Below are 115,343 nucleotides of genomic sequence, written 5' to 3'. Positions count from 1 at the left end.
GTCCGCGCCGGGTCGCGGCACAAATGTACCGGCGACATGCTGGCGGGTTTCCGTAATCACGAACCCGTTGACCTGCGACCAGCCCCCCGTGTCGAGCGTGATTGTCAGCGGCTGGTTCGCCTTGACGACATACTCGTCGTAATACCGGTAGGCGTCTTCGGGCACCGGCATGCCGATCGTCGTATTGGCAAGGTGCAACATGCGCGGTTTGGCCACGGCCATGCCACCACCGCCACCGTAGCCGAGCGCGCCACGCTGCGGTTCGCATGCCGTGTTGAAATAGAAGTGCGTAGAAACCCCGAAATAGACGCGAATCCGGGCATCCGTAGCTAGGTCGTAGGCCACGCTCTGCGGAGGGATTTGATGAACACAACCCGTCATCGAAATGCAAATGAGGACTGCCGATATTACGAATTTAATCACGTTTTACGTTGGCTATTGAAATGAACGGCCTCAGTGATTCAGGAAGCGCAGCCAAAAACGACGCGGACGCCGCCAGTCTTCCTCGCCGGATACTGTATGGATCACGAAATAGTCGCTCAGAAAGAGCGGCTCACTTTTTGCCAAAAAGGCGCTTCAACAGGCTTTGCTGAACCGGGCGGGATTGTCCGGTTTCAGCCGGCTCAGCAGAGACCGCGCTTGCATGCGTGGTCGGACCATCAGGGCGAAGCAGGTCACCTGGATAATGAGATCGTCCCAGACAAAGACTGTCATCGAGGTTGAACGCCTTGGCTGCCGCCACGGCCTCGACACACCAGAATCCAAAGTACGCACCGCCCTCAATGTTTTCGGCAAACCCGTACCAGTAAGGGCGATCGTATATGGCTGTCACGCCTCCCTTTTTAGGCGGTCGGTCGAGTTCCACGTACCAGTTTTCAACGAACAGTCGCAGCAGGCGCGGCTGGTCTGCCGGCGATGCATTGACTGCATCAAGCAGCCGCCGGTACGGTTTCGGATGACGCAATTCGGTTCCGATCCGGCGATCGTGATCACGACTGGCAATCACCCGGTCGAGCAGCGCATCTTCGCCCTCATTGCCCATCAGCACAACGAGACGCCGCCACTGGTCATCGGGGATATCCAGGGCAAGCGCAAAGCCCGTCAACCAGAAGCACACGATGTAATTGTCGAGGTTCGTGATCCAACTATGGCGCGAGACCTGCTGCTCGGGTGTGAACACGCCCACACCAAGCCGTTCTGACTCTTCCCACGCATCTAGAAGCTTAGGAAAGTACTGCACCAGTTCGCCCACTTGATCACCACGCGAATACCGCTCGAACATGAGTTGCCAGTATTCCCGGACAATTTCAAAAACGTACTGCGGCCGATAGCGCGGATCGCCTGGGGGCTCTTTGCATCGTACGATCATTCTCGCGATTTCATCTTCCGAGAAAGTGATCCACTTGTCCCAATACGTTTTTGGTGCAATTACGTCTCTTGTCATTTGATCGAACCTATCACTTTGGAGCTCGGCTGCACTACGATTTTCCCGCTGCTGTCAAGAACACCGACTGTCACGTTGCCGTAAGGGTCCGTATGTACGAGCCATTTTTCGACCCGACCAGAGTCAAGCGCAGATCGTATGCTACTTGCCGCAGCGCGATCATCGCCAACCGCATTCAATATGCGATTCAGACCAGTATTAGCGCCCGTGATCCAATCGTCGCTCATCTGCAGACCGTCGGCTGTTGAACCCAATTTGGACGTACCGAACTTGTATTCGACCACGACGTAATCAACGCCGGGCTTGCTGACCTTGTACAGGTCGTCAATACCGTTCTGCCCGATCGCCTGCGTGCGGCCGATCTTTTCGGCGCCTGGCACGATGTTATCGATTGTGGCGCCACCGAGCAATTCGCCGATCATCCCCTTCTGGGCGTTAGTAAGCGCGGCGAAGTCCATCAGCGGCGCACCATTGGCACCGAAAAGGCTGGCGAGATTCGTCAACTGACCGAACTCGCCGGATTTCCCGGCCATCTTCGCCAATGTCTGGACTCCGACGTCGATGCCCGCGTTGGCGAGGACAATCCCAGCCTTCGCTCCGCCATATACTACGGTCCCGACGCTAGCAACCTGATAAATCAGGTTGCCGAGATCCTTGCCCAGCAGTTCTGCATTCGTGTCACCGCCCACCGTCAGCGCGTTCTGCATCTGGCTGATCTGCGTCTGCAGCGATGCAACAACCTGCGTGCCGAGCGCCGCGCGGACCTGGGGATCAGAAACGAGCGCCGCCAGACCATTGAGGCCCGTCACAGGGTCCGAGAGGAACTGCGCCAGTCCGTGCAGGTCGGTCAGTCCCGCTTCCGCGAGTCCCTTTGCGACGCCCGTCGTGGTCAGCGCGTCCTGGCGGAAGCTGACGCCTGCCCATTTGCCGGCCGTCTTTAGCTGGCAAAGTGCATTTCCGTTACAGGCGTTCCAGTCCTTGTGAGCCTGTACGATCTGCTGAGTGGCCAGCCAGTTGTTTTCCACCTCTGCCTGCGCCGCGTTCACTGTCGTCGAGGCGCTCGATGACCCGGTCGCGGTGGCAATACCGGCGACTAGCGTGTCGACGAGATTTTCCTTCGCCTGCTTCTGCTGTTCGGTTTCGTTCGGGTCAGTGATAGTGAACAGGTTAGTCAGCAGGCTGGCGGTTGCGGCGCCCATCGCTCCCGCACCGCAACTCTGGTTACTCGCCGCAGCCCCTGCGCATCCGATGATCGCGTGCAGCGCCGCATGCAGCGGGCTACCCTCGGTAATCGTGCCGTCCGCCACGAGCTTGCCGATCAGTCCCGCGCCTTGCTGCTGGAGATAGTTCACCAGACCCGCCTGCACGAACTGCGCGCCACTGCCCGTCACGTTGCCGCCGGCCGCCGCCGTCAATGCCGTGAGCACCTGACGGTAGCTGCCGCCCGGTCCCCATTCGGCGGTCAGTTGATCCGCCTGCTGCTGGGCCTGCGCACGCTGGTCGGGCGTCAGGTTCGGGTCTTTGGCCGCCGCCTTCGCCGCGTCCGCCTCCTTCGCACGGTTGTTGACGAACGTGCCAACCTGATTGATGAACTGGCTCGTGATGTCGAAGCCAGCCTGGATCTTGTCCTTGTCGAAGATCGGCGCGATCGTATTGGCCGTGGACGTCGTATCGCGGCTGATACCCGCCACCGCTTCCGCAGCCGTCTGCCCGGTCAGTTGCTGCTGTTTCGCACCATCGGTGATCGTGATGGCCCCACCGCTGATCGCGCTCTTCGTCGTCGAACTGGCGTCGCCGGAGGCGTTCATCGCCACCGGCGGTGTCGCCGAAAAGCCGTTATAGCTCGGCAGTTCGGTACCCTTAACGGGATTCCTGTTGTCCGCGTTACCCTGCTGGTCCTTGCCGATCGTGCCGCCGTAGCCGCCGCTGATCCCGACCTGCTGGCCGCTGTACTCAGCCCGGTTCTGGATGTCACTATGCGTGAGCGTCGCGGTCGTCAGGCTGTTCACACCGTCCTGCACCGCTTTGTCGCTGCTGGCGATCACCGCACCCTTGAGGTCCGTATTGCCCTGCACGTTGATCTGGAAGCCGCCGTCACCCGCCTTGATGCCCGACTGTTCGCCCACGCTCGCGTAGTCGCTATGCATCTTCTGCTGGCTGAAGTTCGCCGACGCGCTGGAAGCGCCGTAGCAGATCGGCGGCACGCATACGCTAATCGACACGCCTCCACTGGTCTGCTTCGAGTCGTAATGGCTAACGTCCTGCAAGCTCTCGATGTTGAGATTGCCGCCGACGTTCGCAATGACCTGCTGACCGTCCGCCACCGCCCCTTTGAGGTTTGTATCGCCGCCCGATTGCAGCGTGAGCGTATTGCCGGCATCGACATGCGTATTGGTCCACGTGGTGTCACTGCCGTTGCCATTACCCTTGGTGCCCGACACACCCAGCTGGAACGAAATGCCGTTCTGTGATCCAACACCAAACGTCACGCCAATACTCGCGCTCGATCCGCTGTTCGTACTCGTCTGGCTGTCGGAATTCTGTGCCGCCTGAAGGTTGATGTTGCCCTCGGCGTTCAGCGTGGCGTTGTTGCCGGCAGATATGTTGCTGCCGACAACGTTGATGTTGCTGTCTGCTCCCGCACCGGCGGCAGCGATAGTCAGGTTGTGCCCTGCGGAGACTGTGCTGCCAGCAGACGTACTCGATGATGCGGTCGAATTGCTGTTGCTGTGACTTGTGCCCAGTGAGACGTTGATGCCGACGCCGCCAACAGCCGTCGGGTCGCTGGCAACCGCATCCATCGCATTCTTCGCCGCCAGCCCGGTGGTGGCCGCAGCGAGCGCCTCGAGCCGCGCGTCGCCCTTGCTCTGTTTCGCATCCTGCCGCATCTGGTTCGCGGTCTGCACTGCCGCAAGTACCGGATTGCTGATGCCGCCGGTGATCGCTGTCTGGCTGAACGATTGCTGCTCGCTCTGCGTCAAGGTGTTCTGCGCCGCGTCGATCGTCACCGTCCTGCCCGCAAGCCCCACGTCGTTCGCAGCGTGCAGTGTGCTGTCCGTCACGTGCAGATCGTTACCGGCAGTCACCGTGAGATTACCGTTCAGCGACCCGATCATGCTGCCGTTGTTCGTCACCTGGGTGGTCTGCTGCGCGTCCGTCGTCTTTCGCGCGCCGAAGCTGTAGCCCTGCAGACCGCCATCAAGCTGGTTCAGGACAGTCATTCCCGACAGGAAGCCATACTCGCTCTTCCTGTAGTCGGTCTGAGTTGCCTGGGTATCCTGCGAGGTCGCGATGTTGACGTCGTGCACCGCTTTGAGCGTAACGTCGTTCGTGCCGACGATGTTGCTGCCAGTGACGTTGACGTCCTTTCCGCTGACGATGTTCACGCCATCAGCTGAAATCGTGCTGCCCTGACTCAGCGTCATCGTCTGATCGATGCTGCTCGCGACTTTCGAGCCGCTCACGACTTCGCTGTGGCTGTGCGTTTCGTGCGAATTCAGCTCATGCGTTTCGCTCGCGGCGACGACATTCACGTTGCCCGTGGCCAGCAGATTCGCGTTCCCCTTGTCGAGACTTATCGTGCTGCCGCTGATCGTGATGTCCTTGCCCGACACGATATTCACCGTGCCTCCGCCTTCGATCGACGTCCCGGTCAGCGCCTGATCCAACGTATGCAGCGTCTCAGTATAGCTGCGGCCAAAACCATCACCCGAACTGTTGCTGTTCACCGTCGACGTCGCGCTTGCCGTGCCGAGCAATACGTTGCCCTTCGCCACGATCGTGCCGCCCTGCCCGAGGTCGATCTGCGCGCCGCTCGCCGTCAAGTCGCCGCCGACGGCGACATTCGACTGCCCGCCGACCTTCACCGAACTGCCAACCGCTTGATTGATGTCCGTATCCGACACACCGTTCGCGCGCTCGACGACCTTGTGCTCGCCGGTCTGTTGCGCGCCGAGCGTCCAGTTGCCGCCGATCTGCATTCCCAGATTCCCGCCGACCGACAACGCACCCGCATTCTGCTGGAAGTCGCCGCCTGTAATGATCGTCGCATCGCCAGTCACATCGACCTTCGCGACCGGCCCCAACGTCGCAGTAACACGCGTCGCCCCCGTGTCGCTGACCTGACTAAGCGTCTTCACTGCCGTATCCAGAACCAAGCTTCCGCCCGCCTGCAGCCCCAAGCTTCCCGCATTGAGCGTCGCCGAAGTGAGATTCACATCCCCCGCCGTCACCAGCGACATCTGCCCACCGCTTTGCAGCGTGCCGAACGAGCTGTCGATGCTCTGCCCACTGATCGCGAAGCTGTTCGCCGCCTTGATCGTGCCGCTGTTGGTGACCGTTTGCGCGTTCTGCAGATCGATGTTCGTCGCCGCGATAACCGGACCGTTACCCATGTTCTCCTGGCTCGCCTGTGCCAGATAGACCACCGGCACGAGCACCGACTGCCCATCGACGATCTGCGTCTGCATGATCACGACGTTGCTCGTCAGTTGCGACACCTGCTCGGGCGACAGGCCGGTACCAGGCGCCAGATCGAGCGACTTCGCGAGCGCAGCACCCGACGTCATCAGGGTTTTGAATTCGTCCTGCGTGTTCGCATAGTTCGTCAGCACCGACTTCCCGGTCATCGACAGGATCTGGTCCTGCACGAGCTTCTGCTCGTAAAACCCATCGCCCAGCCTCATCTGGATCTGGCCGGGGTTCATGCCCATCTGCTGGAAGTAGTAGTCGCTCGACAGCCACTGCTGCTGGCTCGTGAAGGCCGGGTTCGTCTCGACCAGGTACGGCGCATTCGGCGCGGTATCCATGTGGAAGAGCCCGCCTTGCGGCACCGTGACGTTGTTGAGCACCTTGACCGCCGTCGCAGCCGCAATGGTCGGATTGTTGAAGTTCGCGAGGCCGCTGTTAAGAAGACGACCGCCCTGGACTGCCACCGCGCCCGGATGCACACCGCTCCCCACACTGACCAATCCGCTCACCACACCCGCGCCAATCGCCACCACGCCCTGCGTGCCGATCGTCCCGCTCACCGCGCCTGCACCAATCGCCCCCACGCCGCGCGAACTGATCGTCCCGCTCACCGACCCGGCGCCGGTACCCGACACCGTCTGCCCCGGCAGGAGCCCGAGCGGCGTCACGCCCGCGTTGCCCGCCGTGTTGTTGATCGTCACGCCCGTACCGCTGAGCGTACCGCCCGCCGTGAACGAGGATTCGTACGCCGGCAGCGCGTAGGTGCGGATGTCGGCCGGCGCCGCCTGCGTGTAGCCGCCCGGACGGGAGGTGACGAACGAAGCATTGCCAAACGGGAGCTGCCAGTTGTATTCGCTGTTGTCGTAGTTGTCGTAGTGATATTGCCCCGAGTACGTCACCTGCACCTGGGGCGCGGTCTGGCCTTGCCAGCTGTTCTGGTCGAGCGTGGCGGGCGACGCGATGTTGCCCGTCGCGGCCACCTGGCTCCAGTAGTTCTGGAGCGTCCCGACCGACGCCGCGTTCAGGTTGCCGCCGGCGATGATCTGCGATTCCGGGCTAACGGACGTGACCGTATTGGCGACTGCGACGCCCGTGTAGGTCGTGTACTGGTAAGTGCTGTTCCACTGACCGCCGTGCGGCGGATCGGTAGGCACGCCACCGATCATCGTCGGGGCGCCCGTGGAACCCAGGACCTGCGGATTGCCCGGCCCACATGCGGCCATGTACGTGGCGGCACACCCGGACAGGCTGATGCCGAGGCTTTGCAGCAGGGCCGGGGCGACCGACGACGTGAAGCCGCCCGTGGTCATCACGCGGCGGGTGTTCGTCACCTGGTTCGCATCGATCTCCATGTCGCCGCCCGACTGGATCAGCGCGGACTGGTTCCGGATCAGATTCGCGTTGGTGTAATTACCGCTCCCATCCTTGCCGCCTGCCAGGACCACCTTGCCGAGACCGTAGATCGCGGTCATCGCTTGCGTGTCGGTCGCGGTCGTGTCGTCGCGGTTCTCGATGTCCGGCGCAAGCAGCTCGAGCGTACCGGCACTGTCCGTCGCACCGATCAGTGCGGTGGTGCCCAGATTCGACAGGCTTTGCGTGGCATTCAGCGACACGCTGCTGCCCACTATCGTGCCCGTATTGGTCAGCGTGTTCGAGTGCGTGGCAAGCAGGCCGCCGGCCGCGAGCATCCCCGAGTTCTCGATGTCGCCCGCATTGATGTTGAGCCCGTTCACGGCCGACAGGGCACCGCCGTTGCTGAACGTGCCGGGCAACGTGAAGCTCAGATTGTGGCCCGCATTGAAGCCGTAGTTCGGCGAGGTGGTGAAGTTCCCTTGCAGGTTCAACGATAGATCGTTGACCGCACTGTACGTGCCGCCGCCTACCAGCGTATTCGCGGTGACCAACAGATTCCGGGATGCGATGATCTGGCCGCTCGTGCCGGTCAGGGTGCCAGTCCCGATCCCGACGTCGCCCGTCGTGTTCGCGACATTGCCGATTGTTCCGCCGGTGTTGTCCAGATTGCCCGCGTTAATCTGCAGGTTCGCACCGCTCAGTTGCCCGCCCTGCGTGTTGGAGACCGACGTCGCGTTCAGCGTCACGTTGCCGTTGCCACTGATCGAGCCCATGCCGGAGGCGCCGCCCGCATTGCTGTTGGCGATCTGGCTGCCGCCGTTGATCGTCGTCGCACCATTCCCGAGGTTGGTGATGGCCCCGCCCGAGTTGTCGATCGACGATGCGGCGAGGCTCAACGTACTGCCGGTCACCGCGCCGCCTGCGCCGATCACGCCTCCGGTATTGAGCAGCTCACCGCCGCTGGTAGCGGTCAGCCCTGTGCCCGACGACAGCCGTCCATTCGTGTTGTTCAGTGTGCCCTGAACGGTCGCGGTCATGACGCCCTGCGAAGCCAGCTTGCCCCCGGTGTTGTCGAGATTGCCGACGGACACCGATGCCTGTCCATTGGTCACAATCTTGCCGCCGACGTTCGTCAGCGACCCGGTGCCATTGCCTGGGTCGACCGTTAGCGTGCCGGTGCCGGCGTGCGTGATCGTGCCGCTGTTGTTGTTCACGGACGCGGAAGCAAGCATCAGGTCCGTGCTATTGGTCTGGATCACGCCGCCGTTCGAGTTGTCGAGCGTGCCGCTCACGCCGAACCCCATTGCACCAGTCCCGAGCTGCGTGATCGATCCGCCTTCGTTCGTCAGGCTGGTCGCGGTGACGCCAAGCTGGTTCGTGGTGATCCGGCCATTGCTGTTGTCGAGCTGCGAAATCGACATCGACACCGCGTTGCCGCTCACGACGCCGTTCGCGTTTCTGAATGACGCAGCATTCGCTGTGACCGTCTGCGCGCTCAACGTTCCACCGCTATTGTCCAGCGCGCCGCTGACGGTGGTGTTGAGATTCTGCCCAGCCGTGATGTTGCCGCCATTCGTGAGCGACGCGGCCTGCACCGTGTTATTGCCCGACGCGGCGATCGTGCCGCTCGTGTTCGTGATGGCTGAGCCGCTTGTGACGCTCAGGTTCCCGTTCGATTTGAGCTGTCCCCTGGTGTTGCTCAGGGCACCGGCAACGGTCGCATTCAGCCCGGACTGCCCCCCGATGCTTCCGCCCGTGTCGTCTACGCTGCCCGCATTCAACGCGACCTGTCCGTTGCTGATAATCGAGCCGTTGACGTTGGTGACGGCGCCCGTGCCATTGGCTGCATCGACCGACAGCGTGCCGGTGCCGGCGTGCGTAATGGTCCCGCCGTTGTTGTTCAATGTCGCGGGGGCGAGCGTCAGGTCGGTGCTATTGGTCTGGATCACGCCGCCGTTCGAGTTGTCGAGCGTGCCGCTCACGCCGAGGCCCATCGTCGCGGTCCCGAGCTGCGTGATCGATCCACCTTCGTTCGTCAGGTTCGTCGCGGTGACACCGAGCTGGTTCGCGATGATCCGGCCATTGCTGTTGTCGAGCTGCGGAACCGCCATCGACACCGCATCGCCGCTCACGACGCCGTTCGTGTTCCTGAATGACGCGGCGTTCGCTGTGATCGTCTGCGCGCTCAACGTCCCGCTGCCGTTGTCGAGCGTGCCACTAACGGTGGTGTTGAGATTCTGTCCGGCCGTGATGCTGCCGCCGTTCGTCAGCGACGCGGCCTGCACCAGGCTATTGCCTGACGCGGCGATCGTGCCGCTGGTGTTCGTGATGGCTGAGCCGCTCGTGACGCTCAGGTTACCGTTCGATTGGAGTTGTCCCCGGGTGTTGTTCAGGGCTCCGGCAACCGTCGCGCTCAGCCCGGACTGTCCCCCGATGCTCCCGCCCGTGTCGTCCACGCTGCCCGCATTCAACGCGACCTGCCCGTTGCTGACAATCGAGCCGCCGATGTTGGTGACGGCGCCCGTACCATTCGCGGCATCGACCGACAGCGTCCCGGTCCCGGCATGCGTAATGGTTCCGCCGTTGTTGTTCAATGTCGCAGGGGCAAGCGTCAGGTCGGTACTTTTTGTCTGGATCACGCCGCCGTTCGAGTTGTCGAGCGTACCGCTCACGCCGACGCTCATTGCGCCCGTTCCGAGCTGGGTGATCGACCCATGCTCGTTCGTCAGGTTTGTGGTGACAAGCGCGAGGTGGTTCGTCGTGATCTTGCCGCCGCTGTTGTCGAGCTGCGGGACGGTTACCGAAACGGTATCGGCGCTGATCGTTCCGTTCGCGTTCCTGAGCGACGCGGCACTAGCCGTAACCGTCTGTGCGCTCAGCGTCCCGCCGCTGTTGTCCAGCGTGCCGGTGACGGTGGCGTTGAGATTCTGGCCCGCTGTCACGCTGCCGCTGTTCGTCAGCGAAGCCGCCTGCACGGACCCGTTACCCGCTGCGGCGATCGTCCCGTTGGCGTTCGTGATGGCCGAGCCGCTCGTGACGCTCAGATCCCCGTTCGATTCAAGCTGTCCGTTCGTATTGTTCAATGCACCGGCAACGGTCGCATTCAACCCGGTCTGTGCGGAGATCGTGCCGCCCGTGTCGTCCATGCTGCCGGTCGACAGGTTCGCCAGACCGTTCGTCACGATCTTGCCGCCGAAGTTCGTCAGCGACCCCGTGCCGCTGCCCGAGTCGATCGTCAGCGTGCCGGTGCCTGCATGGGTGATCGCGCCACCGTTGTTGTTTAGCGTCGACGGGGCAAGCGTCAGGTCCGTGCTGTTGGTCTGGATCAGGCCGCTGCCCGAATTGTCGAGCGTGCCGCTGACATTCACGCCCATTGCCCCCGAGCCGAGCTGGGTGAGCGCGCCGTTGTGGTTCGTCAGATTCGTGGCGCTTACATTGATCTGGTTCGCGGTAATCTTCCCGCCGCTGTTGTCGAACTGCGGCGCGGTGACCGACACAGTACTGGCGCTGATCGTCCCATTCGCGTTCCTGAGCGACGCTGCATTCGCTTTGAGCGTCGCGGCGCTCATCGATCCCCCTCTGTCGTCGAGGGTTCCAGAAGTCGTCACCTGCAGGTTCTGCGCGGCCGTGACCGTGCCGCTGCTGGTGAGCGTTGCCGCGCTGATCGTCGCATTGCCGTTGCTGCCAATTACACCGCCCGTCGCGCCCTGCGCCGTCGTGCCCGCCGCGTTCGTGATCTGGCCGCTCGCCGTGAGCGTGAGGCCATCGGCGTTTTCCGACACGATGCGCCCGGCCGTGTTCTGCACGTTCGCACCCGACACGTTCACCGCGCCGGCCGCTTCGAGCCGGCCCGCCGTATTGTCGATGTTGCCGCTCAACGCCACGTTGAGCGCCTGAGCCGACGTGATCGAGCCAGAACCGTTCTGAAGGCTGGTTGCCGCAATCGTCGCTACGCCGTTGGTGCCAATACTGCCGTGACCGTTGTCGAGCGCTCCGGTCTGGACACTCAGCGCCCCCGTGCCCGCCTGACTGATTGTCCCGTTCGCGTTGGTGAGGCTGCCCGAACGGATCGTGGTGTTTTGCGCGTTCGTCGTGACCGTGCCGCCGGTATTGTTGAACGCGCCCGATGCGGCCAGCGTCGTGTCGCCCGCGCCCGTTTGCGAAAGCGTACCGCCGCGATTTGAAATGCCACCTGCCGTCACACTCAACTGCGCGGCACTCACCTGCCCCTGATCGTTCGTGACGGTCCCCGCGGCATTGGCCGTCAAAGTGCCGCCCGCCTGCAGCGACGCACCCGTATGGACGATGTTGCCCGTGTCGCCACCGGCGCCGGTCGCCGTCAGGGACGCATTGCCCTTCGCCAGCGTTTGCCCACCTGCCATGTTCAAACTGCTACCCGACAGCGCGAGATTGCCGCCCGCCATCTGCTGCCCGGTGGCAGTCACTGCACCCGAGCCCGTCAACGCGAGGCTGCCTGTTCCCGCGACGTTGCCGTTCGCGTCGACTCCCGCACCGAGTGAGCCGGTTGAATTGACGCTCGCGCCCGTGACGGCCGTGTTGCCGAGCGCAGCGATCGTGCCGCTGCTGGTCACCTGCCCCTGGCTGTTCAGTGTTGTATTTTGCGTCGCGTAGACGGAGCCGCCGTTTGCCACGTCGCCCGCTGCGGAGATCGCGACGTTGCCGTTCGCACTCGTCGAGCCTGACAAAGTTACCTTGCCCTGGCTGCTAACCTGCAGGTCACCGGCCTGCGCGGCAATCGTGCCGGCGCTGTTGACGCCGACGCCTGTCTCAGTGCCGACCAGCATGATCTTGCCCGCGTACATGCCACCGAGCTGCGCGACGTCGATCGCCACGCCTGGACTGTTGCCGTCCGGGCCGAGCCATTGCGCGCTGAGGTCGCTATGGCGCACGTCGTTGTTGCCCGCCACGACATTGAGCGACTGCCCCGCCCACACCTTGCCGTTGATAGCGACGCTACGCGCGATCAGGTCGACCTGGTCGACGTTGCTGCCGTTGAGTCCCGCCGTGCCGATCTGGATCTGGCCGCCCGTCACATGAAACGCATCGAGGCTACCCGTGCCGCCGAAGACCGGCGTGCCTGTGGTTAGAACGCCGCGGCTCGTGTTGATGAACCCGCAACCGTTACAGTAGATACCGGCCGGGTTGGCGATCACCACCTCAGCCTTCTGGCCTGCAACTTCGGTGTAGCCCAGCAACTGGCTCGCATTGCCACCCACGACCTGGTTCACGATAACGCGCGCACTGCCGGCGCCAAGATTCGCGTTACCCGTCACGTACCCGCCGAGCTGGGTCTGTACGTTAGTTGCCGAATTGTTCAGGATCAGACCTGACTGGCCGACGTTGTAAGTCGTATAGGCGTTGTTCGACACGCCGGCCGCATTCGGCGTGGCAATCTGAACGATCGGCAACCCATTAGCCGTCACGCCGACGGCCGGCCTGCTGCCGGACGCGGGCGCCGCGACCACCTGCGCGTCGGCCCACTGCGGCTGCATGCCGAGCGCGCACAATGCCGCGAACGCGACGTGCCGCATCGACAGCATGTCGACGAAGCCCACACGTGCGCGCATCGAAGGCGCGCGACGATGCGTGCTACAAGGCGTGCCGGACGAGCGCCCCTTTCCAGTACCCGTTGCTGTTTCCTGCACAGCCGTCCAGAGGCCACGAGCCGCATTGAAAATAACGCGATAGATATTCTTTTTCATAGCTGGAAACTCACGCTGAAGCCCGCCACCCGCCAGTGGTTCGGGAAACGGGCCGGCTGGTACAACGGACCGCCGATGAAAACGTCGTAGCTGACGTGCTTGAATGCACTGCCGCGCAGGCCGATCACGGCCCCCGCCAGGCGGCGGCCAAGCAGGTTGTTCGCTTCGGGCCCGAAGACCTCGCCGCCGTCGATGCCGAAATACAGTGCCTGGCCGAAACGCGAGAAAGGAATCTCCAGGTCGTTGCGCATGAACACGCCCTTCTCGGCAGCCAGCATCGTGTTGCCGTCGAAACCGCGCACCGTATAGCGACTGCCGATCGAAAAGTATTCGGTGGGATACAGCACGTTGGGCGTGTTCTGCGCACGCACCGTTGCCGTATAGCGCAGTGGAAAACCCGCGATGGCGAATGGCACGCTCAACGTCGCGTCGAGCGTTTCCATGTGGTAGTAGTAGGTCGGCGCGCCCGTGGCTGCGCCCGACAGATCCTGTTGTGCGCCGAACCACGGCACGCCCCACCGATAAGCGAGCGTGCTGTCGAGTTGCGCGGCGCCGAAGTAATGCTTGTGTTCCCAGCCGACTTCCGCGTAGCTGTTGTCGCGGTGTTGAACGTCGATTTCACTGCCGTCGATGAACGCTTCGCTGAAGCGCTTGCCGACGCGGAATTCGACCATGTTCTTCTGCACCTGATTGCGATAGAACTGGTACTCCGCCTTCACGTCGAAGGTGCTGGACTTGCCGCTCGATACCAGCGTCGTGAACGCGCCCGCGATCTGCTGGTGGTAGTCGTACTGGCTGGCCGTGGAGGTGAACGTCCAGTTACCCCAGGGAATCGCGTAGTACGCGCTGCTGCCGTGCGTGCCGTACTGGCTCGTATGGCCGTTGATGTCGTGGTTGTAGCTGAGGTTGAAGAGGTCGGACAGGCCGAACGGGTTGTCGAGCGTCAGGCTCGCGCTGCCTTGAAGCTGGCCGGTCGACTTGAGCCCGCTGTCGTCGGCGCTCACGGACAGCGACCACGGCTTCGTGCGCTTGACCGAGATCACGACGTCGCTTTCACCGGTCGACGGTCCCGGCACGATCTGCATGTCAACGTCCTGGTTCGGCACGCGCTTCATCTGCTCGAGGCCTTGTTCGAGATTACGCAGATTCAGCAGATCGCCCGCCCTCGTCGGAAACGCATTGCGCCACGTGCCGTAAGTCGACGGATCAGCGAAGCGAATCGCACTGATGACGCCAGGGATCAGTTGGAGCTTCAGCTTGCCGGTCGACAGATCCTGCGGCGCGATGACAACGCGCGTTGTCGAATAGCCCTTCTCGATGATGCGAGCCATTACGCGATGCACGATCAGGTTGAGTCCTTCCCTTCCGACACACTGGCCTTGATAGCGCTGCAGGTAGTCGATGGCGAACTTCAATTCGCCCGGGAACAAAGGATTAGGCGACAACGCGCGTGCACCGGCCGACTCCACGGAATCGCTCAAACCGGGCGGCACTTCCAGCGTCAGTTCGTCGACCTTGAAGCACAGTGTTTCGACGGGAACCTTGCCGTCGTCTTCGGCCGGACGCTCGACGGGTTGAAGCGCAACGTTTGGCGCGTTGATCGCACGCTCGCGCTCGATCGCCTGCTCCTGTGCGCGGCGACGCTGCTCCTGTTCGCCGAGCGGATCGGCTACTTGCGCGTGCGCGACATACACGTGCGAGGCTGCCAACAACGCGGCACATACCGACACGAGCCGATCCAACATTCGCCAACGCGCGTAACCTGTGCCCACGAATTTGCGCGTCGCTTTTGGCGATCGTACGATCCGGCCGGATTTGTTCTTTTGCATTACGTCGATCTTGTTATGGCGCCGGAATCGACGCAGCTGTTCTGAAGGTCAAACTGGGAGCAGGTCCTGACCTACAACCCTGCGCTGGATATCTGGCAATCTCCGCCTGCGGCAGAACCGTTCTTCGCGATCAGATAGCGCCCGACAAGCGCGGTCGCGAGCCCTTGATGATCGAGGATGATCGTCCCAGTGGTGGTGTCGAGCACGACGTCGCGTTCCGGGAGGCCCGCGACCGGCGTCGAGTCCTTGAAGCTGACCTTGCCGGTGGTTAGCGCCAGGCGGCCGGTGTTGACGAACGATCCGCCGTTCACCGTAATACCGTTGGGATTGGCCAACACGACGTTAGCACGCGAGCCGAGCACTTCGATCGGCCCGCTGATCACGCTGGGATTCGTACTGGTAACCTGATTGACAATCGTCCGGGCATTAATGCCGATGTTATTCAGCGCGGCGCCGGCTGCGCTTACATTGAAACTGCCATAGGTGTTATTCGACACGCCGGCGAAGGCCGGCGCGATATTGACGGTTTGACGGCCATTTGAAGCAGTTGAAACGGTGGTCGCCGTCCCGCCATCGACGACGATGCCAGCCGCTCTGCCAACAAGCGGAAAGAACGCTATCAGACAGGTAGAAAATTGAATGGCGCGGTAAATGGCGCGCCAGCTCCCGCAACTGGGGAGCCGAAACTGATGCCGGCTTTCCATACAACAACCCCGCCCCGCTCATACACACGGGTTCTCGTTCTGCGTTGATTTTTCGGAACCAGTGGATTCAGGTCCGGCTTTTGTATTACGAATGTCGGCAGATCGACGGGAATCTTTAGTAAGTTATTGAAATAATTTTCTTTCGATTACATTGCAAAAAAGAGGTACTTCAGACTCGGCTTTTCAAAACGCCCACATATACCTGAAACGCGACGCGCAAGTACCACGCAAGAAATCCTGAGTTTCGGGTTGATCAGGCTCTGAGAGAATGAAAGCGGCTAAACCGGCAATAGTCGACATCCGCACAACCTGGATATGCAAAGAGCATTAAAATGACGGCTAATATTTTGGTATGCAGCGCTACCCGGAATTACCTTAGATAACTGTCACCACCACCATCTTCTGAGATGAATACCGGATAATCCTGACTAAATGCGGCCCCGCAAAGGCGAACGGGTTCTGACAAGAGCATTCGATACCCCATGATCCAAACCGGGGACGGCGAAACACGCTTATCACGAGCTACAAGTGCGCGGTTCGACTTGCGATCGATTCGATAGTTGACTTGTGAGCCACAAAAGCAAAAACCCCCGCAGAACTTCCGTTCTGCGGGGGTTTTTAAATTTGGCGGAAAGGGTGAGATTCGAACTCACGGTACCCCTAAAGGTACACTGGATTTCGAGTCCAGCGCATTCGACCACTCTGCCACCTTTCCGGGTCTTCCAACTCACAGCAACGAGGCTGTTTCGTCAGATCCAAGCGGGTCGTTGCTTGGGAGAGAAAGATTATAGAACAGTTGAATTCGCTTTCCAAGCCCCTCTGACAAAAAATCTTCAAAGAAGCCCATCAATCGAACCGCTGCGGCGACAGCATCAAGCCGCCGCCACTTCCAGCCGTTCCACGCCACCCAGATAAGGCCGCAGCACCGCCGGCACCGTCACCGAGCCATCCGCATTCTGGAAGTTCTCCAGCACGGCCACCAGCGTCCGACCAACAGCCAGACCCGAGCCGTTCAGCGTATGCACCAGCTCCGGCTTGCCTTGCGCATTGCGATAACGCGCTTGCATCCGGCGCGCCTGGAACGACTCCGTATTCGAGCAGCTCGAAATCTCGCGATACGTGTTCTGCGCCGGCAACCACACCTCGAGGTCATAGGTCTTCGTCGCCGAGAAACCCATGTCGCCCGTGCACAGCGTAATCACGCGGTACGGCAACTCCAGCTTCTGCAAGATCGTCTCCGCGTGGCCGACCATCTGCTCCAGCGCGTCATACGACGTTTCCGGCGCGACGATCTGCACCATCTCGACCTTGTCGAACTGGTGCTGACGGATCATGCCGCGCGTGTCGCGCCCGTACGAGCCCGCTTCCGAGCGGAAACACGGCGAATGCGCGGTCAGCTTGATCGGCAGCGCGTTTCCTTCGACGATGCTGTCGCGCACCGTGTTCGTCAGCGAAATTTCCGACGTCGAAATCAGATACTGCGTGACCGTATTCTCGCCACCACCCTTCTCGACTCGGAACATGTCGTCGGCGAATTTCGGTAGTTGGCCGGTGCCGTACAGAATCTCCGGATTCACGATGTACGGCGTGTAAATTTCGGTGTAGCCGTGCTGCTGCGTATGCGTGTCGATCATGAACTGCGCGAGCGCGCGATGCAGCCGCGCAATCTGTCCGCGCAGCATCGTGAAGCGCGCGCCCGAGAGCTTCGCGCCGGTCTCGAAGTCGAGGCCCAGCGGCGTGCCGACGTCGACATGATCCTTCACCTCGAAGTCGAACTGACGCGGCGTGCCCCAGCGGCGCACTTCGACGTTGTCGGCCTCGTCCTTGCCCGCCGGCACGCTTTCGTGCGGCAGATTCGGCACGCCGAGCAGCAGGTCGGACAGACGCTTCTGGATATCGTCCAGCCTGGCCGCCGACGCCTTCATCTCGTCGCCGATGCCGCCCACGTCGGCCATCACTGCCGAGGTGTCCTCGCCCCGCCCTTTCATCGCGCCGATCTGCTTCGACAGGCTGTTGCGGCGCGCCTGCATCTCTTCGGTACGGGTCTGGGTGTCGCGGCGTTCCGCTTCGAGCGCGGTGAACGCCGCCACGTCGAGGGTATAGCCGCGGTCGGCGAGGCGCTTCGCGACGCCGTCGAGGTCTTTGCGCAGCAGCTGGATGTCGAGCATTGGATGGGGCGGGTGTTCGTTGTATGAAGGTGGGATTTTAGCGCACCGGCGCGCGCGGCCGGTGCGTTAGATAGTCAAGGCGTGCAGAATGCCGCTGCGGCCATGGAACGCGCCGCGCAAACACTCACCCCTCGCTCAGCCCTTTTTAGGCTTGTTCTCGCTGCGCCACTGCGCATCCAGGTCGGCGAGGCGCGCCATCTTGTCGCCGATCTTGCCTTCGAGCCCGCGCGGCGTCGGCTCGTACCAATGTGGATCGCGCATGTTGTCCGGCAAATAAGTTTCACCGGCCGCATACGCATCGGGTTCGTCGTGCGCGTAGCGATATTCGTGACCGTAGCCGAGTTCCTTCATCAGCTTGGTCGGCGCATTACGCAGATGCACTGGCACACCGCGCGACTGGTCTTTGCTCACGAACCGCCGCGCCTCGTTGTACGCGTTGTATCCGGCATTCGACTTCGGCGCGACCGCGAGGTAGATGATCGCCTGCGCCAGCGCCAGTTCGCCTTCCGGCGTGCCCAGGCGCTCGTAAGTTTCTGCCGCGTCGAGCGCGATACGGGCCGCGCGCGGGTCGGCAAGGCCCACGTCTTCCCACGCCATTCGCACGATGCGTCGCGCGAGATAACGCGGGTCCGCGCCGCCGTCGAGCATCCGGCAGAACCAGTACAGCGCGCCGTCAGGGCTGCTGCCGCGCACCGATTTATGCAGCGCGCTGATCTGATCGTAGAATGCGTCGCCGCCTTTGTCGAAGCGGCGCAGATTCTCGGCGAGCGCGCTACCGAGCAAGGCGCCGTCGATCTCGGTGCTCTTTTGCTGCGCAGCCGCGCGCGCGACGATTTCGAGGTTGTTCAGCAGCTTGCGGCCGTCGCCGTCGGCGGAACCGATCAGTGCGTCGCGCGCTTCATCGGTGAACGTGAGGCCGCCGAGTTCTTTCTGCGCGCGGTCGAGCAATTCGCGCTGCTCTTCGTCGGTGAGGCTTTTCAGCACGTAGACGGCGGCTCGCGAGAGCAACGCGCTATTCACTTCGAACGACGGATTCTCGGTCGTCGCGCCGACGAACACGAACAGCCCCGACTCGACGTGCGGCAAGAATGCATCTTGCTGGCTCTTGTTGAAGCGATGCACTTCGTCGACGAACACCAGCGTCTGATGCCCGTTCGCGCGATGGATCTGCGCGGTCTCGACGGCCTCGCGGATATCCTTCACGCCCGAGAGCACCGCCGACAACGCGATGAACTCGGCATGAAAGGCGTCGGCCATCAGCCGCGCGAGCGTGGTCTTGCCGACGCCGGGCGGGCCCCAGAGGATCATCGAATGGGCTTCGCCGGATTCGAAGGCGACCCGCAACGGCTTGTTCGGACCGAGCAGGTGCGTCTGGCCGATCACTTCGTCGATATTGCGGGGCCGCAGGCGTTCGGCGAGCGGAACATTGGCACGGGTTTCTTCAAACATGACGTTTTGGGGATAATCTCGGCTTTTCCGGACGCGGTCCGTATGAAGGCGGCGGGCTGCCGGGTGAGCCGTGCCGGCACGCGGGTGTGCGGGCAACGTCCTGCATTATGACAGTGACGGCGCCCGAGCGACGGCCACGCAGCGTGTCGTACAAATTCAGGCAGCAAGGCTTGAGCAAAAAATCGGCGACACGTTGAGCAACACCAACAAGGGACAACATTAGATGGCACAAGATCCACTCGCCGGCGACGCCGGTTCCACCTACGCACCGCTCACGCCGGTGCCCGACGCGCGTCGCGCATTCCGCACCGGCGACGCGTTCGCGCTCTGGTTTTCGCTCGGCATCGGCCTGCTGGTCGCGCAAGCGGGCGCGCTGCTGGTGCCGGGCCTGTCGCTGCCGCATGCGTTGCTGGCGATCGTGATCGGCAGTGCGATCGGTGTCGTGTTGCTGGCGCTGGTCGGCGTGATCGGCACGGACACGGGGCTCGCGGCGATGTCGTCGCTACGGCCGACGCTCGGCGTGCGCGGCGCATCGGTGCCGGCCGTGCTGAACGCGGTGCAACTGGTCGGCTGGGGCTCGTTCGAAGTCATCGTGATGCGCGATTCTGCCGACGCGCTCGCCAGCCAGGCATTCGGTTTCTCGATGCCGCTGATCTGGACGATAGTCTTCGGTTTCCTCGCGACGCTGCTGGCGATCAGCGGCCCGCTGTCGTTCGTGCGGCGCTTTCTGCGCACGTGGGGCATCTGGCTCTTGCTGGCGGGCGCCGCGTGGCTCTCGTGGAATCTGCTGGCCAGGCACGATCTGGCCGCGCTGATGCGCCGGCCGGGCACCGGCGAGATGTCGTTCGGCGGCGCGATCGATCTGGTGGTCGCGATGCCGCTGTCGTGGCTGCCGCTGATCGCCGACTACACGCGCTTCGGCCGACGCCCCGGCGAAACTTTCCGCGGCACGCTGCTCGGCTATGGCATCGCCAACATCTGGTTTTACGCGCTCGGCGCAATCTACGGCCTCGCGGCGGGCGGCGGCGATGCGCTGCTTACGGGCGCACTTGCGCAAGCGGGCGGTGGCTTGGCGCTGCTGCTGGTCCTGATCGACGAAGTCGACAACGCGTTCGCCGATATCCACTCGGCCGCGGTTTCGACCGGCACATTCTGGACGCCCGGCAGCGTGCCGTTATTGTCCGCGGCGTTCGGTGCGTTGTGCACAGCGATCGCGCTGCTGGTGCCGATGGCGAAGTATCAGAACTTCCTGCTGCTGATCGGCTCGGTGTTCGCGCCGTTGTTCGGTGTGGTGCTGGTGGATCACTTCATCGTGCGCAAGCGTCGTATCGAGGCCGCGGTGCTCGCCGATCTGCGTGGCCGTTACGGCTACTCGGGCGGCTGGCATCTGAGCGCGTTCATCGCGTGGGCGATCGGAATCGCCGCGTATCAGGTAATCAATCAATGGCTGCCGAATCTCGGTGCGACGTTGCCGGCGCTGGCGATCGGCGCGGTGTGTTATCTGGCGTTCGTATCGGCCCGGAAAACGGCGTACGCGTAAGCGCTGAAATCGCTGCACCAAACAAAAAAGGCCCGCAAATGCAGGCCTTTTCTTCTCACGCGTGACCAGGCGCGTCAGTTCAACGCTTGGACGCCCGATACTCGACACCCGGCAACACGCACAACAATTCGAACGCGAGATTCGCACCGAGCAACGCGGTCGTGCCGAACGGATCGTACGGCGGCGCCACCTCGACCAGGTCGCAGCCGACGATGTTCAGCCCATGCGAGCCGCGAATGATTTCCAGCGCCTGCGGCACCGTCAAGCCCGCGATTTCCGGCGTGCCCGTACCCGGCGCGAAAGCCGGATCGATGCCGTCGATATCGAAGGTGATGTACACCGGAGCGTCGCCCATCCGTTCGCGCACGCGCGCCATCAACGGCACGAGCGACTGGTTCCAGCACGCCTCGGCCTGCACCACCTCGAAGCCCTGATCGCGGCACCAGTCGAAATCTTCCGCAGCGTAACCGGTGCCGCGCAGACCGATTTGCACGACGCGGTCGCAATCCAGCAAACCCTCTTCGACCGCGCGGCGAAACGGCGTGCCGTGCGCGATCTTCTCGCCCATCATCGTGTCGTTGACGTCGGCGTGCGCGTCGACGTGAATCAGGCCGACCTTGCCGTGCTTGCGATGAATCGCGCGCAGGATCGGCAGCGCAATCGTATGGTCGCCGCCCAGCGTGATCGGCTTGCAGCCGTGCTGGAGAATTTCGTCGTACGCGGTTTCGATGCGCCTGATCGAATCGTGCAGGTTGTACGGATTGATCGCGACGTCGCCGAGATCGGCCACGCGCAGCGAATCGAACGGCGCGGCGCGGGTCGCCATGTTGTACGGGCGCAGCAGCACGGATTCGCTGCGGATCTGGCGCGGCCCGAAGCGCGCGCCGGTGCGGTTCGAGGTGCCGAGATCGAACGGCACGCCGACGAAACAGGCGTCGAACCCTTCGGCCGAGCCGACGTTCGGCAGCCGCATCATCGTCGCGATGCCGCCGCAGCGGGGCATCGCGTTGCCGGACAGCGGCTGCGGCCGTTCACCGGCTTCTGGGGAAATGAAAGAAGAAGTATTCATCGTGGCTCGGCAATGAAAAGGGACAGTCAGCAAATACGTGCAACCGGCCGATGGGATCAATAAAAAAGCGCACCTTGCCGGGCGAATCTCGATTCTTGAGCAGTTTTGTCCAAGTTAAAATACAAACAGAATAAACTTAACATCGATCCCCGACGATGTATCCTGCCGTATGTTCTCCCAACTCACCGATCTCGACCTGCGCCTGATCCGCGTATTCCTTGCCATCGTCGACGCCGGCGGCGTCTCGCCGGCCCAGGCGACGCTCAACGTCGGCCAGTCGACCATCAGCACGCAACTCGCCACGCTGGAAACGCGCCTCGGCTACCGGCTGTGCGAACGCGGCCGCTGCGGCTTCAGCCTGAGCGCGCGCGGCGAGCAGTTCATCGACGCGGCCCGCGCACTGTTGTCCGCTGTCGATACCTTCGGCATGCAGGCGCGCAATGTCGGCCGCAAGCTGGTCGGCACGCTCGATATCGGCATGATCGGTCATACACCCGTATCGGCAAGCGCGCGCATCAGCGACGCGATCGGCCGGTTTCGCGCGCGCGATCAATCGGTGCGGTTTTCGATTCTGGTGCGCTCGCCGGGCGAACTGGAAGAACTGCTGCTCAATGGCCGGATTCAGATCGGCATCGGCTATTTCTGGCATCGCGTGCCGTCGCTCGAATACACGGAAGTGTTCGCCGAAGATCAATTCGCGTATTGCGCGAAAGGGCATCCTTTGTTCGCGCAGGCGGGCGAGGTGCCGCCCGCCGAAGCCGCGCAACATGAATGGGCGTGGCGCAGTTACCCGTTGCCCGAAGCCGAAAGCTCGACTACGCCGCGGAACGTGACCGCCGTCGCCGACAACATGGAAGCGGTCGCGATGCTGGTGCTGTCGGGGCATCACCTCGGCTATTTGCCGGGGCATTTCGCCGCGCCGTTCGTCGAACAAGGTCTGCTCGCCGCTTTGAATCCAGCGCTGATGCGTTACCGGGTCGCGTTTCATATGGTCACGCGGGCGCGGCAGCATCGTACGGATATCGTCGAAGCGTTTATCGACGATATGAAGGCCGCGCATCCGATGCAGGTTCTGGAAGTGGATGAGTAACGGTTCTGCACGGCACACACGCCGCTAATAAAAAAGCCGCGCATTGAATGCGCGGCTTTTTTCCATTGCGTGGTGAGATGTGCGGCTTACCCGTTGATCACATCCGCGCCCTTCGGCACCACGAACTTGAATGCGTCAGCCGGCAGCGGCGGGTTCTTTTGAATGTTCGAGAACGTCAGCAGCGTCACGTTGCCGAACACGTCGTGCAACTCCATCGCCTCGAGATTACCGTCCTTAAAGCCGATACCGACGCGCTGAAACTGGGTGTCTTTCGCCTTCGGCGTCAGTTCGAGCCAGTCGATGCCGGCCTTCACGCCCGCGTCGTGCAGCGTGAAGTTCTTCTCGAGATCGTTGCTGCCGAACAGGATCGCCGCCGGACTCGCGCCGAGCGCGCCGCCGAGGCTGCGCACCGTCACCTGATTCAGGTCCTTGTCGTATACATAGAGCTTGTCGCCGTCTGCTTGCAGCAGTTGTGCATACGGCTTCTCATACGCCCAGATGAACTTGCCCGGGCGCGCGAACGTGAACGTGCCGCTCGAGGTGCCGCTTTTGCCGCCACCCGTCGACAGCACACCGCTCGCACCGCTTGCGCCCTGCTGCGCCTTGCTCGGCGCGCGCACTTCCTGCTGCACGAAGGTACCGCGGGCCGAGTGGACTTGCGCGACGAACGCCTTCAGTTGCTCGGTGCCGCTCGCAAATGCCTGCGACGCCATCAGCATCGACGCGCCGATCGCCACACTGCCGACGCTACGTACGATGGTACGGGCGAGTTGGCCGAAGCAGGTGGAATGAGCGCTTTGTCGAGCGGTTTTCTGCACGAGTTGCCGCATATAGTTATCTCCCTGAATTGAATTCGTTGGCGAGCCGGCGGCCGATGAACCGGCGGCCGGCGATCCGGTGGCCGGCGGCGGCCATGACGGCGAGCCTGAAGCACGAGCCCTTGAGTAACAAGCTTAAGCAACGCGCCTTAAACGAGGCTTATTCCGCCTGGGTTCATTCCGCCGGCTTTATTCCGCTTCGCGCGCCGGCGCAAGAATCTCGCGGTTGCCGTTCGACGACATCGCCGACACCACGCCCGAGTTCTCCATCTGCTCGAGCAAACGCGCGGCGCGGTTATAGCCGATGCGCAGATGCCGCTGCACCAGCGAGATCGACGCGCGGCGGTTCTTCAGCACCACGTCGACCGCCTGGTCGTATAAGGGGTCCGACTCGCCGTCGCCTGAGCCGGTTCCCCCGGCGCCGGCGGAGCCTTCATCGCCCTCGCCCGTCACGCCGCCTTCGAGGATGCCCTCGATATAGTTCGGCTCGCCCTGCTCCTTGAGCTTATCGACGACGCGGTGCACTTCCTCGTCCGACACGAACGCGCCGTGCACGCGCACCGGCAAGCCGCTGCCCGGCGGCAGATACAGCATGTCGCCCATGCCGAGCAGCGATTCCGCGCCTTGCTGGTCGAGAATCGTGCGCGAGTCGATCTTCGACGACACCTGGAAGGCCATCCGCGTCGGCACGTTGGCCTTGATCAGGCCGGTGATCACGTCGACCGACGGCCGCTGCGTCGCCAGAATCAAATGGATGCCGGCCGCGCGCGCCTTCTGCGCGATCCGCGCGATCAGCTCTTCGACCTTCTTGCCGACCACCATCATCAGGTCGGCGAGTTCATCGATCACGACGACGATGTTCGGCAGGCGCGTCAGCGGTTCCGGATCGTCCGGCGTCAGGCTGAACGGATTCGGCAGCTTCTCATCACGCCTGGCGGCTTCGTCGATCTTGTTGTTGTAACCGGCGAGGTTACGCACGCCCAGCTTGCTCATCAGCTTGTAGCGGCGCTCCATTTCGGCCACCGCCCAGTTCAGCGCGTGACCGGCCTGGCGCATGTCCGTGACCACCGGACACAGCAGATGGGGAATGCCCTCGTAGACGCTCATTTCGAGCATCTTCGGATCGATCAGGATCATGCGGACCTGGTCGGCGCTCGCCTTGTAGAGCAGCGACAGGATCATTGCGTTGATACCCACCGACTTGCCCGAGCCGGTCGTACCGGCCACCAGCAAGTGCGGCATCTTCGCGAGGTCGGCGCAGACCGGCTTGCCGCCGATGTCTTTGCCGAGGCCCATGGTCAGCGGCGAAGCGGCATCCGCGTACACCGCCGAGCCGAGAATCTCCGAGAGGCTCACGGTCTGACGGCGCTGGTTCGGCAACTCCAGCGCCATGAAATTCTTGCCCGGAATCGTTTCGACCACGCGAATCGATACCAGCGAGAGCGAGCGCGCCAGGTCCTTCGCCAGACCGACGATCTGGCTGCCCTTCACGCCCGTAGCCGGCTCGATTTCATAACGCGTGACGACCGGACCAGGATACGCGGCGACCACGCTCACTTCCACGCCGAAGTCCTTGAGCTTCTTCTCGATCAGCCGCGAGGTGAATTCGAGCGTGTCGGCGGAAATGGTTTCCTGGGCGGCCGGCGCCGCGTCGAGCAGCGAGATCGGCGGCAAGGTGGAGTCGCCCGGCAGGTCGGTGAACAGCGGCACCTGCCGTTCTTTCTCGACGCGCTCCGACTTGGCCGGCGTGACGACCGGCGGCACGATCATGACCGGCTCGTGTTCCTCGATCCGCACGCGGCCCTTTTCGACCTTGCCTTCACGCTTGACCGCGGCGGCTTCGCCCAATTTACGGTCGCGGCCCGCTTCGCGGCGCAGCTTGGCGAACGTGAGCGCCGAAATGATCGATTCGCCGACCTTTTCCGACACCGACAGCCACGAAAAACGGAAATATAGCGACAAACCGATACCCAGCACGATCAGCAGCGCCAGGGTGCCGCCCGTGAAGCCCAGCGCATGCGACACCCCGCGCGCCACCGCCTCGCCGATCACGCCGCCCGGCGCGCGCGGCAACTGCACTTTCAGCGACCACATGCGCAGCGCTTCGATGCCGTCGCAGGCGAGCAACACCAGTACGAACGCGAACGCGTCCGCGAGCCAGCCGGCGTCGCGCGGCGCGTCTTCCTGAAGGTCCTCGTTGCGGGTGATGCGGCGGTAGTTGGCGGAGATATGGCGGCCGAGCAGCACGATCCACCAGTAAGCGGACAGCCCGAACAGCAGCAGCAGGATGTCCGAGGTCCACGCGCCGACGCGGCCCGCCCAGTTGGCGATGTGGTCGACCTGCGCGGCGTGCGTCCAGCTCGGGTCGCGCCGGCTGTAGCTGACGAGCGCCATCAGCAGGAACACGCCGAGCGCCACCTGCAAGATCCAGCGGATTTCGGTGAAAAGGCGCGACATGCGGTGCGGCAATGCCTGCGCGCTCGCGGAATAGGGAGCTTTTGCCATTGATCCTGTTGCGTGTGGGGCCAATTCGCGGCCGGAGCGGCGCCCAGCGCGGCTTCGGCCCGGTCCCGGCTGCCGGGTCCTTCGATCCGGCCTATTGTAAACGCAGTGTCCGATGCAAGGCTGTAAATGACGGTAACTTGGCCGATTAGCCGGGCGAAGACCCTTCCGGTGTGCCTGAGGTGTGTCTGAAGGATGCCCCAAGGCTATCGCGGCGATCAGAAAGCTTCATGGAGCAGGCCGGCGTGCCGGCCTTTATAATGCCGCTCTGATACCCATCTACAGTTTCAGCTCAAGTCGCGCGGCCTCGCAAGGGCGAGCCGGGCGCCGTATAAGGATTTCAATCATGTCCGCATCTTCCACGAAACACGCCAAGGTTTTGATTCTCGGTTCCGGTCCCGCCGGCTATACGGCTGCGGTCTACGCGGCGCGCGCCAACCTTGCGCCGGTGCTCATCACGGGTCTGGCCCAAGGCGGCCAGCTGATGACCACGACCGACGTCGAAAACTGGCCGGCCGACGCCAACGGCGTGCAGGGCCCGGAACTGATGACGCGCTTTCTGGAGCACGCCGAGCGCTTCAATACCGAAGTCATCTTCGACCATATCCATACGGCCAAGCTGGATGAGAAGCCGATCCGCCTGATCGGCGATTCGGGCGAATACACCTGCGACTCGCTGATCATCTCGACCGGCGCGTCGGCACAGTATCTCGGCCTGCCGTCCGAAGAAGCGTTCATGGGCAAAGGCGTGTCGGCTTGCGCCACCTGCGACGGCTTCTTCTACAAGCAACAACATGTGGCCGTGATCGGCGGCGGCAATACCGCGGTCGAGGAAGCCCTCTATCTTTCCGGCATCGCCAAAAAGGTGACCGTGATCCATCGCCGCGACAAGTTCCGCGCCGAGCCGATCCTGATCGACCGTCTGCTCGCGAAGGAAAAAGAAGGCGTCGTCGAAATCAAGTGGAACCACACGCTCGACGAAGTGACCGGCGATCAATCCGGCGTGACCGGCCTGCGCATCAAGCACACGCAAACCGGCGAAACCACGGATATCGCGTTGCAGGGCCTGTTCGTCGCGATCGGCCACAAGCCGAACACGGACATTTTCGCAGGCCAGCTGGAGATGAAGAACGGCTACATCATCACCAAGGGCGGTCTGAACGGCTTTGCAACGGCCACCAGCGTGCCGGGCGTGTTCGCCGCGGGCGACGTGCAGGATCACGTCTATCGTCAGGCGATTACCAGCGCGGGCACCGGTTGTATGGCCGCGCTCGACGCGCAACGCTATCTGGAAACCATCGAAGAGATTGGCGAGCACGTGATGAGCGCGGAAGCCGAGCGCTGATCCGCAACCTCATCTGCAACAATAAGCGCGACGGTAAAATGGCGGCGGGCGTGGCCCGGCCGCTTGCTGTATCGAGGGCCGCGGCTGACAAGCCAGCGGCCTTTTTTGCGTCCTTTGTGTCTTGCTGCCTGAACGATGCACAGCGCGATGCACCGCAACGCGGTTCGACGCCGGTGCGGCGTCGCGCGATCGATCTACTTTTCTGCGTGTATTACCGATATGCCGAAGAATCAGCCTCATCCGAGCGAACCGAAACGCCCACGTGCCGCTGCCAAGCCCGCGCCCGAGACGGTTGCGCCCGCGGTCAAACCGAAGCTCGACCCGGCCGCGGGTCTCGCCGGGCTCGGCGCGCTGCGCGACGCGTTGAAGGGCGATACGCAACGGCGCGAGCGCGAACGCGCGGCAGCCGCGGCGGCCCAACGCGAAGCCTCAGCGGATGCCAACCTGTTTCGCCGCGAGATCGGCGCAGTGGCGCCGTTAGCCGCGCCGCCGCGCGCTACCCTGCCGCGCAATCCACCGTCGCCGGTGCCGGTTCAAACCAGACTCGATGAAGAAGCCGTACTGCACGAGGCGATCTCCGATGAGTTCGATCCCGAGGTGCTGCTCGAAACCGACGAGACGCTGTCTTATTGCCGGCCCGGCGTAAGTCAGGAAGTCGTGCGAAAACTGCGGCGCGGCGATTGGATCGTGCAGGCGCAAATCGATCTGCATGGCATGCGGCGCGAAGAAGCGCGCGAGGCGCTGGCCGAGTTCATTCGCGAATCGGTGAAGCGCGGCTTGCGCTGTTTGCGCGTGATTCACGGCAAGGGCCTGGGGTCGATCGGTAAAGAGCCTGTGCTGAAGGGCAAAGTGCGGGCGTGGCTCGTGCAGAAAGCCGAGGTGATCGCGTTCTGCCAGGCGCGCCCTCACGACGGCGGCGCGGGCGCGGTGGTCGTGCTGTTGCAGCCGGGCGCGACGCCGGCTCACGCCAAGTCCTGACGGAGCCCCGGTGATCCATCCGAGGCTCACGCTAGCGCTGACCGTCATGGAGGCGCTGGCCCTTTTCGCGTACGCGATTTCCGGTTTTATCGAAGCACGAACCCGCCGGCTCGATGCGGTGGGGACTTTTCTGGTGGCGATCGCCACGGCCTTCGGTGGTGGGACGTTGCGCGATGTGCTGCTGGAGCGGCGGCCTTTTTATTGGGTCGAGCATCAGGCCTATCTGATCGCGATCTTTGTGATGTCGCTGTTTGCGCCGATGCTGTTGAGGATGACTTCGCGGTTGCTGTCTGAACGTGTGTTGCTCGTTGCCGATGCGGTGGGACTTGGGTTGTTTAGCATCTCAGGCACGTCGATCGCGCACGACGCGCAGATGCCGTGGTTCACGTCCGTGATGATGGGAGTGCTGACCGGCGTATTCGGCGGCGTGATCCGCGATGTGCTCTGCAACGAAGTGCCGTTGATTTTGCGCGACTCACGGCCGTACGCGACGTGCGCCTTTGTGGGCTGCTGGCTGTACGTGCTGCTGGATTACGCGAACGTCGATACGGTTTATAGCGTGTTGATCGCCACCGCCTTCATCCTGCTTGCAAGACTCGTGACATTCAAGTTCAACGTTCGCTTGCCACATTAGCCGCGCGCCACCCGGGACCGGGCGACGCGCCGTCGATCCGTCTTACTTGTTGGTGGCCAGCGCCCCTGCGCTCTTCGCGCCACCGAACAGCGCCGTCAGGTATTGCGAGTTGTTGTTCATCCTCGCCATCAGCGTGTTGAGCGCCGGAGCCCGCTTTCGGGTCCATGCCTTTGCCGCTCGCCGTGGCCGCGAAGGTCGACAGCGTAGTCCCGTCCGACAGATTCTTTAAAGCCGCCTGCAAGGCACTCAACGCGGAAGTCAGCGCGCCGTACGCCGACAAGGTGGTGTTGTCGTTCGTCTGTTTTGTCTTCAGCGCCGCCGCCTGGCCTGCCGTCTTCGCATTCACGAGGGCTGCCACCAGCGTCGACACGTCCATCGACGAGTTGCCCGTCGAACCGCTGATAATCGATTGCGCCGCCTGCTGCACCTGGCTCTGCGCGTTAGCGGTCGCGCTACTCACAGAAGACACGGAAGACGTGGATGAGATCGTTGACATGCAAAGGCCCCGTGCGTCGAATTATTCGTGAGTGACTCAATGACGCCCCGGCGGTATTTCGATTGAGCCAGCTATCCGGTCACGTCGGCGTCGCTTACAAAGTTTTCAAATGTTACTCTATCTTTTTTCAACGTTTTGTGACGTTTTGTCGTAACAAATAGCGGCGTATAGCGTTCTGTGTCTCCAGATAATGATCGAAATCAGACTCATCGCCGTCCGTCCCCGAATTGCCCTGCGCGGCTGTCGATTTTCGTCGCCGTCATTCGTCGTCAGGTAAACGGCCCCGAGCCGTCGTCGCGCCACAGCGCCCTTCGCCGTTAAGCAAGCCATAGGTGACCACGATGCCCCTGAAGCTTTATGCCCACCCTTTCTCCTCGTACTGCCAGAAGGTCCTGACCGCGCTCTACGAAAACGGCACGCCGTTCGAATTGCGCCTGTTGTCGCACACCGACCCGCAGGTCATGGCGGAATTCGCCGCGCTCTGGCCGATCAAGCGCTTTCCCGTTCTGGTGGACGGCAGCCGTACGGTGATGGAGGCGAGCATCATCATCGAGTACCTCGGCTTGCATCATCCCGGGCCCGTGCCGCTCTTGCCGGCCGACGCCCGTGCCGCGCTGGAGGTCCGCAGCATGGATCGCTTCTTCGACAACTACATCTCGACGCCGCAGCAAAAGATCGTCGCCGACAGTCTGCGGCCCGAGCCGGAGCGTGACCCGCGCGGCGTCGCCGAAGCACGCGCGATGCTCGACACCGCCTACGGCTGGCTCGACAAAGTCATGGCAGAGCGCGAATGGGCGGCCGGCGGCACGTTCAGTCTCGCCGACTGCGGCGCCGCGCCCTTCCTGTTTTATGCCGACTGGACGCATCGCATCGGCCCAGCGTTCCCGCACGTGCTCGCCTACCGGCGACGACTGCTGGCGCGGCCGTCATTTGCGCGCGCCGTCGACGAAGCGCGCCCGTATCGCCCGCTGTTCCCGCTCGGCGCGCCCGACCGGGATTGACCGCACCGGCGCCCCGACGAGGCAAACGACCAGGCAAACGCACAGGCAGACCCGCTTGCGCACCGGCCACACTCATTGCGCCAAAAATATTTCCAACCTATACACTTCACTTCGAAACCCACCTTCCGCCCATCACCAACAAGGCACCTATATGGACCGTTTCGAAGCGATGGAGATATTTACGCGTGTGGTCGAAGCGAACAGCTTCACCAAAGTATCCGAATCGCTCGACCTGCCCCGCGCCAAAGTCAGCCGCACCATTCAGGCGCTGGAAGAACACGTCGGCGTGCGACTGCTGAACCGCTCGACGCGGCAGGTCAGCGTTACCGAAGACGGCGCGCTGTTCTACGAGCGATGCGTGCGCATCCTCGCCGAGGTCACCGACGCCGAATCCTCGCTTTCGAACAAACGCGAACATCCGGCCGGCACGATCCGCGTCGATACGTCCGGCACGCTCGCCCGCGTGCTGCTGCTTCCCGCGCTCGACGATTTCTACCGGCAATACCCGGAGATCGACGTGCGGCTCGGGCTAGCCGATCGCAACATCGACTTGATTCAGGACGGCGTGGACTGTGTGATCCGGATGGGTACGCCGGAAGAGTCGAGCCTCGTCGCGCGGCGCATCGGCAACGCGCGGATTGTCACCTGCGCGTCGCCTGCCTATCTGGACAAATACGGTACGCCGACCACCTTGGAAGAGCTCAGTGAACATCGCGCGGTCAACTACATTTCCGCGCGCAGCGGCAAGACCTTCCCGTTCGAGTATCAAGTCGACGGCGAGCTCGTCAAGGTCACGATGAAAAGTGTGCTGGCCGTGAATGACGGTACGGTCTACATGTGCGCGGGCGCGCTCGGACACGGCATCATCCAGCCGTCGCGCTTCATGGTCGCCGACCTGATCGAACAAGGCGCATTGCGGGAGATACTCACGGCGTACACGAGTCCGCCCACGCCGCTTTCGGTTCTCTACGCGCATCGCCGCAATCTGAGTTCACGGCTGCGCGTGTTCATCGATTGGGTGACTGAACTGGCGCGCAACAATCCGGACCTGCGTACCGCCGACGAGCAATAGCCAACCAAAGAAAAAGCCCCACACGTCTCACAACGCATGGGGCTTTTCCAAACCGGACCGCCTGGCTCTCAGCTGCCGTCAGGCAAGCCGCTCTTCGTTGGCAGGATCGAACAGCACCGCTTTCGACGCATCGAACAACAACGTCGTATTCGTCAACGGCTGCGGATTCGAGGCCGGGTGCACGCGGCTCACAATGCGCTTGCCGTTAACCTGTGCGAACACCAGGGTGTCCGGTCCGGTCGGCTCGATCACGTCGACCTTCACTTCAATCGGCTGCAACTTCGCATGGTCACCGTGCGCGCCGCGCGCGTCGGTGATCCGCTCCGGCCGCAAGCCAAGGACCACTTCGCGCCCAAGGTGCGACTTCACCTTCGCGGAATCGAAAGGCAGAGTCAATACATTGCGCGCCACGCCCGTATCCAGCTCGATGCCGATGCCCGCGCCCTGCTCCACCAGCTTGCCCTGAATGAAGTTCATCGGCGGCGCGCCGATGAAGCCGGCCACGAACAGATTCGACGGCGAGTCATAGATTTCCTGCGGCGCGCCGAACTGCTGGACGATGCCGTCCTTCATCACCGCGATCCGGTCGCCGAGCGTCATCGCTTCGATCTGATCGTGCGTCACGTAGACGATCGTCGTGCCGAGTCGTTGATGCAGCAGCTTGATTTCCGAACGCATTTCGATACGCAGTTTCGCGTCCAGGTTCGACAGCGGTTCGTCGAACAGGAACATCACCGGATCGCGCGCCAATGCACGGCCCATCGCCACGCGCTGACGCTGGCCGCCGGACAGCTGACCCGGCTTGCGGTCCAGCAGATGCGTGATCTGCAGCGTGTTCGACACACGATCGACGATCTGCGTCTGCTCGTTCTTCGGCACCTTGCGGATGTTCAGCCCGAACGAGATGTTCTCGCGCACCGTCATGGACGGATACAGCGCGTACGACTGGAACACCATCGCGATGTCGCGATCTTTCGGCGACAGGTTGTTCACCGTCTTGCCGTCGATCTGGATCTCGCCCTTGGTCACGGTTTCGAGGCCGGCGATCATGTTGAGCAGCGTCGACTTCCCGCAGCCTGAGCCGCCGACGAGAATCAGGAACTGGCCGTCTTCGATGTCGATGTTGACACCCTTCAGAACCGGCACCCCATTCGGGTAAGTCTTGTACACGTCACGGATGGAAAGGCTTGCCATGCTGTGAATCCTCTTGTCTCTGGTACTGCTTGAAAGCGCCCCCAAACCTGGCACTTCGCGCCAGGCCCCCCCGAGGGGGGCTGAGAAAACTTGGGGCGGCCCGGCGTTATCTCAGGAACGTCTTGTCGGATGGCGGCGGCGCTTCCTCATGAAGGCCCCGCCGCGCTCGGATGGTTTAGCCTTTGACTGCGCCCGCCGTCAGGCCGCGCACGAAATAGCGTCCGGCGACGATGTAGACGAGCAAGGTCGGCAAGGCGGCGATGATCGCGCCGGCCATGTCCACGTTATATTCCTTCACGCCGGTCGAGGTGTTCACGAGGTTGTTCAGCGCCACCGTGATCGGCATCGAATCGACACCGGAGAACACAATCCCGAACAGGAAGTCATTCCAGATCTGCGTGAATTGCCAGATCAGGCACACCATGAAAATCGGCAGCGAAACGGGCAGCAGAATCTTCGTGAAGATCGTGAAGAACCCGGCACCGTCGATGCGCGCCGCCTTCACGAGTTCAGCCGGAATGCTCACGTAGAAGTTGCGGAAGAACATCGTGGTGAAAGCGATACCGTAGATCACGTGCACCACCACCAGACCGGTTATCGAATTCGACAGGCCGAGGAAGCCTTCGAAGCGCGCCATCGGCAGCAGGATGGCCTGGAACGGAATGAAACAGCCGACCAGAATCATCGTGAAGATCGGATCTGCGCCGCGGAAACGCCAGTGCGTGAGCACATACCCGTTGAACGCGCCGACGATCGACGAGATCAGCACGGCTGGAATCACCATGCGCACCGAGTTCATGAAGAACGGCTGCATGCCGTCGCAACGCACGCCCGTACAGGCACCGCTCCATGCCTTGATCCATGGGTCGATGGTCCAGTGCGAAGGCGGCGTGAGCAGGTTGCCGGTGCGCAGCTGGTCGATGTCCTTGAACGACGTCGACAGCATCACGTACAGCGGAAACAGGAAATACAGGGCGAATAGAATCAAGGCCGCATAAATGACGGCGCGGCTGATCGTCATCTTAGGCTGCATTGCGGGTGCTCCTCGATTCCAGATACATCAGCGGCACGAGCACGGCCACAACGGTGGCGAGCATCATCATCGACGATGCCGCGCCGACGCCCAGCTGCCCGCGGTTGAACGAAAACGTGTACATGAAAATGGCCGGCAGCGACGACGACGTACCCGGACCGCCCGCCGTCAACGCGACGACCAGGTCGAAGGTCTTGATCGTGATGTGGCAGAGAATCAGCAGCACGGAGAAGAACACCGGGCGCATGCTCGGAATCACGATCTTGCGATAGATGGTGGGCAGACTCGCTCCGTCCATCTGCGCTGCCTTGAAGATTTCAGCATCGACGCCGCGCAGGCCAGCCAGGAACAGCGCCATCACGAAGCCGGTGGATTGCCACACGGCCGCGACCACGACGCAGAAAATCGCCTTGTCCGGGTCGCCGAGCCAGCTGAACGAAAAGCTCGTCCAGCCCCAGTCGTGGAACACTTTTTCGAGGCCGACGCTCGGCGTCATGATCCATTGCCATGCAGTACCCGTCACGATGAACGACAGCGCCATCGGGTACAGGAACACGGCGCGCAGCGCGCCTTCATTGCGAATCTGCTGATCGAGCAGGATGGCGACGAACAGACCCAGGCCGATACAGATACCGATGAACGGAATGCCGAACCAGCCGAGGTTCGCAGCCGAGGTCCAGAACACATCGTTATCGAACAGTTCGCGATAACGATCGAGACCGACAAATTCATAACGTGGCATCAGTCGCGAATTGGACAACGACAGAAAGCCGGTAATGGCGATGAAGCCGTACACAAAGATCAGACTGATCACGACGCTGGGTGCGAGCACCAGCTTCGGAATCCAGCGATCGGCAAGCGCCGCCATCGGCGACGCGCGGCGGGTCACGGTGGCCGTGTTTTTCCCGTTTCCGCTGATAGAAGCAGTCACTACTCGACTCCTGCTGAAACTGTACCGCCGGGGCACTCACGCCTGGAAAGCGCGAGGCCGGAACGGCATAGGTGTGACTCTATGAAACCAGGGGCGGAGCCGCTGCAACATGCGGCCCGAAGGACGCGCCCGGTGTCCGCCAGGGGAACAACCGTGCGCGCCGCTTCGCTTACCTTACTTACTTGGTCTTCGCTGCCTTTGCGAGCGCTGCAACTGCGCTCTTCGAATCTTGCTGCGAGTTCATGAACTTCGTGACCACGTCCGAGATCGCGCCGGCTGCTGCATCCGGTTGCGCCATGCCGTGTGCCAGCGAAGGCACGTAGCCGCCCGATTTGATCGCCACTTGTTCATCCGCGTATGACTTCTTCGCGCAGTCGTCGAACTTGGCCATCGACACGCCCAGACGAACCGGGATCGAACCCTTGTTCAGGCTGAACTGTTCCTGGAAGTCCGGCGACATGATCGTCTTGGCCAGCGCGACTTGACCCGGCGTTGCTGACTTCTCGCCCTTCTGCTGGAAGAACACGAACGAGTCAACATTGAACGTGTACGACTTTTCCGTGCCCGGCACAGCGGCGCAGACGTAGTCCGAGCCCGACTTCTTGCTGGCGTTGGCGAATTCGCCCTTCGCCCAGTCGCCCATGAACTGCATGCCGGCCTTGCCGTTGATGACCATCGCCGTTGCCAGGTTCCAGTCACGGCCGGTACGGCCCGCGTCGAAGTAACCCTGGATCTTGCGGACCGTGTCGAACACGCCGACCATCTTGTCCGACGTCAGCGTCTTTTCGTCGAGGTCGACCAGCGCCTTCTTGTAGAAGTCGGAGCCCTGCGACAGCACCACGTCTTCCCACAGCGTCAGGTCCTGCCACGGTTGGCCGCCCATCGCGATCGGCTGGATGCCGGCCGCCTTCATCTTGTCGGCCACGGCGAAGAATTCAGGCCACGTGGTCGGCGCCTTGCCGCCTGCCTTCTCCAGCGCCGCCTTGTTGATGTACAGCCAGTTCACGCGATGCACCGAGAACGGTGCGCCGACGTAATGACCGTCCGCGTGCATGATCTTGTCGATTTCCGGCGGAAGGTTCTTCTTCCAGTCGCCGGCAGCCGTGTCGATCGGCACCAGCACGCCTTGCTGCGCCCAGTCCTGGATCAGCGGACCCTTGATCTGCGCAGCGCTCGGCGCGTTGCCCGAGATCACCTGCGTCTTGAGTGCCGTCATGGCAGCCGCACCTGCGCCGCCAGCCACCGCGAAGTCCTTCCACGTGTAACCCTGCTTCGTCATGTCGTCCTTAAGGACGCCGACGGCTTTCGATTCGCCGCCCGAAGTCCACCAGTGCAACACTTCGACCGACTCGGCGGCCTGCACGGCCGACACGCCACACATCAGACCCGCGGCGCACAAAGCGCCCATGATCGCGCGAAATTTCATTGCTTATCTCCTCCAGACACCTGAACAAAAAACAAATGGCCCCTGATGTCGCCAGGGTGCTGTGGTTGGTTCAAACAGGCAAAACACTGGGCGATCGAGCACGGTCGGGCGCATGCGTGAAGCATGTGCCGGCGGACCGGAGTTCGGCCGCTGGAAGCTCAAGAGATGAGTGGTTCGGGATGCAACTGACTGTCTCCTCTTTTGATTTTTGCCTGCCCGCGTCGCGCGCGGCAGACTCGAGGTGCCTCGCACGTTAACCCTGGCAACCCGCCTGGCAACTCACCTGGCAACCGCCTTGCCAACCGCTCAGCCGTCCGGCTTTCCGTAAGGGCCGCCGGGGCATGCTGGCACGTGCTGACACGGAATGTCCGTTAACATGCAGGGGACGCTTGGCGATTCGGGAAAACGCGCATCTTGCCTGACAGCGCGCGCTTTTTTCATCGAATTAGCGCTACCTCTTGATTTGGATTGTAGTTAAACTACAATTCAGTGTCAAAAAAAATTTTATCGGACTACGGTCGCCCCGCGCGGCCCCAGGATATCGACGGAGACTCATGCAAACCGACTCAAGTTTCACCTTCGTTCTCTTCGGCGGAACCGGCGATCTGTCGATGCGCAAGATCCTGCCGGCTCTGTTTGAAGCACACCGCGCGGGCGGCATGCTGGCCGACAACGGCAAGATCGTCGCGGTCGCGCGGCATGCGGCCGATCGTGACGGCTACCTCGAATGGGTCAATGAGCACGTCAAGCCGCACGTCTCTAAAAAAGGTGTGGATGAGACCGCGTGGGCCAGCTTTCTGCAGCGCATCGAGTATGTGAAGCTCGACCTGGGCAAGCCGGAAGACTTCGTGCTGCTGCGCGACGCCGTCAGCCAGCATCCCGGCATCCGCGTGTTCTATCTGGCAACGGGTCCGTCGCTATTCGTGCCGATCTGCCGCGCATTGGCGTCGGTGGGGCTGAACGAGAATGCGCGCATCGTGCTGGAAAAGCCGCTCGGCTACGACCTGAAGTCGTCCAACGCAATTAATGATGCGGTCGGCGAAATCTTCGCTGAAGAACAGATCTACCGGATCGACCACTACCTCGGTAAAGAGCCGGTGCAGAACCTGCTCGCGCTGCGCTTCGGCAATGCGCTGTTCGAGCCGCTGTGGCGCCGCGAGTGGGTCGAAAGCATCCAGATCACGATCGCCGAGGAACTCGGTGTCGAAGCGCGCGGCGACTTCTATGACAACACCGGCGCATTGCGCGACATGGTGCAGAACCATTTGCTGCAACTGCTTTCGATCGTCGCGATGGAACCGCCCCACTCGATGGACTCGGATTCAGTGCGCGACGAAAAGCTGCGTGTGCTGCGCGCGTTGAAGCCGATCGATTCGAGCGAGATCAGCAAGGTCGCGGTACGGGGCCAGTATCATGCCGGCGTGATTCGCGGCAACTCGGTGCCGGCCTACGCGACCGAGCCGGGCGTGAAGCCGGACAGCACGACCGAAACCTTCGTCGCAGTGAAGGTGGAAATCGAAAACTGGCGCTGGGCCGGCGTGCCGTTCTTCCTGCGCACCGGCAAGCGTCTGGCGGATCGCGTCGCCGAGATCGTGGTGAATTTTCGTCCGGTGCCGCATTCGGCATTGGGCGCATCCGCGCTGCGCGGCGGTGCGAACCGTCTTGTGATCCGCTTGCAGCCGAACGAAACCATTCGCCTCTACTGCCTCGCGAAGCAGCCGGGCGAAGGCATGAATCTCGCCAGCGTCCACCTCGACCTCGCGTTCGACCAGTTCTTCCGCGAAGGACAGATGGAGGCGTATCAGCGTCTGCTGCTGGACGTGATCCACGGGCGCCTCGCGCTGTTTGTGCGGCGCGACGAGCAGGAAGCCGCATGGCGCTGGGTCGAGCCGATCCTCAACGAATGGGCGGCCTCGAACAAGCCGCCCAAGCCGTACGCATCCGGCACCTGGGGACCGGCGGCCGCGAGCGCGATGCTGGCGCAGCACGGCACCTGCTGGCTCGAAGAAGAGAATTGAAACACGGCGATGTGCTGTGCTCGATCGAACGCAACACATCGCCCGTAAGACCCACCGACGAACTGAACGGAATGGCGCCGGTATCACCAGGGCGCCTGCGAGTCATCCCCCTCGCAGGCGCCGTGTGGGAGCAATGTGGCACATTCCGCAGACCTAACAAGAAAGCAGCACGGAGGAGAAGTGATCGAGCTTCACGCTTTCGACGATCAACGCGCCCAATCCGACGCGTTGGCGAAAGCGGTTGGCGACGCGTTACATGCGTCGCTCGCCGCACAGGCGGCCGCGTCCGGTACCGGCACGTCCGTCACCGGCATGTCCGTCACCGGCATGTCCTTTAACGGCGCGCGCCCTGCAACGCTTGCGGTGTCCGGCGGCACCAGTCCGCGTCCGTTCCTGCAGACGCTGTCCACGCAATCCTTCGACTGGGCGCGCATCGCCGTGACGCTGGTCGACGACCGCTGGGTGCCGGAAACGGACAGCGCAAGCAATGCACAACTCGTGCACGACACGCTGCTGCAGAACGCTGCAAAAAACGCCGCTTTCTGGCCGCTGGTCGACACCACGCAAGACCTGAACGCGCACATTGCCGCGCTGAACGCCGAGCCGCGCTTTAGCGCCGTGCCGGACGTCGCGATTCTCGGCATGGGCGAAGACGGCCACACCGCGTCGATTTTCGCGGATGCGCCCGAATGGGATCACGCGATCACCACGACCGAACGCTTCGTTGCCGTGCATCCCGGCAATGCGCCGCATGCGCGTGTGAGCTGGTCGTTGTCCGCGTTGAAAGAAGTGAAGCACCTGTTTCTGCTGATCGCCGGACCGCGCAAGCTGGACGTGCTCAATGCCGCCGCCGCTGCGCCACAAAAAAATGCCATCTCGAAGTTGGCAAACGACAAGGGAGTGAGACTCGATGTCTACTGGTGTGCAAACTAAGGCTGTTCCGGGCGCGGGCCAGCACGCCGATGGACCGAGGCTGCTGGCCGACATCGGCGGCACGAATGCGCGCTTCGCGCTCGAGACCGGCCCGGGTGAGATCACGTCCGTGCAGGTCTATCCGTGCGCGGACTATCCGGGCGTCGCCGAAGTGATCAAGAAGTACCTGAAGGATACGAAGATCGGCCGCGTGAATCACGCGGCGATTGCGATTGCGAACCCGGTCGACGGCGATCAGGTGAGCATGACGAATCACGACTGGAGCTTTTCGATCGAAGCGACGCGCCGCGCGCTCGGCTTCGACACGCTGCTGGTGGTGAACGACTTTACCGCGCTGGCGATGGCGCTGCCCGGCCTGACCGATACGCAGCGCGTGCAGGTGGGCGGCGGCAGCCGCCGGCCGAACAGCGTGATCGGCCTGCTCGGCCCGGGCACCGGCATGGGCGTCTCGGGCCTGATCCCCGCGGACGACCGCTGGATCGCGCTCGGCAGCGAAGGCGGCCACGCCACGTTCGCGCCGGCCGACGAACGTGAAGACATCGTGCTGCACTATGCGCGCAAGAAGTGGTCGCACGTATCGTTCGAACGCGTGGCCGCGGGCCCCGGCATCGAAGTGATCTACCGTGCGCTGGCGGGACGCGACAAGAAACGCGTGGCCGCGAGCGTCGATACGGTCGAAGTCGTCAAGCGCGCGCTGGAAGGCGAGCCGCTGGCGGCGGAATCCGTCGACGTGTTCTGCGGGATTCTCGGCACGTTCGCGGGCAACATCGCGGTGACGCTTGGCGCGCTGGGCGGGATCTACATTGGCGGCGGCGTCGTGCCGCGGCTGGGCGAATTCTTCGCGCGCTCGTCGTTTCGCAAGCGGTTCGAAGCGAAGGGCCGCTTCGAGGCGTATTTGCAGAACGTGCCGACCTACGTGATTACCGCTGAATATCCGGCGTTTCTCGGCGTCTCGGCGATTCTTGCGGAGCAGTTGTCGAACCGCGCGGGCGGCAGCTCGTCGGCCGTGTTCGAGCGGATTCGCCAGATGCGCGATGCGTTGACGCCGGCGGAGCGCCGCGTGGCCGATCTCGCGTTGAATCATCCGCGCTCGATCATCAATGATCCGATTGTCGATATTGCCCGCAAGGCGGATGTGAGTCAGCCGACGGTGATCCGCTTTTGCCGCTCGCTCGGCTGTCAGGGGTTGTCGGATTTCAAGCTGAAGCTGGCGACGGGTTTGACCGGCACGATTCCGGTGAGTCATAGCCAGGTGCACCTTGGCGATACCGCGACGGATTTCGGTGCGAAGGTGCTCGATAACACCGTGTCGGCGATTTTGCAGTTGCGTGAGCATTTGAACTTCGAGCATGTCGAGCGCGCGATCGATCTGTTGAACGGCGCGCGGCGGATCGAGTTCTATGGACTCGGCAATTCGAACATCGTCGCGCAGGATGCGCATTACAAGTTTTTCCGGTTTGGTATTCCGACTATTGCCTACGGCGATTTGTATATGCAGGCTGCGTCGGCTGCTTTGCTGGGCAAAGGTGATGTGATTGTTGCGGTGTCGAAGTCAGGGCGCGCGCCCGAGCTACTGCGTGTTCTGGATGTCGCCATGCAGGCGGGAGCGAAGGTGATTGCTATTACTTCCAGCAATACGCCGTTGGCCAAGCGGGCCACTGTCGCTTTGGAGACCGATCACATTGAAATTCGCGAGTCGCAGTTGTCGATGATTTCGCGGATTTTGCATCTTGTGATGATTGATATTCTTGCCGTTGGCGTCGCTATTCGGCGCGCTGTGCCTAGCGCGGATGTGGCGGAGACTGTCGCTAAGGCGCGGCAGGGAGCCGATGATGATGCTACCGCTGTGCTCGATTGGCTGAGCCATGGGGCGGCTTCTTCGGCACGGGATTAGTTTTTTTTGGCCTTCGCGGCGGCTTGGGTTGTTTGCCTACGGCGTTGGCCTTCTCCTGGTCTTGTTTGCCTTTCTTTCGCTTATTGTCTGTGTGCCTATGGTGTTGGCCTTTCCTTGCTTTGTTAGTGGTCTATTAGCTTCGCCCCTGTGCTGTTTGCCTGCTCGGCGCTTTTATGTCTGTGTGCCTGCGGCGTTGGCCTTTCCTTGCTTTGTTAGTGGTCTATTAGCTTCGCCCCTGTGCGGGGCAGGCACTTACTTTCTTTGCCGCCGCAAAGAAAGTAAGCAAAGAAAGCGGCTTCACACCGCTAACGCTTAAGCGGGTCCCCTGGCTTGGAGGAGATAGTGGAGCATCTGGAATCAGTGTTCTCGCGCATTCCGCGCTGGTGACAAGGCCGTCATTCTTCCGGCGGCGCTGCGCGCGCCGACGCGGTGCTTCACAAAACCATCTGGTCGTTTCCGCGGCACGTTGAGCAACCGCGGCGGTACTTTTCAAGCCGTGGCATTCTGCGTCCCGCCGAATAAACTGCTGGACGTTACTTTTCCGGCAATCCATAAAGCGCAAGCCGCAAATCACTTCGGCGCCTCGCCGAGGCGAAGTGACTAGGTGTGCGAGTGCGGTCACCACTCCGAGTGAGATGCGATTGCCTTGGCGAGGCATTGGGGACACGAGGGCGGGCCACCGCGCCGAACCAGGCGCAAGCGCCCAAACCGCCAGGCGGTTTGATGAAGTACCGCTACGGCGCGCGCAGCGCCGCCGGAAGAATGACTGCCTTGTCACCCGCGCGGAGTGTGCGGGAACACCGATTCCAGATGCTCCACTACCTCCTCCAAGCTAGGGGACCCGCTTCAAAGCTAGCGGTGTGAAGCCGCTTTCTTTGCTTACTTTCTTTGCGGCGGCAAAGAAAGTAAGTGCCTGCCCCGCACAGGGGCGACGCTAATAGACCACTAACAATTCAAGGAAAGGCCAACGCCCCAGACACACAGAAACATGCCGCCGCCAAAGGCAAAGAGACTAAAGCAAAGGCCAACGCCGTAGGCAAATTCAATCGTTTCCAACTGTCTCCGACAACCGCTTAACCATCGCGACCCTCGCACCAATAACATCGATGCGGCCACGCTCATCAATCAACGGCGTTGTAGCATCGAGATACGCCATCCACGCCTTCTGCGCGCGCACGAGCGTAGGACGCAAACGCGCAGGCATCTTCAACTGCAAGCGACGATAATAACGATTCAAATCGAACATCGCATGTTCGCAACGCGCATCCGCGGTACAGGCACGCAGACGGCGCGGCGCGTCAACACCGGAACCCGCGGTACCCACCGCGCTACGCATCGCAAGCGCCCGATCCCGCACCGGCTGCAACTGCATATCGGCCTCTGCCAGCACATACATCGAGCCATGTGTCGTCGCGATCACTGCCGCCAGCAGTTGCTTCTCCGCATCGCGTGAGGCCTGCCAGCGCGTCTGGCTCTTTTCCCACTGCTTGCGCTGCGCCGGCGACAACTTCGGCTGAAGCTGCTGCCACGCGTTGTCCATCGCCGCCTTCCAACCGATCCGCGCGTTGTCCATGCACTGCACCTGCCCCGCTGTCGACGACATGTCGCTGCGCGCAAGACACGTACGCATCGCCGCGTCGATCGGATCGGCGGCTGCAACTTCGGCGTGCGCCGCGAGCGGCGCCGTGCCGAGCACCGCCATCGACGCCAGCGTCAGCGCGGAAACCGCGCGACGCCAGCCGTCAATCGCAAGCAGGAACTTCGCCATCCGCATCGTCAGGCGCGCACGCAATCGACGAAGTATTCGATGCGCCCGTTGATGGTTTCGCCGACAAGCCCGTGGATGTCCGTGTGGAAACCCGGGAAGCGCTCGTTGAATTCGCGCGCGAAACGCAAATAGTTGACGATGGTCTTGTTGAAGCGCTCGCCCGGAATCAGCAGCGGAATGCCCGGCGGATACGGCGTCAACAGAATCGACGTGACGCGGCCTTCGAGTTCGTCAATCGGTACCCGGTCGATCTCGCGGTGCGCGAGCTTGGCGAACGCATCGGACGGCTTCATCGCCGGTTCCATGCTCGACAGGTACATCTCGGTCGTCAGACGCGCGATGTCGTTCGCACGGTAGACGCTGTGGATCTGCTCGCACAGATCGCGCAGGCCGACGCGCTCGTACATCGGATGATGCGAGACGAACTCGGGCAGCACGCGCCACAGCGGCTGGTTGTTGTCGTAGTCGTCCTTGAACTGCTGGAGTTCAGTGACCATCGAGTTCCAGCGGCCCTTGGTAATGCCGATCGTGAACATGATGAAGAACGAATACAGCCCCGTCTTCTCGACGATGATGCCGTGCTCGGCGAGATACTTCGTGACGATCGCGGCCGGAATGCCGGACTCGCCGAAGCCGCCGTCCATATCCAGACCCGGCGTGACGATGGTCGCCTTGATCGGGTCGAGCATGTTGAAGCCTTCGGCGAGCGGGCCGAAACCGTGCCACGGGTCGTTCGGACGCAGCATCCAGTCTTCGCGCGAGCCGATGCCCTCTTCGGCAAACTGGTCCGGGCCCCACACCTTGAAGAACCAGTCGTCGCCGTATTCGGCGTCGACCTTGCTCATCGCGCGGCGGAAATCGAGCGCTTCGGCGATCGACTCCTCGACCAGCGCGGTGCCGCCCGGCGCCTCCATCATCGCGGCAGCCACGTCGCACGACGCGATGATCGCGTACTGCGGGCTGGTCGACGTGTGCATCAGATACGCCTCGTTAAAGCGATGCTTGTCGAAGCGGCTGTTCTTCGAATCCTGCACGACGATCTGCGACGCCTGCGAAATGCCGGCCAGCAGCTTGTGCGTGGAGTGCGTGGCGAACACCAGCGCGCCGATGCGCGGACGGCCCGCGCCGATCGCATGCATGTCCTGATAGAACTCGTGGAACTCCGCGTGCGGCAGCCAGGCTTCGTCGAAGTGCAGCGTGTCGAGCCAATCGCCGAGCATTTCCTTGATCATCTCGACGTTGTAGATCACGCCGTCATACGTGCTCTGCGTGATGGTCAGGATGCGCGGCTTGAGATTCGGGTTTTTCGCGAGCGCTTCGCGGGCAAACGGATTCGCCTCGATCTTCTTGCGGATGTTTTCCGGCTCGAATTCGCTGCGCGGAATCGGGCCGATGATGCCGAAGTTGTTGCGCGTCGGCGTGAGGAACACCGGAATCGCGCCGGTCATCGTGATCGCGTGCAGGATCGACTTGTGGCAGTTGCGGTCCACCAGCACGATGTCGCCGGGTGCGACCGTGCCGTGCCAGACGATCTTGTTCGAGGTCGACGTGCCGTTGGTCACGAAGAACACGTGGTCGGCGCTGAAAATGCGCGCGGCGTTGCGCTCGGACGCGGCGACCGGGCCGGTGTGGTCGAGCAGCTGGCCGAGTTCGTCGACCGCGTTGCACACGTCGGCACGCAGCATGTTTTCGCCGAAGAACTGGTGAAACATCTGGCCGAGCGGGCTCTTCAGGAACGCGACGCCGCCCGAGTGCCCCGGGCAATGCCACGAATAGGAGCCTTCATCCGCGTACTGCACCAGTTCCTTGAAGAACGGCGGCGCGAGCGAATCCAGATACACCTTGGTCTCGCGGATGATGTGGCGCGCGACGAACTCCGGCGTGTCCTCGAACATGTGGATGAAGCCGTGCAACTCGCGCAGGATATCGTTCGGCAGATGGCGCGAAGTGCGCGTTTCGCCGTACAGGAAGATCGGAATATCGGCGTTGCGGCGGCGCACTTCGGTCACGAACGCGCGCAGCGCAATGATCGCGGCAGCCAGCTCCGGCGTTTCGCCTTCCACCACCACGTTATCGACGTACGGCAGCAGCTCGTCGTCGTCGATGGACAGGATGAAGCACGACGCGCGGCTCGACTGCTGCGCGAACGAAGTCAGATCGCCATAGCTCGTCAACCCGAGCACTTCCGCGCCTTCTTTCTCGATTGCTTCGGCCAAAGCCCGGATGCCGGAACCCGAGATGTTCTCGGAGCGGAAATCTTCGTCGATGATGACGACGGGAAAACGAAACTTCATGGGCGATTCTCCAAAAAGAACGACCGCTGCTTTCGACTAAGCAGCGGTCACCCGAATAGCTGGTGGATCAGTGCGCTGCCGACGTCACGTCTTGGGCAACGTGACGCCGTGCTGACCTTGATATTTGCCGCCGCGATCCGCGTACGACGTTTCACAAATCTCGTCGCTTTCGAAAAACAGCACCTGGGCGACGCCTTCGTTCGCGTAGATTTTCGCAGGCAAAGGTGTCGTATTCGAGAATTCGAGCGTGACGTGGCCTTCCCATTCCGGTTCGAACGGCGTCACGTTGACGATGATCCCGCAACGCGCATATGTGGATTTGCCCAGACACACGGTCAACACGCTGCGCGGAATGCGGAAATACTCGACCGTGCGGGCCAGCGCGAACGAATTCGGCGGGATGATGCAGACCTCGCCCTTGAAGTCGACAAACGACTTCTCGTCGAAATTCTTCGGATCGACGATGGTCGAGTTGATGTTGGTGAAGATCTTGAATTCGTCGGCGCAGCGAATGTCGTAGCCGTAGCTCGACGTGCCGTAGCTGACGATCTTCCGGCCGTCTTCGGAGACGCGGACCTGATCGGGCGCAAACGGCTCAATCATGTTGTGCGACTCGGCCATGCGCCGGATCCACTTGTCGGATTTGATGGTCATAAGTAAACGCTGCTCGACGTGGGTGACAGGTGTGTGACGGGTAACAAACCGGTAATTACCGGGCAACTGCGGGTGACGGCCCGCGGAGCGCCGTTGAGGCGGACGCGCCGGGCCAGGCGCCCCCAGCTACGCGCCCCGGGCTAGGCGCCCCCAGCTACGCGCCCCGAACGAAAGGCGCTTATTTTACGCGATTGAGAGAATGCTGCCGCGGGTGTGGCCTGATAGCGGCCCGGTCCATCTCCAGAGCCTGCTGCCCGGGCGGCGAAACGGCCATCGGCGCGCTAGCGATGCAAGCGGCATGCATGACTGACGCTCATCGGCGCGTCATTGACGGATCAGCCCGCATGCGAGCGCGAGGCCCGCGCCATGTTGCGGATAGGCATAGGGATCCGTGGCGTCGTGATGCAGCAGTACAGCGCGTTGCAACACCGACCGGATGCCGTCGAGCGACACATCCGGCGCGACGATGAAGCCGGTGGCCACGCCGTTCGCGTCCGCGTGAATGTTGCCGAGGTCGCCCTCGGCCCGCGCGCCCGCCTTCAGGCGCTCAGCGGCCGGCGAGAACACCTGGCCGGCGCTGGAGCCGTCGGCGGCGTTGCAGTCGCCGCGTTCATGCACTTGCAAGGCGTGGTCGCTATTGGGCGGCAAGCCCGTCAGGTTGTAGGTGACCTGCACGCCGTCCGAGCGCTCGATAAACGTCACGAGGCCGCGCGCCTGGTTGCCCACAGTGGGCAGCAACTGCGCGTCGGCGCGCTTTTCCTGTGGTCTCAGGAAGGCGCTGCAGCCGCATAACAGCACACTGCTGGCAGCCAGGACGATGAACGCATGCACCGCCTGCCCGTCGATTCGTTTTCCCATGCGATCCTCTTGTCGGCCTGGCGGCCGCCCCTGCGGCCGCCGAGCCGAACTTGTGAAGTCGACATGATACCGCGAGAGCAGGCGCAAATTGACGCCTTGCGCCCCCGTCCGCATGACGGCTCAGGTGTTCTGCACGACGATGTTGGGAAACTTCGACGTCATATCGCGAGCCCGCTCGGCGATATGGACCGCGACCTTGCGCGCAATCGACCGGTAGATCTCCGCGATGCGCCCTTCCGGGTCGGCCACCACGGTCGGCCGGCCCGAGTCGGCCTGCTCGCGAATCGCGATATCGAGCGGCAGGCTGCCGAGCACCTCGACGCCGTATTCCTTCGCCATCCGCTCGCCGCCGCCCGCGCCGAAGATAGGTTCTTCGTGGCCGCAATTCGAGCAGATATGCATGCCCATGTTCTCGACGATACCGAGAATCGGGATGCCGACCTTCTCGAACATCTTGAGGCCCTTCTTGGCGTCGAGCAGCGCGATATCCTGCGGCGTCGTGACGATCACGGCGCCCGTCACCGGCACGCGCTGCGACAAGGTCAGCTGAATGTCGCCGGTGCCCGGCGGCATGTCGACGATCAGATAGTCGAGATCTTCCCAATTGGTCTGCCGCAGCAACTGTTCGAGCGCGGAGGTGGCCATCGGACCGCGCCACACCATCGGATTGTCCTGCTCGATCAGAAAGCCGATCGAGTTGGCTTGCATGCCGTGACCGGTCATCGGGCTCATCGACTTGCCGTCGGGCGACTCCGGGCGGCCAACGATACCCAGCATCATCGGCAACGACGGGCCGTAGATGTCGGCATCCAGCACGCCGACCGACGCGCCTTCGCTCGCCAGCGCCAGCGCCAGGTTCACGGCGGTCGTGCTCTTGCCGACCCCGCCCTTGCCCGAGGCCACCGCGACGATATTTTTGACGTTCGGCAATAGTTTTACGCCGCGTTGCACGGTATGCGCAGCGATTTTCTGGGACACCTCGACGCGCGCGTCGACGACGCCAGGCACAGCTCGCAGCGCATCCGCGAACTGCGCGCGGATGGCTTCGAACTGGCGCGCGGCCGGATAGCCGAGTACCACGTCGACGCTAACCGCGTCACCCTCCACGGCCACCTTCTTGATGTTCTTGGCGGCCGCGTACGGTCGGCCGGTATTGGGGTCAGCGACGGCCGCGAGGGCAGCGTCGACCAAAGCCCGATCGATACTCATTGACACTCCGTGGGGAACACTTGCGGCGCGGCAGAATCGAAGCCTCGGCCACACGCCGGAATTTGAAAGAAATTGTTAGACAGGATTGCGAAAACCAGGTATGCCGGGCACCCTTCGGGCAGGCGGAACGCCATGGGGTCGCATCGCTGCGCACTTCTGTCATCATTGTAGTGGTTGGCGCCAAGCCTTGCCGGAAGACCCTTCTTAGCTGTCGGACCGGACTGGGAAGGGCCTAGGATTCTGCGGTTGTCGTGCTGGCCGTTTTTACTAGCGCAACGTTCGCCGCTTATAGTTGCCGCTAATCGCTGCTTTACTCGCTTCACTCAAGAGAGGAATCAAAATGAATGCAAAAATCATGACTCGCCTGGCGGTCTTCGCCGTCGCCGGTTCGTTGCTGGCAGGCTGCGCGACCCAACAGGGCACTAACACGGCTGTCGGCACGGGCGTAGGCGCCGGTACCGGCGCGGCAATCGGCGCGATCTTCGGCGGTGGCAAGGGCGCGGCAATCGGCGCGGGCGTCGGCGCTGCGGTCGGCGGTATCACCGGCTACAACTGGCAAGCCATTCACAACAAGCTGTCGGGCGCCACCAAGGGCACCGGCACGCAGATCACCGAGCAGCCGGACGGCTCGCTCAAGCTGAACATCCCGAGCTCGGTCACCTTCGACACCAACAGCTACGCGGTCAAGCCATCGTTCGCGCCGGTGCTGGATCAGCTGACGCAGACCATGACCCAGAATCCGGAACTGATCGCCCAGGTGGTCGGCCACACGGATAGCACGGGCCAGCCGGCTTACAACCAGACGCTGTCGGTCAACCGCGCGGAAAGCGTGACGGGCTACCTGGCGCAACGCGGCGTGGCGCCGCAGCGCCTGGCGGCACAAGGCATGGGCCAGAACCAGCCGATCGCCGACAACAACACCGAAGCCGGCCGCGCGGCAAACCGTCGCGTGGAAATCTATCTGCGCGCCACGGCTCAGCATGCAACGCAATAAGGACAAGGCTCGAGGGGGATGAATCAGCCGGGCGCCGAGCCCTTTTATGCTTAATCGGCCGGTGTCCGGAGCGCCGTAGAAATCTGCCGAAGGCGGTTCTCACGCGAGTTCGAAAAAAATTTCGAACTCTGCCGAAAATCCGCTGTCTGTCTTTACGGTACGTGGCTGGCTATGCCGCCGCGTCACCATTCTCCTCTTGTCGTTGTTGCTCCGGGGTTAATAGCCCCGGTTTTTTTTGGGCGCCCGGTTTATATAACTTCGCCCCCAACTCTGCCGGCAGCCGCGACCCAGCCGGCCCGCGTCGCGCGCCTGCCCTGCTAGAATCAACCTTTCGTCCCACCGCAGGCTCCCACCCTCTTTATGTCAGCACCCGCAACCGATCTCTCCGCAGGCGCGCCGTCGGGCCGTCGCCAGATTCTCGTCACGTCTGCCCTTCCGTATGCGAACGGGCAAATCCATATCGGCCATCTGGTCGAATATATCCAGACGGACATCTGGGTCCGGACGTTGCGAATGCACGGGCACGAGGTCTATTACGTGGGCGCCGACGACACGCACGGCACGCCGATCATGCTGCGCGCGGAAAAAGAAGGTCTGACGCCGAAGCAGCTGATCGACCGCGTCTGGCAAGAGCACAGGCGCGATTTCGACAGCTTCGGGATTTCGTTCGACAATTACTACTCGACCGATTCCGAGGAAAACCGCGTCCAGAGCGAATCGATCTACATGGCGCTCAAGGAAGCCGGCCTGATCGACGCGCGCGACATCGAGCAGGCGTATGACCCCGTCAAGGAAATGTTCCTGCCGGATCGCTTCATCAAGGGCGAATGCCCGAAGTGCGGCGCGAAAGACCAGTACGGCGACAGCTGTGAAGTATGCGGATCGACTTACCAGCCGACCGAGCTGATCAATCCGTATTCGGTCGTCTCGGGCGCCACGCCGATTCGCAAGACCTCGACGCACTACTTCTTCCGCCTGTCCGATCCGCGCTGCGAGAATTTCCTGCGCGAGTGGGTGGGCGGTCTGGCGCAGCCGGAAGCGACCAACAAGATGCGCGAATGGCTCGGCGACGCCGGCGAAGCCAGGCTCGCCGATTGGGACATCTCGCGCGACGCGCCGTATTTCGGCTTCGAAATTCCGGGCGCGCCGGGCAAGTATTTCTATGTGTGGCTGGACGCGCCGGTCGGCTATTACGCGAGCTTCAAGAATCTCGCCGACAAGCGCGGCCTCGATTTCGACGCCTGGGTTCGCAAGGGTTCGACCGCCGAGCAGTACCACTTCATCGGCAAAGACATTCTGTATTTCCACACGCTGTTCTGGCCGGCCATGCTCGAGTTTTCGGGCCACCGCACGCCGACCAACGTGTTCGCGCACGGCTTCCTGACGGTGGACGGCGCGAAAATGTCGAAGTCGCGCGGTACCTTCATCACGGCGCAAAGCGTGATCGACACCGGCCTGAACCCGGAATGGCTGCGCTACTACTTTGCGGCCAAGCTGAACAGCACGATGGAAGACCTCGACCTGAACCTCGACGACTTCCAGGCGCGCGTGAACAGCGATCTGGTCGGCAAGTACGTGAACATCGCGAGCCGCGCGGCAGGTTTCCTGATCAAGCGTTTCGACGGCCGCGTGCAGGACGGCGCAATGCAGCACCCGCTGCTCGCCACGCTGCGCGCCGCCGTGCCGCAGATCGCCGCGAACTACGAAGCGCGCGAATACAACCGCGCGCTGCGCCAGACCATGGAACTGGCCGACACGGTCAATGCCTACGTCGACGCCGCCAAGCCGTGGGATCAGGCGAAAGACCCGGCCAACGCGGTCGCGCTGCATGAGACGTGCAGCGTGAGCGTCGAGGCATTCCGTCTGCTGTCGCTGGCATTGAAGCCGGTGTTGCCGAAGCTGGCCGAAGCGGTCGAAGGCTTCCTCGGCATCGAGCCGCTGGTGTGGGCCGACGCGAATGTGCCGTTGAGTTCCGCGCGCCCGATCAACGCGTACAAGCACCTGATGACGCGCGTCGATCCGAAGCAGATCGAAGCGCTGGTGGCGGCCAATCGCGATTCCCTGCAAGCCACGCCGGAAGCCGCCGCGCCCGCTGATGCCAGGACCAAGTCGAAAGCGAAAGCAGCCGCCGCCGACAAGGACGAAACGTCCGGCATCATCTCGATCGACGACTTCGCCAAGGTCGATCTGCGCATTGCGAAGATCGTCGACTGCAAGGCGGTCGAGGGGTCGGACAAGCTGCTGCAACTGACGCTCGACATTGGCGAAGAGAAAACGCGCAACGTGTTCTCGGGTATCAAGTCGGCGTATCAGCCGGAGCAACTGGTCGGCAAGCTGACGGTGATGGTCGCGAATCTCGCGCCGCGCAAAATGAAGTTCGGTCTGTCCGAAGGGATGGTGCTGGCAGCATCGGCCACTGACGAGAAAGCGGAACCGGGCCTGTATGTGCTCGAACCGGACAGCGGTGCGAAGCCGGGCATGCGCGTGAAGTAAAAAGCGCGGCGTCAAACGCTTCTGCCTCAAACAAAAACGGCACGCTGTAACAGGCGTGCCGTTTTTTTATGCCGTTGCTTTGCTCAATCCGCCAGCACCACCGTCACCACCGGATCCGGTCGAAGCGCCGCGTATAAAGCAGAGCCATGCCGTCGAACGTGCCGCCGTACGCTGCGACCGACCAGTACCGCGTCAGGTTGACCGTCGCCTTGATCGCATTGCTCGCCGACTGCAGCCCCTGTTCGTAGCCGATCACCAGCCACTCGTTGATCGCCTTCGACACCATCACCACCTGCGGGTCGGTCAGCCCGACTTCGCTTCGGCCAATCGAAAACTCGTCGAGCCCGAAAGTCTGCGCAAGCCGCTTGCCGCTCGCGCTGCCGAGCAACGCAAGCGCGGTCGTCATGGTGCTTTGCTGACCGAGGTTATTGCCCTGGTCCGTGCCGTGACCGAACAGCAGCCATGAGAGCTTTTCGTTGTCCGGCACGTTCGGCTCCGACACCAGCTTCGCCACCGGAGACTGGATCGTGCCCGTGACCTGCACGCCCGCCTCGACCTGCTGATTGCGGCGCATCGCAAGGATGTTGATGCCTGGATTGGCCACCGGTCCGTTGAACGTGAAAAAACCGTTCTCGATACCGAGCTTGCGGCCGAACGCGGTGTAGGTCGAACCCGGTGTCACGCGAACATTGCCGACCGCGCGCAGCGGCAGATTCGGCGCGCTCAACGCGGTGATCGTGCCGGTCAGGCCCAGGTCCGCGCCTTGTCCGCGGAAGCGGAAGTTGTTGCCGAGACTGATGTCGATGTTGGCGCGCGGCGCGAACGGGCCGATCGGCTTGTCGGTGCCGGCCATCGGGGCCGGCCGCTCGCCCGCCACCGTGCCGTCCGGGCGCACCACCACCACGTCGTCGCCGAGCTGCGGCGCGGACTGCTCCGGCATGTCGAACAGCGCGTGATCGACCACGAACTTGCCGTTGATCGCCATGCCGCCCTGCGGCCCCGCGTTCGCGACGCTCGCGCTGCCCGACAGCGACAAGTTGCGGTCAGGTGCGGCAAACAGCTCCAGCTTGTCGGCGACGATGCTGGCGGTCAGATCGGGCTGCGCGCCATCCAAACGCACGCGGCCGGTCGCGCGCAACGTGCCGCTGGCGCCGTGAAATTCGACCTGCTGGAAGTCCACCAGATTTTCTGACAGCGCAATGCGCACCACTCCGTCTTTCAGTTGCACGCCCTGATCGACCATCGTCGCCGACAGCCCGTCGCCGAGCAGCGAGCCGGACAGATTCGGCTTGGCGAGCGTGCCGCCGAGCGCAAGCTTGAGCGCGAGGTGGCCGTCGAGCAGATAGCTCGGACCGAACAGGCCGCCGGTCGTTTTCAGCGACGGCACATTCGCGTTCACGTTGCCGTTCAGCGCGCCCTCTTCGTTGACGGCCAGGAAGCCGTCGCGCATCACCAGCGTGGTATGCGCGTCGGCGTCGATCACGCCGATCCGGCTGGCCTGCGCATGCACGGTGGCGTTGAGCCGGTTGCCGCCGCTGAATTCGGCGCGTGCGGTCATATCGGTAATGCCCAGCGACGCGAGGCCGCGGCCGATTTCGACCGTGACGTCGCCGCCGCGGCGCTTCAACTGGATGTGGCCGCTCGCGGTACTGCCGAGCGCGAAGTCCCAGTCGCCGTCGAACACCAGATCGGTTTTGACGGCCGGCGGCGTGCCGGTGATCTCGCGCCGCAGGTCCTGCAAGCGCGCCAGCGAAATGTCGGTCAAGCCGCCTGCCGACTGGATTCTGCCGTGGTCGAGGACGAACGATTTGAGGTTCAGCATTGCGCCTTCGAGCGTGAGACGTGTCGCGCCCAAGGTGACGCGGTTCGGCCCGGCGCTGACGGCCAGCGGCGACTCGAGATTGAGCGCCGGCGTGCCGCGATTTTGCAGGCGGCTGACGGTGCCGTCCCAGCGCGTGCCGTCGCGCGCTTCGGTAAGCTTGCCATTGGCGGCGAGCGTCAGATCGAGCGGACGGTCCTGCAGCTTGCCGGTGGCCGCCGCCTCGAGCGTGTGGTTCGCTCGCGTGCCGGACAGGCGCGCCGTGAGCGTGGTCAGATCGACACCGCCGGCGCTCAGATTGCGCGCGTCGGTGGTGAAGACGAGCGCGCCGTTCGCGCCGTCGCGCAGTTCGGCGTGGCCTTCCGCATGGCCGATCCGGTTGGTGCCGAACGCCACGCTGTCGGCCTTGTAGTTCAGCACGACGTTCGGATGCGCGAACGAGCCCGTGACGTCGCCATCCGCCGCGACGAGACCCGCGAGGCCGAAGCCGAGGCGCTCCAGTTGCGGCGCATCGACGCGAAACCGCAGCCGGTCGCCGCGGGCGCCGAAGCTGCCTTGCAGATCGACCTGGTTGCCGGCCACCGACAGATTCGCGCGGCTCGGCAGAATCCGCGAGCCGGCTAACTGGACCGTGCCGCCACCGGTCAACGGCAGGTCATCGTAGACGCTCGGGCCCAGTTTGAATTCGGCCTTGGTGGTGAAGGTCGGGCCGAGCACGCCGGCCGCCGTCAGCGTACCGTTCACGCGCGCTTCGATCTTGCGGGCGGGCGGCGCGCCGCGCTTCGGCGGCGCTTTGTGTTGGACCGGTTTCGCGCTCACCGCGGCCCTGGCGGTGTTCTTTGCCGCAGCGGCAACTTTGTCGCCGGGCGCCGCGCTTTTCGCAGCGGCCGTGCTTGCCACGCCTGCCGTCCCTTGCGCGCCTTTGACATTGTTTGCCGGGCCAGTCTCCGGCGTGCGCGACGGCATTTGCGAAGTCAGCGTCAGCGGATCGAAATCGGTCAGTTGCGCTTTCAGGTTGTAGGTGGAATTCGCGTCGTGCTTGAGCGTGCCGGACAGGTCGATACGGCCCTTGCCCGACGTGACACGCACGCCGTTGAAGCTCATCCGCGCGGGATCGAAGGTCACCTTGCCCTGGGCGCGCAACGCCGCTTTCGGGTCGGCGAGATCGAGGGTGATGCTTTGGACGTCGTCGTTCAGACGGATGCCGATGGGACCGGAAAGCTGCGTCGGCCGCACGGCCGCTTCGAGCGCGTTCAGATCGAGCCCGGCGACTTGCAGATCGAACTGACCGCGCTTGCCAGTCAGCGCGCCGCCTCCGGAAAGTGTGGCGCGCTTCACGAGCCGCACGTTCAGGTTGGAGATGCGCTGCGCCTGGGCGTCGAGGCGCACATCGGCGCGGGCGTCGATCACGGGCAGCAGGCCCTGGTCGATCGCGCCGGGTTTGGCGTTGACGATCGAAATCTGGCCGGCCACCGCGAATCCCGAGGCGGCTTTCGGCGACGCCTCGGTGTCGACGCCGCCCTTGCCGTTTTTGACCGCTGCGCTTACTGCGCCGGAAGCGCTGGCGGAACTTGCCGCCGCATTCACACCGCTGGCCGCTGCCGCGCCCAACACCACCGCGCCCGCCGCATCCCGCCCAACCGGCTGCAACTCCGCCCGCACCGCCAGATCGGCCAGCGGCGCACCGGGCGCAAACGCCTGTGGGTTGACGTGATCGAAAGTGAGCGTCGCACGTTGCAGCGGCACGTCCGCAAACGGCGTCGCCTCGATCTGCGCATGGCCGGAAAGCTTCATGCCGCTCGCATCCAGCTCGGCAACCCATGTTTCGAGCGAGCCGGCCAGATGCCCGCCGACCTGCACCGGCTCGTTGTTGACCTTGCCCGAATAGGCGATGTCGCCGGTCAGCGCAAACGGCCGCACACCGTCGAGCTTCGCCGCCGCGGTCATCGCGCCGAACGGCGTGTCGAGCCGGTCGATCGCGGCCTCGTGATGGCGCCCGTCGCTGCGGCCATGAAAGACGAAGCGGGACAGCTCGGTAGTCGACGCGCCCTGGCGCAACAGCAGCTTCTCCACCTGCACGTCGCGGATATCGAGTTGCAGCGGCAAACGCAAGTCTTGCGGCAGCGTCAGCGGTCCGCCGCTGCTCGACGACGAGCCCACCCGCGCGTCGATCGTGCCGACATGCAGATAGTCGATCGCGAAGCGCCAGGGCTCGCGAGTGAGCGCCCAGCGGCCGGCCGCGCGGTCGATCTGGATATCGGTGCCGCTGCCGTCGAGGCTGCGCCAGCGCACCTGGCGCAGTTGCACGCCGCGCGCGAGCGTGCCGCTTTCCAGCGTGCCCGTCAGCCTGCCGCCGAGCAGCTTGACGGCCGCGTGCCACGCATAGCCGGTGCCGCGCTCGGTTGTCAGCGCGCCGTACAGCAGACCGATCGCCACCGCGATCAGCAGCACCAGCACCGCGACCGTCCACGCGAGCGTTTTCAACAGCAATCGCACGGGCCGGCGCTTAGGCGGCGGCGCAGGAGGTTGCTGACCCGGCGGGTGATCGCCGGGCGGCTGCGCAGGTGGTTGAGCGGAAACGTCCGTGGTCATGCGTGGTTCATGTGAATGCAGGTTTCCATCAGAAAGCGATGCCGAGCGTCAGATATGGCCGCACGCTCCTGTTGCGAATCCCGTAAGCGATATCGATGTTGACCGGCCCGACCGGGCTGCGCCAACGCGCGCCCACGCCGACGCCAGGATAAAAGACTTTCTCGCCCCAGCTATCGGTGGCGGTGCCGACGTCGAAGAACGCGGCCGCGCCCCAATCGTGACTGAACCAGTGCTGATACTCGGCCGCCGCGGTGACCAGATATTTGGTCGGCAGCACCGAACCGTCGACGTTATTACCGATGCTCTGATAGCTGTAGCCGCGGATCGAATTCGAGCCGCCCGCACGGAACAGCAGTGAAGCCGGAATGCCGCTCGAACTGCCGCTCGTGAACACGCCGCCGAGCTCGGCGCGGAACAGCACGAGGTCTTCCTTGCCGATCGGCAGGTACTGCTGGCCGCGGGCGTAGCCGCGTATGAACGTCTGATCGGTCAGCGCGCCTTTGACCGCAAAGCCCGCTTCCACGTGAATCAGGTTGCCCGAACGCGGGAACAGCGGGTCGTCGGTATTGCGGCGGGTCCACGACCACGACGGCACCAGTGCGCGGCTGGTGGTCGGCGCAATCGCGTTCTGGTCGAGCCGGTCCTGGTAGAAGAGGATCGAATAGTTGTAGTCGATGAATTGCGACGTGCGGGCCCGTTGCACGCCGGCACGAAGACTGTAGATGCGCGTGTCGGAAACATCGGTGGTGGTGTAGGACGCCAACACGCTATTGGTCCACGCACGCGGCCCGGGCGGCATCGCGAGCTGGATTTGCCCATACTGCTGAACCTGGTCGATGCGGCCGTCGATCGTGAACGGCCAGGCCTTGCCGAAGGTGTCGAGATACGAATACGAGCCCTGGATCATCGGACCGTTGTCGGTCGAGTAGCCGACCCCGCCGCGGATGCTGTTGTACGGATATTCCGACACCTTCACATGCAGCGGCGTCTCGACCGGTTTGGCCGGATCGCTATCCACATCGATGGCGACGCTCGCGAAATACGGCGTGTTCTGCAACTGCCGCTGTAACTCGGCGACGCGCTGCACATCGTAGACATCGCCGACCGAAATCGGATTCACGTTATCGACGATCTGCTCCGGATAGCGCCGCGTGCCGGACACGTCGAGCTTGCCCATCGTGAAGGTCGGCCCGCTGTCATAGGTGACGGACAGCTTCGCGTCGTGCGTGCGCGGGTCGATACGCGCTTCGGAGTGGTAAATCTTCGCGCCCAGATAGCGGCGCGCCTGCAGCGCCTTGAGCGACTTGTTTTTCGCGTCGTCCCAATCGCCTTGCGAGAACGGATCGCCTTCGTGCAGCGAAAACGCGAAGCGCGCGGCATTTTCCCGCTCCGGATCTTCGGTCAGCACCGGGCCGCGAAACGACAGCGAAATCGACGAGATGACGGTCTGCGGCCCGGGATCGACGCTCACCGTGACGCGCTTCTTGCCGTCGACGGTTCGCACGTCGGTGCGTACGACCGGCGTGAAATAGCCCTGCGTGGCGCTCAGATCGCGCACCTGCTGCGGGGTCGCGGTAATGAGGAATTCGAACTGGTCCTCACTGATATCGGCGCGCCTGGCGAAGCGCGCAAGGTCCAGATGCGCTTCGAGCAGCTTGCGCAGCGAGCGCGGCGAAGCCTCGATATCGACCTTGTAGCTGGCGCTGGCGCGCGCGGCATGCGCGTCGGCGGCCGCCAGCGTCAGCATCACGATGCCGAACGCCAACCACGCGCGCAGCCAACGCCGAATGGGCGCCAAGCGCCGGCACCGCGCACCGGCCGCATCGGCCGCATCGGCTTTAGCGCGCCGCGCACGCGGCGTTTCGATCGCACATCCCGCCAAACAGGACCTCCGGCCGTGGTTAGTAAATTCTTTCGCTCGGGCTCGCCATGGCGCGGCCGAAGCTCGCTATTTGACCACATCGGCGAGGCCGCGCGATCGATTGGAAGCGCGCTCGCGCAATGGCCAGACGGCGCGCAAGCCGCACTGCGCGTAGCACCCGTCGTGGCGCACGCGCCCCCAAGCCGGTGGCGCGCCCGCCTTTGACGCGTCGCCGCCGCGCGGGTTCCGGGCGTTTTTTGCTCGCCTGCCGCCGTTTTTCGTCCACGCGCGGCGCTTGCGGTAAAATCGCGAAGTCAAAGCGGCAACCTTGCGGGTTCCTGTCAGGGGCCGGCAGAACAGCCGCCATTTCACCCATCACGGACGTCGAGCCATGTATCAATCGGACATCACCCAGTTCCTGAACCAGCTCAAGCAGCAAAAACCGAATCTGGAAGCTGAACAGCGCCGTGGCCGGTCGCTGCTGTGGGACAAACAGCCGATCGACCTCGAAGAACGCGCCGAGCAGAAAGCGTCGCGCGTAGAGCAGACGCCTTACTCGTACTATCAAAACTTCTAAGCGCGTGAGTCACGCCGACGAGGCCCGCGGCGCAACGCCGGCTCCCGCCGACGCCGCGCTTGCCGCCCCCGCCACCGATTCCACGCCCGACACGGTCGACGGCATTGCGTTCGCACGCCTGTACGGCGAGCCGCTCTTCAAGCTGCCTACTGATCTGTACATTCCGCCGGACGCGCTCGAGGTGTTTCTCGAAACCTTCGAAGGTCCGCTGGATCTGTTGCTCTACTTGATCCGCAAGCAGAACTTCAACGTGCTCGACATCCCGATGGCGGACGTCACCGTGCAGTATCTCGGCTACGTCGACCAGTTGCGCCAGACCAATCTCGAGCTCGCGTCCGAGTATCTGCTGATGGCGGCGATGCTAATCGAGATCAAGTCGCGCATGCTGCTGCCGGTGAAGAAAGCCGATAGCGGCGACGAAGCCGAAGATCCGCGCGCGGAACTGGTGCGCCGCCTGCTCGAATACGAGCAGATGAAACTCGCCGCGCAGCGCATCGACCATCTGCCGCAGCTTGGCCGCGATTTCCTGCGCGCCGATGTCTATATCGAACAGAGCATCACGCCGCGCTTTCCCGATGTGAACAGCGAAGACCTGCGCGCCGCGTGGGCCGACGTGATCAAGCGCGCCAAGCTGGTCCAGCATCACAAGATCTCGCGCGAAGAGCTGTCGGTACGCGAGCACATGAGCACGATCTTGCGGCGCCTGCAAAACTCGCGTTTCATGGAGTTTTCCGACCTGTTCGACACGAGCAAGGGCGTGCCGGTCGTGGTGGTGAATTTCATCGCGATGCTGGAACTGTGCCGCGAATCGCTGATCGAAATCACCCAGGCCGAACCGTTCGCACCGATCTACGTGCGGCTTGCTTATCTGCCGGCCTGACGCCGCAAACCGGGGCCGCCATGCGCCACGGCGGCCGAAAACGCCTCGTTTCGGTGCGCCCCCGCCACAAATCCACTACAATCCCGCGCTCCGAACCTGTCATTACCAGTGAGGCCGCGGGACGCGTGAAAGCCTGAGTTTTACGCCAACCGAGCCTCGCGCCGTGCGAGGAAACCCCCGTCCGATCATGAAAGTCATCAGCTCGATCCATGAATTGCGCGACCAGTTGCGCGGCCAGAATCGCACCGCCTTTGTGCCGACGATGGGCAATCTGCACGAGGGCCATCTGTCGCTGATGCGTCTTGCACGCCAGCACGGCGATCCGGTGGTGGCGAGTATCTTCGTCAACCGGTTGCAGTTCGGCCCGAACGAGGACTTCGACAAATACCCGCGCACGCTCGAAGCCGACATCGAAAAGCTGCAGAAGGAAAACGTCTACGTGCTGTTCGCGCCGACGGAAAAGGATCTGTATCCGGAGCCGCAGGAGTACCGCGTGCATCCGCCGCACGATCTGGGCGACATTCTCGAAGGCGAATTCCGGCCGGGCTTCTTCCAGGGCGTGTGCACGGTGGTGATGAAGCTGATGTCGTGCGTGCAGCCGCGCGTCGCGGTGTTCGGCAAGAAGGATTACCAGCAGCTGATGATCGTGCGCAGCATGTGCCATCAGTTCGCGCTGCCGACCGACATCATCGCCGCGGAAACAGTGCGTGACGCCGACGGCCTCGCGCTCAGTTCGCGCAACCGCTTTCTGCAAGCCGCCGAGCGCGCCGAAGCGCCGACGCTGGCCGCCGAGCTCAATCGCGTGCGCGATGCGGTGCTCTCGGGCGAACGCGACTTCGCGAAACTCGAACAGGCGGCGATGGCGGCGCTCGCCGTGCGCGGCTGGCAGCCTGATTACATCGCGGTGCGCAAGCGCTCGAACCTGCTGCCACCGGGCGCACGGGACACGGACGCGCAACTGGTCGTGCTGGCCGCCGCCAAGCTCGGTGCCACTCGCCTCATCGACAACCTCGAAATCTGAATCTGACGCCGTCTTGGTCTGCGCAAAGGCGCATCAGAAACCACAAGGGATTAGTCATGCAACGCAACATGCTGAAGTCGAAGATCCACCGCGTCGCGGTCACGCACTGCGAGCTGCACTACGAAGGCTCGTGCGCGATCGACGAAGACTTGCTCGAAGCCGCGAATATCGTCGAAAACGAACGGATCGACATCTGGAACATCAACAACGGCGAGCGTTTCTCGACCTACGCGATCAAGGGCGAACGCGGCAGCGGCATGATTTCGCTGAACGGTTCGGCGGCGCGGCGCGCGCAGCTGGGCGATCTGGTGATCATCGCGGCATTCGCGGTGGTCGATGAAGCGGAATTGAAGGCAGGCTGGAAGCCGGATCTGGTGTTCGTCGACGACAACAACAAGATCAAGGGCAGCCGCGACCACGTGCCGACCCAGAACTGGACCTGAGCCTGGGGTTCATCGCACGGTTCCATGCAGCGGGCGGCCGTGCCGCCTGCCAGCTCGCGTCAGCCCTTCTTGCTGGCCCCGTTTGTCCATTCGACGATCGGCTGCCATTGCTCCAGATCCTTCTCCACGCGGCTTTTCGCCACATCCCACAAGGTCAGGCCGTGCGCGGCCAGTTGCACATAATTCTGCGTGTCGCGCAGAAAGCCCAGCACCGGCAGCTTCAACCCTTCGACAAAACGATGCAACTGCTCCGCTGAGCGCGTACGCGCATCGACCCGCATACCGACCACGCCGATCTCGATCGCGCCCTTCCGAACCGCTTTTTCCTTCGCCAGGCGCTCGAGAAAGTCCTGGGTGGCGAGAATATCGAACATCGACGGCTGCAACGGCACGATTACCTTGTCGGCCAGATCCAGCGCGATATTCAGACGATTGCCATGCAAACCGGCCGGCGTGTCGATCACTGCGTGCTCGAGTCCCTTGGGCGGCCTCGCGGGCGCATCCTGGTTCACCTCCCAGCTTTCGATAGCCGGCAGCGTAGCGGGCCGCAGCGACAGCCACGCATTCGAGGACTGCTGCCTGTCCAGGTCCGCCAGTGCGACCCATTCGCCGGCCGCCGCGAAATAGCCCGCCAGATTGGTCGACAGCGTGCTTTTACCCACGCCGCCCTTCGGATTCGCCACCACGATCACCGTCATGAATTCTCCCGGGAAGAAGGCTGGCGCTGCCAGCCGGTTTGCCGCGCTTTTTGCTCTGAGTTGCACTGGTGTGTCCTGATCCGCACCGGTTTCAGGTCCACCTGTCGATCTAGCCGTTGATAATATCGACAAATGCATCAGGGCCGAAGCCCCCGAACGGCTAATTGACGGCCCGTGACAGCCGATTTTTCCATCGAGGACCCGAATCCCATGAGCAAACTACGCCCGGAATACACCATCGACCGCCTGCACGAGCGCCAGCAGGGCAAGCTGCCCGGCTTGCTGGGCGTGCATGTCCTCGAACTGGGGCAAGGGAGTTTGACCGCCGAATTGACCGTGCGCAGCGAATTGCTCGCGCCGAACGGCTTTTTGCACGCGGCCACCGTGATCGGCCTCGCCGACACCGCTTGCGGCTACGCGTGCCTCGCGCACTTGCCGGAAACGGCGCGCAATTTCACGACCATCGAGCTGAAAAGCAATTTTCTCGGCACCGCCACCGAAGGCACGATCCGCGCGATCGCCAACGGCGTGCATCTGGGGCGCAGCACGCAAGTGTGGGACGCCACCGTCACCGATCCGAACGGCAAGACAATGGCGCTGTTTCGCTGTACGCAGATGGTGTTGTATTGACTGAATGGCGTGGCGCAGCGCCATGAAAAAAGCACGCGGCCTTACGGCGCGTGCTTTTTTCTTATCCGGCGGACCGCCGGAGCGGCCTCGCGGCCGTCGGCGCAGCCGCCCAAACGCATCAAGCGGCCACGGCGCGCGGCGCCTTCGCCCCATTCAACGCCAGCGCGCCGCCACCGAGCAGCGACTGCACGGCCAGCGTCACCGCCCAGAAGGCCGGATATTCCCAGCCGCCGTTCGGCGACGCGAAACCCCAGCCGTTATGCAGATGCGCCGACATCGCCCCGAGCATGAACGGCAGCAGCACCAGCGCGACCCAGCGGACCTGCACGCCAAGCAGCAGCGCAATGCCGCCGATCAGTTCGACGAACGCCGTCAGGTAGCCGAGCCAACCCGGCAGGCCGAGCGATACAAAGAACTGCGCCGTGCCGGGCAGCGTGAAAACGAAAATCTTCTGCAGGCTGTGCGCGAGATATAGGACGCCTAGGGCAAGACGAAGCAGTAAAGCGGCCAGATCGGCGGAGCGGTTCGAGGTCATGTCAGGTCCTTTGGAGAGAGGCGGCGCATTTCCGCCATCGATTTAAAAGACTTTATTCGAACCCCTGCGGATGAAAAACTGTCTATGACGCTTTGATTATTTCCTATTAAGATTTAATCTGCGCCGGCGAGCTGACACAGATCAGCCAATCGCCGCGAAGAGTTTCGGCAGATCGAGATGCGCCGCCAGCGTATCGGCGAGCCGGTCGAGCGAAGCTTCGCGCAGCGCCGGGTAGTCGATCTTCTCGGCGTCGCTCAGACCCGCCCACGCCAGCAGCGCGGCGCAAGCGGCCGGCGTGTCGAACAGGCCGTGCACGTAGGTGGCGAGAATTTGCCCATCGGCGGAGATCGCGCCATCGGGATGCGCGTCGTGCGCGTCGCCCTCGTGCGCGTCGCCCAATTGCAGCGCGGGTGAAGCCAGCGCCGGGCCTTGCGTCGCGCCCATATGGATTTCGTAGCCGGCCACCTCGGGCGCGCCCGGCAAGGCGAGGCGCCCGGTCACGTTCTTCAGCGTTTTCTCGCGCGTCAGCACGGTCGAGTAATCGAGCCAGCCGAGGCCCGCGATCGTGCCCGGTGCGCCTTCCACACCATACGGATCGGCCACTTCGCGCCCGAGCATCTGCATGCCGCCGCAAATGCCGATCACACGGCCGCCGTACCGCAGATGCCGCTGCAGCACCGCGTCCCAGCCTTGCGCGCGCAGAAACGCCAGATCGCCCGGCACGTTCTTCGAGCCCGGCAGGATGATCAGATCCGCTGGAGGCGGCGGTGTGCCGCTTCTCACGTAATGAAAATCGACTTGCGGATGGGCGCGCAGCGCGTCGAAATCGGTGTGATTGCTGATGTGCGGCAACACCGGCACGACCACGCGCAACATGCGCCCGGCGTCACCGCTATGCGCTGCACGCAGTTCGGGCGGCAGCATGTCTTCCGCGTCGAGCGTCAGGCCGTGCAGATACGGCACGACGCCGAGCACCGGCTTGCCGGTCTTCGCCTCGAGCCAGTCGAGGCCGGGCTTCAGCAAGCTGACGTCACCACGAAAACGGTTGATGATGAAGCCGCGCACGCGCGCCTGCTCGCTCGCCGACAAACATGCGAGCGTGCCGGTCAGATGCGCGAACACGCCGCCTCGATCGATATCGGCCACCAGCACGACCGGGCAATCGACCGCTTCGGCGAAACCCATGTTGGCGATATCGCGCTCGCGCAAATTGATTTCGGCGGGACTGCCCGCGCCTTCGACGAAAATCGTCTCGTACGCCGCTTGCAAGCGCGCATACGATTCCAGCACCGCGTCGAACGCGACCGGCTTGTAGTCGTGATACGCGCGCGCATCGAGATTCATGCGCGCCTTGCCGTGGATGATCACCTGCGCGCCGCGGTCGCTGGTCGGCTTGAGCAGCACCGGATTGAGGTCGGTGTGCGCGGCGATACCCGCGGCGACCGCCTGCAAGGCCTGCGCGCGGCCGATCTCGCCGCCGTCGATCGTCACCGCGCTGTTGAGCGCCATGTTCTGCGGCTTGAACGGCGCGACCCGCACGCCGGCGCGCCGCGCGAGCCGGCATAAGCCGGCGACCAGCGTGCTCTTACCCGCATCGGACGTGGTGCCCTGAATCATCAGCGTGCCGCGCGGCACGGGTACATCGTCATGCACGATCGAAGTGGTGGTCACGGGAAATTGGGCTCAGCAATGGGAAGGCAATCAAACGGCAATGAAGCGGCAATGAAGCGATTCGAACGCGGCATTATCCCATCGCGCCGGCAGCGGGTGCGCGCCGGTACAATCACGCGATGATTTCCCGCGACCTCACCTTCGTTCTCGGCGGCGCCCGTTCGGGCAAGAGCGTGCATGCCGAACAGCTTGCGAACGACAGCGCACGCCCCGTCACGTACATCGCCACCGCGCGCGTGGCCGACGACGCCGAATTCAGCGCGCGTATCGCGCATCATCGCGAGCGGCGTCCGGCGCACTGGCAGTTGCTGGAAGCGCCGGCCGATCTCGCCGGCGCCGTGACGCAAATCGATGCGCCTGACCACTGCATCCTGATCGACTGCCTGACGCTGTGGCTCGCCAACTTATTGTGTCCGCCTGAAGGCGACGGTTTGCCCATCGATCGCTATCACGCGCATTTCGCCGCGTTCGAGGCCGCGCTACTTGATGCCAAAGGCAAGATCATCGTGGTCAGCAATGAAATCGGCCTGGGCGTGGTGCCGCTCGGCGCGGCCACGCGTCTCTATGTCGACGAACTCGGGCGGCTCAATCAACGTATCGCCGCGTTGAGCACACAGGTCACGATGATGGTCGCGGGCTTGCCGCTCGCGCTGAAAACGGCAGGCCGCGCGTGATGCTGTCGCTCCCCATGATCGTCACGCTGGCGACCGCCGGTGTCGCCGTCGACCGTTGGTTCGGCGAGCCGCGCATCGCGCATCCGCTGGTCGGCTTCGGCAAACTCGCGATCCGCCTCGAAGCGCGCTACAACACCGGCCGGCGCTTGCGGCCCAAGGGTCTGCTCGCGTGGTCGCTGGCGGTCATGCCGCCGGTGTTGATCGCATGGTGGCTGGTCAGCGTGCTGCCGTTTTTCGCGGCTTGCGCCGTGCATGTCGCGTTGCTGTGGTTCGCGCTCGGCGCACGCAGTCTGCACGATCACATCGCGCCGATCGCGCAGGCGTTGGCGCAACGCGATCTCGCGCAAGCGCGCTTGCTGACCGCGCGCATCGTGTCGCGCGAAACCGCGCATGCGGATGAAGCCGCGCTGTCGCGCGCCGCCGTCGAGTCGGCGCTGGAAAACGGCAACGATGCGATCTTCGGCGCGCTGTTCTGGTTCGCGATCGCGGGCGGCCCGGGCGCGCTCGGTTTTCGTCTGGCCAACACCCTCGACGCAATGTGGGGCTATCGCACACCGCGTTATTTGCGCTTCGGCTGGGCCGCCGCGCGCCTCGACGATGTGCTCAACTGGATTCCCGCGCGCCTCACCGCGGCGAGCTACGCGCTGCTCGGCGACACGCGCACTGCATGGCGTTGCTGGCGCGAGCAGGCGCCGCGCTGGGACAGCCCGAACGCCGGGCCGGTGATGGCCTCCGGCGCGGGCAGTCTGAACGTGTTGATCGGCGGCCCGGCGGTTTATCACGGCGCGCTCGAACATAGGCCGACGCTCGGCGCCGGACAGCCCGCGAACGCCGGCCATGTGACGGCGGCGTTGATGCTGGTCGAGCGCACGGTCATTCTCTGGCTGGCGGTGCTGATCGTGCTGGCTTTGCTGAGCGTGCCTTTTCATGGTTGATCGCCTGAATGAGCACATGAATACGCGCATAGCTGATCTCCTGGTCGACTCCAGCACGGTGGTCCACGGCGGCAATCTGTACGAAGCTGCCGAGCGCTACGGCATGCCGTACGCGCAGTGGCTCGATCTGTCGACCGGCATCAATCCGCACGGCTATCCGGTGCCGCCCGTTCCCGCCGATGCATGGCGCCGCCTGCCCGACGAAGGCGACGGCTTCGCCGCCTGCGCCACGCGTTACTACGGCGCGCCCGATGCCGCACATGTGCTGCCCGTCGCCGGGAGTCAGGCGGCGATTCGAGCGCTGCCGTCGTTGCTGCCGCGCGCGACGGTCGGCATTGCACCGCTGACCTACAGCGAATATGCGCCCGCATTCCAGCGGGCCGGACATCAGGTTTTGCCGCTGGACGTGTCGTGCGAGACCTTGCCCGATACGCTCACTCACGTGGTTATCGTCAATCCGAACAATCCGACTGCCGAGCATCTGAGCGCCGGCAAGCTGCTGCAATGGCATGCGCAATTGAGCGCGCGCGGCGGCACGCTGCTAGTCGACGAGGCCTTTGCCGATACGATGCCTTCGGCGTCGCTCGCGGCATGCACCGATCGCAACGGCTTGGTCGTCTTGCGCTCGCCGGGGAAATTCTTCGGCCTGGCCGGCGTGCGCGCGGGCTTCGTACTCGGCGCGCCGGCGTTGCTCGATGCGTTGCACCGTGCGCTCGGCGCGTGGACTGTCAGCGGTCCGGCTCGTCATGCCGTCAACGCCGCATTCGAAGACGAACTGTGGCAACGGCAAATGCGTGCCCGGCTCGCCGCCGACAGCGCGCGTCTGGTGAAGCTGTTGCATGCGCAAGGTCTTGCCACACGCAGCACGCCACTTTTCGCGTGGTGCGCCGATGCGCGCGCCGCCGCGTTACATGACGAGTTGGCGCGACGCGGCGTGTGGACGCGGCTGTTCACGGCGAACGGCAGCGTACGCTTCGGCCTGCCGGCGAACGAGGCTGAATGGACGCGCTTCGACGAAAGTTTGCACGGCGGCATGCGCGTTATCGATAGCGCCGGCGCCCAATGATTCGACTCCCCCGCTTCGCCATCGCCGCCGCGCTCTTCGCTACCGCGTTACACGCGCACGCCGCGATCACCGTCACCGACGACACCGGCGCGACCGTCACCCTGCCCGCCCCCGCGCAACGCGTGATCAGCCTCGCGCCGCATGTCACCGAACTGCTTTATGCCGCGGGCGGCGGTACGAAACTGGTCGGCGCAGTGTCCTATAGCGACTATCCACCTGAAGCGAAACAACTGCCGCGCGTCGGCGACAACAAGGCGCTCGACCTCGAACGCATCGTCGCGTTGAAGCCCGATCTGATCGTCGTGTGGCGGCATGGCAACGCGCAGCGTCAACTCGATCGTCTGCGCGAGATGCATGTGCCGTTGTTCTTCAGCGAGCCGCGTCATCTCGACGACGTCGCCGTGTCGCTGAACAGACTTGGACAGTTGCTCGGCACCTCGCCCACCGCCGATGCCGCGGCGGCTGCGTTCCGTCAGGACATCGCGCAATTGCGAGCGCGGTATGCGAGCCGGCCGCCTGTCAGCGTGTTCTACCAGGTATGGGATCAACCGTTGATGACGCTCAACGGCGAGCACATGATCAGCGACGTCATTGCGCTGTGCGGCGGCCGCAACGTGTTTGAGAAATTGGAACCGCTGGTGCCGACAGTGTCGACCGAAGCGGTGCTCGCCGCCAATCCGGAAGCGATCGTCACCGCCGCGCCCGGCGCGACCCAACCCGACACCACCTTGCCGCAACTCGACACCTGGCGTGCGTGGCCGGGCTTGAAAGCCGTGGCGAACAACAATCTGTTCGCCATCGACGGCGATCTGATCAACCGCCCGGCGCCGCGCATCGCGCAAGGGGCGAAGCAGCTATGTGAAGACCTGGAGGTGGCGCGTTCGCGAAGAAAGAGCGGCGCGCAATAAGAACGCGCAGTGATGTCAATGAGGTAGCGGCAAACCGTCAGCGCGTGGCGGCATCCGGGCGCCTGAACGGCCAGCGCTCGAACTCGGAAAGCCGCAACCGGTAACGGGCGACGTTACCCAGATAGAGATGGAAGTGGCGCGAATAGGAATCCAACAGGCTAGCGTCCGGCCGCCGGGGGGAGGCGGCAAGCCGCCCACGCAAAGCACTCAGGCATTCCACCTCAGCAACGACCATTGCTGCGCGTCATCGTCCCTGCGCAGCCAGACGATCCCGGCCATCTCCAGCGACCATCGCAGACAACGCTCCACCGGCACGTCCAGCACCAGCGACGCGATCACGCGAATCACACCGGCATGCGTGACGACATACGCCGGCGTCAACTCGCGCGTCTGCGCGAATGCCTCGAACCACGCGCGCACCCGCGCGACGAATTGCGCGACGCTTTCGCCACCATGCGCGCGCGCGTGTTCGAAGTTCGCCGCCCACTCGTCCAGCAATGCGCGATCGATCGCGTCCCAGCGCTGCTGCTCCCAGGCGCCGAAGTTCATTTCCTTCAGACGGTCATCGTGACTGAGCGCGCAGCCGAAATCGTCCGCCATCACCGCGGCCAGGGTCGCGCAACGCGTCAACGGACTCGACATCAAGACGCGCGGTGGCGGCACCTGCAAAGTTGCAAGTTTCAACGCGAGCGCGCTTGCGCAAACCTCTACATCCCCGGCAAGCGCTACGTCGCTCTGGCCATAACACACGCCTGCATCGAGCGCGACAGCGGGATGACGGATCAGGACGATATCCATGCGAGCCCCACGAGGTAGATGCTCAATTCAAAAATCTGTTGAGCGAAGCCCAGGCAGTCACCGGTGTACCCGCCAATGCGTCTGACGAAATAACGGCCCATCGCAAAACGCAGCACCGCCAGCACGGCGAGTATCGCGCAGGCAAACCGCCAGTCGGGCCAGTCAGGCCAGAACAGCCACGGCAAGCCGAACACGGCAGCGCAGATCGACGCGGGAGCGCTCAAGCGTTGCGCGACCGGCCTGGCCTTGCCTTCGGCACGCACATAGTCGAGCGTGGCGAGATAGCTGATCGCGCAGACGCGGCTAGCCGCATGAGCCGCAATCATCAGACTTGCCGCGCGCATCGGCGGCATGGCGACAAGCGTTTGCCACTTCAACGCCAGCGCGATCACGAGTGCGATAGCCCCGAATGCGCCAATGCGCGAATCATGCATGATGCGCAGCACGTCGTCGCGCGTATAGGCGCCACCGAACGCATCGACGCAATCGGCCAGACCGTCTTCGTGAAACGCGCCGGTGACGGCGAGCGACGCGGCCATCGACAGCAGCACCGCCACACCCGCCGGAAAGACCCGCAACGCCGCGAGATAGACCAGCGCGCTCAAGCCGCCGATCAACACGCCGACAAGCGGAAAATAGCGCGCCGCCGCGTTCAGATAGTGCGGCTCATAGCCGACCCAACGCGGCACCGGCACGCGCGTGAAATAGCCGAGCGCCGTGAAGAAGTAGCGCAGTTCCGCAAGCGGATTCATGAGCGGACCGGGCCTGCAAGTTTGCGAGGCCGCTGATCGCGAGGCTGTTTATGCATCGCGATTGGCGACACCAGCCGATTCGAAACTCGCCATCTCGCCGACGAACGCGACCGCCGCGCGCAGCAATGGCACCGCGAGCGCCGCACCGGTGCCTTCGCCGAGACGCATATCGAGCGACAACAACGGCAGCGCGCCGAAATGGTCGAGCATGCGCCGATGCCCCGCTTCATTCGACGCATGCGCGAACACGCAATACTCGCGCACGTTGGGTTCGAGCGCGTCGGCGACCAGCAACGCCGCGGTCGCGATGAAGCCGTCGACCAGGATCGTCATGCGCGCTTCGGCGGCGGCGAGATACGCGCCTGCCATCATCGCGATTTCGAAGCCGCCGAAGGTGGCGAGCACGTCGAGCGGATCCGTGGAGACGGCGTGACGCGCGAGCGCCGACGCGAGCACGTTGCGCTTTTTCGCGAGCCCCGCGTTGTCGAGACCCGTGCCGCGGCCGACGCATTCGTCGATCGGCACACCGCACAGGCGGCTCATCAAACACGCGGCCGACGACGTATTCGCAATCCCCATCTCGCCGAAACCGATTACGTTGCTGCCGAGCGCCGCGTGATGCCGCACGCGAGCGGCGCCCGCCTGCATCGCTGCAAGCGCCTCGCCGCGCGTCATCGCGGGTTCGTGCGCGAAGTTGCGGGTGCCGGCCGCGACCGGAATGTCGATCAGACCTTCAGTGGACGGCAACGGTGTCGCGATCCCCGCGTTGACCACTTCGAGTTCGGCACCTGCGACGCGGCTCAATGCATTGATCGCCGCGCCGCCCGCGAGGAAGTTGGCGACCATCTGCGCGGTCACGGCTTGCGGATAGGGACTCACGCCTTCGTTAGCAATGCCGTGATCGCCGGCAAATACGATCATCGCCGGACGTTCGACCGTGGGACGCGTGGTGCGCTGGATCAAACCCATTTGACGCGCCAACGCCTCGAGCCGGCCGAGGCTGCCGGGCGGCTTGGTCTTGGTATCGATGATGTGTTGCAGTTCGTCGCGCAACGTTTGATCGAGCGGTTCGACCTCGGGCAATCGCAGCAAATCTGGCAAAGAAGTCATAGACGTTTTTCGGAAGAGAGAATGTTTTTTGTGAAGTGCTTATGAAGAAGCGCTTATCAAGCGTTTAGGTTGCCCGAATGTCATAACCAGTAGGCGATTCGTGACGCGAACGCGGCGCGGGAATCAACGCCTCATGCTCACCGTCGCGAATCAGAATCAACGGATAGCCGAATGCACGGCTTGTCAGCTCGGGCGTCAGCACGTCATGCACCGGCCCGGCATAGGCACCGCCGTCGCCGTCGAGCAGCAGCGCATGCGTCGCGAAGCGGCGCCCGAGATTCAGGTCGTGACACGAAAACATCACTGTACGCTGAGGCTCGCGCGTCCAGGCGGTCAACGCGTCGAGGCAGTCGATCTGATGATGCAGATCGAGATGCGACAGCGGTTCGTCGAGCAGTAACAATGGCGCTTGCTGGCACAACACCGCGGCCAGCGCGACGCGTTGCCGTTCGCCGCCCGAGAGCGACAGCACGTCGCGCGCGGCGAACTCGGCAAGGCCTAGCGCATCCAGCGCGGCATGCGCGGCAGCGCGATCGGCCTCCCGCTCCCAGCCCCAGCCGGTCAGATGCGGAAAGCGGTTGAGCATCACGATATCGAGCACGCTCGCACTGAACGCATCGTGCGCGCTTTGCGGCATCAATGCGCGACGCTGCGCGAGCGGCAGCGCCTGCCAGTCGGAAAGACGCACGCCATCGAGTTCGACGTGCCCCGCCGACGGATGCGAGAGGCCGGCGAGCGTCGAGATCAGCGTCGTCTTGCCCGCACCGTTCGGGCCGGCGATGCACCAGATCTCGCCTTCGTAGAACGTATGCGTGAACGCATCGAGCAGTGTTCGCGAGCCGGCGCGCAACGTGACACGTTGCGCGCTGAGCGCGGCATGGGCGGAGTTGGGTGCTTGCATCATCGGCGCCTGCGCAACAGCATCCACAAAAACACCGGCACGCCGACGATCGAGGTCATCACACCGACCGGCAATTGCGCCGGCGCGATCACGGTACGCGCGATCAGATCGGCGCCCATCACCGCGACACCGCCACCGAGCGCGGCGGCCGGCAGCAGCATGCGCTGATCGTTGCCGAACGCGAGCCGCAGCATATGCGGCACCACCAGGCCGACAAAGCCGATGGTGCCGGCTGTCGTCACCGCCGCGGCCGCCGCCAGCGACGCTGCCAGATACACGCGCAAGCGCAGCGGCATCACCGCGACGCCGAGCGCCTGAGCGGCGGCATCGCCACGCAGCAGCACATTGAGCCGCGGCGCCGCGGGCACGATTACGATCAGCACGACCAGCAGCGCGGCGAGCGCCGTCCACGGCGTCGCGCCGCCGTTGAGGTCGCCGGTCAGCCAGAACAGCATGCCGCGCAGGCGATTGTCGGGCGCAATGTTAAGCAGCAACGTGATGACGGCGCCCCAACCGGCCGCGATCACCGCGCCGGTCAACAGCAAGCGCGGCGAGGTATCCTGCGGCTCGCCGCGCCACAACTCGCGGCGCGCCAGACCGAGCACCAGCAGGATCGACACGAACGCACCCGCGAACGCGCTTGCATCGACGATCCACCACGCGCAACCGGCGATCATCGCGACGAGGGCAAAAGTCGCCGCGCCGCCCGACACGCCTAACACGTAGGGCTCGGCCAACGGATTGCGCAGCAGCACCTGCAACAACGCGCCGGCTAACGCGAGCAACGCGCCGCACGCGAAGCCGGCCACCGCGCGCGGCAAACGCAGCGTGCGCACGATCTCGCCTGCAAGATCGGCTGACCCGACATGCGACGGCATGAGCGCCGCCAGCACGCGCGCGGGCGCGAGCGGCACGCTGCCGAGCGCGAGCGACGCCATCAGCACAGCCAGCGCGAGCACGGCAAGCACGAGCCAGATCGCGGCCGCGCGCTTCGCGCTCATGACGGGCATCGCCGTCGTGATCATCGGACCCGGGCTGCGGTTCATTCGCGCGATCTCAGGCAAGCGCGCCCGTCACTGCTGCTGCCAACCGACCGTGAGATACGCACCGCGCCGCGGCGAGTTATACGAGTAGGCCGTTTCATAGTCCTTGTCCAACAGGTTCTGGATTTGCGCGGCCACGTACCACGCCTTCGTGATGTTGTAGCGCGCCGACAGATTCACCACACCGTAGCCACCCAACTTGCCGCTGCTATCGTCGCGCGCGCCGCTGACGATCCACTCGCCGCCGACACGCCACCCCGCCATGCTGCGATTCACCGCCAGCGACGCGAAATGCCGCGCACGCCGCACGAGGTCGACATCGTTGTCGAGATCGACGGGATTTTGCAGCGTCGCCGCCGCGCGCACGTCCGTCTTGCCGAGATGACCGCTCCACGATCCCTCGACCCCCTGCACCTTCGCATGGCCGACGTTCTCCGCCAGATAGATGCCCGGCGTGACCTGCCGGTAGTCGATCAGATTCGAATAGCGTGTCTGGAACGCGCTCAGGCGCATCACGCCGAGCGCAGTCGACGCGTACTGCAACGCCGCTTCGATCGAATGACTGCGCTCAGGCTGAATCGACGGATTGCCGCTGATCGGATAGTACAGATCGTCGAAGCTCGGCGCGCGAAACGCATCCGAATAGCTTGCGCTCACCTTCCAATGCTCGGTGATGTCGAAGCCGTAGCCGAGATAGTAACTGTTCGCCCCGCCGAAATCGGAATACTGGTCGCGCCGCACGTTGGCCTGAATCTGGCTGCGCCCGAAGCGCCCCGTATAGCCGGCGAAACCCGAATTCACATGCCGGTCGGGGGCCGCGAACGTGTCCGAGTCGAGGCGCTGATCGAGATGCTCATAGCCGACCCGCAGCTTCTGCTGCGCGGCGAGCGCGAAATCGTTCTGCCACGTGTACTGGCGATTGTCGGTATCGAAGCGGCCGTTGTACACGCCGTTGGTGTTCGACACGCTGCGGTCGTCGCCTTCGGAGACGATAACGTGGCTGGTCCACCAGTCGGTCACCTTGCCGTTGGCGAACACCGACATTTGCCGCACTTTGCTATACAGGTTGTTCAGATCGGTCGGCACGCCGTACGCGTTATCGTAGCTATTGTTGCCGTTCGACTGGAAATACGTGACGCCTGCGTCCCACTTGTCATTGAACTTGTGACGCAACGAGGCGGAGATGCTCTCGTTCAGATAGCCGTTCGCATTCGGATTTGCGTTGGGCGCCTTACCCGGATTGAGCGACGAGAAGCCGTCGTCTTTCGCGCGCGCGAGAGAAACGCTGAAGGTGGTCTTGCCGTCTTTATCCAATGCGCCGTTCACGCCGGCCTGTTGCGTCTGCGTGTGATAGCTGCCGTAGCCCACCGAAAAATTGAAGCGCGGCGGATGATCGCCCCCGTCTTTCGTGAACACCTGCACGACGCCGCCGATTGCGCCCGAGCCGTATAACGCGGACACATTGCCGTTCACCACTTCGACGTGATCGACCTGATCGAGCGGGATCTGCGCGAGTTGCGGCGCACCGAGACTCACCGAGTCGACCCGCACGCCGTCGATCAGCACCAGCGATTGGGTCGACGATGCACCGCGCAGGAACAGGCTCGCGGTCGAACCAGGGCCGCCCGTGCGCGAGATTTGCGCGCCGGGTGCGCGTTGCAGCAGACCCGGCAAATCGGTCGCGGTCGCGTCGGCGATATCTTGCTGATCGAATAGTGTGGTCTGCGGGATCGTATCGGCGAGCGGCTGCGGCCCGCGCCCGGCGGTGACCACAACGGGCGACAACACCGTGGGAAAAGAACTCGCCGTGCCGGTATCCGACGAACTCACTGAAGAAGTAGCTGAAGAAGAAACCGAAGAAGACGCAGCCTGAGCGTGCGCGACGAGCGGCAGGCCCGCAAAGGCGAGCAACGCCGCGCGAGCGATGGGGGACAGCATGGGACGATATTCCTGTGGATAGCGTGCGCGGCCCGCTTCCCCGCAGGCCGATGCGTAACGAGGCGCCCGCGCTTTTTACGAATTTGCGCGGGACGGACCTCTCCCTCTGGCCGGTATCCGGGCTGGCGACACATCGATCCCACCTTCCCACGCGTGACGCGCAGTGGCACACTCGCGTGTTTAACTTCGAACACACGATCAGGATCGACCTGCATGACGACATGCGGTCGCTTACCGTTGCGGGGGCAGCGCAGGCTGGCGTGTTCAGGCGAACGTCGCGCCCTGCTTCCCGTTTAACTGCGCGCACTGTCGAAAAGCACGCGCGGGCACCAAAGTGCGGCCAGTTTAGGAGCGCCCCCCGGGTCCGTCAAGAATGGTTAATCCGTGCTCGATCTGTTCGGTTAAGTGCGGATTATTGTTCGATGCAGGCGTCGTTTTTCGTCATATGGTCGATAAAAGGCGGCACAAAGCGAGGTTGTTACGTCTCGAAACGAGACAATTGTCGGAACCTGCGACATTCCGCGCTAAAATGCGAGGTCTTTAGAGGACGCAGCACATGCTCACCGAACTCGAAACACTTTCACAAAATATCGGCAAGCTGATTGCGATCAGCCAGCGCCACAATGAAGCGCGACTCGCGCTCGAAGAGCAGCTCGCCCAAACGCGCGCCGAGGCGGAGGCCACACGTACTGAACTCGCGTTGCTGCGCGAGGAACGCGATGCGCTGCAAGCGGAACGCGACGCGCTGTCGGCGAAGATCGACGACGCACAGGTACGCCTGAATGCGATTCTCGAAAAACTGCCGCGAGCACGCGCGCAGACCGAGCCTGATAATCAGCTCGACCTGCTCGAACCCGCACAGCACGAGGTCGAAGCGGACAGCGCCGCCACCCGCCACGGAGAAAATGCATGACCACCAAGCAGATCGAAGTATCGATTCTCGGCGTGCCGTATCGCCTCGCCTGCTCGCCGGAAACCGAAGCAGCACTGCTCGAGGCGGTGGCGCGCGTGGACGCCGAAATGTCGAAGATCCGCAATAACAGCAACGTGCGCGGCACGGATCGCATTGCCGTCATGGCTGCGCTGTCGCTGGCATCGGAACTGCTTAAGCTGCAAACGAGCGTGCGACACGGAGAAGCATTTCCCGCTGAGGAAATCCGGCGTACAATGCGCCAAATGAACGAACAACTGGGTACTGTGATTCAGCAGTACAGCATGCAGTAAGTACTAGTGGCCGGTCCTGAGACCGGCTGCCGATTCAAACAAAATGCATGAGCAAAGACTCAGCAAGTGTTTGAGTTCAATCGGTTTAGCTTCCCTGCCTGGTTCGCCAAGGTCATATATTCCTTGAACCAATGCCATGTGCACGGTTGTGGAAATTTGTAGCACGGGTGTGCGCGTCACTCTGTCTGATGTACCCGAAGTGCTGCTAACTGCGACCAATTCTGAACCCCCGGTTCAGGATGCCGGCCTAGCGGCTAAGGCGGGGACCTTATTTAGAACGGCATCGGACTTTGGTTCGGTGCCGTTTTTCTTTGGGCGGTAGGTTCCTTCGCGTTTCTTTCGCATCTTCACCTTCCCAAGGTTCAATTCGATTCATGCGCTACTGGCTAATGAAGTCCGAACCGGACGAAGCAAGCATCGACCATCTCGCCAACGCACCGCAACGCACGTTGCCGTGGACCGGCGTGCGCAACTATCAGGCGCGCAACTTCATGCGCGACATGATGCAGGTCGGCGACGGCGTGCTGTTCTATCACTCGAGTTGTCCGGAGCCGGGCATCGCGGGACTCGCCGAAGTGTCGTCCACCGCTTATCCGGATCCGACGCAGTTCGACAAGAAGAGTCCCTACTACGATCCGAAGTCGTCGCAGGAAACGCCGCGCTGGCTGCTCGTCGATGTGGTGTTCAAGAAGAAGATCCCTTTGATTCCGCTTGCCGCGTTGCGCGAGCATGAAGAACTCGCGGACATGCGTGTGCTGGCGAAGGGCAACCGTCTGTCGATCACCCCGGTGACCGAAGCCGAATGGCGCTTCATCACAAAGCGGCTTGTTTGAAGCTGCATTTGCACGTGCGACGGGTTGTCGCTGCCTCACCTGCAAAACAGAAGCAAACCAGGACCCCAAACGTTGAAGCAACGTCAAATTGGGGAACCAAGCCGAGGTTACAAGCGCCTAACGGACTCGCAAACGAGACCTGCAAACGCCGTGCCATTGCATCCCGTTCGCATCAATCGCGCATAACCTGTTCAAGCATGGAGTCCATGAATGACAAAAAACACTGCACGTGCACTCGCACTCGCTCTTGTGTGCGTGGCCCCTGCCGCCCTCGCATTGACGCCGGCCATGGCGCGCGCCCAAGGCGTGACGCAATATCAGCCGGCCGGCGTGCTGTCGCTGAATGCACAGGCAAGCGCGGACGTGCCGCAAGATGTCGTCGACATCACGCTGTTTTATGAGCAGCAAGCGAGCGATCCGTCGGCGCTCACGTCAACGCTGAATCAGCACGCCGATTCGGCGCTGCAAAAGGCCAAGGGTGTGAATGGCGTGACCGCGCGCACAGGTTCGTTCTCGATCTATCCGTCCACCGACCGCGACGGCCGCATTTCCGCATGGCGCGGCCGTACGGAAGTCGTGCTCAAGTCGCACGACTTCGCCGCCGCGTCGAAGCTCGCTGGTGAGATGGCATCGATCATGCAGGTCGGCAACGTGCAATTCTCGTTGTCGCCCGAAGCTGAGCGCGCCGCCGAACAGAAGCTCACCGGCGAAGCAATCAAGTCGTTCCGCGAGCAGGCTTCTTCGTCGGCGCAGGCGTTCGGCTACAGCGGCTATTCGATTCGCGAAGTCAACGTCGGGCACAACGGCATCATGCCGCGTCCCATGATGATGATGAGCGCACGCGCAATGAGCGCCGACGCGAAGGCCTCAGCACCGGTGCCGATCGAAGGCGGCACGTCCACGGTGACGGTCAATGTGTCGGGCTCGGTGCAGATGAAGTAACGCGCTGTACGCTGTACGTACCTGCTGTAAAAGAAAACGCCACGGCGAGCCGTGGCGTTTTTCATTGGCTACGATAAATCGTAGCGTTAGTTCGTGCTGACCGCCCGCGCCGGCTCACGGCGCGCATGACCCTAGAATCACACAAACGACAAACCGTAGTGATCAGTTTGCACCGGCCGCCTGAGCCTGCTGACGGCGCGCGCGGCGATACGCCCACACCAGCATGACGATGCCCGCGAGAATCATCGGCAGCGAGAGCCATTGGCCCATCGAGAGGCCCATTGCCAGAAGCCCAAGGAAATCGTCCGGCTCGCGCGCGAACTCCACCGTGAAGCGCGCGAGCCCGTAGCCGATCAGGAACACCGCCGAGATCGCGCCCATCGGCTTCGGTTTGCGCGAGAAGAAAAACAGCACGAAGAACAACGCGACGCCTTCGAGCGCAATCTCATACAACTCCGACGGATGGCGCGGCAGCATGTGATATTGCGCAAACACTTCGTTCAGATGCCACTGCGCGGCCAGTTGCGGATGCGCGGTAAGCCACGCGGCGTCGTCGGGCGCGGCGCCCGGAAACAGCATCGCCCACGGCGCCGTCGGATCGGTCACGCGCCCCCACAATTCGCCGTTGATGAAGTTGCCGAGGCGCCCTGCCGCGAGCCCCGTCGGCACCATCGGCGCGACGAAATCGGTGACTTGCAGCCACGAGCGCTTGCGTTGATACGCGAACAGCACCATCGCCAGCGTCACGCCGAGGAAGCCGCCGTGAAACGACATGCCGCCTTCCCACACCTTGAAGATGTCGAACGGATGCGCGAAATAAAAACTCGCCTTATAGAACAGCACATAGCCGAGCCGGCCACCGAGAATGGTGCCGATCACACCGTAGAACAGCATGTCGTCGATGTCTTTGGCGGTCCAGCCTTGCGCGGCGACGTACGGCAAACGCAGCCGCAACCGGCCGACGACGATCGCCGCGATAAACGCGACGAGGTACATCAGTCCATACCAGCGCACAGCGAGCGGCCCCAGATGAATGGCAACGGGGTCGAAATTCGGGTGAATGAGCATCGTGTTGTTATGGGCAGTTCAGGTTCAGAAGCGGATTTTCCAGTAGCGGGCGGCGCGCGCATCATGCTGCGGCGCATGCATTGGACGGTTCGGCGTGAAATGCGTTCGCGACGCGCCTAGCGAGGCAACCCAGGCAGCGCAACAACCTGCGCCTCGAGCGTGGCCGCATGCGCGCGCACGATCTCGATGAAGCCGGCCAACACCGGGCTCACCTCCGCCGTGCGCCAGACGAGTCCCGTCTCGATCGCCGGCACCGACTCGGAGAGCGGCCGGTACACGACGCCGGTGCGGCGCAGATTACGCAACGATTGCGGCACCAGTGCGACACCCATTCCGGCCGACACGAGGCTCACGATCGTCTGCATCTGAATCGCCTCCTGGCCGACCCGGGGCGCGAGGCCCGCCACGCCGTAGCAATCCATAATGATGTCATAAAAGCCTGGCGCCAGACGTCTTGGGAAGATGACGAGCGGCGCATCGGCGACGTCGCGCAGGCTAATCGGCGTGTCCAGCCACTCGGCGCGCGCTTCGGCCGCGCCGCCCACGCGCGCCGCCATGTCCGACGACATCGCGATCACCAGCGGTTCGCGCGCGATCGGCAGCCATGAGAGCTGGGTGGCATGCCGCGACGGCAGCGGCGCGATCACCAGCCCCGCATCGATGCGCCCGGCCACCAGTTCGTCGACCTGCACGTCGCTGGTCGCCTCGGTCAACTCCAGCCGCACGCGCGGATGACGCGCGCCGAAATCGCGCAGCAACAGCGGCAGCAGGCCGTAATCCGCCGTGGAGACGAACGCCAGCGACAACACGCCCGCCTCGCCGCGCACCAGACTCTGCGCCAACGGCCGCAGCCCCTCGGCGCTCGCCAGCAGGCGCTGCACTTCGGGCAGCAGATCGGCGCCCACCGGCGTCAGTTCGACCGAGCGCTTGGTGCGCGCGAACAGCGCGACGCCGAGCGTCTCCTCCAGCGCGCGAATCGCTTGCGACAACGGCGGCTGCGTCATCGAGAGGCGCGCGGCCGCCCGTCCGAAGTGCTTTTCTTCGGCGACGGTAACGAAATAGCGCAACTGGCGCAGGTCAGGCGTGACGGGCAACATGATTAATATATTTTACGACCTAATCCAGGCTGAATAATATATTGGACACGCGCTTCGCAAAACTGCATCCTTGCGCGACGCGTCGGAACTAAACTGGACTGACGTAGCCGGCGAGCCTCCCGCCGCGCGCGACGCACCGAAACAGCAAAGCGCGCAGCGAACCCGCCGCACAGATCAAAACAAAACAGATTGGAGTTCCCCATGGCATACAACCGTCGTTCGAAGAACATCACGCAAGGCGTGGCGCGTTCGCCGAACCGCTCGATGTACTACGCACTCGGCTATCAGAAGGAAGATTTCGACAAGCCGATGATCGGCATCGCCAACGGTCACTCGACCATCACGCCGTGTAACGCCGGCCTGCAGCGTCTGGCCGACGCGGCAGTCGTCGCGGTCAAGGGCGCCGACGCGAATCCGCAGATCTTCGGCACGCCGACGATCTCGGACGGCATGTCGATGGGCACTGAAGGCATGAAGTACTCGCTGGTGTCGCGCGAAGTAATCGCCGACTGTATCGAGACCTGCGTACAAGGCCAATGGATGGACGGCGTGGTCGTGATCGGCGGCTGCGACAAGAACATGCCGGGCGGCATGATCGGCCTCGCGCGCATGAACGTACCGGGCATCTACGTGTATGGCGGCACGATCCGTCCGGGCAACTGGAAGGGTACGGACCTGACCATTGTGTCGTCGTTCGAAGCGGTCGGCGAATTCACGGCAGGCCGGATGTCGCAGGAAGATTTCGAAGGGGTCGAAAAGAACGCATGCCCGTCGACGGGTTCGTGCGGCGGCATGTACACCGCCAACACGATGAGCTCGTCGTTTGAAGCACTGGGCATGTCGCTGCTGTATTCGTCGACGATGGCCAATCCGGACCAGGAAAAAGTCGACTCGGCGGCCGAATCGGCGCGCGTGTTGGTCGAAGCGGTCAAGAAGGACCTGAAGCCGCGCGACATCATCACGAAGAAGTCGATCGAAAACGCCGTGGCCGTGATCATGGCGACCGGCGGTTCGACCAACGCCGTGCTGCACTATCTGGCGATCGCGCACGCGGCCGAAGTGGAATGGAGCATCGAAGACTTCGAGCGCATGCGCAAGAAAGTGCCGGTGATCTGCAACCTGAAGCCGTCGGGCCAGTTCGTCGCGACCGATCTGCATAAGGCAGGCGGCATTCCGCAAGTCATGAAGATCCTGCTGGACGCAGGTCTCTTGCACGGCGATTGCATCACGATCACCGGCAAGACGCTGGCCGAAGAACTGAAGGACGTGCCGAGCAAGCCGCGCGCCGATCAGCAGGTGATTTTCCCGATCGAGAAGGCGCTGTACAAGGAAGGCCACCTCGCGATCCTGAAGGGCAACCTGGCACCGGACGGCGCGGTCGCCAAGATCACCGGCCTGAAGAACCCGGTCATCACCGGCCCGGCCCGTGTGTTTGACGACGAGCAAAGCGCACTGGAAGCGATTCTGGCCGACAAGATCAAGGCCGGCGACGTCGTCGTGCTGCGCTACCTCGGTCCGAAGGGCGGCCCCGGCATGCCGGAAATGCTCGCCCCCACGTCGGCGATCATCGGCAAGGGCCTCGGCGAAACCGTGGGCCTCATCACCGACGGCCGCTTCTCGGGCGGCACGTGGGGCATGGTGGTCGGTCACGTTGCACCGGAAGCGTTTGTGGGCGGCACGATCGCATTCGTGCAGGAAGGCGATTCGATCACGATCGATGCGCACAAGCTGCTGCTGCAACTGAACATCGACGACGCCGAACTGGAACGCCGCCGCGCCGCATGGCAAGCACCGAAGCCGCGTTACACGCGTGGCGTGCTGGCGAAGTACTCCGCGTTGGCGCTGCCGGCCAACAAGGGCGCTGTCACGGGCTGACCGCGCATCGAGCACGCGCAGATCCGCCTCGGTTTGAGGCGGCTTCGCGCCCCCCCCCGGCGCTACAAAAAAGCCACATAAGAGCGCAAAGGGGCGCACGGAAAACCGTGCGCCCCTTTCCTTTTATAATGCCTGCACCACGAGTCGGGCACCTGCACCGACGGAGACCATAATGAAATCAATGTCGTATGCAGCGCTGGCGGTAGCCGGTGTGTTGATCGCCGCGTCAGGCGCGGGCAGTTCGGCGCACGCGGAGGCCGCTCAAGGCCTCGCGCTTGCCCAGCAGCAGAACTGCATGAGCTGTCACTCGGTGACGCGTCCATTCATGGGGCCGGCGCTGCACGATGTCGCCGCGAAATATTCCGGGCGCGAAGATGCCGCTGCCTATCTGAAGCACAAGATTATCGATGGCAGCACGGGCGTGTGGGGAGCGGTGCCGATGCCCGCGAATACGCAACTCACGCCCGATCAGGCAGCCACGCTGGCGAGCTGGGTATTGACGCTTAAATGAAGACGCTTAAATGAAGACGCTTAAATAAAAAAGGCGCGTGGATAAAGACGCGCCCTCTTCCCTGTTTAAGCGCTACCCGAGCGCCGCGCGAGCTCTTCCTCTACCGCTTCACGTACCCAACCGGTCATTTCCGCCTCCAGCGTCAGCGCCACTTCGCGCGTGATCTGGTTGACGAGCCATGCGGTGTGCTCCTGCAACGCGTCTCGGCAGCGCGCTTCGATAAGGCCGCGCCCCTCTCCCGCCAGAAAGCGCTCAAACCTTCCGCGCAGACGTTCGGTGATCGCATCGGCATCGAGATTCGCATGAGCCGGTGCCGGGGCCTCGTGCACGAAATCCGGCGGCACGACCGCACCGGCCTCGATCGGCGCACGCGGCTCAGCCCGATCGAACACCCCCGCCGACGGCGCTGCGAACGCGGGCTCGTGCCCGTGCCCCGCCTCAATGGCTTTCGATGACCTATGCGGCTTTTTTGCACGTACATGCGGTTCCGGCGCGAGCGTGGGCTCGGTTGCATGCGCGGGTTCCGCTGCAAGGGTCGGTTCCTGCGCAAACGTCGGTTCTTGCGCAGCGGCGGATTCTTGCGCCGGTTGTGTCGACGGTGCGGCCGTATCGCTTTGCGCGTGGCGCGCCTGAGCGGGATCGCCCTGCACGAGAATCTCGTGCAGCACGGGGATCGAAGTATCGTGGGGATCGGACACGCGCAGCCTCCGTTTGGTGGGTCGAAGCTGAGGCAGACCGCGCACGCGCCGCATTCGACACGATAAGACACGAAGATACGACGCGACGCGGGATGAAACCTAGCTGCCTTGCTTGTAGTTGTTCAAAGCATAGCCGCGATCGCGGTAGAAACGATAGCGTTCGCGGCCCGCTGCGAGTTCGTCGTGTGCGTTGCCGACCACTTCCAGCAATCTTTCGAAGCGCGCGAACTGCGCCGGCACCGACGCGCCGAGATTGAGCAACACCTGATGGTGCGGCACATCATCGAGACTCGACGTCAGCACGATCGGCGTTTCTCCGGCGAGCGGCGAGCCCGCCATGCAGTGCGGCACGAAGTCGAGCGGCGAGAATGTCCACAGCTGTTCGTCGAAAGCCCGCAAGCGCGGCGGCTCGGCCAGCACAATGGTCGGCTGGCCCGCCTGATACGCCTTGCGGATCAGGCGGCACGCATACAGCAACGAATCGCCGACGTTCGAGTGAAAGTCGATTCTCGTCATCGGCGGCTCCGCTTTGCGTCTACAGCAACTTTACTGCAATGCGTCATTGTGCGGCGCGGTCGATCAGGAACTGCGCGAGCAACGGCACCGGACGGCCGGTGGCGCCCTTCGCCGCGCCGCTCTTCCACGCCGTGCCGGCGATGTCCAGATGCGCCCACGGATACGCTTCGGCGAAGCGCGACAGGAAGCACGCCGCCGTCACGCTGCCCGCCGGACGGCCGCCGATATTGGCGAGGTCCGCGAAGTTCGACTTGAGCTGCTCCTGATACTCCTCGTCGAGCGGCAGACGCCAGGCCGGATCGGACGCTTCACGCGACGCGTCGAGCAGTTCGCCCGCCAGCGCGTCGTCTTTCGAGAACAAACCGCTGTTGTGATGGCCCAGCGCGATGATGCAGGCGCCCGTCAGCGTGGCGATGTCGATCACCGCTGCCGGCTTGAAGCGCTCGGCATAGGTCAGCGCGTCGCACAGGATCAGCCGGCCTTCGGCGTCCGTGTTCAGCACTTCGATCGTCAGGCCCTTCATGCTGGCGACGATGTCGCCCGGCTTGGTGGCGGTAGCCGACGGCACGTTCTCGACAGCCGGAACGATGCCGACCACGTTGATCTTCAGGCCCATTTCCGCGACTGCGCGCAACGTGCCCAGCACCGAACCGGCGCCGCACATGTCGTACTTCATCTCGTCCATGCCTTCGCCCGGCTTGAGCGAGATGCCGCCGGTGTCGAACGTGACGCCCTTGCCGACCAGCACCACCGGCGCGGCTTTCGCGGCGCCGCCGTGGTACTGCAGCACGATGAACTGTGCCGGTTCGACCGAGCCGGCCGTGACCGACAGGAACGAGCCCATCTTGAGCGCTTCGCACTGCTTTTCGCCGAGCACTTCGACCTTCAGCTTCCAGTCTTTGGCGAGCTTCTTCGCGGTGTTGGCGAGGTAGGTCGGCGTGCAGACGTTGCTCGGCAGGTTGCCGAGGTCGCGCGTCAGATCCATGCCGTTGGCAAGCGCGGCGCCCTGCTTCGCGGCGAGCTTGGCGGCTTTCTCGTCGCCGGTATTGATGCTGAAGACGATGCGCTTCAACGCGCGCGCCGGGTTGTCCGGCTTGCTCTTCATCTGCGCGAACTTGTAGGTCAGCTCGCGCAGCGCGAGGATCGCGGCGCGCACGCCCCAATCGGCCGAGCGCTCGAGGATCGGCAATTGTGCGAGCGTGAAGGTAACCTGGACGATCTTGGTGCCCAGCAAGGCGCGCCAGGCGGCCCGCACGGCTTCGCCGTAGGCTTTCTGGCTGAAAGCATCCTGTTTGCCGAGGCCGACCAGCAGCACGCGCGAGGCGCCGATGCCAGACACTTCGTGCAGGAACAGCGTGGTGCCGGCCTTGCCGTCCATGTCGCCGGCTTTGATGATGCGGGTCAACAGGCCCTTGGTGGCCGCGTCGATTTCCAGCGCAGCGCCCGAGAGCGTTTGCGACTCGAACACGCCGATTACGATGCAATCGGATTTCCCGGTCAGGAAACCGTTTGACGAGCCTTTGGTCCAATCACAGGCTTTTATGCTAAAGTCCATCGCGCTTGTCCTCGGATAAAATCTGGGCTTAGGATGAAAGCCGCAATTATCCGCTATTTTTCCCGCGGCGGCTGCACCGGGGGCGTGACGGGAAGCAATCCGCGCGCCACTGAGAGCGCCCCCTCTCATCATCAATAATGATCTTCGAACGCTCCCTCCAGCGCGAACTCGCGTATACGGCTGGTGCCGTGTTCATGGTTCTCCTCACGCTCGTGCTGACGACGATGATGATCCGCATCGTCGGCTTCGCGGCCTCGGGCGAGATCGATCCGCGCGACGTGCTGGTGCTGATCGGCCTGACCGTGATCGGCTATGTGGCGATCATGCTCGTCGCGACCCTGTTCGTGTCGATCCTGTTCGTCCTGACGCGGTGGTACAAAGACTCCGAGATGGTCGTGTGGCTGTCCTCGGGTGTCAGTTTGACCCGCTTCGTCAAGCCGATCGGTATTTTCGCCACGCCGATCATCGTCCTTATCATGTTCTTTGTATTCGTCGGCTGGCCGTGGTCGAATCAGCAGAGCAAGCTGATCCGCGCGCGCTTCCAGCAGCGCGACGAGGTCTCGCTGCTGGCGCCGGGCCAGTTCCGCGAGTCGGCCACCAGCCACCGGGTGTTCTTCATCGAGAAGATGTCGCCCGATCAGGGGCACGTCGAGAACGTGTTCGTGACCAGCACCGAGAACGGCAAGGTCAACGTGGTGGTGTCGAAGAACGGCCATACCGAGACGCATAAGAACGGCGACCGCTTCGTGGTGCTGGAAAACGGCCGCCGCTACGACGGCGAACCGGGGCACCCGGATTTCCGCATCATGGAGTTCGAGCGCTATGGCGTGAAGATCCAGAGCCAGCCGGTCGTCAGTACGCCGACCACCACCGGCACGCCGACGCTCGATCTGTTCCGCAATCCGACCCGCGAAAACCTCGCCGAATTTGCATGGCGCGCGGGGCTGCCGCTGATCGCGATCAACCTGATGCTGCTGGCGATTCCGCTTGCGCACCAGAACCCGCGGCGCAGCCGCACGATCAATCTGGTGATGGCCGTCCTGATCTATCTGACGTATTCGAATCTGTTGAACGTGGTGCAGTCGTGGATCGAGCAAGGCAAGATGTCGTTCGGGGTTGGGCTCGTGAGCTTGCACATCGTGGTGGCGGTGATCGTCGCGTTCATCTTCTGGCTGCGCGTGCGCAATCGGCCGCTGTTCACGCGGGCGATGTTCAGCCGTTCGTCGCAGGGAGCCTGACCGATGCGCATCTATGAAAAGTACTTCGCGCGTCAGGTTTACCTCACGTTCGTCTTTATTCTGTTCGCGTTTTCGGGCCTGTTCTTCTTCTTCGACCTGATCAACGAACTGAACTCCGTCGGCCATGGCAACTACAAGTTCCAGTACGCGGTGCTGCGCGTCGCCTTGCAAACGCCGTCGCGTTTCTACGAAATCATTCCGGTGGCTGCGCTGATCAGCGCGATCTACGTGTTCGCGCAGATGGCGGCGAACTCTGAGTACACGATTTTCCGCGTGTCGGGCCTCGCGACCAATCAGGCGCTGCGCTCGCTGCTGAAGATCGGCATTCCGCTGGTGTTCCTGACCTACCTGATCGGTGAAGTAGTCGGTCCGTACACGGATCAGTTGTCGGAGCGCGTACGGCTGGAGGCGCTGGGGTCATCGGTATCGAGCAATTTCGAGTCGGGCGTCTGGGTGAAGGACACGCTCACCGCGCGCGCGGACGGCGAGCAGGTGACGCGCTTTGTGAACGTCGGCGAGTTGAAACCCGACGCGACCATCAGCAACGTGCGGATTTACGAGTTCGATTCGAAGTTCCGGCTCTCGAACGTGCGGATGGCGAAAAGCGGCACGTACCAGCCGCCGGGGCATTGGCAACTGACCGGCGTGACCGATACCCAGTTGTTCGACGTCCCCCCTCCTCCGGGCACCCCGGCTGATGCGTTGAATCCGGTGTATCGCGCGAAGCAGGTGGTATTGCCCGAGTATTCGTTGCGCTCGGAACTGACGCCGCAGATTTTGTCGGTGCTGCTGGTGTCGCCCGACCGGATGTCGATGTTCAACCTGTTCCGTTACATCCAGCATTTGACCGAGAATCGCCAGGACACCCAGCGGTATGAGATTGCGCTGTGGCGCAAGCTGCTGTATCCGTTTGCGGTATTCGTGATGCTGGTGTTGTCGTTACCGTTTGCGTATTTGCATACGCGGGCCGGCGTGGTTGGCGTGAAGGTTTTCGGCGGGATTATGCTGGGGATGAGTTTTCAGCTGTTCAATACGCTGTTCTCGCATATCGGCACGTTGAATACCTGGCCGGCGCCTTTGACTGCGGCTACGCCTGGGTTGGTGTATCTGGTGCTGGGGCTGGTTGGGTTGAAGTGGGTTGATCGCCATTAGGAGCCTTTGTCATGGCTGCACATGGGATGGTGTTGTTCGCGCATGGCGCGAGAGATGTTCGCTGGCGCGAGCCGTTTGAGAGGTTGGCCGATAAGGTTCGAGGTAGTGCTGCCGCTGGGCCGGTGTTGCTGGCTTTTCTCGAGTTGATGGAGCCTGATCTGCCTACCGCTGTGGGTTCTCTTGTCTCCGACGGGTGTTCTGTTGTTACCGTCGTGCCGGTGTTTTTTGGGCAAGGTGGGCATGTTAGGGCGGATTTACCTGCGGTGGTTGAGCGCTGTCGCGGGTTGTATCCCTCTGTTGAGATTCGGTGTGCCACCGCCGTTGGCGAGGATGATTCTGTTCTCGATGCAGTGGCTAGTTATTGCCTTCGGCAGGTTTGAGTTGTTTTGCGCGTAGCGGCTGGATGGGTTGTTTGCCTACGGCGTTGGGTTTTGGTTGAGCTTGTTTGCCTGCGCGGCGCTTACCTCTGTGTGCCTGCGCGGCGCTATTGGTTGTTCGCCTGCGGCGTTGGCCTTTCCTTGCTTTCTTATCGGTTTATTAGCGTTCCCCCTGTGCGGGGGAGCACCTACTTTTCTTTGCCTGCCGCAAAGAAAAGTAGGCAAAAGAAAGCGGCTTTACACCGCCAGCTCTTAAGCGGGTCCCCTGGCTTGGAGGAGGCAGTGGAGCATCTGGAATCGGTGTTCTCGCACACTCCGCGTGAGTGACAAGGCCGTCATTCTTCCGGCGACGCTACGCGCGCCGTGGCGGCACTTCTCAACACCGTTTGGGCATGTGCGCTTCCGGCATTATCCTTCCCGCCTCGCACTACGTGCTCGCCGGAACGGTCCGCTGAGGAAACCGGTGGTTTCGTTTGTGCGCGGTAGGGGGCATCGGCTTCGCCTCGGCGTGATGCCAAGACAGATGAAGGGCGATCGTGCTGCGACAGGTGAAAGCTCTATGCACGTGCCGCCCACCGCGCCACAGCAAGTGCAGGCTCCGACACCGACGGGTGGTTTTGTGAAGTCCCACAGGGCACAAAAATGGCGGGCGATTTAATGAAGTACCGCCACGGCGCGCGCAGCGCCGCCGGAAGTATGACGGCCTTGTCACCAGCGCGGAGTGCGCGAGAACACCGATTCCAGATGCTCCACTGCCTCCTCCAAGCCAGGGGACCCGCTTCAGAGCTAGCGGTTTGAGCCGCTTTCTTTTGCCTACTTTTCTTTGCGGCGGCAAAGAAAAGTAGGTGCCCCCCCGCACAGGGGGAAAGCTAATAAACCAATATCAATTCAAGGAAAGGCCAACACCGTAGGCACACAGACAGAAAGCGCCGCGCAGGCAAAGAAATCAAGGGAGAGGCAACGCCGTAGGCAAACAACCCAACCAGCCGCTACGCGCAACAAAACATCAGGCAGCGACTAACATCCCATCCGCGGAGCGGACAACACCCTGCTGCCGGGCAGCAAAAGCCTCCCCGATCATCAGCAAACTAGGCTGCGAATCATCAACCCACTTTTGCGCTTCGCCGCAGGCGAGTTCTTCAAGCGTGAGGGTGAGCGTCCGCTCGCGATCCGTACTACACGCCTCAACAATCGCCACAGGCGTAGAAACAGCGCGTCCAGCATCGATCAATTGCTGAGCAATCTCAACACCGCTATCGCGGCCCATATAGAACACGAGAGAATCCGCATTAACCTGCTCACGAATCTCATCGGACCCGGGAGCCCGGCTAAAAGTAGCCAACGCCACGCTACGCGAAACCCCACGCAGGGTAAGAGACCGTTTCAACGAAGCAGCACTAGCCAGCGCAGCCGTAATACCGGGCACGACCTCGTACTCGATACCAGCGGCTTCAAGCGCCCGCATCTCCTCATCCGCACGCCCGAACAACATCGGATCGCCGCCCTTCAGGCGAACCACCACGTCATGCTCGAGAGCAGCATCCACAATCTGCTTGTTGATGAACTGCTGCGCCGTCGAAAGCTGTCCGCACCGCTTACCAACAGCAATCCGCCGCGCATGAGAAGGCGCATAGTCGAGCATCGCGGGCTCGACCAGCGCGTCGTGCAGCACAACATCAGCGGCGCCCAGCAGCCGCGCCCCACGCACCGTAATGAGGTCCGCAGCACCCGGCCCTGCGCCGATCAAATAAACCTTACCCATTTGCATCAACCTGTTCGTTAGGGCACTGACGGTGCGCGGCTACGCGTCGCTCGCTTACGCCGAAAACGCCCGGATCATGCCGGCCGCAACCGTGTGGTGCGTCGCTTCGTCGATCAGCACGAATGCACCCGTGCCCTGATGCGAGTCGTACACGTCGCACACCAACGGCTTTTGCAACGTCAACGCCACGCGGCCGATGTCGTTCATCGCCAGTTCCTTGCGATCGGTCGCCTGCGACAGCGTATGCACGTCGAGCACTTCCTTGATCGCACCGATCCGCGCAAACACGGTGTTGGTGGTCTGCTTCAACAGATACTTGCGTTGCGTCGACAGCGGCGTGTCGTCGAACCAGCACAGGTCGGCTTCCAGCTTCTTCGCCGGCTCCGGCGCCGCTTCGCTCAGCACGAACGTATCGCCGCGCGACACGTCGACGTCTTCCGCCAGACGGATCGTCACCGTTTGACCGGCAAACGCGCGGTCCACTTGCGCCGTGCCGCCCGTCACCGGCGCGATGATCTCGGCAACCGTCGCTTCGCGATTCGCCGGCAGCACGACGATCGGGTCGCCGACCTTCACTTCGCCCGCTTCGATACGGCCCATGTAGCCGCGGAAATCGTCGGCCTGGCTGCCGTCCTGACGTGCCACCCACTGCACCGGGAAACGCAGCGCCTGGCCCGTCGGAATCTCGACCGGCAACGCTTCGAGCAAGTCCAGCAGCGGTTCGCCCGCATACCACGGCATGCTTTCGCTAGCGGTCACGATGTTGTCGCCCTTGAGCGCCGACACCGGCACGAAGCGCACGTCGTTCAGGCCCAGTTGACGCGCGAGCTCCACATACGCGTCGCGGATCTCGTTGAAGCGCGCTTCGCTGTAGTCGACCAGATCCATCTTGTTGATCGCGACAATCGCGTGCTGCAAGCCGAGCAATTTGACGATCGCGCTATGGCGCTTGGTTTGCGGCAGCAGTTGCGCGACGCCGTCGACGAAAGTCACACGCGTCGCGTCGACCAGAATGATCGCCGCATGCGCGGTCGATGCACCCGTCACCATGTTGCGCGTGTACTGCTCGTGGCCCGGCGTGTCGGCGATGATGAACTTGCGCTTGGCCGTCGCGAAGTAACGGTACGCGACGTCGATCGTGATGCCCTGTTCGCGCTCCGCCTCGAGGCCGTCAGTCAACAGCGACAAATCGATTTCGTCCCCAACGGTGCGCTTATTCTTCGCGCGCGACAGAGCGGAGAGCTGGTCGCTCAACACAGCCTTGCTGTCGTACAGCAGGCGGCCGATCAACGTGCTCTTGCCGTCGTCGACGCTGCCCGCAGTAATGAATCGCAGCACGCCGAGGTCTTCTGGTTGATGAATATTCATGATGTTCCTTGTCCCTCTATCGACCGGAGTTAGTGCAAAGCACTTACTCCGGTCCCATGCTTAGAAATAACCTTGCTTCTTACGCTGTTCCATCGCGGCTTCGGAGACCTGATCGTCCATCCGCGTCGCGCCGCGTTCCGTGATTTCGGTCACGGCCGTTTCGGCGATGATCTTCTCGAGATCGTCGGCGTCGCTTTCCACCGGGCACGTGCAGCTGATGTCGCCCACGGTACGGAAACGCACCAGCGCGGTTTCGCTGGTCTCGCCTTCACGCATCGGCGTGAGCGGCGTGACCGGCACCAGCAGGCCGTTGCGACGAACGATCTCGCGTTGATGCGCGTAATAGATCGACGGCAGTTCGAGTTGCTCGCGGGCGATGTACTGCCACACGTCGAGCTCGGTCCAGTTCGAAATCGGGAACACGCGCAGGTGTTCGCCGTTGTGCAGGCGCGCGTTATACAGGCTCCACAGTTCCGGGCGCTGCGCCTTCGGATCCCATTGGCCGAATTCGTCGCGGAACGAGAAGATCCGTTCTTTCGCACGGGCCTTTTCTTCGTCGCGGCGCGCGCCGCCGATCAGCGCGGTGTATTCATGTTCAGCGATCGTTTCGAGCAGCGTGACGGCTTGCGCGGCGTTACGCGAATCCGTTTCGCGACGCAGACGCACGGTGCCGCGCTTGATCGAATCTTCAACGTGACCCACCACCAGCTCAGCGCCGATTTCTTTCGCGCGGCGATCGCGGAAGTCGATCACTTCGTCGTAGTTGTGACCGGTGTCGATATGCACGAGCGGGAACGGCAGCACGGTCTTGCGGTTCGCGCCGAGGCCGAATGCCTTCAGCGCGAGGTGCAGCACCACGACCGAGTCCTTGCCGCCCGAAAACAGCAACGCGGGCTTGCTGCATTCGGCGACCAGTTCGCGCAGGATGTGAATCGACTCGGCTTCGAGCCAGTCGAGGTGATCCATCCGGTTCGCCGTGTTGGCAAGCGGAGCGTTGAGAGTGGAATCGAGCGTGGTGCTCATGTTTGGGTCCTTCGTTGGTTCGCTCGGCGGGCGGTTGCTCGCCGAGCGGAAGTATTCAAATCGGTATGTGCGGCGTTCAGATCAAAAGGCAAGACCTGAAATACCCAGATGCGTCAGGCCGAAGCGTTTTCGCTGCTGCTGAAAGGGATCGGCGTAATCGTCGTGATGTGCAGCCCGCATTCCTTCGTATCGCGCGACTCCCACCACCAGCGCCCTGCCCGGCTGTCTTCACCGGGACGGATCGCACGCGTACAGGGTTCGCAGCCGATGCTCGGATAACCGCGCGCATGCAGCGGATTGACCGGCACGTCGAACGCTTTCAGGTAGTCCCACACTTCGGTCTCGGTCCAGTCCGTCAGCGGATTGAACTTGGCGATGTTGCGCGCGGCGTCGTGCTCTTCCTCGTGCAATTCGGCACGCGTCACCGACTGCTCGCGGCGTTGGCCGGTCACCCATGCGCTGACGTCCGACAGCGCGCGGTTCAGCGGCTCCACCTTGCGGATTTCGCAACAGCGCTTGCGCAAATCGACGCTTTCGTAAAACGCGTTCAGACCATGCGACCCAACATATTCTTCAACCGCAGCAGCTTGCGGATGAAACTGTTCGATCTCGTAGCCATAGCGCTCTTTCACGCGATCGAGCATGCCGAGCGTTTCCGCATGCAGACGGCCCGTATTCAGCGAGAAGATGCCGATCTTTACCCCGCGCGAGAGGATCGCGTGGGTCAGCAGCATGTCTTCCGCAGCGAGGCTGCTGGCGAGCTTCACGTTCGCATGACGCGCGGCGATCGAATCGAGCAGCGCATCGAGGCGCTCGATCTTCGCAGCGAGTTCCGGCGTAAGCGATTGTGCGTCGCTCATGCTGAGGCCTTTTCCAAAGCCGCAGCCGCGCGGCGGCGGAACAGCGGCGAAGGATTATCCACCGCACCCTGATACTGCACGCTGAATTCGTCGAACGCCTTGAGCGCGTCGTTGAAGTCTTTGTCTTCACGCAGCGCGTAAGCGTCAAAACCGCAGCGGAACATGAACGTCAGTTGATCGCGCAGCACGTCGCCGATCGCGCGCAGTTCGCCCTTGTAGCCATAACGCTCGCGCAACAGGCGGCCGATGCTATAGCCACGGCCGTCGCGGAACACCGGGAAGTCCACGCCGATCAGCGCGATCTTGTCGAAGTCGCCGACGAGATCCGCCGGTTCGCTGTCCGGCGCAAGCCACACGCCGATCTCAGCCGCGCTGCGCGAGGCGATCAGCGCATCGCGCGCAGCCTGCCACAACGCGAGCGGCACCAGCACCTTGCCGGCCGGCAAGGCATCCACTGCGGGCAAGCTGCCGTCTTCCGCTGCGCGCACTACCGTCCAGTCATCGTTGACGATCGCGCGATTCTTGATGATAGAAGCCATCTGTTCAGTATCCTTTTTCGCGGTTACGCGTGAGCCGGTTGACGCGAGGCGTACACACGTTCCTTGAACGGGGTGATGCCGATGCGGTTGTACGTTTCGATGAAGCGCTCGCCCTCAAAGCGGTTTTCCACGAACGTATCGATCACTTTGCTCATCACGTCCGGCATCTCTTCCGCCGAGAACGACGGGCCGATCACGCGGCCAAGATGCGCGCCGGTCGCGCCCGTGCCCTGCTCGCCGCCGAGCGTCACCTGATACCACTCGGAGCCGTCCTTATCGACGCCCAGAATGCCGATGTTGCCGACGTGGTGGTGGCCGCACGCGTTGATACAACCCGAGATGTTCAGCGACACGTCGCCGAGGTCGTACACATAGTCGAGGTCGTTGAAGCGCTCCTGAATCGCCAGCGCAATCGGAATCGACTTCGCATTCGCGAGCGAGCAGAAATCGCCGCCCGGGCACGCGATGATATCGGTCAGCAAGCCGATGTTCGGCGTCGCGAAACCTTGCGCCTTGGCCTTTTCCCACAGCGTGAACAGATCGCGCTTTTTCACGTTCGCGAGAATCAGGTTCTGTTCGTGCGACACGCGGATTTCGCCGTACGAGTACTCGTCGGCCCAATCGGCGACCGCTTCCATCTGCGCGTCGGTGGCGTCGCCCGGGGCGATCGTGGCCGGCTTCAGCGACAAGGTCACCGAAGCGTAGCCCGACACCTTGTGCGGGCGCACATTGCGTTCGACCCAACGGGCGAATGCCCGGCTTTCCAGCAGATGATTCTCGAACGATGCATCCGTATCCGGCAGCTTGTCATACACCGGCGGCTGGAAGTATTGCGACACGCGCTCGACTTCCGCTTGCGTCAGCGTCGAAGGACCGTCCTTCAGGTGCTGCCATTCTTCCTCGACCTGCGCCGAAAATTTCTCCGGGCTCAACGCCTTCACGAGAATCTTGATGCGCGCCTTGTAGATGTTGTCGCGGCGGCCGTAGCGGTTGTACACGCGCAGCACGGCTTCGCAGTACGTCAGCAGATGCTGCCACGGCAAATCCTGACGGATGATCGCGCCGATGATCGGCGTACGGCCCATGCCGCCGCCGGCCAGAATGTCGGCTACCAGCTCGCCCTGTTCGTTCTTCTTCAGATACACGCCCATGTCGTGGATCTGCACGGCGGCACGGTCTTCCTTCGAGCCTGACACGGCGATCTTGAACTTACGCGGCAGCCACGCGAATTCCGGGTGGAACGTCGACCATTGACGCAGGATTTCAGCCCACGGACGCGGATCGACCACTTCATCGGGCGCCACGCCGGCGAACTGGTCCGCCGTGATGTTGCGGATGCAGTTACCCGAGGTCTGGATGCCGTGCATCTGCACCGCCGCGAGCTTGCGGAGAATTTCCGGCGTTTCTTCGAGCTTGATCCAGTTGTACTGGATGTTCGAGCGCGTCGAAAAGTGGCCATAGCCGCGGTCGTGTTCGCGCGCGATCTGCGCGAGCACGCGCATCTGGTCGCTGCGCAGGTTGCCGTACGGAATCGCAATGCGGTGCATGTACGCGTGACGCTGCATGTACAGGCCGTTCTGCAGGCGCAGCGGACGGAACTCCTCTTCGCTCAATTCGCCCGACAGCCGGCGGCGAACCTGGTCGGCGTATTGCGCGACCCGTTCGTCGACGATGGTCTGGTCGTACTGATCGTATTGGTACATTCGGGGACCCCAATTTTTTGCGTGATACACGGCAGTCCGGTTCCGCCGCGCCCTGGATATCTCGATTTGTCAGCTCAGACGAGTCAGGGTTTAGACCTATCTCTCATTTGCTTATAACAAATACAGATATCCATATTGAAAAAGATGGACAGATCGTAATAAACTCGCCTTATATTTCAAACGACTAAAAAATTCTTTTTATATGCGGAGAGGTTATATATGAACCTGCACCAATTCCGCTTCGTCCGCGAGGCCGTGCGGCAGAATTTCAACCTCACCGAAGCGGCCAAAGCGCTGTTTACAAGCCAGCCGGGCGTCTCCAAGGCGATCATCGAGCTGGAAGACGAGTTGGGCGTCGAAATCTTCACGCGGCACGGCAAGCGCGTGCGCTCGCTGACCGAGCCGGGGCGCATTATCCTGCAGTCGGTCGAGAAAATCTTGCAGGAAGTCGAGAGCCTGAAGCGGGTCGGTAAAGATTACGCGGCTCAGGATCAGGGCAATCTGGTGATCGCGGCCACCCACACCCAGGCGCGCTACTCACTGCCGGCCGCCATCGCCGAATTCAAGAAGCGCTTCCCGAAAGTGCACCTTTCAATTTTGCAAGGCAGCCCGACCCAGGTGGCCGAGATGGTGATCCACGACCAGGCCGATCTCGCCATCGCGACCGAAGCGATCTCCAACTATAAGGAACTGGTGTCGCTGCCGTGCTTCCAGTGGCACCACGTCGCGGTGATGCAGCCGGACCACCCACTGCTCGACCGCAAGCTCTTGTCGCTGGACGATCTTACTCAGTACCCGCTCATTACGTATGACAACGCGTTCGCCGGCCGCACCAAGATCAACGAGGCGTTTCGCCTGCGCGGCCTGCATCCGGACATCGTGCTCGAAGCGATCGACGCCGACGTGATCAAAACCTACGTCGAACTGGGTCTGGGCGTCGGCATCATGGCGGATATCGCGTTCAATGCCGAACGCGACCGCCATTTGCGCGCGATGCCGGTCGGCCACCTGTTCGGCAGCAATGTCACGCGGGTCGCACTGAAACAGGGCGCGTATCTGCGCAGCTATGTGTATACGCTCGTCGAACTGTTGTCGCCGAGCATGAACCGCAAGCTGATCGAGCAGGCGCTCAAGGGCGAACACGAAACCTACGAGCTTTGACATCACCACGCTTCCCGCTACGGAGATCTTTCGATGACGTCGCATAAAAACAAACCACGGACCACACTACGCGGCCTCGCCGCTCTCGGCGCGCTCCTGCTCGCCACCGCAGCACACGCCGACCTCAAGGTCGGTATCGACCTGTCGAGCACCGGCCCCGCGGCCGTGATCGGCATCACCAGCAAGAACGCGATGCTGATGTGGCCGGGTACGATCGCCGGCCAGAAAGCCGACTACATTTTCCTCGACGACGCGTCCGACCCGGGCGCCGCGGTCCGCAACATCCGCAAGCTGATCAACGAAGACCACGTCGACGTGATCGTCGGCCCGAACATTACGCCGGCAGCGATGGCCGCGCTCGATCCGGTCGCCGAAAGCCAGACGCCGATGATCACGCTGATCGGCTCGGCGAGCGTGGTCGAGCCGCAGGAAGGCAAAAAGGTGTGGGCCTACAAGATGGCGCAGACCGACAGCGCGATGGCCGACGTAATGACGCGCTACATGTCGAACCACAACGTGAAGACGGTGGGCTTCATCGGTTTCGCGGACGGCTACGGCGAAAGCTGGCTCAACGAATTCAGCAAGTTCGCCGCGTTGCGCCACATCCAGATCGTCGCGACCGAGCGTTTCAACCGCACCGACGCCAGCGTCACCGGCCAGGTGCTGAAGCTGATGGCCGCCAGGCCCGACGCGATCCTGATCGCGGGCGCCGGTACGCCGACCGTGCTGCCGCAGCGCACGCTGGTCGAGCGCGGCTTCAAGGGCCCGATCTATCAGACGCACGGCATCGCGACGCCCGAGTTCATCAAGCTGGGCGGCAAAGATGTGGAAGGCACGCTGTTCCCGACCCAGCCGGTCGTGGTCGCGCGCACGCTGCCGGCCGATCATCCGGCGAAGAAGGCGGCGCTCGCGTTCGTCGACCAATATGAAGCGAAATACGGCCCGGGCAGCGTCACGCAGTTCGCCGGCGATGCGGCGGGTGTGTATCCGCGCCTTCAGGACGCCGTTGCGCGCGCGCTGAAGACAGCCCAGCCGGGCACGCCGGCTTTCCGCACGGCGTTGCGCGACGAACTGGAGCATGCGCATGAACTGGTCGTGCCGAACGGCGTGGTGAACACCAGCGCGAAGGATCACGTCGGTCTGGATCAGCGCGCCAGCGTGATGGGCGTGATCAGGAACGGCAAGTTCACCTATCTGAGTCAATGAGCGAGTCAATCGGCATGCCCGCGACCCGACGAAACCGTTCGGGCGGCGAGCAGCGCGTGCCGCTGGGGCAGACGGTGATCGGCGGCGTGCTTATGTCGTCGACTCTGACGCTGGTGGTAGTGCCGGTGGTGCATACGGTGCGGGTGGATTGGGCGGATTGGCTGCGGCGCACATTCCGGCGCAAGCCACAATGAAGCAACGACGCGTACCGCTTCTGAAGTTGTTACAGTAGAAGTCTTTCCCCGACCCAGCAGTCCCACATCATGCGCACCACCCGAGCCATCCACGCCGTCGAGCGCCTGAAAACCCGCAGCGGCAATCCGCTGTTCGCGGCGATCAGCTTGTCCGGCGGCCTGTTCTACCTGGTCGACAAATCGAGCGGCACCGACAGGAAGGTCTCCGATCCGCTGACGCTCGACGACTTCGTCAAGTTCGTCGACGGTTACGGCCCGCCGAAACCGCGCAAGGCGAGCAAGCTCGATATTGCTTTCGAAGAGCAGATCAGGAAGAGCAAGGGCGGCTGAAGCGCGCGTTATCGTCACGCTTTTTGCGTGCTCACCGTCTGCCGATCTCTCGCCACTGCCCGTCCGCCGCACTACTTGCCAGAACCGCGTCGATGAAACGCAAGCCGGCCACGCCGTCGTCTACCGTCGTAAGTAGCCGGCTCTCCGTGGGTAGCACTTCGCCCGCATCCAGCGCCTCGATCTGCAACGCCGCATCCTTGTACAACTGCGCGAACGCTTCCAGATAACCTTCGGGGTGTCCGGGTGGCACGCGTGTCGCGTGTGCGGCGATCGCGCTATTCACACGACCACGCGTCACGCGCTCTGACGAACCGCCCAACGGCGTAAGCCAAAGCTCATTCGGATTCTCCTGATCGAAACTCAGTCCCGCCCGGGTTCCGTACACCCTTAAGCGCAACGCGTTCGCCGCGCCGCTCGCCACCTGACTCGCCCACAACATGCCGCGCGCGCCGTTTGGATAGCGCAACATCGCCTGCACGTGATCGTCGATGCGGCGCCCCGGTACGAAGGTATGCAACTCCGCGGATAACGATAACGGCGTCATTCCCGTGACGAATGCGGCGAGGTGATACGCGTGCGTGCCGATGTCGCCGAGACACCCGGCGGGACCCGCTAACGATGGATCCGTGCGCCAGCCCGCCTGCTTGTTCGTGCCGCTCGTTTCTATCGGCTCAGCCAACCAGTCCTGCGCATATTCGACTTGCACCACACGTATGTCGCCAAGCTCGCCTCTTTCGACAAGTTCACGAGCATGACGCACCAGCGGATAGCCGGAGTACGTATGCGTCAATGCAAACAGCTTGTTCCTCTCGCGAGCGAGCTTCGCCAGCGCCTCGCCTTCGGCCAGCGATATCGCCAACGGTTTATCGCAGATCACGTGAATCCCGGCTTCGAGAAAGGCTGTCGCCACCGGCGCATGCAGATGGTTCGGCGTGACGATCGCAACCGCATCGATACCGTCGTCGCACGCGGCTTCGGCACGCGCCATCTCGCGCCAGTCCGTATAGCTGCGAGCGATGCCCGCTTCATCGGCGCTCGCTTGCGCTCGCTGCGGATCGGATGACAACGCACCCGCCACCAGTTCGAAGCGGTCGTCGAGCCGCGCGGCGATCCGATGCACCGCGCCGATAAACGCGCCCTGCCCGCCGCCGACCATGCCTAATCTGAGCTTTCTTCGCGCCATCGCCCTCGCTCCTTTGCGATCGATCGCAGTCAAATGCCCAGCACGCGTTTCAACTGGTCCGCGTCCACGCCACTGCCCGCAAAATCGTCGAACGCATGCTCGGCCACACGAATGATGTGGCGGCGAATGAACTCCGCGCCCTCGCGTGCGCCGTCCTGCGGATGCTTCAACGCGCACTCCCATTCCAGCACTGCCCAGCCGGGAAAGTCGTACTGCGCCATCTTCGAGAAGATCGCGCCGAAATCGATCTGACCATCGCCAGGCGAGCGGAAGCGCCCCGCGCGTTCGACCCAACCGCTGTAGCCGCCATACACGCCTTGCTTGCCGTTCGGACGAAACTCCGCATCCTTCACATGAAAGGCTTTGATGCGCTCGTGGTAGATGTCGATGAACGCGAGATAGTCGAGTTGCTGCAACACGAAGTGGCTCGGATCGTAGAGGATGTTCGCGCGCGAGTGCTGCTTCACTGCGTCGAGAAAGCGCTCGAAGGTCACGCCGTCGTGCAGGTCCTCGCCCGGATGCAGTTCATAGCAAACGTCGACACCGGCTTCGTCGAATACGTCGAGAATCGGGGTCCAGCGGCGCGCGAGTTCGTCGAACGCGGCTTCGACCAGACCTGCCGGACGTTGCGGCCACGGGTACAGATACGGCCAGGCCAGCGCGCCGGAAAACGACACGTGCGCGTTCAATCCCAAACGCTGCGAGGCCTTCGCCGCCAGCTTCATTTGCCCGATCGCCCATTGCGTGCGTGCAGCGGGATTCCCGCGCACATGCTGCGCGGCAAAGCCGTCGAACAACAGGTCGTAGGCCGGATGCACGGCCACTAGTTGCCCTTGCAAATGCGTCGACAGTTCGGTGATCGTCACGCCGGCATCGTCGACGATTTCCTGCAACGCGTCGCAATACGTCTGGCTCGCCGCGGCCTGTTCGAGATCGATCAGGCGCGCGTCGCACGGCACCTGAATCCCCTTGAAGCCGAGACTCGCGGCCCAGCCGGCCAGATGCGCGAGGTTGTCGAACGGCACCTCGTCGCCCATGAACTGAGCCAGAAAAATCGCCGGCCCTTTGATGGTTTTCATCGTGCGGCTCCTCGAACGACGTCACGCTCGCATCGTCCATGCCACTCATCCAATGCGAGCGTGTCCCGGATACCAATCAGAACGGCGAGTCCGGAAAATAGAACTGCGGCGCGTTTTCCTTCGTGATCAGCACAGACGGAATGATCGTCGTCGGCGGCAGCTTGTCGCCCTTCAGACGCGCCTCGGCGGTGAGCTTGATGGCGTCGTAGATGAATTTCGGCGAGTACGACACGTCGGCCTTGATCATCGGCGCGCTGTCCATCACGTTCTTCACCATGCCCTTCGAACCGGCGCCGCCGAACACGATCTTGATGTCAGTGCGCTTGGCCTGATCGATCGCCTTGATGACGCCAACCGCCATGTCGTCGTCGGCCGCCCAGACGGCGTCGATGTGTTTGAAGCGCGTCAGGTAGTCCTGCATCACCTTGAACGCATCGTCGCGATTCCAGTTCGCGTACTTGGCGTCGAGAATCCTGATGCTTGGATACGCTTTCAGCACACCCGTAAACGCGGTCCAGCGTTCGTTGTCGAGCGTCGTCGGGATGCCTCGCAGCGCGACGATGTCGCCTTTACCGTCGAGCGCTTTCGCCAGATATTCGGCGGGAATCTTGCCGAACGCGGTGTTATCGCCGGCGACATAGGCATCCTGTGCGCTGGTGTCGGTCAGGCCGCGATCGACCACCGTCACGTAGATGCCCTTTTTCTTCACCTGCGCGACCGGCTGCGTCAACGAAGCCGATTCGAATGGGAAAATCACCAGCGCGTTGATCTTGTTGACGGTCACCAGATCCTGCAACTGGTTTGCCTGTTCGGGCGCGCCCGCCGCGGTCTTCACAATCACTTTCAGATCGGGATGCGCCTTCTCCAGATCGCTCTTCGCCTTGTTCGCCCACCAGACGATGCCGCCTGTGAAGCCGTGGTCGGCTGTCGGAATCGCGACGCCCAGCGTGACTTTCTCATCGGCACGCGCGACGCCCGCCGTGCCCAGTATCCCCAACGCCAGCATGCCGGCGCTAACCGCTCGAATGACCTGCTTCATGGTTGTGTCTCCTGTGTCGATCAGAGTTAGCGTGTCGGCCGGAGTTAGCGTGTCGGCCGGAGTTAGCGCTTTAGCGCTTACTCCGGCCCCATAGCGCTTACTTCAGCCCCATAGCGCTTACTTCAGCCCCATAGCGCTTACTCTGTTCCCATCCAAAATAGTTGCGTTTATGAGGCGTTCATGCGCCCCGATTCTCAAACTTGCCGTTGTAACCTTTGAAGCCCACTGCCTACCGCCGCCCGCGCTGCAAGAACGCGACAACGATAATCACCACGCCCTGCACCGCCGCGTTCAGATACACGCTGATGATGCTGGTCAGATTCAGAATGTTCGCGATCACCGAAAGCAGGATTGCGCCGATCACCGTGCCGATCACGCGCCCTTCGCCGCCTTTCAGCGCGGTGCCGCCCACCACTACGGATGCGATTGCCTCGAGTTCCCACAGCAAGCCGGTGGTCGGCGTGGCCGAGCCGAGCCGCGGCACGTACAGCACGGTCGCCACGCCGACGCAGATGCCGAGCAGCACGTAGGTGACGATCTTGACCGTATCGACGCGAATCGTCGCATAACGCGCGACCTGTTCGTTCGAGCCGATCGCCTGCACATGCCGGCCGAACGCGGTGCGATTCAGGATCAACGTGCCGCCGGCGGCAACGATCAGAAACACCCATATCGGCACAGGCACGCCGAACAGGCTCGCGTAGTAAACCGGCCCATAGAGATCGGACAATGCGTTATCCAAAGTCAGCGCGCCGCCATCGGCGAGCCACGTCAGCACCGCGCGAAAAATGCCTAAAGTGCCCAACGTGACGATGAACGGTTCGATACGTCCTTTGGTAATCAGCAAACCGTGCGCACAGCCGAACAATCCGCCGAGTACCAGCGCGAACACGATGCCTAGCGTCACAATCAGCCACGGCGCGAACGTGTGCCCGCCGACACCGGCCGCCAGCCCGTTCATCAGCCAGATCATGCTGCCCGCGATCAGCGCCGCCATCGAGCCGACCGACAGATCGATACCGCCCGAAATGATCACGAAGGTCATGCCGACCGCGATGATGCCGATGAACGACGTGCGCGTGAGCACGTTCATCAGGTTGTCGAGCGTCGCGAAATCGCGATTGAGCAGCGTGCCGGTGACGCACAGCACGATCAGGCCGGCGAGCGGCCCGAGCGCATACAGACGATGCGCGAACCGTAACGCGCGGCCGGATGGCGCGGCTTCAGTGGGTGCCGGTCGCATGGGCGATCAACTCCTCTTCGGTCAGATGCTCGAGCGTGAGCGTCGCTTGCAGGCGTCCCGTGCGCATCACGGCGACGCGATGGCACAAGCCGATCAGCTCGATCAGTTCGGATGAAATGACGATCACCGCGCGGCCCTGCGCGGCGAGACGATGGATCAGAAAATAGATATCGCGTTTCGCGCCGACATCGACGCCGCGGGTCGGCTCGTCGAGCACGATCACGTTCGGGTCGGGTTGCAGGAACTTGGCGAGCGCGAGTTTCTGCTGGTTGCCGCCGGAGAGCATGCGCGCGCGGCTCGACAGATCGCCGGTGCGAATGCCGAAGTCGCTCACGGCTTTGGTCAACGCCGCGCGCCCCGCTTTCAGATCGAGCAATGGATGCGCGTAGCGTTCGAGCGTCATTAGCGTGACGTTGTCTTGCAGGCTCAGGTTCACGTGCAGGCCTTTGCCTTTGCGGTCTTCGCTCAGATACGTGAGACCGTGGCGCATCGCGTCGCGTGGATTTTTCAGATCGGCGTGGCGGCCCGCGATTTCGATGCGGCCCGCCGTGCGTTTGCGCAATCCGATGAGCGCTTCGAACGCTTCGGTGCGGCCCGCGCCGACGAGTCCCGCAAAGCCGAGCACTTCGCCGGCGCGGACGTCGAAGCTCAGGTCTTCGACCCAGTTCGGTACGGCGAGGCCTTCCACTTTCAACGCGATCGGTGCGGCGGCGGGCACCGTGATCTTCTCAGGGAACATATCGGACACGTCGCGCCCGACCATCAGATTCGCCATCTGCTGCCGCGCAAGCGCCGCCGTTTCGCTGCGAGCGACGAAGCGGCCGTCGCGCATCACGATCACTTCATCGGTGATGCGTTCGACTTCGTCGAGCTTGTGCGAGATATAGATGATGGTCACGCCGTCGGCCTTCAGCTTCGCCATCAGCGTGAAGAGACGTTCGGTTTCGGACGGCGTGAGCGTCGCGGTCGGTTCGTCCATGATCAACAGGCGCGCGCGGCGCGACAAAGCCTTGGCGATCTCCACCATCTGCTTTTCGGCGACGATCAGCTCGCGCACCTTCGTATCCGGTGCTTTCTCGAGCCCGACTTGCGAAAGATAACGTGTGGCGTCCGCACGCATCGCAGCATCGTCGACGAACCAGCCGCGCCACTTCTCGTGGCCGAGATACATGTTCTGCGCGATCGTCAGATGCTCGGCGAGATTGAATTCCTGGTGAATCAATACGATGCCGGCGGTTTCCGCATCGCGCGAGCCGATGAACTGCCGCGCGTGGCCGTCGACCAGCAAGGTGCCCGACGTCGCCGTTTCATAGCCGGCGAGGATTTTCATCAGCGTCGATTTGCCCGCGCCGTTTTCGCCGAGCAATCCGTAGATACGCCCCGGGCTCAACTCGAACGACACGCCGTGCAGCACGCGCACCGGCCCGAAGTCTTTGCGGATATCGTCGAAGCGGACGGCGAGGCTCATCGCTTACGCGCTCCCGCGAATCACGAGCCGATGCGGCAGCAGCACGCCCGGCACGTTGGCCAATGGATTCGCGAGCCGCTGCAGCAGCAGGCGCGCGGCGGTCTCGCCGAGTTCGCGCATCGGCTGCGCGACGGTGGTGAGCGGCGGATCGATTTGCGCGGCGAGCGAAATATCGTCGAAGCCGACTACGGCGATGTCGTCCGGCACGCGCTTGCCGACACTGCGCAAGCCGTGGATCACGCCGATCGCCAGCGTGTCCGACACCGCGAAAATCGCGCTCGGCGGCGACGCCTGTTGCACCAGCGTCGCTGCGGCCGATGCGCCCGCTTCATAGTCGAGACTGTTCAGATTCATGCGCCAGTTCTCGTTCGGCGTGATGCCCGCTTCGCTCAACGCGTCGAGATAACCCTGCTGACGCTGCCGCGCATAGAGATAATCGACATCGGAATTGATCAAGCCGATGCGCCGATGGCCGCGGGCGAGCAGATACCGCACCGCATCGCCCGCGGCCCGGTAGTTGTCGATGCCGACGTACGGCACGCCGACCGCCGGGTCGAACTCGCAGCACGCGACCCACGGCAGCGCGCTGGATGCCTCGCCGAGCGCCTGCTGGATGGTTGCCGGATCGAGGCAGATCGCGCCGTCCGCGCGGCGCCGCCGCAGCAGATCGAAATAACTGCGCTCGCGGCCCGGGTCGGCGCCCGTGTCGCATAGCAGCATGAAGTAGCCATGCTGGCGCGCGACACTGTCGATGCCGCGCACAATTTCAGCGTAGAACGGATTGCCGACGTCGGGCACCATGGTCAGCAGCAGACGGCTTTCGGCGGTGCGCAGGTTACGCGCCAGTTCGTTGACGCGATAGCCGCTGGCGTCGACGGCGGCCAATACCTTGTCGCGCGTCGCGGGCCGGACGTTCTCGTGGCCGTTCAGCACCCGCGACACCGTCGCTACCGACACCCCCGCCTGCTCGGCGACGCCGGCAATCGACATGCCTACGGACGGCTGGAGCGGTTGCGCCTCACGCCGCGGGCGCGCTTTGGACACCGTTTTGGACAAGTCGGCCTGCCTCAAAAATGTAATCGATTACATTTTTGAGCGATGCGAGCGGGAATCGCAAGGACAGATCGCTAGGGATTAACACGGGGTCGGCAAGCCGGTGCGCTGCCCGCGACGGCGCGGGATCGTGCCGCGGTTTGGTACAATCCCACAGCTACCCTGCCGTGGCCCGGCTCCAGATGGACGCCGCTCGCCACTCGTCAGTGGCACAAATTGCCAAACCAAACCGCCGAACCCACCATGAATATCGAGCAAGCGCGTTTCAACATGATCGAACAGCAGATCCGCCCCTGGGAAGTGCTCGACCAGGACGTGCTGAATCTGCTCTCGATCGTCAAGCGTGAAAACTTCGTCCCCGCCGTGTACCGCGATCTGGCCTTCGTCGACTTCGAAGTGCCGCTGCCGACCGGCCAGCACATGCTGGCGCCGCGCGTCGAGGCGCGCGTGCTGCAGGAACTGGCGGTGAAGAAGCACGAAAGCGTGCTCGAAATCGGCGCCGGCTCGGGTTACATGGCGGCCCTGCTCGCGCATCGCGCGCAGCATGTGCTGACGGTCGATATCGAAGCGGAACTGGCGGAACTGGCAAAGAACAACCTGACCGCCAACGGCGTGCTTAACGCCGAAGTCGCCACCGGCGACGCATCGCGCGGCTGGGCTGATGCGGCACCGTACGACGTGATCTGCGTGTCGGGCGGCCTGCCGGTGCTGCCGCAGGAAATCCTCGAACAACTGAAGGTGGGCGGCCGTCTGGCGGCTTTCGTCGGCACCGCGCCTGTCATGAAAGCGCAGATCATCACGCGCATCGACGAGACGCAATACCGCATCGCCGACGTATTCGAAACTTACGTCGAGCCGCTGATCAATGCGGTGCAGCCGCCGCGCTTCAAGTTCTAAGTCATTTGCAACCTGAAGTTTCGCTGATCCGCCGCAATCTGAACTGGATGTCTTGCTGATGCAAAATCTGTCCGCTCCCGCGCTCGCCGAATGGCTCGCCGATCAATCGCGTCCCGCGCCCGTGCTGCTCGACGTGCGCGAGCCGTGGGAAATCCAGACGGCGTCGATCGCCGGCGCCGTGTCGATTCCGATGCGTGAGATTCCCGCGCGCAGCGAAGAACTCGACGACGACGCGCAAATCGTCTGCGTCTGCCATCATGGCGCGCGCAGCGCCCAGGTCGCGATGTTTCTCGAGTCGCGTGGGCATACCAACGTTTTCAATCTGCAAGGCGGGATCGACGCGTGGTCGCGTCAGGTTGATCCGTCCGTTCCTACCTACTGACCGCACGGTCGCGATAAGCGCGCGCGGCGCTTGCCGCCAATAACGAAGAGTTGCCGCTCGCACGCGCCAACTGCTGCCGCAAGTTTTCGCGTCGCTGATTGCGAATCGCCGGAATACCGATTTTGGCGGCGGGATATGCCGGACGCTGGGGCGACTCAGTCATGCTTTCTCCGCTTGTCCTTCTTTATATGAGTGGTTCCTGGCGTGGCGCTATTTGGTTGTTTGCCTACGGCGGTGCCTTTCCTTGCTTTGTTAGTGGTCTATTAGCTTCGCCCCTGTGCGGGGCAGGCACTTACTTTCTTTGCCGCCGCAAAGAAAGTAAGCAAAGAAAGCGGCTTCACACCGCTAACGCTTAAGCGGGTCTCCTGGCTTGGAGGAGACAGTGGAGCATCTGGAATCGGTGTTCTCGCACACTCCGCGCTGGTGACAAGGCCGTCATTCTTCCGGCGGCGCTGCGCGCGCCGTGGCGGTACTTCACAAAACCGCGTGGCGGTTTTGGCGACTGCGTTTCGTTCGCGCGGGCAATGTTTCACTGTTAGGACCGCCGGTGCTTCCTGTCCGTTGCCATTTTGGACTCAGCAACCTGGAACCGTTCGCGGCAACCCTGACACCTCGCTTTCATTGGGACGCTTCTCGTAGCCGCTGAGGAAATTTCGTACGGTTTCCTGAGCATTACCCGGACACCATGCTCCGACCATTTTTGGGGGAGCAGTGTGATGAGATTTCTGAAGGTCGCGATGTTGGCCGCGGCGCTGTCGCCGCTGGCATCGCATGCAACGCTGGGCGGCGCGCCGAGCGCTAGCACACCCGCTCCGACGATGCTGCGCGCTATGCCGCAATCCGCCGCCGGAACGGCCGCGGCTAAAACGACCACCACGGCGTCCTACACCATACGCGAGTCGCGCGACGCCAACGGCATTCTCGGCATCGGCCACGGCACGCACGACTCGAAAGACGCGCTGACCACCCCGCTGCCGGGGAATTACTACTATCGCACGGCAGCGAACGTCTGCTTCAGCACGCGCATGTCGATCAACAAGGAGGTGATGAATCCTGTCGCCGCCTTCTCCAGCGATAACAACGGCACGATCATCCGCCTGCCGAAGCTGCCTCCGGGGGGGTGCCCCTATGTGTTTCGTCAAGCATTAGGAGCGGATTTCGGCTGGTAGAGCGTGCCGTCGCGCAGCATCGCGAACAGCACGTCGCAGCGCCGTCTGGCAAGGGCGATGAGCGCCTGATTGTGGCGCTTGCCCTGCTGGACCTTGCGGGCGTAATAGTCCCTTGAGATCGGGTCTCGCAGGGCAGCAAAGGCAGAGAGGAACAGCGCTCGCTTGAGCACCTTGTTGCCCCGCCTGGACGGGTGTTCGCCCCGGATGGACGAGCCCGAGCGTCGGGTGACCGGGGCGAGGCCCGCGTAGGCGGCGAGGTGCGCGGCTGAAGCAAACGCTTTGTGAGCGACTTCAGTGAGGAGTCTGGCGGCGGTCCTGACGCCGACTCCCGGCATGCTGGTCAGGACCGGCCAAAGAGGGTGTGCGTGCACCAGGCGTTCAACTTCGCTGGCAACCTCGTCGCGTTGTTTGCGCAAAGATGCGAGTTGCTGGGCCAGACGCGGCATGACGATGGTTGCTGCCTGAGTACCGGGTACGACCGCAGCCTGTTCGCTGAGCGCCTGAACGATTTCAGCAGCAAGGCTTTTGCCCATGCGAGGTGCAAGTTTGGTAAGGCGGTTGGCGAGTGTTTTCTCGCTGGTCGCGGCAAGCTCGGCGGGCGACGGGTACCGCTCAAGCAGATCGAGCACGGCCGGATGGTCGAGGCGCGGCCCCAGAACCCGTTCCAGTGCGGGATGGATCTGGGTAAGCAGGCCGCGAATGCGGTTGCTGGTCTGCGTGATCTGCGCGGCGAGATCGTCGTCGAAACCGCACAGCATGGTGAGTTCGGCGAGCGGCTCGTCAGCCAGTCGAAGCGCGCGCAGCGTGTGCGGCATCGAGCGGGCGGCCTCTGCAATGATGGCGGCATCGCGGGCGTCGGTCTTGGCTTCGCCCGCATGCAGATCAGCGATGCGGCGCATGGCCAGACCTGGCAGATAGGCGACCAGAACGCCTTCGTCACGGGCGACTGCCAGCGGCAGCGCACCGATGGTGGCGGGCTGGTCGACGACGAATAGAAGTTGGCCGTGCGCCTTGAGTTCGGTGATGAGGGCGCGCAGTTTGGTCTCATCGTTTGGAAGCGCTTTGTTGTACAGGCGCTTTCCGGTCCGATCGAGAGCGACGGCGTGATGATGGCCTTTACCTACGTCAACGCCGACGAAGACATCGACGGAGTCATGTTGTTGGTTTTCTTGCATCGAAGTGTTTATGCAGATTGATCTGGTTGGCCTGCAACATCGGTGGCAAGTCTCGGCATCCACGTTACGGACGGCCTCAGGATGTTCCCGGCCGAGCCCCTTCTATGAGGAGGAGCTTGTCAAGGCCCTTTGCAAACTGACGCACGAATCGTTGACCGGTCCTTCTGCGACCCGACGCGAAGGCGTATAGCCGTGTCAAGGGCAGGCGAAGCCTGGCGTCAGCGAACCCTTGGCACGTCGCAGGACGATATGCTGGCGTAGGGTGGCGAGCGCGGATTAATTGCGCCCGCCACCCTACAGGCGCATTCCGGTCGGGGGTTCCCCACGACTCACAACCGCTGTGATCTGCCCGGCACACTTGGTCTGAAGCCGTTCGTTGCGCGCGTAAGACTCTTGCGTCTTACCACCTTCTATCCGCTGGCGCGTGACCAGCCTCATCCTGCATGCGCATTACGCCGGAATTTTCCGAGGAGCATGCCCCATCTATAAAATCGGTTACGTGGGCAACCCAGGGGCTCGACGGGCATGTTCACCTCAAACCGCTACTTCTTGCCGCCTTGCATGATTGTCTGGTTGCGAGACCCGTGCGATTCAGACGGACTTCAGCTTTGCACCTTCGGGTATCACGCCATCCTTCACATAGCGCCACAACGCGATGGTGAGACGCCTTGCCATTGCGACGATCGCAATCCGTCGCGCGCGGCGATTTGGTCCGGTGCCCTGAACGCGTTGATTGAACCACTGGGCGAGCGCGCTATCTGGTTGGTGGCGCAACCAGCACCACGCCATCTCGATAAGCAAGGCACGCACGCGCCGGTTGCCTTGCCTGCTGATCCCCTGGTCGACGTGACTTTGTCCGCTGTCGTAGGGCTGGGGCACGAGACCCACGCACGCACCGACTTCACGCCGGTTGCTGAACACCCGCCAGAACAGTTCAAGTGCGAGGCGTGACGCGCCGACCGGGCCAATGCCCTTCAGGCGTGACAGGTCCGCGATCCGCTTACGCGCCGGCGCAGGGATCATCTCGTGCCGTAACTTCTCTATCGCCGCGAATTGCTGCCCGACCAGCGCCAGCCGTTCACACTCGCGCAGTAGCCGCTCCTGCAGCTCGGGTGGCAGCGGCGTGCCGTCATAACACCTTACCTCGTCGCGAGCGAGCCGCTCGGCAAAGGTCTTGTGATCGACGTCGTCCCAGCATCCGAGCGTGGCCAGCAGTTTGCGCATCCGGTCGCGGTGCTGCAGAACCTCTTTCTGTAGCTGGCCGCGCTCACGCATCAGATGCCGGGACGCCTCGTCCTGTGACGACGGCACGCGCACCACATGCATGCGGTCGCGCTCGCCATGCAGCCACGCACGGAGGTTCGTGACCAGCTTGATCGCATCGAGTCGGTCGGTCTTGGGCCGCCGCTGATGACGCTCGACGGGGATGCTCGCCGGGTCAACGACGTAACAGTCGATTTCCTTGAGTCGAAGCGCGCGATAGATCCAGAACGCATCCTGGCCGGCCTCGTAGCTCACGACGATGGGTGTGTCTGCCGTCAGCGACCATTTCTCCTTGTGCCGTTCGATCAATTCCAGCACTGCCAGCAAGCGGGCCATGGCTTGTGGTTGCGCAACGGTATGCACGGCCGGCTTCTCACGCCGGCCGTCGTGCAGCGCGACCTTCCAGTTTGCTGTGGCAAGTTCGAGTGACACTGCCAGTAGCGGTTCTTCACTACCCGTCGTAAACGTCTGATCCGTGCGCATGACGCTCTCCTTGTAGAAAGGTTCGATCGCCTGATTTTACCGATCAGTTCGTCGGCGAATTCCCCTCCACATAGGATCTATTAGCGATCACCAGCCACCCACCAGGCCCGGTGACAACACCCCCCGGATCATGACTGCGACTGGGGGCGAGAATCATGCCGGGCCTGGCTGGCCAAATCCTCAATTATCGAGGAGTGAAGATAGTAACGGGGCAGGCAAGCGTCACCGGCGAACTGGTATTTGGCATCAGCACGCAGCAGAACAACACGTTGCCGGCGAATGTCAACATCCTGGCGGTAGATAAGTACGGGGAGTTTACAACTCAGTATCAAGGCCGCGTGTTCAACTGGAGTGTGATCAACAGCGGCACTAACGCATTCGCGTTCCAGGACGATTCGATTCCCACCATGTCGAACTGGCACACGCCGCCCACCGCGCTCAATCTGGCGGCAACGATGGAAGCCACCAACGGAACAGGCACGCCCGTCAACATGCCCTTCAAGATCCACAATGCCATCAACGTGGCGGCGAACGGATACGCCGCTTATGACAACGTCGGCTGGTACTACTCCAACTACAGGATGTTCTTGTGGGGCCTGCCGTTCTTCTATGGGCGCACTGTGTACACGGCGATCAGCAACAGCACGATAGGCAAGCAAAGCGGACCGTTCGTCGCATTCTGACTTTCCGCGACAGTGCAATGAAAAATGGCGCGAGAGATTGCGCCATTTTTTTGCCTCAATGGAGAACCAATAGTTCCTACGCACTCCTGCGACATTCCCCCAGGAATAAATATCCCTGATGGCCTCACTCGCCCCCGCCAGTTCGGATCATCCTGCCTCGCTTGCGAACAATGCAGGATGCAAACACCCTTCCGCAGATGTAGCCTCCTAAGCCGTCTCCTTCAACACCTCAGTCACCGTCGTAAATATTTCCTCGATCTGCGCCTCCTCGATAATGAGCGGCGGCGAGAACGCCAGAATGTCACCCGTATAGCGCGTCAGCACGCCCTTCTCATAGCAGCGCACGAAGACATCATAAGCACGCGCGCCAGGCGCACCATCACGCGACGCCAGCTCCACCCCACCCACCAACCCAAGATTGCGCACATCGATCACGTGCCGCTCGCCCCGCAGCTTATGAATCGCGCTCTCAAAGATCGGCGCCATCCGCGCGGCCCGTTCGAATAGCTGCTCGCGCTCATACAGGTCGATCGTCGCGCAGGCCGCGGCCACCGCAATCGGATGCCCCGAGTACGTATAGCCGTGAAACAGTTCAATACCGGCCGGCGCACCATTCACGATCGAATCGTGAATCCTCGCGCTGGCAGCAACCGCGCCCATCGGCGCGGCTGCATTGTTAGTGCCCTTGGCCATCGTCAGCAGATCGGGCGTCACGCCGAAATACTGCGCGGCGAACGGGGCCCCCAGACGCCCCCAACCGGTGATCACTTCATCGAAGATCAGCAGGATGCCGTGCTTGTCGCAGATCTCGCGCAACCGCTGCAAATAGCCTTGCGGTGGAATCAGCACACCGGTCGAACCCGCGACCGGCTCGACGATCACCGCCGCAATCGTCGACGCATCGTGCAGCGTGACAAGCCGCTCCAGTTCGTCGGCGAGATGCGCGCCCCACGCCGGCTGTCCCTTGGAGAACGCCGCCTCCTTGAGGTTCAGCGTATGCGGCAAATGATCGACTGAGGGCAGCAGCGCGCCGGAAAACGCCTTGCGGTTCGGCGCAATGCCGCCCACCGAAATCCCGCCGAAGCCGACGCCGTGATAACCACGCTCGCGGCCGATGAAGCGTGTGCGTTGCCCTTCGCCACGCGAGCGATAGTAGGCCAACGCGATCTTCAGCGCGGTATCGACGGCCTCCGAACCCGAGTTCACGAAGAAGATGTGCTTCAGATCGCCCGGCGTATGCCGTGCGATTTTGGTGGCGGCTTCGAAAGCCTTCGGGTGCCCCATCTGAAAAGTCGGCGCGAAATCCATTTCGGCCGCCTGAGCCTGCACCGCCGCCACGATCTCGTCGCGGCAGTGCCCGGCGTTGACGCACCACAGGCCCGCGGTGCCGTCGAGAATGCGCCGGCCATCGTGCGACGTGTAGTACATGCCCTTCGCGCTTGCCAGCAGCCGTGGCGCGCTCTTGAATTGGCGGTTCGCGGTGAAGGGCATCCAGAACGCGGACATATCGGGTGGGTTGGCGGTGGCGCGCTCGTTCATGTCGGGTCTCCTCGCGTGGGTGGTCTTTCAGTGTAGGCAGAGCGCGACGCATGCACAAAGGCGCGGCGCTCGTGCACCGCGCTCGCCCGCTGGCGGATCGGCACGCTTCGTTGCAGCGCCACACGCACCGCAACGAGGCGAACAGGCCACGTGTGCACCACTTTCGCGCCTCATTACGCATAACACCCATGCCCGGCCACCGCGCCGCAGCACGCAAGACGCGGAGTTCACGTCGGATTTATCGCTTGGCATGTGGCTTGCAGTACACAAGCGGCAAGTCATGCGGGACAAGCCCTGCTGGCTGAAATCGACGCCCATAAACAGTCACCATCAATGGCAAGGGGATATACATGAAACGTCGCAGTCTGTTGAAGTTCGGCTCCATGTCGGGCGCACTGGCGCTCGCAGGTCAGGTTCCGTTTGCCAAGGCGCAATCCGGCAGCGGTCCGATCAAAGTAGGTGTTCTGCATTCCTTGTCGGGCACGATGGCGATCTCCGAGACATCGCTCAAAGACACCGCGCTGATGACAATCGCGGACATCAACAAGAACGGCGGCGTTATGGGCCGTCAACTGCAGCCGGTGGTGGTCGACCCGGCGTCGAACTGGCCGCTGTTCGCCGAAAAGGCGCGCCAGCTGATCACCCAGGAAAAGTGCGCCGTCGTGTTCGGCTGCTGGACTTCGGTGTCGCGCAAATCGGTGCTGCCGGTATTCGAAGAACTCAACGGCCTCCTGTTCTACCCGGTGCAGTACGAAGGCGAAGAAATGTCGCGCAACGTGTTCTACACGGGCGCCGCGCCGAATCAGCAAGCGATTCCGGCAACCGAATACCTGATGAGCAAGGAAGGCGGCGGCGCCAAGCGTTTCTTCCTGCTCGGCACCGACTACGTGTATCCGCGCACGACCAACAAGATCCTGCGCGCCTTCCTGAAGTCGAAGGGCGTACAGGAAGCAGACATTCAGGAGGTCTACACGCCGTTCGGTCACAGCGACTATCAGACCATCGTCGCGAACATCAAGACTTTCTCGCAGGGCGGCAAGACCGCGGTGATCTCGACCGTCAACGGCGACTCGAACGTGCCGTTCTACAAGGAACTGGGCAACCAGGGGCTGAAGGCATCCGATGTGCCGGTCGTCGCGTTCTCGGTCGGCGAAGAAGAACTGCGCGGCATCGATACGAAACCGCTGGTCGGCAATCTCGCGGCGTGGAACTACTTCATGTCGCTGCGCAATCCGGCCAACGAGAAGTTCAAGAAGCAATGGGCCGCGTGGGTCAAGGAGAACAACCTGCCGGGCGGCACCAAGCGCGTGACGAACGATCCGATGGAAGCGACCTTCGTCGGCATTCATATGTGGAAGCAGGCTGTCGAGAAGGCGAAGAGCACGGATGTGGACAAGGTGCGTGTGGCGATGGTCGGCCAGCAGTTTGCGGCGCCGTCGGGCTTCACGCTCGAAATGGACGGCAATCACCATTTGCACAAGCCGGTGATGATCGGCGAAGTGCGCGCCGACGGCCAGTTCAACGTGGTGTGGCGCACCAAGACCGCGATTCGCGCGCAGCCGTGGAGCCCGTTCATCGCCGGCAATTCGAGCAAGCCGGATGTGGTCAGTTCGATTCCGGCGTTCCTGAAGCGCTCGCGGGTTGCCTGACGGGACGACGCAGCGATACGACGGCGCAGCATCCGTGTTTATCCACGATGCCGCGCCGCCCTGCCGGTTCTTCTTCAAAGGCCACCATGGCGTTTTCATTCCTGAAGTTCGCACGGCGCGGCATCGGCAGCCTGGGGCTCGCGCTCCTGGCTAGCGCCCCGCTTGCCGCTTTCGCGCTGAGTCCGGCCGATGTCGCACCGCTCGCCGGCGACGACTTCGACGCGAAATCCGCGGCCATCGACAAACTGATCGCCAATCACGACAAAGCATCGCTCGCGGTGCTCAAGGCGCTGTCCGACGACAGCGCGCTCGCCACCGATGCCGGCGCCGTGCTGCTGCAAGACGGCGACACCGCACGCGATGCCGTCACCGGCAAGGCCGTCGCCGCGGGCGACGCTCAACCGGTCACGCTGAACAATCTGCTGCGCTCGAAGGTGACAGGCGCGCTGTCGGGCCTGCAACTCGACTCGCCCGATACGGCCACGCGCGCTGCCGCCGTTACCGCGCTGTTGCAAAACCCCGATCCGTCGATCAAACCGCTCGTCGACGCCGCTCGCGCGAAAGAAACCGACCCGGCGCTGAAGAAGCGTCTGGACACGCTGTGGGCGATGACCGCCTTGCACGACGCCGATCCGGCCAGGCGGCTCGAAGCCGTGCAACTGGTCGCCGCGCGGCACGATCTCGACATGAACGAGTTGCTGCGCCCGCTCGTCGCGAAGAAGCCGGACGGCACCTTCAACGAAATCGACGATCGCGTACGCGCCGCCGCACAAAGCGGCATCGACGAACTCGATGCGATCCAGCGCCGCAGCCAGATCGCCGGCACGCTGTTCGCCGGCTTGTCGCTCGGCAGCGTGCTGCTGCTCGCCGCGCTCGGCCTCGCGATTACGTACGGGCTGATCGGCGTCATCAACATGGCGCACGGCGAATTCCTGATGATCGGCGCGTACGCGACATACGTCGTGCAGAACCTGTTCCAGCGGTACGCGCCCGGCGCGTTCGACTGGTATCCGCTGCTCGCGGTGCCCGCGTCGTTCGTGGCCGCCGGGCTGGTCGGCATCGTGCTCGAGCGTCTGGTTCTAAAGCATCTGTATGGCCGCCCGCTCGAGACTCTGCTGACTACCTTCGGTATTAGCCTGATTCTGATTCAGGCCACGCGCATGCTGTTCGGCGCGCAAAACGTGCAGGTGGTCAATCCGGCGTGGATGAGCGGCGGCGTCACTGTGTTGCCGAATCTGATCTTGCCGTACAACCGGTTGGCGATCCTGGCGTTTTCGATGATCGTCGTCGGCATTGCGTGGGCCGTGCTGACCAGGACGCGTCTCGGTCTGTTCGTGCGCGCCGTCACGCAGAATCGGCGGATGGCGGCGTGCGTCGGCGTGAAGACGGCGCGGGTCGATTCGTATGCATTCGCGTTCGGCGCGGGCATTGCCGGTTTGGGTGGCTGTGCGCTGTCGCAGATCGGCAATGTCGGCCCGGACCTCGGCCAGAGCTACATCATCGATTCGTTCATGGCGGTGGTGCTCGGCGGCGTCGGACAACTGGCCGGCACGGTGATCGGCGGCTTCGG

Annotated in this window: 88 protein-coding genes, 1 tRNA gene, 1 other RNA gene, 3 pseudogenes and 1 riboswitch (2 of these 94 running past the window's edge); of the genes and pseudogenes, 41 read left to right on the top strand and 52 right to left on the bottom strand. The window is 62.9% G+C overall.

Annotation, left to right across the window (positions count from 1 at the left end):
• From AC3WOG_RS04800 to AC3WOG_RS04765, 8 genes and pseudogenes are all read right to left on the bottom strand, one after another.
• Positions 1-345 carry the 5' portion of a hypothetical protein gene (locus AC3WOG_RS04800; protein ID WP_492576919.1) on the bottom strand. It extends 123 nt beyond the left edge of the window, so only the first 345 of its 468 coding nucleotides appear in the window; the start codon lies at positions 343-345; its stop codon lies off the left edge, out of view.
• Between the two features lie 208 nt (positions 346-553).
• A complete protein-coding gene (locus AC3WOG_RS04795; RefSeq protein WP_492576918.1) occupies positions 554-1,444 on the bottom strand; it encodes a PoNe immunity protein domain-containing protein in 891 nt (296 codons plus the stop codon).
• A complete protein-coding gene (locus AC3WOG_RS04790; protein ID WP_492576917.1) occupies positions 1,441-12,990 on the bottom strand; it encodes a hemagglutinin repeat-containing protein in 11,550 nt (3,849 codons plus the stop codon). The genes AC3WOG_RS04795 and AC3WOG_RS04790 overlap by 4 nt, the downstream gene beginning before the upstream one ends.
• Positions 12,987-14,735, bottom strand: coding sequence for a ShlB/FhaC/HecB family hemolysin secretion/activation protein (locus tag AC3WOG_RS04785; RefSeq protein ID WP_492576916.1), 1,749 nt, complete (start codon positions 14,733-14,735; stop codon positions 12,987-12,989). Before AC3WOG_RS04785 ends, AC3WOG_RS04790 begins: the two co-directional genes overlap by 4 nt.
• Positions 14,736-14,938: 203 nt before the next feature.
• Positions 14,939-15,523 (bottom strand): annotated as a pseudogene (locus tag AC3WOG_RS04780) (two-partner secretion domain-containing protein); the annotation flags it as partial.
• A gap of 625 nt (positions 15,524-16,148) precedes the next feature.
• A tRNA-Ser gene (locus AC3WOG_RS04775) sits at positions 16,149-16,238 on the bottom strand.
• 157 nt (positions 16,239-16,395) lie between these two features.
• Positions 16,396-17,691, bottom strand: a complete 1,296-nt coding sequence (serS, locus tag AC3WOG_RS04770) for a serine--tRNA ligase (RefSeq protein ID WP_492576915.1) — start codon at positions 17,689-17,691, stop codon at positions 16,396-16,398.
• 135 nt (positions 17,692-17,826) lie between these two features.
• A complete protein-coding gene (locus AC3WOG_RS04765) occupies positions 17,827-19,140 on the bottom strand; it encodes a replication-associated recombination protein A (protein ID WP_492576914.1) in 1,314 nt (437 codons plus the stop codon).
• A 223-nt stretch (positions 19,141-19,363) separates the two neighbouring features.
• Between AC3WOG_RS04765 and cytX the strand changes: the two genes are divergently transcribed.
• Complete coding sequence (gene cytX, locus AC3WOG_RS04760) at positions 19,364-20,680, top strand: putative hydroxymethylpyrimidine transporter CytX (protein WP_492576913.1); 1,317 nt, start codon at positions 19,364-19,366, stop codon at positions 20,678-20,680.
• A 79-nt stretch (positions 20,681-20,759) separates the two neighbouring features.
• On the opposite strand, the gene speB is transcribed toward cytX, so the two are convergent.
• The gene (gene speB, locus AC3WOG_RS04755; RefSeq protein WP_492576912.1) at positions 20,760-21,749 is read right to left on the bottom strand and encodes an agmatinase; all 990 of its coding nucleotides are present in this window, start codon (positions 21,747-21,749) and stop codon (positions 20,760-20,762) included.
• 169 nt (positions 21,750-21,918) lie between these two features.
• Between speB and AC3WOG_RS04750 the strand changes: the two genes are divergently transcribed.
• A complete protein-coding gene (locus AC3WOG_RS04750; RefSeq protein ID WP_492576911.1) occupies positions 21,919-22,839 on the top strand; it encodes a LysR family transcriptional regulator in 921 nt (306 codons plus the stop codon).
• A gap of 86 nt (positions 22,840-22,925) precedes the next feature.
• On the opposite strand, the gene lolA is transcribed toward AC3WOG_RS04750, so the two are convergent.
• Positions 22,926-23,669 (bottom strand): outer membrane lipoprotein chaperone LolA, encoded by a 744-nt coding sequence (gene lolA / locus AC3WOG_RS04745; protein WP_492576910.1) that lies wholly within the window; start codon positions 23,667-23,669, stop codon positions 22,926-22,928.
• Positions 23,670-23,846: 177 nt separating this feature from the next.
• Positions 23,847-26,162 carry a DNA translocase FtsK gene (locus AC3WOG_RS04740; protein WP_492576909.1) on the bottom strand — a complete coding sequence of 772 codons (2,316 nt, stop codon included), beginning with the start codon at positions 26,160-26,162 and terminating at the stop codon, positions 23,847-23,849.
• A 343-nt stretch (positions 26,163-26,505) separates the two neighbouring features.
• Here AC3WOG_RS04740 and trxB point away from each other — a divergent pair, with 343 nt between their 5' ends.
• From trxB to AC3WOG_RS04725, 3 genes are all read left to right on the top strand, one after another.
• A complete protein-coding gene (gene trxB / locus AC3WOG_RS04735) occupies positions 26,506-27,504 on the top strand; it encodes a thioredoxin-disulfide reductase (protein ID WP_492576908.1) in 999 nt (332 codons plus the stop codon).
• Positions 27,505-27,723: 219 nt separating this feature from the next.
• A complete protein-coding gene (locus AC3WOG_RS04730; RefSeq protein WP_492576907.1) occupies positions 27,724-28,482 on the top strand; it encodes a Smr/MutS family protein in 759 nt (252 codons plus the stop codon).
• A gap of 13 nt (positions 28,483-28,495) precedes the next feature.
• The gene (locus tag AC3WOG_RS04725; protein WP_492579720.1) at positions 28,496-29,116 is read left to right on the top strand and encodes a trimeric intracellular cation channel family protein; all 621 of its coding nucleotides are present in this window, start codon (positions 28,496-28,498) and stop codon (positions 29,114-29,116) included.
• Between the two features lie 139 nt (positions 29,117-29,255).
• On the opposite strand, the pseudogene AC3WOG_RS04720 reads toward AC3WOG_RS04725, so the two are convergent.
• Positions 29,256-29,612 (bottom strand): annotated as a pseudogene (locus AC3WOG_RS04720) (flagellar cap protein FliD N-terminal domain-containing protein); the annotation flags it as partial.
• Positions 29,613-29,953: 341 nt separating this feature from the next.
• Here AC3WOG_RS04720 and AC3WOG_RS04715 point away from each other — a divergent pair.
• Both AC3WOG_RS04715 and AC3WOG_RS04710 read left to right on the top strand, forming a co-directional pair.
• The gene (locus AC3WOG_RS04715) at positions 29,954-30,613 is read left to right on the top strand and encodes a glutathione S-transferase family protein (RefSeq protein ID WP_492576906.1); all 660 of its coding nucleotides are present in this window, start codon (positions 29,954-29,956) and stop codon (positions 30,611-30,613) included.
• A gap of 151 nt (positions 30,614-30,764) precedes the next feature.
• The gene (locus AC3WOG_RS04710; protein WP_492576905.1) at positions 30,765-31,685 is read left to right on the top strand and encodes a LysR family transcriptional regulator; all 921 of its coding nucleotides are present in this window, start codon (positions 30,765-30,767) and stop codon (positions 31,683-31,685) included.
• A gap of 78 nt (positions 31,686-31,763) precedes the next feature.
• On the opposite strand, the gene AC3WOG_RS04705 is transcribed toward AC3WOG_RS04710, so the two are convergent.
• The 4 genes from AC3WOG_RS04705 to AC3WOG_RS04690 form a co-directional block, all read right to left on the bottom strand.
• Entirely contained in the window at positions 31,764-32,879 is a 1,116-nt protein-coding gene (locus AC3WOG_RS04705) for an ABC transporter ATP-binding protein (RefSeq protein WP_492576904.1), read from the bottom strand.
• A 175-nt stretch (positions 32,880-33,054) separates the two neighbouring features.
• Positions 33,055-33,912 carry a carbohydrate ABC transporter permease gene (locus AC3WOG_RS04700; protein WP_492576903.1) on the bottom strand — a complete coding sequence of 286 codons (858 nt, stop codon included), beginning with the start codon at positions 33,910-33,912 and terminating at the stop codon, positions 33,055-33,057.
• Positions 33,902-34,843: a carbohydrate ABC transporter permease gene (locus tag AC3WOG_RS04695; RefSeq protein ID WP_492576902.1), complete on the bottom strand. Its 942-nt coding sequence runs from the start codon at positions 34,841-34,843 to the stop codon at positions 33,902-33,904. The genes AC3WOG_RS04700 and AC3WOG_RS04695 overlap by 11 nt, the downstream gene beginning before the upstream one ends.
• A gap of 178 nt (positions 34,844-35,021) precedes the next feature.
• Positions 35,022-36,269 (bottom strand): ABC transporter substrate-binding protein, encoded by a 1,248-nt coding sequence (locus tag AC3WOG_RS04690; RefSeq protein ID WP_492576901.1) that lies wholly within the window; start codon positions 36,267-36,269, stop codon positions 35,022-35,024.
• A 554-nt stretch (positions 36,270-36,823) separates the two neighbouring features.
• Here AC3WOG_RS04690 and zwf point away from each other — a divergent pair.
• The 3 genes from zwf (at position 36,824) to AC3WOG_RS04675 (ending at position 41,114) form a co-directional block, all read left to right on the top strand.
• The gene (zwf, locus tag AC3WOG_RS04685) at positions 36,824-38,287 is read left to right on the top strand and encodes a glucose-6-phosphate dehydrogenase (RefSeq protein WP_492576900.1); all 1,464 of its coding nucleotides are present in this window, start codon (positions 36,824-36,826) and stop codon (positions 38,285-38,287) included.
• 180 nt (positions 38,288-38,467) lie between these two features.
• Positions 38,468-39,220, top strand: coding sequence for a 6-phosphogluconolactonase (pgl, locus tag AC3WOG_RS04680; protein ID WP_492576899.1), 753 nt, complete (start codon positions 38,468-38,470; stop codon positions 39,218-39,220).
• Positions 39,198-41,114 carry a bifunctional transcriptional regulator/glucokinase gene (locus AC3WOG_RS04675; protein ID WP_492576898.1) on the top strand — a complete coding sequence of 639 codons (1,917 nt, stop codon included), beginning with the start codon at positions 39,198-39,200 and terminating at the stop codon, positions 41,112-41,114. Before pgl ends, AC3WOG_RS04675 begins: the two co-directional genes overlap by 23 nt.
• Before the next feature lie 1,042 nt (positions 41,115-42,156).
• Here AC3WOG_RS04675 and AC3WOG_RS04670 read toward each other — a convergent pair.
• The 5 genes from AC3WOG_RS04670 to apbC form a co-directional block, all read right to left on the bottom strand.
• Positions 42,157-42,888, bottom strand: a complete 732-nt coding sequence (locus AC3WOG_RS04670; protein ID WP_492576897.1) for a lysozyme inhibitor LprI family protein — start codon at positions 42,886-42,888, stop codon at positions 42,157-42,159.
• A 2-nt stretch (positions 42,889-42,890) separates the two neighbouring features.
• On the bottom strand, positions 42,891-45,176 hold the full coding sequence (locus tag AC3WOG_RS04665; RefSeq protein WP_410836775.1) for an Orn/Lys/Arg family decarboxylase: 2,286 nt from the start codon (positions 45,174-45,176) through the stop codon (positions 42,891-42,893).
• An 84-nt stretch (positions 45,177-45,260) separates the two neighbouring features.
• Positions 45,261-45,830 (bottom strand): dCTP deaminase, encoded by a 570-nt coding sequence (gene dcd, locus AC3WOG_RS04660; RefSeq protein ID WP_492576896.1) that lies wholly within the window; start codon positions 45,828-45,830, stop codon positions 45,261-45,263.
• 324 nt (positions 45,831-46,154) lie between these two features.
• Positions 46,155-46,688 carry a superoxide dismutase family protein gene (locus tag AC3WOG_RS04655; protein ID WP_492576895.1) on the bottom strand — a complete coding sequence of 178 codons (534 nt, stop codon included), beginning with the start codon at positions 46,686-46,688 and terminating at the stop codon, positions 46,155-46,157.
• A gap of 120 nt (positions 46,689-46,808) precedes the next feature.
• Positions 46,809-47,897, bottom strand: a complete 1,089-nt coding sequence (apbC, locus tag AC3WOG_RS04650) for an iron-sulfur cluster carrier protein ApbC (protein ID WP_492576894.1) — start codon at positions 47,895-47,897, stop codon at positions 46,809-46,811.
• A gap of 340 nt (positions 47,898-48,237) precedes the next feature.
• Here apbC and AC3WOG_RS04645 point away from each other — a divergent pair, with 340 nt between their 5' ends.
• Both AC3WOG_RS04645 and metG read left to right on the top strand, forming a co-directional pair.
• Positions 48,238-48,891: a YiaD family glycine zipper/OmpA-like lipoprotein gene (locus AC3WOG_RS04645; RefSeq protein WP_492576893.1), complete on the top strand. Its 654-nt coding sequence runs from the start codon at positions 48,238-48,240 to the stop codon at positions 48,889-48,891.
• Between the two features lie 360 nt (positions 48,892-49,251).
• Positions 49,252-51,384, top strand: a complete 2,133-nt coding sequence (gene metG, locus AC3WOG_RS04640; RefSeq protein ID WP_492576892.1) for a methionine--tRNA ligase — start codon at positions 49,252-49,254, stop codon at positions 51,382-51,384.
• Between the two features lie 103 nt (positions 51,385-51,487).
• On the opposite strand, the gene AC3WOG_RS04635 is transcribed toward metG, so the two are convergent.
• Complete coding sequence (locus AC3WOG_RS04635; RefSeq protein ID WP_492576891.1) at positions 51,488-55,795, bottom strand: translocation/assembly module TamB domain-containing protein; 4,308 nt, start codon at positions 55,793-55,795, stop codon at positions 51,488-51,490.
• Between the two features lie 28 nt (positions 55,796-55,823).
• Positions 55,824-57,677: an autotransporter assembly complex protein TamA gene (locus AC3WOG_RS04630; protein ID WP_492576890.1), complete on the bottom strand. Its 1,854-nt coding sequence runs from the start codon at positions 57,675-57,677 to the stop codon at positions 55,824-55,826.
• Positions 57,678-58,047: 370 nt separating this feature from the next.
• Here AC3WOG_RS04630 and AC3WOG_RS04625 point away from each other — a divergent pair, with 370 nt between their 5' ends.
• The 4 genes from AC3WOG_RS04625 (at position 58,048) to panD (ending at position 60,577) form a co-directional block, all read left to right on the top strand.
• Positions 58,048-58,233: a DUF3460 family protein gene (locus tag AC3WOG_RS04625; protein ID WP_054035105.1), complete on the top strand. Its 186-nt coding sequence runs from the start codon at positions 58,048-58,050 to the stop codon at positions 58,231-58,233.
• Between the two features lie 4 nt (positions 58,234-58,237).
• Positions 58,238-59,113 carry a segregation and condensation protein A gene (locus tag AC3WOG_RS04620; RefSeq protein WP_492576889.1) on the top strand — a complete coding sequence of 292 codons (876 nt, stop codon included), beginning with the start codon at positions 58,238-58,240 and terminating at the stop codon, positions 59,111-59,113.
• Positions 59,114-59,300: 187 nt separating this feature from the next.
• Positions 59,301-60,134 carry a pantoate--beta-alanine ligase gene (gene panC / locus AC3WOG_RS04615; RefSeq protein ID WP_492576888.1) on the top strand — a complete coding sequence of 278 codons (834 nt, stop codon included), beginning with the start codon at positions 59,301-59,303 and terminating at the stop codon, positions 60,132-60,134.
• A gap of 56 nt (positions 60,135-60,190) precedes the next feature.
• Positions 60,191-60,577, top strand: a complete 387-nt coding sequence (panD, locus tag AC3WOG_RS04610; RefSeq protein WP_012432059.1) for an aspartate 1-decarboxylase — start codon at positions 60,191-60,193, stop codon at positions 60,575-60,577.
• Between the two features lie 59 nt (positions 60,578-60,636).
• Here the strand turns inward: panD and AC3WOG_RS04605 are convergent, their stop codons facing one another.
• The gene (locus tag AC3WOG_RS04605; protein ID WP_492579719.1) at positions 60,637-61,275 is read right to left on the bottom strand and encodes a ParA family protein; all 639 of its coding nucleotides are present in this window, start codon (positions 61,273-61,275) and stop codon (positions 60,637-60,639) included.
• Between the two features lie 210 nt (positions 61,276-61,485).
• On the opposite strand from AC3WOG_RS04605, the gene AC3WOG_RS04600 reads away from it, so the two are divergent.
• Positions 61,486-61,905 (top strand): PaaI family thioesterase, encoded by a 420-nt coding sequence (locus tag AC3WOG_RS04600; RefSeq protein ID WP_492576887.1) that lies wholly within the window; start codon positions 61,486-61,488, stop codon positions 61,903-61,905.
• A gap of 118 nt (positions 61,906-62,023) precedes the next feature.
• Here AC3WOG_RS04600 and AC3WOG_RS04595 read toward each other — a convergent pair whose 3' ends face one another.
• A complete protein-coding gene (locus AC3WOG_RS04595; RefSeq protein WP_492576886.1) occupies positions 62,024-62,440 on the bottom strand; it encodes a DoxX family protein in 417 nt (138 codons plus the stop codon).
• 141 nt (positions 62,441-62,581) lie between these two features.
• Positions 62,582-64,057 carry a cobyric acid synthase gene (locus tag AC3WOG_RS04590; protein WP_492579718.1) on the bottom strand — a complete coding sequence of 492 codons (1,476 nt, stop codon included), beginning with the start codon at positions 64,055-64,057 and terminating at the stop codon, positions 62,582-62,584.
• 173 nt (positions 64,058-64,230) lie between these two features.
• Between AC3WOG_RS04590 and cobU the strand changes: the two genes are divergently transcribed.
• The 4 genes from cobU to AC3WOG_RS04570 are packed head-to-tail and all read left to right on the top strand — an operon-like array spanning position 64,231 to position 67,694.
• Entirely contained in the window at positions 64,231-64,785 is a 555-nt protein-coding gene (gene cobU / locus AC3WOG_RS04585) for a bifunctional adenosylcobinamide kinase/adenosylcobinamide-phosphate guanylyltransferase (RefSeq protein WP_492576885.1), read from the top strand.
• Positions 64,785-65,720, top strand: a complete 936-nt coding sequence (gene cbiB / locus AC3WOG_RS04580) for an adenosylcobinamide-phosphate synthase CbiB (RefSeq protein WP_492576884.1) — start codon at positions 64,785-64,787, stop codon at positions 65,718-65,720. The genes cobU and cbiB overlap by 1 nt, the downstream gene beginning before the upstream one ends.
• Positions 65,721-65,736: 16 nt before the next feature.
• Positions 65,737-66,786 carry a threonine-phosphate decarboxylase CobD gene (cobD, locus tag AC3WOG_RS04575; RefSeq protein WP_492576883.1) on the top strand — a complete coding sequence of 350 codons (1,050 nt, stop codon included), beginning with the start codon at positions 65,737-65,739 and terminating at the stop codon, positions 66,784-66,786.
• Complete coding sequence (locus AC3WOG_RS04570; RefSeq protein ID WP_492576882.1) at positions 66,783-67,694, top strand: cobalamin-binding protein; 912 nt, start codon at positions 66,783-66,785, stop codon at positions 67,692-67,694. Before cobD ends, AC3WOG_RS04570 begins: the two co-directional genes overlap by 4 nt.
• Positions 67,695-67,901: 207 nt before the next feature.
• On the opposite strand, the gene cobC is transcribed toward AC3WOG_RS04570, so the two are convergent.
• The 6 genes from cobC to AC3WOG_RS04540 all read right to left on the bottom strand — a co-directional run bounded on the left by cobC (position 67,902) and on the right by AC3WOG_RS04540 (position 74,236).
• Complete coding sequence (gene cobC / locus AC3WOG_RS04565) at positions 67,902-68,492, bottom strand: alpha-ribazole phosphatase (protein ID WP_492576881.1); 591 nt, start codon at positions 68,490-68,492, stop codon at positions 67,902-67,904.
• On the bottom strand, positions 68,477-69,244 hold the full coding sequence (locus AC3WOG_RS04560; RefSeq protein WP_492576880.1) for an adenosylcobinamide-GDP ribazoletransferase: 768 nt from the start codon (positions 69,242-69,244) through the stop codon (positions 68,477-68,479). The genes cobC and AC3WOG_RS04560 overlap by 16 nt, the downstream gene beginning before the upstream one ends.
• Before the next feature lie 48 nt (positions 69,245-69,292).
• Positions 69,293-70,354, bottom strand: a complete 1,062-nt coding sequence (gene cobT / locus AC3WOG_RS04555; RefSeq protein WP_492576879.1) for a nicotinate-nucleotide--dimethylbenzimidazole phosphoribosyltransferase — start codon at positions 70,352-70,354, stop codon at positions 69,293-69,295.
• 64 nt (positions 70,355-70,418) lie between these two features.
• Positions 70,419-71,258, bottom strand: a complete 840-nt coding sequence (locus tag AC3WOG_RS04550) for an ABC transporter ATP-binding protein (RefSeq protein ID WP_492576878.1) — start codon at positions 71,256-71,258, stop codon at positions 70,419-70,421.
• Positions 71,255-72,301 (bottom strand): FecCD family ABC transporter permease, encoded by a 1,047-nt coding sequence (locus tag AC3WOG_RS04545; protein WP_492576877.1) that lies wholly within the window; start codon positions 72,299-72,301, stop codon positions 71,255-71,257. The genes AC3WOG_RS04550 and AC3WOG_RS04545 overlap by 4 nt, the downstream gene beginning before the upstream one ends.
• A 27-nt stretch (positions 72,302-72,328) precedes the next feature.
• On the bottom strand, positions 72,329-74,236 hold the full coding sequence (locus AC3WOG_RS04540) for a TonB-dependent receptor domain-containing protein (RefSeq protein WP_492576876.1): 1,908 nt from the start codon (positions 74,234-74,236) through the stop codon (positions 72,329-72,331).
• Positions 74,237-74,327: 91 nt separating this feature from the next.
• A riboswitch (cobalamin riboswitch) is annotated at positions 74,328-74,585 on the bottom strand.
• A 207-nt stretch (positions 74,586-74,792) separates the two neighbouring features.
• Between AC3WOG_RS04540 and AC3WOG_RS04535 the strand changes: the two genes are divergently transcribed.
• The 5 genes from AC3WOG_RS04535 (at position 74,793) to AC3WOG_RS04515 (ending at position 77,235) form a co-directional block, all read left to right on the top strand.
• Positions 74,793-75,149, top strand: a complete 357-nt coding sequence (locus AC3WOG_RS04535; RefSeq protein WP_492576875.1) for an ATPase — start codon at positions 74,793-74,795, stop codon at positions 75,147-75,149.
• Positions 75,146-75,460: a cell division protein ZapA gene (locus tag AC3WOG_RS04530; protein ID WP_410836750.1), complete on the top strand. Its 315-nt coding sequence runs from the start codon at positions 75,146-75,148 to the stop codon at positions 75,458-75,460. The genes AC3WOG_RS04535 and AC3WOG_RS04530 overlap by 4 nt, the downstream gene beginning before the upstream one ends.
• Before the next feature lie 88 nt (positions 75,461-75,548).
• Positions 75,549-75,730, top strand: a non-coding RNA gene (gene ssrS / locus AC3WOG_RS04525) — 6S RNA.
• Between the two features lie 104 nt (positions 75,731-75,834).
• A complete protein-coding gene (locus AC3WOG_RS04520) occupies positions 75,835-76,293 on the top strand; it encodes an EVE domain-containing protein (protein ID WP_410836749.1) in 459 nt (152 codons plus the stop codon).
• Positions 76,294-76,503: 210 nt separating this feature from the next.
• On the top strand, positions 76,504-77,235 hold the full coding sequence (locus AC3WOG_RS04515) for an SIMPL domain-containing protein (RefSeq protein ID WP_492576874.1): 732 nt from the start codon (positions 76,504-76,506) through the stop codon (positions 77,233-77,235).
• Positions 77,236-77,397: 162 nt separating this feature from the next.
• On the opposite strand, the gene lgt is transcribed toward AC3WOG_RS04515, so the two are convergent.
• Together lgt and AC3WOG_RS04505 are read right to left on the bottom strand one after the other, a co-directional pair.
• Positions 77,398-78,303 (bottom strand): prolipoprotein diacylglyceryl transferase, encoded by a 906-nt coding sequence (gene lgt, locus AC3WOG_RS04510; RefSeq protein ID WP_492576873.1) that lies wholly within the window; start codon positions 78,301-78,303, stop codon positions 77,398-77,400.
• A 116-nt stretch (positions 78,304-78,419) separates the two neighbouring features.
• A complete protein-coding gene (locus AC3WOG_RS04505; RefSeq protein ID WP_492576872.1) occupies positions 78,420-79,400 on the bottom strand; it encodes a LysR family transcriptional regulator in 981 nt (326 codons plus the stop codon).
• A 201-nt stretch (positions 79,401-79,601) separates the two neighbouring features.
• Here AC3WOG_RS04505 and ilvD point away from each other — a divergent pair, with 201 nt between their 5' ends.
• Both ilvD and AC3WOG_RS04495 read left to right on the top strand, forming a co-directional pair.
• Positions 79,602-81,275: a dihydroxy-acid dehydratase gene (gene ilvD, locus AC3WOG_RS04500; RefSeq protein WP_341312954.1), complete on the top strand. Its 1,674-nt coding sequence runs from the start codon at positions 79,602-79,604 to the stop codon at positions 81,273-81,275.
• Between the two features lie 172 nt (positions 81,276-81,447).
• Positions 81,448-81,786, top strand: coding sequence for a c-type cytochrome (locus AC3WOG_RS04495; RefSeq protein ID WP_492576871.1), 339 nt, complete (start codon positions 81,448-81,450; stop codon positions 81,784-81,786).
• A gap of 65 nt (positions 81,787-81,851) precedes the next feature.
• Here the strand turns inward: AC3WOG_RS04495 and AC3WOG_RS04490 are convergent, their stop codons facing one another.
• The 3 genes from AC3WOG_RS04490 to AC3WOG_RS04480 all read right to left on the bottom strand — a co-directional run bounded on the left by AC3WOG_RS04490 (position 81,852) and on the right by AC3WOG_RS04480 (position 84,555).
• Complete coding sequence (locus tag AC3WOG_RS04490) at positions 81,852-82,484, bottom strand: DUF2486 family protein (protein WP_492576870.1); 633 nt, start codon at positions 82,482-82,484, stop codon at positions 81,852-81,854.
• A gap of 99 nt (positions 82,485-82,583) precedes the next feature.
• Entirely contained in the window at positions 82,584-83,000 is a 417-nt protein-coding gene (locus tag AC3WOG_RS04485) for a DNA polymerase III subunit chi (RefSeq protein WP_492576869.1), read from the bottom strand.
• 43 nt (positions 83,001-83,043) lie between these two features.
• The gene (locus tag AC3WOG_RS04480; protein WP_492576868.1) at positions 83,044-84,555 is read right to left on the bottom strand and encodes a leucyl aminopeptidase; all 1,512 of its coding nucleotides are present in this window, start codon (positions 84,553-84,555) and stop codon (positions 83,044-83,046) included.
• Positions 84,556-84,692: 137 nt separating this feature from the next.
• Between AC3WOG_RS04480 and lptF the strand changes: the two genes are divergently transcribed.
• Genes lptF through AC3WOG_RS04465 form a run of 3 tightly spaced genes read left to right on the top strand, consistent with a single transcriptional unit; the run spans position 84,693 to position 87,325 of the window.
• Complete coding sequence (lptF, locus tag AC3WOG_RS04475; protein WP_492576867.1) at positions 84,693-85,793, top strand: LPS export ABC transporter permease LptF; 1,101 nt, start codon at positions 84,693-84,695, stop codon at positions 85,791-85,793.
• A gap of 3 nt (positions 85,794-85,796) precedes the next feature.
• Entirely contained in the window at positions 85,797-86,945 is a 1,149-nt protein-coding gene (gene lptG / locus AC3WOG_RS04470) for an LPS export ABC transporter permease LptG (RefSeq protein WP_492576866.1), read from the top strand.
• Between the two features lie 11 nt (positions 86,946-86,956).
• Positions 86,957-87,325 carry a sirohydrochlorin chelatase gene (locus AC3WOG_RS04465; protein ID WP_492576865.1) on the top strand — a complete coding sequence of 123 codons (369 nt, stop codon included), beginning with the start codon at positions 86,957-86,959 and terminating at the stop codon, positions 87,323-87,325.
• A 1,003-nt stretch (positions 87,326-88,328) separates the two neighbouring features.
• On the opposite strand, the gene cobA is transcribed toward AC3WOG_RS04465, so the two are convergent.
• The 6 genes from cobA to AC3WOG_RS04435 all read right to left on the bottom strand — a co-directional run bounded on the left by cobA (position 88,329) and on the right by AC3WOG_RS04435 (position 94,577).
• Positions 88,329-89,084, bottom strand: coding sequence for a uroporphyrinogen-III C-methyltransferase (gene cobA, locus AC3WOG_RS04460; RefSeq protein ID WP_492579717.1), 756 nt, complete (start codon positions 89,082-89,084; stop codon positions 88,329-88,331).
• A gap of 54 nt (positions 89,085-89,138) precedes the next feature.
• The gene (locus tag AC3WOG_RS04455) at positions 89,139-90,455 is read right to left on the bottom strand and encodes a sulfate adenylyltransferase subunit 1 (protein ID WP_492579716.1); all 1,317 of its coding nucleotides are present in this window, start codon (positions 90,453-90,455) and stop codon (positions 89,139-89,141) included.
• A gap of 57 nt (positions 90,456-90,512) precedes the next feature.
• Positions 90,513-91,475: a sulfate adenylyltransferase subunit CysD gene (gene cysD, locus AC3WOG_RS04450; RefSeq protein WP_492576864.1), complete on the bottom strand. Its 963-nt coding sequence runs from the start codon at positions 91,473-91,475 to the stop codon at positions 90,513-90,515.
• A 113-nt stretch (positions 91,476-91,588) separates the two neighbouring features.
• On the bottom strand, positions 91,589-92,335 hold the full coding sequence (locus AC3WOG_RS04445; RefSeq protein WP_492576863.1) for a phosphoadenylyl-sulfate reductase: 747 nt from the start codon (positions 92,333-92,335) through the stop codon (positions 91,589-91,591).
• The gene (locus tag AC3WOG_RS04440) at positions 92,332-92,874 is read right to left on the bottom strand and encodes a DUF934 domain-containing protein (RefSeq protein ID WP_492576862.1); all 543 of its coding nucleotides are present in this window, start codon (positions 92,872-92,874) and stop codon (positions 92,332-92,334) included. Before AC3WOG_RS04440 ends, AC3WOG_RS04445 begins: the two co-directional genes overlap by 4 nt.
• Before the next feature lie 23 nt (positions 92,875-92,897).
• Positions 92,898-94,577, bottom strand: a complete 1,680-nt coding sequence (locus AC3WOG_RS04435) for a nitrite/sulfite reductase (protein ID WP_492576861.1) — start codon at positions 94,575-94,577, stop codon at positions 92,898-92,900.
• Positions 94,578-94,796: 219 nt separating this feature from the next.
• Between AC3WOG_RS04435 and AC3WOG_RS04430 the strand changes: the two genes are divergently transcribed.
• The 4 genes from AC3WOG_RS04430 to AC3WOG_RS04415 all read left to right on the top strand — a co-directional run bounded on the left by AC3WOG_RS04430 (position 94,797) and on the right by AC3WOG_RS04415 (position 97,468).
• Positions 94,797-95,738 carry a CysB family HTH-type transcriptional regulator gene (locus AC3WOG_RS04430; protein ID WP_492576860.1) on the top strand — a complete coding sequence of 314 codons (942 nt, stop codon included), beginning with the start codon at positions 94,797-94,799 and terminating at the stop codon, positions 95,736-95,738.
• A 33-nt stretch (positions 95,739-95,771) separates the two neighbouring features.
• Complete coding sequence (locus AC3WOG_RS04425) at positions 95,772-96,944, top strand: ABC transporter substrate-binding protein (RefSeq protein ID WP_492576859.1); 1,173 nt, start codon at positions 95,772-95,774, stop codon at positions 96,942-96,944.
• Positions 96,941-97,138, top strand: coding sequence for a hypothetical protein (locus tag AC3WOG_RS04420; RefSeq protein WP_492576858.1), 198 nt, complete (start codon positions 96,941-96,943; stop codon positions 97,136-97,138). Before AC3WOG_RS04425 ends, AC3WOG_RS04420 begins: the two co-directional genes overlap by 4 nt.
• A 69-nt stretch (positions 97,139-97,207) precedes the next feature.
• Complete coding sequence (locus tag AC3WOG_RS04415; protein ID WP_492576857.1) at positions 97,208-97,468, top strand: hypothetical protein; 261 nt, start codon at positions 97,208-97,210, stop codon at positions 97,466-97,468.
• 31 nt (positions 97,469-97,499) lie between these two features.
• Here AC3WOG_RS04415 and AC3WOG_RS04410 read toward each other — a convergent pair whose 3' ends face one another.
• The 6 genes from AC3WOG_RS04410 to AC3WOG_RS04385 form a co-directional block, all read right to left on the bottom strand.
• Positions 97,500-98,651 (bottom strand): Gfo/Idh/MocA family protein, encoded by a 1,152-nt coding sequence (locus AC3WOG_RS04410; protein WP_492576856.1) that lies wholly within the window; start codon positions 98,649-98,651, stop codon positions 97,500-97,502.
• Positions 98,652-98,680: 29 nt separating this feature from the next.
• A complete protein-coding gene (locus AC3WOG_RS04405) occupies positions 98,681-99,730 on the bottom strand; it encodes a sugar phosphate isomerase/epimerase family protein (RefSeq protein WP_492576855.1) in 1,050 nt (349 codons plus the stop codon).
• A gap of 76 nt (positions 99,731-99,806) precedes the next feature.
• A complete protein-coding gene (locus AC3WOG_RS04400; RefSeq protein WP_492576854.1) occupies positions 99,807-100,769 on the bottom strand; it encodes a substrate-binding domain-containing protein in 963 nt (320 codons plus the stop codon).
• Positions 100,770-100,998: 229 nt separating this feature from the next.
• Complete coding sequence (locus tag AC3WOG_RS04395) at positions 100,999-102,012, bottom strand: ABC transporter permease (RefSeq protein WP_492576853.1); 1,014 nt, start codon at positions 102,010-102,012, stop codon at positions 100,999-101,001.
• Positions 101,993-103,480, bottom strand: coding sequence for a sugar ABC transporter ATP-binding protein (locus AC3WOG_RS04390; protein ID WP_492576852.1), 1,488 nt, complete (start codon positions 103,478-103,480; stop codon positions 101,993-101,995). The genes AC3WOG_RS04395 and AC3WOG_RS04390 overlap by 20 nt, the downstream gene beginning before the upstream one ends.
• A 3-nt stretch (positions 103,481-103,483) precedes the next feature.
• On the bottom strand, positions 103,484-104,470 hold the full coding sequence (locus AC3WOG_RS04385; protein ID WP_492579715.1) for a LacI family DNA-binding transcriptional regulator: 987 nt from the start codon (positions 104,468-104,470) through the stop codon (positions 103,484-103,486).
• 306 nt (positions 104,471-104,776) lie between these two features.
• On the opposite strand from AC3WOG_RS04385, the gene AC3WOG_RS04380 reads away from it, so the two are divergent.
• From AC3WOG_RS04380 to AC3WOG_RS04370, 3 genes are all read left to right on the top strand, one after another.
• Positions 104,777-105,430: a protein-L-isoaspartate O-methyltransferase family protein gene (locus AC3WOG_RS04380; RefSeq protein WP_492576851.1), complete on the top strand. Its 654-nt coding sequence runs from the start codon at positions 104,777-104,779 to the stop codon at positions 105,428-105,430.
• Positions 105,431-105,488: 58 nt separating this feature from the next.
• The gene (locus AC3WOG_RS04375) at positions 105,489-105,812 is read left to right on the top strand and encodes a rhodanese-like domain-containing protein (RefSeq protein ID WP_115105973.1); all 324 of its coding nucleotides are present in this window, start codon (positions 105,489-105,491) and stop codon (positions 105,810-105,812) included.
• Positions 105,813-106,528: 716 nt separating this feature from the next.
• On the top strand, positions 106,529-106,981 hold the full coding sequence (locus tag AC3WOG_RS04370) for a DUF3443 family protein (protein ID WP_492576850.1): 453 nt from the start codon (positions 106,529-106,531) through the stop codon (positions 106,979-106,981).
• Here the strand turns inward: AC3WOG_RS04370 and AC3WOG_RS04365 are convergent.
• Both AC3WOG_RS04365 and AC3WOG_RS04360 read right to left on the bottom strand, forming a co-directional pair.
• Positions 106,951-108,215, bottom strand: a pseudogene (locus AC3WOG_RS04365) (IS110 family RNA-guided transposase). The gene AC3WOG_RS04370 and the pseudogene AC3WOG_RS04365 sit on opposite strands and share 31 nt — an antisense overlap.
• A 532-nt stretch (positions 108,216-108,747) precedes the next feature.
• On the bottom strand, positions 108,748-109,902 hold the full coding sequence (locus tag AC3WOG_RS04360) for an IS110 family RNA-guided transposase (RefSeq protein ID WP_492576849.1): 1,155 nt from the start codon (positions 109,900-109,902) through the stop codon (positions 108,748-108,750).
• 155 nt (positions 109,903-110,057) lie between these two features.
• Here AC3WOG_RS04360 and AC3WOG_RS04355 point away from each other — a divergent pair, with 155 nt between their 5' ends.
• On the top strand, positions 110,058-110,585 hold the full coding sequence (locus AC3WOG_RS04355) for a DUF3443 family protein (RefSeq protein ID WP_492576848.1): 528 nt from the start codon (positions 110,058-110,060) through the stop codon (positions 110,583-110,585).
• A 207-nt stretch (positions 110,586-110,792) separates the two neighbouring features.
• On the opposite strand, the gene aptA is transcribed toward AC3WOG_RS04355, so the two are convergent.
• The gene (gene aptA, locus AC3WOG_RS04350; protein WP_492576847.1) at positions 110,793-112,124 is read right to left on the bottom strand and encodes an omega-aminotransferase AptA; all 1,332 of its coding nucleotides are present in this window, start codon (positions 112,122-112,124) and stop codon (positions 110,793-110,795) included.
• Positions 112,125-112,474: 350 nt separating this feature from the next.
• Here aptA and urtA point away from each other — a divergent pair, with 350 nt between their 5' ends.
• Together urtA and urtB are read left to right on the top strand one after the other, a co-directional pair.
• A complete protein-coding gene (urtA, locus tag AC3WOG_RS04345; RefSeq protein ID WP_492576846.1) occupies positions 112,475-113,773 on the top strand; it encodes an urea ABC transporter substrate-binding protein in 1,299 nt (432 codons plus the stop codon).
• An 86-nt stretch (positions 113,774-113,859) separates the two neighbouring features.
• On the top strand, positions 113,860-115,343 hold the 5' portion of the coding sequence (gene urtB, locus AC3WOG_RS04340) for an urea ABC transporter permease subunit UrtB (protein WP_492576845.1). 142 nt of this gene lie beyond the right edge of the window; the window shows 1,484 of its 1,626 coding nt (coding positions 1-1,484); it begins with the start codon at positions 113,860-113,862; its stop codon lies beyond the right edge, outside the window.

The sequence above is a fragment of the Paraburkholderia sp. FW306-02-B genome, from assembly GCF_058782725.1.
Note: the sequence above shows the minus strand (reverse complement) of the source record. Positions and strands in the feature narration are given on the sequence as shown.

Coding starts and splice junctions, on each gene's coding strand:
- AC3WOG_RS04665 (WP_410836775.1), bottom strand. CDS start 45,176: ATGAAGTTTCGTTTTCCCGTCGTCATCATCGACGAAGATTTCCGCTCC.
- zwf (WP_492576900.1), top strand. CDS start 36,824: ATGCAAACCGACTCAAGTTTCACCTTCGTTCTCTTCGGCGGAACCGGC.
- AC3WOG_RS04415 (WP_492576857.1), top strand. CDS start 97,208: ATGCGCACCACCCGAGCCATCCACGCCGTCGAGCGCCTGAAAACCCGC.
- lptG (WP_492576866.1), top strand. CDS start 85,797: ATGCGCATCTATGAAAAGTACTTCGCGCGTCAGGTTTACCTCACGTTC.
- AC3WOG_RS04355 (WP_492576848.1), top strand. CDS start 110,058: ATGCCGGGCCTGGCTGGCCAAATCCTCAATTATCGAGGAGTGAAGATA.
- AC3WOG_RS04710 (WP_492576905.1), top strand. CDS start 30,765: ATGGACCGTTTCGAAGCGATGGAGATATTTACGCGTGTGGTCGAAGCG.
- AC3WOG_RS04740 (WP_492576909.1), bottom strand. CDS start 26,162: ATGGCAAAAGCTCCCTATTCCGCGAGCGCGCAGGCATTGCCGCACCGC.
- AC3WOG_RS04560 (WP_492576880.1), bottom strand. CDS start 69,244: ATGAATCCGCTTGCGGAACTGCGCTACTTCTTCACGGCGCTCGGCTAT.
- AC3WOG_RS04545 (WP_492576877.1), bottom strand. CDS start 72,301: ATGAACCGCAGCCCGGGTCCGATGATCACGACGGCGATGCCCGTCATG.
- apbC (WP_492576894.1), bottom strand. CDS start 47,897: ATGAGTATCGATCGGGCTTTGGTCGACGCTGCCCTCGCGGCCGTCGCT.
- AC3WOG_RS04690 (WP_492576901.1), bottom strand. CDS start 36,269: ATGAAATTTCGCGCGATCATGGGCGCTTTGTGCGCCGCGGGTCTGATG.
- AC3WOG_RS04440 (WP_492576862.1), bottom strand. CDS start 92,874: ATGGCTTCTATCATCAAGAATCGCGCGATCGTCAACGATGACTGGACG.
- urtA (WP_492576846.1), top strand. CDS start 112,475: ATGAAACGTCGCAGTCTGTTGAAGTTCGGCTCCATGTCGGGCGCACTG.
- AC3WOG_RS04765 (WP_492576914.1), bottom strand. CDS start 19,140: ATGTTTGAAGAAACCCGTGCCAATGTTCCGCTCGCCGAACGCCTGCGG.
- AC3WOG_RS04795 (WP_492576918.1), bottom strand. CDS start 1,444: ATGACAAGAGACGTAATTGCACCAAAAACGTATTGGGACAAGTGGATC.
- AC3WOG_RS04480 (WP_492576868.1), bottom strand. CDS start 84,555: ATGGACTTTAGCATAAAAGCCTGTGATTGGACCAAAGGCTCGTCAAAC.
- cytX (WP_492576913.1), top strand. CDS start 19,364: ATGGCACAAGATCCACTCGCCGGCGACGCCGGTTCCACCTACGCACCG.
- AC3WOG_RS04445 (WP_492576863.1), bottom strand. CDS start 92,335: ATGAGCGACGCACAATCGCTTACGCCGGAACTCGCTGCGAAGATCGAG.
- AC3WOG_RS04605 (WP_492579719.1), bottom strand. CDS start 61,275: ATGACGGTGATCGTGGTGGCGAATCCGAAGGGCGGCGTGGGTAAAAGC.
- lgt (WP_492576873.1), bottom strand. CDS start 78,303: ATGCTCATTCACCCGAATTTCGACCCCGTTGCCATTCATCTGGGGCCG.
- cobA (WP_492579717.1), bottom strand. CDS start 89,084: ATGGGTAAGGTTTATTTGATCGGCGCAGGGCCGGGTGCTGCGGACCTC.
- AC3WOG_RS04700 (WP_492576903.1), bottom strand. CDS start 33,912: ATGCAGCCTAAGATGACGATCAGCCGCGCCGTCATTTATGCGGCCTTG.
- cobT (WP_492576879.1), bottom strand. CDS start 70,354: ATGACTTCTTTGCCAGATTTGCTGCGATTGCCCGAGGTCGAACCGCTC.
- AC3WOG_RS04520 (WP_410836749.1), top strand. CDS start 75,835: ATGCGCTACTGGCTAATGAAGTCCGAACCGGACGAAGCAAGCATCGAC.
- AC3WOG_RS04785 (WP_492576916.1), bottom strand. CDS start 14,735: ATGTTGGATCGGCTCGTGTCGGTATGTGCCGCGTTGTTGGCAGCCTCG.
- AC3WOG_RS04715 (WP_492576906.1), top strand. CDS start 29,954: ATGCCCCTGAAGCTTTATGCCCACCCTTTCTCCTCGTACTGCCAGAAG.
- AC3WOG_RS04540 (WP_492576876.1), bottom strand. CDS start 74,236: ATGCTGTCCCCCATCGCTCGCGCGGCGTTGCTCGCCTTTGCGGGCCTG.
- AC3WOG_RS04360 (WP_492576849.1), bottom strand. CDS start 109,902: ATGCGCACGGATCAGACGTTTACGACGGGTAGTGAAGAACCGCTACTG.
- aptA (WP_492576847.1), bottom strand. CDS start 112,124: ATGAACGAGCGCGCCACCGCCAACCCACCCGATATGTCCGCGTTCTGG.
- AC3WOG_RS04370 (WP_492576850.1), top strand. CDS start 106,529: ATGAGATTTCTGAAGGTCGCGATGTTGGCCGCGGCGCTGTCGCCGCTG.
- ilvD (WP_341312954.1), top strand. CDS start 79,602: ATGGCATACAACCGTCGTTCGAAGAACATCACGCAAGGCGTGGCGCGT.
- AC3WOG_RS04405 (WP_492576855.1), bottom strand. CDS start 99,730: ATGAAAACCATCAAAGGGCCGGCGATTTTTCTGGCTCAGTTCATGGGC.
- cobU (WP_492576885.1), top strand. CDS start 64,231: ATGATTTCCCGCGACCTCACCTTCGTTCTCGGCGGCGCCCGTTCGGGC.
- AC3WOG_RS04435 (WP_492576861.1), bottom strand. CDS start 94,577: ATGTACCAATACGATCAGTACGACCAGACCATCGTCGACGAACGGGTC.
- AC3WOG_RS04420 (WP_492576858.1), top strand. CDS start 96,941: ATGAGCGAGTCAATCGGCATGCCCGCGACCCGACGAAACCGTTCGGGC.
- AC3WOG_RS04515 (WP_492576874.1), top strand. CDS start 76,504: ATGACAAAAAACACTGCACGTGCACTCGCACTCGCTCTTGTGTGCGTG.
- cbiB (WP_492576884.1), top strand. CDS start 64,785: ATGCTGTCGCTCCCCATGATCGTCACGCTGGCGACCGCCGGTGTCGCC.
- AC3WOG_RS04385 (WP_492579715.1), bottom strand. CDS start 104,470: ATGTCGATTGCCGGCGTCGCCGAGCAGGCGGGGGTGTCGGTAGCGACG.
- AC3WOG_RS04505 (WP_492576872.1), bottom strand. CDS start 79,400: ATGTTGCCCGTCACGCCTGACCTGCGCCAGTTGCGCTATTTCGTTACC.
- AC3WOG_RS04535 (WP_492576875.1), top strand. CDS start 74,793: ATGCTCACCGAACTCGAAACACTTTCACAAAATATCGGCAAGCTGATT.
- AC3WOG_RS04790 (WP_492576917.1), bottom strand. CDS start 12,990: ATGAAAAAGAATATCTATCGCGTTATTTTCAATGCGGCTCGTGGCCTC.
- lolA (WP_492576910.1), bottom strand. CDS start 23,669: ATGCGGCAACTCGTGCAGAAAACCGCTCGACAAAGCGCTCATTCCACC.
- cobC (WP_492576881.1), bottom strand. CDS start 68,492: ATGGATATCGTCCTGATCCGTCATCCCGCTGTCGCGCTCGATGCAGGC.
- cobD (WP_492576883.1), top strand. CDS start 65,737: ATGAATACGCGCATAGCTGATCTCCTGGTCGACTCCAGCACGGTGGTC.
- AC3WOG_RS04465 (WP_492576865.1), top strand. CDS start 86,957: ATGGCTGCACATGGGATGGTGTTGTTCGCGCATGGCGCGAGAGATGTT.
- AC3WOG_RS04400 (WP_492576854.1), bottom strand. CDS start 100,769: ATGAAGCAGGTCATTCGAGCGGTTAGCGCCGGCATGCTGGCGTTGGGG.
- AC3WOG_RS04570 (WP_492576882.1), top strand. CDS start 66,783: ATGATTCGACTCCCCCGCTTCGCCATCGCCGCCGCGCTCTTCGCTACC.
- AC3WOG_RS04590 (WP_492579718.1), bottom strand. CDS start 64,057: ATGATTCAGGGCACCACGTCCGATGCGGGTAAGAGCACGCTGGTCGCC.
- AC3WOG_RS04625 (WP_054035105.1), top strand. CDS start 58,048: ATGTATCAATCGGACATCACCCAGTTCCTGAACCAGCTCAAGCAGCAA.
- speB (WP_492576912.1), bottom strand. CDS start 21,749: ATGAATACTTCTTCTTTCATTTCCCCAGAAGCCGGTGAACGGCCGCAG.
- metG (WP_492576892.1), top strand. CDS start 49,252: ATGTCAGCACCCGCAACCGATCTCTCCGCAGGCGCGCCGTCGGGCCGT.
- AC3WOG_RS04655 (WP_492576895.1), bottom strand. CDS start 46,688: ATGGGAAAACGAATCGACGGGCAGGCGGTGCATGCGTTCATCGTCCTG.
- dcd (WP_492576896.1), bottom strand. CDS start 45,830: ATGACCATCAAATCCGACAAGTGGATCCGGCGCATGGCCGAGTCGCAC.
- panD (WP_012432059.1), top strand. CDS start 60,191: ATGCAACGCAACATGCTGAAGTCGAAGATCCACCGCGTCGCGGTCACG.
- AC3WOG_RS04675 (WP_492576898.1), top strand. CDS start 39,198: ATGTCTACTGGTGTGCAAACTAAGGCTGTTCCGGGCGCGGGCCAGCAC.
- AC3WOG_RS04550 (WP_492576878.1), bottom strand. CDS start 71,258: ATGATGCAAGCACCCAACTCCGCCCATGCCGCGCTCAGCGCGCAACGT.
- panC (WP_492576888.1), top strand. CDS start 59,301: ATGAAAGTCATCAGCTCGATCCATGAATTGCGCGACCAGTTGCGCGGC.
- cysD (WP_492576864.1), bottom strand. CDS start 91,475: ATGAGCACCACGCTCGATTCCACTCTCAACGCTCCGCTTGCCAACACG.
- AC3WOG_RS04530 (WP_410836750.1), top strand. CDS start 75,146: ATGACCACCAAGCAGATCGAAGTATCGATTCTCGGCGTGCCGTATCGC.
- AC3WOG_RS04730 (WP_492576907.1), top strand. CDS start 27,724: ATGCCGAAGAATCAGCCTCATCCGAGCGAACCGAAACGCCCACGTGCC.
- AC3WOG_RS04410 (WP_492576856.1), bottom strand. CDS start 98,651: ATGGCGCGAAGAAAGCTCAGATTAGGCATGGTCGGCGGCGGGCAGGGC.
- AC3WOG_RS04635 (WP_492576891.1), bottom strand. CDS start 55,795: ATGACCACGGACGTTTCCGCTCAACCACCTGCGCAGCCGCCCGGCGAT.
- AC3WOG_RS04425 (WP_492576859.1), top strand. CDS start 95,772: ATGACGTCGCATAAAAACAAACCACGGACCACACTACGCGGCCTCGCC.
- AC3WOG_RS04705 (WP_492576904.1), bottom strand. CDS start 32,879: ATGGCAAGCCTTTCCATCCGTGACGTGTACAAGACTTACCCGAATGGG.
- AC3WOG_RS04595 (WP_492576886.1), bottom strand. CDS start 62,440: ATGACCTCGAACCGCTCCGCCGATCTGGCCGCTTTACTGCTTCGTCTT.
- AC3WOG_RS04380 (WP_492576851.1), top strand. CDS start 104,777: ATGAATATCGAGCAAGCGCGTTTCAACATGATCGAACAGCAGATCCGC.
- AC3WOG_RS04430 (WP_492576860.1), top strand. CDS start 94,797: ATGAACCTGCACCAATTCCGCTTCGTCCGCGAGGCCGTGCGGCAGAAT.
- AC3WOG_RS04600 (WP_492576887.1), top strand. CDS start 61,486: ATGAGCAAACTACGCCCGGAATACACCATCGACCGCCTGCACGAGCGC.
- AC3WOG_RS04485 (WP_492576869.1), bottom strand. CDS start 83,000: ATGACGAGAATCGACTTTCACTCGAACGTCGGCGATTCGTTGCTGTAT.
- lptF (WP_492576867.1), top strand. CDS start 84,693: ATGATCTTCGAACGCTCCCTCCAGCGCGAACTCGCGTATACGGCTGGT.
- AC3WOG_RS04750 (WP_492576911.1), top strand. CDS start 21,919: ATGTTCTCCCAACTCACCGATCTCGACCTGCGCCTGATCCGCGTATTC.
- serS (WP_492576915.1), bottom strand. CDS start 17,691: ATGCTCGACATCCAGCTGCTGCGCAAAGACCTCGACGGCGTCGCGAAG.
- AC3WOG_RS04670 (WP_492576897.1), bottom strand. CDS start 42,888: ATGCGGATGGCGAAGTTCCTGCTTGCGATTGACGGCTGGCGTCGCGCG.
- AC3WOG_RS04645 (WP_492576893.1), top strand. CDS start 48,238: ATGAATGCAAAAATCATGACTCGCCTGGCGGTCTTCGCCGTCGCCGGT.
- AC3WOG_RS04390 (WP_492576852.1), bottom strand. CDS start 103,480: ATGAGCCTCGCCGTCCGCTTCGACGATATCCGCAAAGACTTCGGGCCG.
- AC3WOG_RS04395 (WP_492576853.1), bottom strand. CDS start 102,012: ATGCGACCGGCACCCACTGAAGCCGCGCCATCCGGCCGCGCGTTACGG.
- AC3WOG_RS04375 (WP_115105973.1), top strand. CDS start 105,489: ATGCAAAATCTGTCCGCTCCCGCGCTCGCCGAATGGCTCGCCGATCAA.
- AC3WOG_RS04495 (WP_492576871.1), top strand. CDS start 81,448: ATGAAATCAATGTCGTATGCAGCGCTGGCGGTAGCCGGTGTGTTGATC.
- trxB (WP_492576908.1), top strand. CDS start 26,506: ATGTCCGCATCTTCCACGAAACACGCCAAGGTTTTGATTCTCGGTTCC.